The following is a 115,343-nucleotide window of genomic DNA, read 5'->3' on the forward strand; positions in this document are numbered from 1 at the left end:
AGAAAATAGGTATGCGACAAACATCGTTGCATTAGCTTAAGCAATTTGAGTCTCCTTTTGAGAAACAATTATTACCCACCAAACTTTTAGGTATAGGACTAACTTGATTAAAGGAATAGTTATGTTGAAACAAGTAATGCTAACCACACTTGCTGGTGCCACCAGTGTTATGTCAACTGCCGTGATAGCACATCCCGGACATGATCATAATGCTGAGTCAGCAAATCTGCTTCACTTGTTATGGGTGATGCCAATTGTATTAGCTGGGGTTATTGTGACTAAGTTACTTACAGATAACTTGCGCAGAAAAAAGCTGCAGAGGCGTCAAGCAAATGAAGCAAACTCAGCATGTAATCAGTACAAGTCGCAATAGGAGTAACCATGTTAGCTAAGATCTTGAATCAAATCGACAGTCGAGCTCCTTTTGCTACTGTTGCAGCTCACTGCGATATTCCATGTAAGATTTATGACCCCATTACTGCGCAGCTAGCGGTATTAACTATGATACGTATGGTGGACTTACTAGAAGAAATGCCAGAGTTTGACAAAATGAGCAGTAATCAACAGGCACAATTTGTTCGGCTTATTGCAGAAAAAGAATCGCATGGTCATAAAGTAAAAGATGAAGTGCGTGTTATATGGGGCGATTATATTAAGCAACCACAACTTGATAGTTATCCAGAATTACATCAGCTTGTACATAACATCATGCTGTTAGCCTCAAAAGCTAAGCAGCATATAGACCGAGAAGTAACCTTAGCTTTGCTAGATAAAGTTAATCGCTTTGCTGAGATCTTTTGGTTGAGCAAAGGTATAGCTGTTTATGTTGCAACTAGCCCTTATCCACCGGCTGAAAAATTGGTTTACCCAAAGCTTGGGGCTTAAATGTTTGGATTTAGCTTTAATAGAGTCGCTGGGGACAGTATGTTCCCTCGACTAAAAAACGGCAACTTTGTGCTGTTATCAGAACATTTTGATAAGCAGAAATTGCAGGCTGGAGACATGTTGAAATTATTGCATCCGCGCTATGGCTATATGGTCAAAACACTGGTTGGGATTGATCATAGTGGTTGGTTCTGGTTTAAAGGTGAGAATAAACATAGTGTGTCAATTAATGATATTGGGCCAATTGCTGCACAGCAAATTAAGAGTAAAGTGATTTTTGTTTGCTAAAGCTGTGGGACTTTAGACAAAAAAAGCGCCTCTTTCGAAGCGCAATTCACAAGCAAGCTTTACGATTAATGAGTCGAGAGGTTAATCTTCTAGGTAGTTTAATATTCCCATCGCCGCGTCACGACCTTCGGCTATCGCAGTCACCACTAGATCAGAACCACGTACCATATCACCGCCAGCAAACACTTTTGGGTTACTGGTTTGGAATGGGTTTTCCGCGACTTTAGCTGCTTTTACTAAGCCCCATTCATTTAACTCTATGTTGTGCTCTCCGAGCCACTTGGCAGGGCTAGGCTGGAAACCAAAAGCAATAATAATAGCGTCGGCTTCAAGGCATTGCTCACTGCCTTCAATAGGCTGCGGGCGACGACGACCACTTTCATCAGGCTCACCAAGTTGGGTTTCGATACATTCGATAGCCACAACTTTGCCATCTTCAGTTCTTATTTCACTTGGCTGGCGATTAAATAAAAATTCGACGCCTTCTTCACGAGCATTTTGCACTTCCCGGCGTGAACCTGGCATGTTTTCCTCATCGCGTCGATAAGCACAGGTCACTTGGGTTGCGCCTTGACGTACTGCTGTTCGAACACAGTCCATTGCGGTGTCACCGCCACCAAGTACAACGACTCGCTTACCTTTAAGGCTCAGGTATGGATTGTCGCTACACTCAGTACCCATCACATTGTGTGTATTACCAATAAGATAAGGCAGGGCTTGATGAACGCCAGTCGCATCTTCACCGGGAAGATTTGCCTTCATTGCGGTGTAGGTTCCCATTCCTAAGAACACGGCATCATATTGTTCGAGCAAGTCATTAAAATCGATGTCTTTACCGACAGCGATACCAAGTTTAAATTCAATCCCCATGCCTTCAAGCACGTTACGACGGATCTGCATCACCTCTTTATCGAGCTTGAATGATGGTATGCCATAAGTGAGCAGGCCACCTATCTGTTGGTTCTTGTCAAACACGACAGCGTTAACGCCGTTGCGGGCTAATATGTCGGCACAACCAAGACCTGCAGGGCCTGCACCTACAATTGCAACTCGCTCTTTACGTGGTGTAACCTTTGACATATCAGGACGCCAGCCCTGAGAGATAGCGGTATCTGTTATGTATTTCTCAACATTACCAATGGTGACAGCACCGAACTCTTCGTTAAGAGTACAGGCACCTTCACAGAGTCTATCTTGCGGACATACTCGACCACAGATCTCTGGTAGCGTATTGGTTTCATGTACTAGATCTGCCGCTTCCATAATACGACCTTGCTTAGCAAGCTGCAGCCAGTTGGGGATGTAATTATGTAGTGGGCATTTCCATTCACAGTAGGGGTTACCGCAATCTAAACACCGATCAGCCTGCTCTTTTACCTGTGGCTGGGCGAAAGGCTGATATATCTCAATGAATTGAGTCGCACGTTGCTTAGCTGCATGCTTAGTTGGATCTTTACGACCAACTTCGATAAATTGAAAATCATTGCTCATCTTGTATTACCCCGCTCTGACTGCTAGTGCAGGTTCTGATTGTTCTAATTTAAGTAGGTCATTTAGCTCAACATTTTTTGGTTTTACCAATACAAAGCAATCGATCCAGTTTTCAAAATCGCTAAGGATCATTTTGGCATGCTCACTATTGGTTTCTTTTACGTGCTGCTCAATAAGCTCTCGTAAATGTTGCTGCTGAATAGGCGCTTGTACTTTGTGGGTATCGACCATTTCAGTGTTGACGCGGCGATTAAAGCGACCAAATTGGTCAAACACATAGGCGAAGCCGCCTGTCATTCCTGCGCCGAAGTTAACCCCGGTTTTACCGAGTACAACAACGATGCCGCCTGTCATATATTCACAGCCGTTATCACCTAAGCCTTCGACAACTGCGATTGCGCCTGAGTTACGTACAGCGAAGCGTTCGCCAGCTTGTCCTGAAGCAAATAGTTTGCCGCCAGAGGCACCGTAAAGGCAGGTGTTACCTAAGATAGCTGAACGCTCTGACTTAAATGGGCTACCTAGCTGCGGATATACACAGATCTTACCGCCTGACATGCCTTTACCCACGTAATCATTGGCATCACCACATAGCATTAGCTCAAGACCTGGAGCATTCCACACGCCAAAGCTTTGACCTGCACTGCCGTTAAATTTAAGAGTAATTGGTGCTTTAGCACCGTCGCGACCAATATGGGTTGCAATAAAGCCGGACAAGCTTGCGCCTACGGAGCGGTCAGTATTGTTAATGCTGTAGCTTTGCTCTGCTGCTATACCTGCAAGTACTGCTTCTTGACAATCAGTAACTAGACGTTGGTTTAGCAAACCTTGATCCGATGGCGGATTGATTTCACGCCAAGTCACAGCCGAAGTGTCTGGCACTTTTGGTTGATATAAAATCGGTGCTAGATCTAGCGATTGTTGCTTAGCGGTCTCACCCTCAATTGTGGCTAGCCAGTCGCTACGGCCTACTAGCTGCTCAAATTCAGTGACACCTAAATCGGCCATATACTCACGGATCTCTTGCGCTACGAACTCAAAATAAGTCATCACACGTTCTGGTAAACCATGGTAGTGCTCGTTTCGCAACTTTTGATTTTGTGTTGCGACCCCAGTTGCACAGTTATTAAGGTGACAAATTCGCAGGTATTTACATCCGAGCGCGATCATAGGTACGGTACCGAAACCAAAACTTTCAGCGCCAAGTAAGGCTGCTTTTATTACATCTTTACCGGTTTTGAGACCACCATCTACCTGTAAGCGAATTTTATGACGTAGGCCGTTTTCAACTAAAGCTTGGTGCACTTCAGCAAGGCCTAGCTCCCATGGACTGCCAGCATATTTTACTGAGGTAATAGGGCTTGCACCTGTACCACCGTCATAACCTGAGATAGTGATCATGTCGGCGTATGCCTTAGCCACACCTGTGGCAATGGTGCCAACACCAGGCTCTGATACCAGTTTGACTGATACTAAGGCCTTTGGATTAATCTGTTTTAAATCAAAGATTAGCTGGGCTAAATCTTCAATTGAGTAGATATCATGGTGCGGAGGTGGTGAAATCAAGGTGACCCCTGGGCGAGCGTTACGTAGCGCCGCAATTTCAACACTCACCTTATCACCGGGCAATTGACCGCCTTCACCGGGCTTGGCACCTTGGGCGACTTTGATCTGTAATACTTCAGCATTCACTAAGTAATGTGCAGTTACACCAAATCGTCCAGACGCGATCTGCTTAATTGCAGAGTTGCCTTCGCTATTAAAGCGGCGTGGATCTTCTCCGCCTTCACCTGAGTTTGAACGGCCACCTAAGCGGTTCATGGCAACAGCTAATGCTTCATGTGCTTCAGGGCTCAATGCTCCGATACTCATTGCTGCGCTGTCAAAGCGAGGGTATAAGCTGTTTGCTGCTTCAACTTTGCTTATATCAACGGGGGCGTGCTCGCTTTTGACGTTAATTAAATCGCGAAGCGTTGCAACCGGCCTGTTGTCAACCAGCTCGGTAAAGCGCTTATAACTTGGATAGTCTTGGTCACGTAAACTAGCTTGCAATGTATTAACCACATCTGGGTTAAAACAGTGGTATTCACCGCCTTCCACGTACTTTAATAGACCGCCTTGGTTTAATGGTTGGTGGGCTCTGAACGCATGCTTATGCAGTAAAATCTGATCTTGCTCAATAAGGTCAAAAGTCGCGCCTTGAATACGACTTACCACGCCATTGAAGCAAAGCTCAACCACTTCATCAGCTAAACCTATCGCTTCAAATTGCTGGCTACAGCGATAAGAGGCTACGGTGCTAATCCCCATTTTGGACATGATCTTACGCAGACCTTTGTCTATACCTTGACGGAAGTTAAGCATTAAATCACGAGTGTTGCTGACGCCATTACGTTGGGCAAGATCTGAAATGCATTCATACACTAGGTATGGATAAATAGCGGTTGCACCAAAACCTAATAATACCGCAAAGTGGTGGGGGTCTCGGGCTGATGCTGTTTCAACAATAATATTGGTATCACAGCGTAGACTATTATTAACCAGTACTTGTTGTACAGCACCGACCGCCATTGCTGCTGGAATAACTTGCTTTGATTTTGCAGTAGCTCGGTCGGATAATACGAGTAATGTTGTCCCCGAGCGTGCTAGGCGTTCAGCTTCATCACAAATGCGTTTTAGTGCAGCTTCAAGGCCTTCATTGAGGTTATAGTTTAAGTCAACGGTGTTGGCACGATAGTATGTGCTATCTAGAGCCATTAGCTGGTTAAAATCACTAAATAGCAGTACCGGTGAATTAAACATCACTCGATATGCGTGACCAGTAGTTTCGTTAAATAGGTTCTGCTCTCGACCTGCACAAGTCGTTAACGACATAACGTGTTTTTCACGCAGAGGGTCGATTGGTGGGTTAGTGACCTGAGCAAACTTTTGACGGAAATAGTCATAAATAGTGCGCGACTTTTTCGACAACACGGCCATTGGTGTATCATCACCCATTGAGCCAGTTGCTTCTTCGCCTTTTTGCGCGAGCACCCAAATCACTTGTTCGAGTTCTTCACGAGAATAGCCAAAGTGCTTTTGATACTGCAGTAATTGTGCGTTATCAAACTCACGTTTGCCTTGCTCTGTTGGGCCAAACTCTTCGGCAGGGACCAATACTTTGCTGTGCTTTGCCATCCACTGTTTATAAGGGTGGCGACGTTTTAAGTCGTTATCGATTTCAAATGACGAATATAATTGACCATTGAGTGTGTCTAACACTAACAACTCACCAGGGCCCACACGACCTTTTTCAATGACTTCATCGGCAGCGTAATCCCAAATACCGACCTCAGATGCTAAGGTTAAGATACGGTCTTTGGTGATAATGTAACGTGATGGACGTAGGCCATTACGATCGACGGCGCATGCTGCGTGACGACCATTGGTCATAACGATACCCGCAGGCCCATCCCAAGGCTCCATATGCATAGAGTTAAAGTCGTAAAATGCTTTTAACTCAGGGTCCATTTCAGGGTTACTTTGCCATGCTGGTGGAATAAGCAAACGCATAGCACGGTAGAGATCCATACCTCCGGCAAGTAACATCTCTAGCATGTTGTCGAGCGATGATGAGTCTGAACCGGTTTCGTTTACAAAAGGTGCAGCTTGCTGCAGGTCCGGTAGTAACGGCGCGTGAAACTTATAAGCTCGAGCTCTTGCCCATTGGCGGTTACAGGTAATGGTATTGATCTCACCATTATGTGCTAAATATCTAAAAGGCTGCGCTAAAGGCCATTTAGGTGAGGTATTGGTTGAAAAGCGCTGATGAAATAAGCAAATGGCGCTCTGCAAACGAATATCGGCGAGATCACTATAAAATGCAGGCAGATCGGCCGGCATCATCAAGCCTTTGTATACGATGACTTGGCCCGAAAGGCTCGCTACGTAGAAATCTTTATCGTGGGTGAGTTGTTGTTCTACTCGGCGTCTAGCCATATATAGACGACGTTCTAGATCTTTTTCGCGCCAGCCGATTGGTGCATTAATAAGAACTTGCACGATTTGTGGCTGACTAGCTTTACCAATTTCACCCAGAACTTCTGTATTGACTGGCACATCTCGCCAACCGGCAACACTTAAGGTTTCTTTTTGTAGCTCTTGCTCTAATAGTTGTTTGGTTTGGGCTGCCAAAATGGCATCTTGGCTCAGGAAAAGCATTCCTACAGCAAAGCGGCGACTTAAGTGCCAGTCATTTTCTTCTGCAATGGCTTTAAAAAAATTTATAGGTAACTGCATTAACAGACCGCAGCCGTCACCTGTACGACCATCTGCTGCAATTCCACCACGATGCTTCATGCGGTCTAAGCCGTGGATTGCTGTACGTACAATACGATGGCTTGGCTCACCGTCCATTTGGGCGATTAAGCCAAACCCACAATTGTCTCGCTCGAAACTTGGATGATATAAGCTCATGACTACACTCCCTAAACTTCTACTGATACCACTCGGGAGATAAAGCAAAAAATATATATAGATATGCACCCGAATCATTCAAATTAACCTCAAGTTTGATAAAGGTCAAACCTAAATATTGCATAAAAAATAACTAATAATCGTCGTTTCATACACTTGTAATGACAGCTTTACCTTAACGTAAACTGTAAATTGTTGTGTATAACCTTATGAATAAAAAGAATTTTAAAATTTACTTTTTATTTGTGTTGTTTTTTTGTAACAAGAGGGCTGATTGTATCGGTTTTGCGTAAAGTGATTTTTCTTGCAGATACAGTGAAATGATAATCACTTTTCGTTGTGACTATTTATTCACAATAACTATTATTGTGAATCTGCTTTCTGTCAAAGGCCTGCAGTTTTTGAAGTTATTTGTAGGGAATTGTATTTACGTTATTTGAGCTAGCGCTAATTAATGTATTTCATTACTGGATAAAATAGCGCAAATTTTGAAGCTAGGTAGATAGAAGAGTTGGGACTGGATAGTTACGTTAATACCTTTGGCAGCGTTTGCAAACAAAAGTACGGTGAGCGGATCCGTAAATTGACCATTGATGCTAAGTTCACATGCCCAAACCGCGATGGTACTTTGGGTAAAGGAGGCTGTACATATTGTAATGTGGCCTCATTTAGTCATGAGCATAAAACTGAACTGTCTATCCAAGAGCAGCTTGCGCAGGGGCGTGAGCGCTTGTCGACTAAATCTTCAAAGTACATAGCTTATTTTCAGGCTTATACAAGTACTTATGATGAGTATTTAATCCTCAAGCAAAAGTATGATGAGGCGGTTCAAGATACAGATATTGTAGGTCTCTGTGTTGGTACGCGTCCCGATTGTGTACCAGATGAAGTACTTGAGCTACTTGTTGGCTACCAAAATGATGGGGTTGATGTATGGCTTGAGCTTGGCTTGCAATCCGCAAACGACTTGACCTTGAAAAAAATTAATCGAGGTCACACATTTGCTGCCTATGAAGATACTGTGAAGCGTGCGCGTCGTTTAGGCATAAAAGTATGTACCCACTTAATTTTAGGTCTGCCAGGAGAAGAACATGCTGACTATTTGCAAACATTGCAAAAAGTACTAGCTGTTGGAGTCGACGGCCTTAAATTACACCCTTTGCATATTGTAGAGGGGAGCACTATGGCTAAAGCGTGGCGCAATGGCAAAATGCAGCTACTCGAGCTTGAAAGCTATGCTTATAGTGTTGGAGAGTTAATTCGACATACGCCTAAAGAGGTTATTTTTCATCGAGTTACGGCTTATGCGAAAAAGCCGATGTTGTTAGGACCTGACTGGTGTGCTTATCGTTGGAATGGGCTAGTCGCTATTGTTGATGATTTAGAGCAAAAAGGTGGTCAGGGTAAATACTTGGAAAATCCACTTAAGCTGTAAGGATTTATGAGCATAAAAGTGGACATAGTGTCGTAAATAGAGTCGATAATAAGTCATATCGGTTGTTTTTAAGTTGCTAAATAGTTAAATTTAGGCGAATTTTAACCTCATATGCTACTAGTTGTTGCGCCTTAGAATTTAGCGGGTATTATGTGGTAAAATCGATTTTTGTATACACGTGGCAATTTTTTGAGAGGTGCCTAAATGGCAACAGCTGAATTAGAATCAATTTTAGATCTTAATACACTTGAGCAGTATTGCAGTGCAATCGGTGCTGGCACGCTGCTTAAAAGCGTTGTCTTATTTGAACAATTAATGCCAGAGTATATTGGTAATTTGGTGAGCGCTCATGAAGCAAACGACAAAGATACCCTTTGTAGTGAAGCTCACAAGTTCAAAGGTGCTGCAGGTTCGGTAGGTTTAAAGCGCATTCAGCAGTTTGCTCAGTTATTGCAACATGGCGAAGAAGCGGCTTGGGAACAAGAGCATGCGGCCTGGTTGAATGAGATTGTTGAGTTTGGTTCGAAAGACTTGCAACAACTGAAAGAATACTTAGAGTCTAAAGCATAATCGCGACAGACTATCTAAATAGCGCAGTAAGAGTTTCTCTACTGCGCTATTTTTTTATCTATTGTTTACTCATTATACCAATTAGTATAAGAAGTTGATCTACTCAGAGCGATTTTGGCAAACTAATTCAAGGTGAATAACTGAAAGAATGGTTGCTCCCTTGTGAAGTTATTCAACGCTGAAGTAGGCAGCCAAAAGCGCTCCAGAATGGCGAGTTTTAGCGGCTCAGATCCTGCGACTCTTGATAATCAAAGAGGAAGCTTGAACCTAGTTTCACTATGCTCTTCACTCGTTGCCTTGTCTCAGTGCCGCTAAATTCTCGCTGAGCGACCAAATCTTTATACTAATTGGTATTAAACTGTTTTCTGTCTGTTTTTGACTCAGTTCACAAACTATTGTTGCTAATTCACAGTTAAGTTAGCGAATTATGATAGAGTTAGATTGAACGATTAGATAAATTCTGTCATTGGTAATCTATTTTATGAAACATCTACCTAGTCTAAAAAATCTGTTCTATTTGGTGAATTTGCATCAAGAACAGAACTTCAACCGTGCAGCAAAGATATGCCATGTGAGCCAGTCAACATTATCAAGTGGCATTCAAAATCTGGAAGAGCAGTTAGGCCATCAATTAATTGAACGTGATCATAAGTCGTTTATCTTTACTGCAATTGGTGAAGAGGTGGTAATGCGCTCGCGCAAGCTATTAACTGACGTAGACGATCTGGTTGAGTTAGTAAAACACCAAGGCGAGCCGATGACTGGTGAGATTAGGTTAGGTTGTATCCCTACTATTGCGCCATTCTTATTGAGTAATGTTGTTCAGCACTGTAAGCAGCTTTATCCCGATTTAACGCTATTTTTAAAAGAAGATACCACAGATCGTCTAATTGATGCGTTAGGTAAAGGCGAGCTAGATCTATTACTATTAGCTCTCCCAGTTGATACCAGTGGCTTTCATAGCATGAAGGTAGGTATCGATCCATTTAAGATGGTTGTGCATAAAGATCTCACAGATGAGATCCATGAGCCTATTGATTATCAAGAACTACCAGATGAAAGTATATTCTTACTGCAAGCAGAGCATTGCATTACTGGCCATGCGATTTCAGCATGTCAGTTAGGTGAAAGTGAAAAGATTAATCCATTTGCAGCAACTAGTTTGCACACTTTAGTGCAGATGGTTAATTGTAAACTCGGGACCACTTTTCTACCGCAAATGGCAATTGATGCTGGCATTTTAAATAATACTGACTTAACGACTATGGCGCCTCCGGGTGATACGCCATACCGTGATATAGGTCTTGTTTGGCGTCAAACCTCTAGTCGTATTTTGACTTTCAGAACCTTAGGACTAGAGATCCAGAAGCTATTAGATCAAGTTGATGATTTATAAGATTTAGTTCAATAGCGAAGCCGATATGAAAATATCGGCTTATTGAGGAGCTTTTGGGGTGACGCCAAACACTTCAATTGAATGTTGTTTGCCTTTTAATTTTATCGGGCCCAAGCTATTGAGTTGATATTGTGAGTCATTATTTTCTAAGCGTGATTGCAATGAACCAGAGATCAACATACGTTGTCCTAGTGGGTTACATTGATCTTGAAGTCTAGCTAAGGTGTTCAAGACATCACTAAAGAAGCTGATCTCCTGTTTTTGCACACCGACAACCGCAGCGACAACTTGGCCACAATGAGCCGCAGCTTTAAATTTTGGTACAAAGCCGTACTGCTCTTCGAAATATTGTCTTTGCCAACTGAGTTGTTGGCTAAATTCATGGTAAATATTAAAGCATCTATCTTCTTTAATACCGTCTTTTAAAGGCCAGTGAATCAGTACCGCATCTCCCATGTAGCGATAAATTTCGGCTTCGTTGTTTGTAACTGTATCAGCTAGCAAGCTAAAACTATCTTGAATTAAGCGGCTAAAACGATAATCACCTAAAGATTCTGCGTGTGTCGTTGAGGCAACCATGTCTAAGTATAAGAATAAACGTTGCTCATACCTTGGCTTGTGATATTTGCCTAAACCTATATTCAATAGTACTCGAGGCCCGACCAAGAGCGCCATTTGCTCGATAAATGCTAAACCTACACGTACCACAACAAGGTAGACAATGAGTGCTTGGAATGAAGGGCTATACAATATGTGTGCAGTCAGCATTTGACGTAGAGTCGTCATATGATTCTCAATCGCCCACATATTGAGATACTGAGTGATATACGCCAGCGTTGTAGCGCCTAGCAGTAAGAATAACCCTTTAAAAACAACCGAGAATACATAAGGTAAACGATTGATTGCACTAAAATCTGCAATCAAATTCGACATCCAGTGTAAGCTGCCGAATATAATTCCCATATAAATTGAAAGCGTCGCTAAATCAGCGGAACCAATGGCCCACTGTGGAAGTTCCGGAGTTTGCGCGTATCGGAAAAATACGAAAGCCGCCATGGCGGAAGTCCAAGCGAATATAGCAAAGGTTAATTTCTTCGCCTGTATACGTGCTTTCACTTTTAAAGGGGTATCCAAATGCTACTTGTTTTTAGGAGGCGCTAGTTTATAGAAAATCCCCCTACTTTTACCAGTAGTATTTGTGATCTAAGTCAAATGAGTGTGACATTTGGTACAAAAATAACTCAAAGTAGCTGTGAAAGTATTTTTTGGGTGAACTGGGTCTTCAAATAAAAGCCTCTAGGATTAGTTTGAGTAAGCTGTCCATCTTGACCAATGCTATCGGTGAGTACCTGACTATTGGCAGCTTTTGGTCTAAGTTGTAACACTTCACCATGGCGAGCTGTAACCTTATCAACTTGACCCATAGCGATAAACTCCATTATTTCTTCCCAATCTTGTTGCAGTTGTTGGCTTTCTTCTGCAGATGGCCTCCACAAAATTGGTGAGCCAACTTGTCGATTCGCGAGTGGAATATCTCGATCTCCTTGCACGGGGATCCACAGAACTTGTTGCAACTTATGGCAAACGACACTTTCCTGCCAAGTTAAGCCATGGATATTTGTCAGTGGCGCGACAGTTACGTAGGTTGTTTCAAGTACTTTTCCGGTGCGACTGACTGGAATGGTTTTCAGTTCAACACCTAAGTGAACAAAATCTTGTTCAGGTTTAGAACCAGCCAAAGCACCAAGTTCTAACTCAATAAGTTGCCCAACCCAGCCTTTGTGCCTTTTGAGATCTTTTGGCATTGCTATTTGATGGTGATTAGCAAGCTGACCTAAGGTTAAGCCAGCCATTGAATCTGCGCGGAGCATTAATTCACTAATGCTAGAAGGTGGGTTTATCGATTTTTTCATAGGGCGATTTTAGCTATTTAAACACAGATATCAAATGTGTACAAAAAACAAACTAACGAATAGATAGAGTTGGATAACTTATATGCTAGCAGCTAAGTTTATGAAATAAGTAAGATCTTTCCATTTTACTTTTAATTATTAATCGTTCTTTACGAGTTACTCCTTAGCTTTCCCTGTTTTTCCAACATAGTTATCCACAGTTTTACTGGATAACTTAAATAAAGCGCTGAACTACTGCAATAATTGTGATCTGTCAATGCTATTTTTGCGGCAGTAATTGCTTTTTTTTGCATAAGAATACTTGCGCTTGTGAATAACCGCCTTTCAATATAATGCAAGCAATCGCTTTTAAAATTGGTGGTTAAAAAATAGACGTTATTTATTTGTCGATACAATTGGTTATTTTTATTTTAACTTAAGTGTTTGTAATTAAAGTTTTTATGCTCTATTTTAATGCTGAGGTAAATTTAATAAACCAATCATAAAATGCTAAGTTATTCGACTTTAACTGAGTTTCCAACAGAGATATCCACAGTTTTTGTGGATATCATTGTGACTTATCATTAGCGTCTGTTGATAAGGTTGAGGTTATAAGCTGTTTTTCTTATTTTATCCAAAGCTTGCTGTGTAACAGATATTTGCCGCCAGACACGCTTTGTGAAACAATCAAACGATTAATAGTTAAAGTTCGGAGTCCATGTGATTGATAGTGACGGCTTTCGTGCAAATGTGGGCATCATTATCTGTAATCGCTTTGGGCAGGTTATGTGGGCAAGGCGTTTTGGCCAACATTCCTGGCAATTTCCTCAAGGTGGCGTTGACGATGGAGAGTCAGCAGAAGCGGCCATGTATCGAGAGTTATATGAAGAAGTAGGATTAAAGCCAGAACATGTGCAAATTCTAACATCTACCCGATCATGGTTACGCTATAGACTACCTAAGCGGTTAATCAGACAAGATAGTAAACCCGTGTGTATAGGGCAAAAACAAAAATGGTTTTTGCTACAATTGAAAAGTCCTGAGAATGCGATAGATCTCAATGCAAGTGGTCATCCTGAATTTGATGATTGGCGTTGGGTGAGTTATTGGTATCCAGTGAGACAAGTTGTTTCGTTTAAAAGAGATGTTTACCGTAAAGTAATGAAAGAGTTCGCATCAACGACTTTACCTTTGCAAGTTAAAGAGTCGAATAATAAAAGACGAGGTATGCGTAGAAACTAATTAGATGAGGTTTGCGTTAGTGCTTAAAACACTTAGAGATATCACCCAAGCAGTTGCCCAAGCGCGACTTAAGTTCGGCTTTAGCGCTGCTGGTAACGCAAACTAAACAAGCTATGGCTACAGAGTGTTGCTCTATCTATATAATAGAGGAGCAACAACTGATCCTTTCTGCTACTGACGGACTAGCACAGTCCGCAGTCAACTCAACCAGTTTACCTATCACTCAAGGCTTGGTTGGCCTTGTGGCTCAACGTGAAGAGTCAATCAACCTCGCAGATGCGCCATCTCACCCAAGATTTAAGCTGTTACCAGAAGTTGCTGAAGAAGCTTATAACGCATTTCTTGCAGTTCCTATCGTCTATCAAAAGACGGTTATCGGCGTTTTAGTCGTTCAGCAGATGCAGGCCAGACAATTTAGTGAAGGTGAAGAAGCCTTTTTAATGACCTTGGCCGCTCAGCTTGCTGTTGCCATTAAAGGGTTAACTAACAAAATACAGTCTGTGGGTGGCTTGCAGCAGCGCTACTATACAGGTAAACAGGCTTCGAAAGGGATAGCTATCGCCCAAGCATTGGTGCTAGGTGGTCAATTATCCTTTGATTTGCTAGAGCTAAAAGCTAACTCAACTAAAGAGGAAGAGTTGCGATTACAAGCTGCAATGAGCCACTGTAAAGACACTTTAATCAGCTTATCTCAGCGTTTTGATCGTGAAAAAGATGAAGAGGCCGCGTCCATCTTTAAAGCATTATTGCTATTACTGGAAGATGCGAGCCTTGGTGGCGAATACATTAAAGAGGTACGTGCAGGCTGGTGTGCTGAAACTGCGGTTTGTCGGGTATCTAAGCAGTATATTGAACGATTCGGTGCAATGGCCGATCTATATCTCAAAGAGCGTGCTAATGACATTCGTGATCTGGGTCAGCGAGTACTAAGGCAGCTTATTGAGCCTAACAAAATCTTTTTAGAGCCAGAAACCCCGGTTATTTTAATTGCTAAAGAGGCAAGCACTTCATTGCTTGCGGAATTTCCAAGGCAAAAGTTAGCAGGGATTGTAACCGAGTTTGGCGGGGTAAACTCTCATGCCGCTATTTTAGCGCGAGCAATGGGAGTGCCAGCGATAATTGGTGTTAACGGGATTTTAAGCGCCAATATTGAAAAGTCACAGATCATAATAAATGCTAATCGTGGCCAAGTTATCACTGAGCCGTCGGCTTTGGTGTTATTTGAATATCAGAGTTTGTTAGCTGCACAACAAGAGCAGCAAAGGCAATATGCCGCTGAGCTTGCGTTGCAAACTATCACTTTAGATCAGAAGCGTATTTATCTCTATATTAACAGTGGTTTATTAAGTAGCGTTGACTCAGAAACTGGCAGTGACTCTGACGGCATAGGGCTTTATCGCACTGAAATCTTATTTATGCTCAAGCAGTGTTTCCCTGGAGAGATAGAGCAACTTGAAATATACCGTAAAGTGCTAAAGGCAGCGGGCAATAAGCCTGTAGTGATGCGTACTCTTGATGTGGGTGGCGACAAGCCATTGGATTACTTTCCCATTGTTGAAGATAACCCTTTTTTAGGTTGGCGTGGTATTCGATTATCCCTAGATCATCCGGAGTTATTTCTAATTCAATTAAGAGCGATGTTACAGGCTGCTATTGATACTGATCAGCTACATATTTTATTGCCGATGGTTAGTAATCTAGAAGAGATAGATCTATCCCTTATTTACTTAGAACAAGCTTGCCAAGAGTTAACTGCTGAACTGGGGAGGCAGGTTACTATGCCTAAAGTTGGTATCATGCTTGAAGTGCCAGTGCTTTTGTACCAACTTGATGAAGTCGCTGAACGGGTTGACTTTGTCTCCGTGGGCTCAAATGATTTAACCCAATATTTACTTGCTGTGGATCGTAATAACCCAAGTGTGAGCTCACTATTTGATAGCTTGCACCCTGGAGTGCTTAGGGCGCTGAAGTTTGCTGTTGAGCGCTGTAAGGAATATAAACTGCCAATAAGTGTGTGCGGTGAGCTTGCCGGTGAGCCTATCGGAGCAATTTTGCTAGTCGCTATGGGATATGATCAATTAAGCATGAACCAAGCCAGTTTGGCACGGGTTAACTATCTACTGCGCCGAGTGTCGCAGCATGAGTTACAACAATTACTGCAACAGGTGTTGAAACTTAATTGCGCTGAAGATGTGCGCAGTGCCGTTACCGACTATTGTGAGCAAAAAGGTTTGTTAAGTGTGATTAGTTAACCAAATTTATATTTGCTTTCAATTTGCTTCAGCCCAATAAAAACAGGCTTACATGATCCGCAAGTTTTGACGTTATAAGCTTGAACATAACAAACCTTATCGCTAACCCTATTTTCTGATCCGGTACTGCTTTAAACTAAGCCGATAATAACAATAGGGGAAAGCGTGTGGAAAGCTGGTTATATATATTGTGCATCTGCTTAACGTTAGGCGCTGCTATCGGCTTTATGGCCGGGCTATTAGGCATTGGGGGTGGCCTTATAGCGGTACCTGCACTAATGCATATCTTACCTCAGGTTGGAGTAACAGCTGAAAAGCTGCCACATGTTGCTATCGCAACTTCTCTCGCTGCTATTATTTTAACTTCGTTGTCCTCTGCAAGAGCACATCATAAACGTGGCAATATTCCTTGGTCGCTTTTTAGAGCAATGATGCCGGGGTTTGTACTTGGTGCCCTATGTTCTGGATATATTTCTGAGTTGATCGAAGCTAAATTTCTCCAGCAAATTTTTGCTGTTTTTGTTATTTTAATGGCGCTGCAAATGGCCTTTCCATTTAAAGCTGAGTCAAGCCGAGATCTGCCATCACCGATTAGCTTATTTATTGCCGCAACACTGATCGCCATAATTGCAGCTCTGATGGGGATTGGCGGCGGTGTATTATTAGTACCATTTTTGACTTGGTGTGGCTTACAAATGCGTTACGCTGTTGGTTTTTCTGCTGCAACAGGTCTATTGATCGCGCTATTTGGTAGCATTGGTTATACCCTTGCAGGTTGGGGTACTGCTGGATTACCTGAGTGGACCTTGGGCTACATCTATTTACCTGCATTAATTGGCATTGTCACAACTTCTATGTTAATGGCACCTGTTGGGGCAAGGGCGGCAACAACATTACCCACAACTAAATTAAAAAAAGCCTTCGCTATATTTCTAACATTGGTGGGCTTGAAGCTGGTGTTTTACTAATCTTAAGCTGGTTTGATACTGGCAAAGTAGATCATTTTTTATTGGGCATTGCTCAACGACTTTTTTATAGGTAGATAATCATGAAACAATATTTAGATCTTTGTCAGCGAATAATTGATGAGGGCACATGGGTTGAAAATAGCCGCACAGGTAAACGTTGCCTAACCGTCATTAATGCTGATTTGATCTATCATGTCGATAATAATGAATTCCCACTGATTACTACGCGCAAGAGTTTCTATAAAGCAGCGATAGCTGAGTTACTAGGCTACATACGTGGCTATGATAATGCAGCAGATTTTCGCAAAATCGGTTGTAATACATGGAATGCCAATGCTAATGATAACGATGCTTGGCTTAATAACCCTCACCGTAAAGGTGTTGATGATATGGGGCGTGTTTACGGTGTTCAAGGTCGTAGCTGGAGTAAGCCTGACGGTGGCACTGTAGACCAGTTACGTAAAATCATTGATGACTTGTCTCAAGGCATCGATGACCGTGGTGAAATTCTAAGCTTTTATAACCCAGGCGAGTTTCACATGGGCTGCTTAAGACCTTGTATGCACACTCATAACTTTTCACTAGTCGGTGACACTTTGCACTTAACTAGCTTCCAACGCTCTTGTGATGTTCCGCTAGGGCTTAACTTTAATCAAGTTCAAGTGTTTACTTTGCTTGCGTTGGTTGCGCAAATTACGGGCTTAAAAGCCGGAAAGGCCTTCCATAAAATTGTTAATGCTCATATTTATGAGGATCAGTTAGAGCTCATGCAAACGGTTCAACTCACTCGTAAGCCATTTTCTTCGCCGAAGCTAGTGATAAACCCGAAGATTAAATCATTAGAAGATCTTGAGACTTGGGTTACTATCGACGATTTTGAAGTGGTTGGCTATGAGCACCATGAAGCGATTAGTTATCCATTTTCTGTGTAATTCTACTAGCTAAATATTTCAGGAAGCTCGCCTAATGGCGAGTTTTCTACTTTAATAAAGTATTAACACTAGTAGCGCTGTTTTACAGTCATTCCAATAATACCTGCCAAACACCCCCTCTAAAAATTGCTCTATATCTTAGTGGTTTAAGCTTGGGTTAAGTTTTAATTCAGTCTGTAATGCTGAATTATTGAGCGAACACTCGTTATTTTCGAGTCGTCAAAATTATGTTTTAGTAATTGTTATTTTGTGTGAATAATGAACTTGTAATATAGATGACCATTTTACTTCCTAAAAAAGTGTGATCGTCAGCACTTTATTGTTATTGTGGATTTATAAAGCGTGATTATTCTATTTAGGTTTGATATTTATTCATACTGGGACTAAATTTGATACTTCGGATATTCCGAGGTTTATAGCTGAAGCAAACGATTATTTAGTTTGATTGTATTCAGCTACACTCGAAGTATTAAGATTTTATGGAGCGTATTAATGGAACGGGCAATTAGAAACTTTCTAAGCCAAGAATCAGCAGGCGGCATCTTATTGATGATCTCTGTTGTCATAGCAATGATTTTTGCAAACTCACCTTTATCAGGTGTGTACCAAGGGTTTCTGGAAACAGAAATGCAAGTCAGACTTGGTAGCTTAGATATCGACAAAACCTTAATCCATTGGATTAACGACGGACTGATGGCGATTTTCTTCATGCTTATCGGTTTAGAAGTAAAGCGTGAACTGCTTGAAGGTGCCTTATCAAGTCGTGAGCAAGCATCTTTGCCAACGTTTGCGGCTATTGGTGGTATGGTTTTCCCTGCTGCTATTTATTTAATTTTTAACTATGCAGATCCTATTACTCAAGTTGGTTGGGCGATCCCAGCTGCAACTGATATCGCATTTGCTTTAGGTATTATGGCGTTATTAGGTAGTCGCGTTCCTGTTGCATTAAAAGTGTTTTTGTTAGCGCTGGCGATTATCGATGATTTAGGCGTAGTTGTTATTATTGCTCTTTTCTACAGTACAGATCTTTCGACTATTAGTTTGATCGTAGCTGCGTTGGCAATCCTTGGTTTAATCGGATTGAACCTAAAAGGGGTAACAGCTTTAGGCCCTTATGGCGTCATCGGTATGATTTTATGGATTGCAGTACTGAAGTCAGGTGTACATGCAACCTTGGCTGGTGTGATTATCGCATTCTGTATTCCATTGCGAGCTAAAGATGGTTCATCACCGTCAGAAAGCTTGGAACACAGCCTACACCCATGGAGTACCTTTATCATTTTACCTATTTTTGCTTTTGCAAACGCAGGTGTTGATTTAAGTGGTATGAGCTTAGGTTCATTGTTGTCTCCGGTTCCTATTGGTATTGCACTTGGACTATTGCTTGGTAAGCCACTAGGTATCCTGTTATTTAGCTTTATTGCTGTGAAATTAAAGCTTGCTGTTTTACCTGAAGGAATGGGCTGGAGACACATTACACCCGTAGCAGTTATGTGTGGTATTGGTTTCACTATGTCTATGTTTATTTCGTCTTTAGCCTTTGTTGGTGAAGGGCAAATGTATGGCGACTATGCAAGATTAGGGATTTTATTAGGATCACTAGCATCGGCACTCATTGGTTATTTCTGGTTGTCTAAGGTGCTACCTGAAAAAGGAGAGAAAGCATGAGAGTAAAATTATTCGCATTAGTTGTTGCTTTGGGCTTTACTTCAGCCGCATCGGCAACACAAATTGAGCTGTGTAATAAGAACATCAACAGTATCGAATGCCAAAATTATCTTGAAGGCGTTGTTGATGGAGCATTAATGTATAAGGGCGCCGCAGTTGGTCAGCGACTAGAAAGTGACGGTTATGAGTCGCGTGCATTAAAGTATCGTGGTGGTAAGCGTTTTCAAGAAGCGAATAGAACATTTTGTGAAGATAACTTACCCAACAGAGATGCATTGGTTGCAGGGTTAGCTGAGGCGTTCTCGGCTAACGAGATTAACACAACTGATGACTTAACGACGGCAATGTCTGGTTTACTGGATTGCCAGCGTCTTAAATAGCATCTAAATCATTTATTGAGGCAACTATTTTAGTTGCCTCTTTTATTTATACAGTAGTGTTTGTCATGGCTAATTTAAACTATAACCACCTCTATTACTTTTGGATGATTCAGAAAAAAGGTACGGTTGCTAAAGCTGCAGAAGCCTTATGTTTGACTCCACAAACAGTCACAGGGCAGATCCGTGTACTTGAATCAACGTTAAAAGGCAGCTTGTTTAAACGGGTTGGTAGGTCATTAGAGCCAACAGAACTCGGCGAACTAGTATTTCGCTATGCAGACAAAATGTTTAGCTTAAGCTATGAAATGCTTGATTTGTTGAACTATCAAAAAGATGAAAACATCCTATTTGAAGTTGGTATCGCTGCTGCACTTTCTAAAGCATTAACCAGTCGCGTATTGTTAACGGTAGTGCCAAGCGATGGTTCAATGCATCTTGCTTGCTATGAGTCGACCCACGAAGACTTAATGACTCGATTGCGTGAGCACAAACTGGATATGATTTTATCTGATTGTGCTGGTGAGAGTCTGAAATACCCAGAGATTTTATCGAAGCAGCTAGGGGAATCTGGTATCGCCTTCTTTTCGGCCGAAACATACTCTAAACCATTTCCTGCATGCTTAGAGCAAGGTAAGTTACTGATCCCCGGAAGGCGCAGTTCTCTAGGGCAACAATTGGCTCGCTGGTTTGATGAGAAAGCACTAAACGTCAGTATTTTAGGAGAGTTCGATGATGCCGCGATGATGAAATCTTTTGGTTTCTTCAAACAGGGTATTTTTGTTGCTCCTTCTATTTATAAGCAAGATATTCTATCTCATGGTATGACTTTGTTAGGGGAAACCTCAGAAGTAAAAGAGGTATACCATGTGATGTTTGCTGAAAGAATGATCCAGCATCCAGCGGTAAAACGATTGCTAGAAACTGATTTTACTGAATTATTTGCTGGAAAAGATCTAACTGTGCAGCAGCTTGAGCTGAGAGATGTAGGTAAGTAATACATACAGGTTTCATGTACTGTTGGGTTTATGTATGTCGACATAAAGACCGAGCTGCTGATAAACTAGTGCGGCTATAATAATTTATAATATCTGGAGCGTTTACAGTGCCTGAATCAAGTCAAGAGCCGATGAAGTTACCTAGAGTAAAGTGGGCGTGTCGCAGAGGGATGCTTGAGCTAGATGTGTTATTTCAACCATTTGTTGAGGAGCACTATGAGTCTATGTCACTGCAAGATAAGCTGATATTTACGCGTTTGCTTGAGTGTGAAGATCCTGAACTATTTGCTTGGTTTATGGGGCATGAAGTCTGTCAAGATCCTGATTTCGCTGAGATGATTATTCGCGTACGTGGACGTCCAGCAGCATAGTTTTAATCTAGTCTCTTCTAATGGTCAGCGGTTATCGCTGGCCATCATGTGTGCCGTTTGTTTAAGCTCTTTCCTTATTTGGCCATATATTGAAAATACTTTTTACTTATTAGTTAAGTACTTAATTGCCTGCGTGTGTATTGCTTTTTTTATTAAGCAATTTATAGCGTTACGTTATTGGCACTGTAGCTTTATAGTAAGGAGTGATGGTAGTGGAAAGCTTGAACAAGCTGGAAATTTTATTGTCATCAATAAGCCATTTATCACCCCATTTGCCTTAATGTTTGATATTCAATTACAGCATGAGACAAAGCGAGTTGTGGTGTGGGCTGATATGTTAGACGACATAAACTACCGTCATTTATGTCGTCTTTTGCAGTTAGCCGCACAAGCGCGCGGCATTAAGTAATGTGTTTAGTCTGGCTGCAAAATTGTTGGTTTAGGCGACTCATCTTTGTGTGGATGATCGATGTTATAGTGTAAGCCCCGGCTTTCTTTACGTTCCATTGCGCAGCGTATAATCAGTTCTGCCACTTGCACCAGATTACGGAGCTCAAGTAAGTTATTACTTACTCTAAAGTTACTGTAATACTCTTGGATCTCTTGTTGCAGCATAGCACAGCGTCTCAGCGCTCGTTCTAAGCGTTTGTCTGAACGCACAATACCGACATAGTCCCACATAAATAAGCGTAGCTCATGCCAGTTGTGGGCAATAACAACCTCTTCATCAGAGTTAGATACTTGGCTCTCATCCCAAGCAGGTATTGAGCCAGGCATAGGGATCTTATTGAGCTGGCTTTCAATATCTTCAGCAGCAGCGCGAGCAAATACCAAACATTCTAATAGTGAGTTACTTGCTAATCGGTTTGCACCATGTAAACCGGTATAAGCGACTTCACCTATGGCGTACAGTCCATTGAGATCGGTTTGTCCATGAAGATCTGTCATGACGCCACCGCAGGTATAGTGAGCAGCAGGTACAACAGGGATAGGATCTTTGGTGATATCAATCCCTAACTCTAAACAGCGCTTATAGATAGTTGGGAAATGCTTAATAATAAAATCGGCAGGTTTGTGAGTAATGTCTAGGTAAACACAATCAGAGCCTAAACGTTTCATTTCATAATCGATTGCACGAGCAACAATATCACGTGGGGCAAGCTCTGCACGTTCATCAAACTCGGGCATAAAACGCGTGCCGTCAGGTCGACGTAAATAAGCACCTTCGCCTCTTAATGCCTCAGTCAGTAAAAAGTTACGTGCATCTGCGTGATATAAACAGGTTGGATGGAACTGGTTAAATTCCATGTTTGCAACGCGACAGCCTGAACGCCAAGCCATTGCTATACCATCACCCGATGCGATATCTGGGTTAGAAGTATATTGATAGACCTTTGAACTACCACCTGTTGCTAACGCAACAAAGCGCGCTCTAACTGTTTCAACATGCTCGGCGTCACGATTCCAAATATAAGCACCTTGAACACGGTTACCCGGTCGGTTTAATTTTCTAGTAGTAATTAAATCAATCGCATTATATCGTTCAAGTACGGTAATATTTGGATGATTTCGCGCCTGATCTTGCAACGTTACTTGTACTTCTTTACCGGTTGCGTCAGCAGCATGAAGAATACGGCGATGGCTATGGCCGCCTTCACGGGTTAAGTGGTAAGGTGCTTCAGCAGTGCTGCCAGGAGGAGTTTCTTCTTTATCAAAAGCAACACCACAGGTTATAAGCCACTGCATAGCTGCTTTGGCATTTTCGGCTGTAAATTTGACTACAGGTTCGTCGCATAGGCCGGCGCCAGCCACTAAAGTGTCAGCAACATGGGACTCGATTGTATCTTCTTCATCGAAGACTGAGGCAATTCCACCTTGAGCATAGTAAGTAGAGCCTTCGCTTAGAGGGCCTTTTGAAAGCAGAATAACTTTTGATTTTTCAGCAAGATGCAAAGCTAAAGTGAGACCGGCAGCACCGCTACCGATAACCAAAACATCAGATTGGTGTTCAACTACTTGTTTCATCAGGTATCATAGAGTTATCAGGAAGTCCGACTATGGTAAACCATGACGCCGCTTATGGATACTTTCATCGGTCGCATATAAAAAAATCAAAGCCTGAGTAAAAAGAATTTACGATCTTTGCAAATTTTTTAGAACTTTTTTGAAACTCGCTAGTCTACATAAGTGAATATGATTCGAGCGGCTGAGAAATCAGTATTAGATTTAGGAGTAGTCGGCTCGGATGAGTGGACAAATAAGTGATCAACAGTTAGTTGAGCGCGTACAGCGTGGAGACAAAAACGCTTTTAACCTTTTGGTACAAAAATACCAAAACAAGGTCGCTAACCTGATATCGCGCTATGTGCGAAATCAAGCAGACGTTGCTGATGTTGCTCAGGAAGCTTTTATTAAAGCATACCGAGCATTACCAAACTTCAGAGGTGAAAGTGCGTTTTATACTTGGTTGTACCGAATAGCAGTCAATACTGCAAAAAACCATCTGGTAGCTCAGGGGCGTCGTGCTCCTGCAAATGATGTCGATGCTGAAGAAGCTGAATATTATGACGGTAGTGACGCTTTAAAGGAGTTTGCCTCCCCTGAGCGGTTGGTACTGTCCGATGAGATTCAAAAGGTTGTTTTTGACACCTTAGACACATTACCAGAAGAATTGAAGATGGCTATTTCGCTTCGCGAACTTGATGGTATGAGTTACGAAGAGATTGCCAATGTCATGGATTGCCCCGTCGGCACGGTAAGATCACGTATTTTCCGGGCACGAGAAGCAATCGATAAGAAGCTTAAGCCGTTGCTAGAACGCTAGCATCTTAATTAAAGATAGGTGAAAAATGGATAAGTTAGGTCAGGAATGGGTATCTGCTGCCGTTGATGGTGAAGTTGACGAGCACACGTTAGCTGAATTAGCAGCTGACGCAGATTCACATGAGCAGTGGCGTGATTATCATTTAATTGGTGATGCCATGCGCGGTGAGTTACCAAAGACAATGTCTTTGGATCTAAGTGCTAGCATTATGGCGGCTATCGAACAAGAGCCTGCAATGCTCCCACCTCAACCAGTAGTTGAAGTGGTTGAAGATATTAATGAGCCTGTTGTTAAGAAAACCAGCAACGTTATTCCGCTGTTTAAGCAGTTTGGTCAGTATGCCATTGCCGCGTCGGTAGCGCTTGTTGCTGTAATTGGTGTGCAAAACTACAACCAAGAAACCTTAGTTGAAAGTTCGCCTTTACCAGTGCTTAATACGCGACCATTAATTGGTAGTGCTTCACCTGTTAGTCTTCAAACTGGCGCGGTACAGCAAAACCAAAGCTATACAAATGATCAAGTAGCAGACCAACGTCGTCGTATTAATGCATATATTCAAGATCATATGTTGCAACAAAGATTGAATAATGGAGTGAATATCGACGACAATAGCGAGGTCGATACTACACCTGTTGCTCAATAATGAGGAGTTAGCTTGCGTCTAATCCTATTGGCTATCTTAGCCATGAGTTTTCCCGCGATAGCGCGGGAAGACATGCCCGCCAAAGCTTGGCTAGAAAATATGAGCCAAGCCCTGCGAGAACAAGAATTTAAAATATCCCTTATCCAACTTCAAGCTGATCATATTCGGCCGTTGGTCTATATCCACGGTAAAGTGAACGACGAAGAAGTCGCTTTTTTAGAGCACCTTAATGGTCCGCCTAAAAATGCAGTAAGAGTAGGAAATACAGTTACCTTTATTGAACATGATCAACCTGCTTATAGTGTTCACTCAAGCAGAATCCAAGGGGTTATCCCTGCAGCACTTGCTGATGATGTGTCAAAGCTAGAGCAAGGCTACCAATTTGTGCTTGGCGGTCGTAGCCGTATTGCGGGGCGTCCTGGGCAGTTAGTACGTATTATTCCGACGGATACCAATCGTTACGGCTATCAAGTTTGGTTGGATATGGATACCTACTTACCGCTTCGTTTTGACATGATAAGTGTTGATAAACAACTGCTTGAGCAACTTTTAGTTGTGGAGCTCATCGTACTTGATGAAGTGCCAGCGATTCTAAAAGAAGCTTACAAACAAGAGTGGCCCGCTGTAATGTCACAATCAGACAGAGACAGTGGTGAAGACTGGCAATTTAGCTGGCTACCTGCAGGTTTTAAGGTGCTGATTAAAGATCAACATCGGCTTATTGGTAGCAAAGAAGCTGTCGAATACATTGCCATAAGCGATGGCTTAGCTAATATTTCAGTTTATGTTGCTAAAGCCGGTGAGGCTCCATTGCCAGAAGAGCTTGTCACCCGTAACGGCTTATCGCTTGCTACGGAGCGTGTTGGTAATGCCGAAGTCGTTGCTGTAGGTAAGGTACCTGCAGAGACACTAAGTCGCATTGCTAAAAGCATCATGTTGCAATAAGTAAGGTTTAATCATGATGGAAGAAATTGCTAGAGTTGTTGCAAATGGCAACTCTGGCTGGGTTGTTGTTGAAGTTGAAATGAAAAGTGCCTGTAACCACTGTGACACTAGTGAGTCTTGTGGCACGTCTGCAGTTTCAAAAGCGTTTTCTCCCAAAGTGCAGCGTTTTTCAATTCAGAGTGATCAACAGTTCGTAAAGGGTGAGCGGTTAAAGTTAGGTTTGCCTGAAAGTGTAATTTTAAAAGCGGCCACTTTGGTTTATATCTTGCCATTGTTGGGTTTTTTTATTGGCGCTTTACTGGGCAATTTGAGCGCAAACCTAGCTGATGTTAACTCAGACCTTTGCGCTATTTCCGGTGGCATACTCGGCGGTTTTCTATTTTGGAAACTGGGTAAAAAAGCCGCCAAAAAATTAGAGGAACAAGCCCAGCCGATTATTATTAAATCTCTCGGTAAGCCAATAGAAATCGCCCATTAGTTAAAACCATCGTCCTTTGCAGATTAATTCCATGCTTTGACATTATAAAAATTGGTATTAAAGCTGCAATCAGGTACAATTCTGCACTTTAAAATTTTTATCAACTTCGAGTTAAGTCATCCCAGCATAATGAAGCATATTAGAAACTTTTCGATTATTGCCCATATTGACCACGGCAAATCAACACTATCAGATCGCCTTATTCAAGAATGCGGTGGCTTAACCGATCGTGAAATGGCTGCACAAGTTCTTGATTCAATGGATATTGAACGCGAACGTGGTATTACGATTAAAGCACAAAGCGTTACATTGGACTATAAAGCCGATGATGGTGAAACTTACCAGTTAAACTTTATTGATACTCCTGGCCATGTTGACTTCTCTTATGAAGTATCGCGTTCACTAGCAGCATGTGAAGGTGCGCTTTTAGTTGTTGATGCTGGCCAAGGCGTGGAAGCACAAACATTAGCAAACTGTTACACAGCGCTTGAAATGGACATGGACGTAGTGCCGGTTCTAAACAAGATCGACCTACCTCAAGCCGATCCTGACCGTGTAGCAGAAGAGATTGAAGATATCGTTGGCATCGAAGCGACAGACGCAGTTCGTTGTTCAGCAAAAACAGGTGTTGGCATTAAAGATGTGCTAGAAGTGATTGTGGATCAAATTCCACCACCAGAGGGTGATCCTGAAGCACCTTTACAAGCACTAATTATCGACTCTTGGTTCGACAGCTACTTGGGCGTTGTGTCTTTGGTACGTATTAAAAATGGCGTACTGAAAAAAGGCGACAAGTTTAAAGTCATGTCTACCGGACAGACACATAACGCAGATCGCGTTGGTATCTTTACGCCAAAACAAACAGATAGAGCTGAGCTAAAGACAGGTGAAGTAGGTTTTGTTATTGCGGGTATCAAAGAGATCCACGGCGCGCCAGTTGGTGATACGTTAACTCACGCAAAGCATGGTGCTCCAGAGCCATTACCTGGCTTTAAGCGTGTTAAGCCGCAGGTTTACGCGGGCGTATTCCCAATTTCTACTGATGATTATGAAAGCTTCCGTGAAGCACTGAATAAACTAAGCTTAAACGATGCTTCGTTATTCTTTGAACCTGAAACATCTTCAGCACTTGGTTTTGGTTTCCGTATCGGTTTCTTGGGCTTACTCCACATGGAGATCATCCAAGAGCGTTTAGAGCGTGAATATAACCTTGAGCTTATTACTACCGCACCAACGGTAGTATATGAAATCGTTAAAACTAATGGCGATGTTATCTATGTAGATAATCCATCGGATTTGCCAGCAGTTAATAATATTGCAGAGATGCGTGAGCCTATCGTTGAAACGAATATTCTAGTACCAAAAGAATATCTAGGTAACGTTATAACACTGTGTATTGAGAAGCGTGGTGTGCAGACGAACTTGGTTTACCACGGTAACCAAGTGGCACTAACTTACGAATTGCCTATGGCTGAAGTTGTCATGGACTTCTTTGACCGTCTGAAGTCAACTAGTCGTGGTTATGCTTCGCTTGAATATAACTTTGTTCGTTTTGAACCTGCAGATATGGTGCGTTTGGATATCTTAATTAACGGTGACAGAGTTGACGCGTTAGCTATGATTATTCATAAAGGTTTGATCCGTACTAAAGGTCTAGCACTGGTGAATAAGATGAAAGAACTTATTCCGCGCCAGATGTTTGATATTGCAGTACAGGCAGCCGTTGGTAGCCAGATTATTGCTCGTTCATCGATTAAAGCTATGCGTAAAGACGTAACTGCTAAGTGTTATGGTGGTGACGTTTCTCGTAAGAAGAAACTGTTGAACAAGCAAAAAGAAGGTAAGAAGCGCATGAAGCAAGTGGGTAACGTTGAAGTACCACAAGAAGCCTTCTTAGCAGTGCTAAAGCTTAATGATTAAGCAAGTCGATTAAGAATTGTTAATAAATCGCCAGACAGAGCGCCGCAATTTGCGGCGCTTTCATTACTGGCGTATAACCATTAAAGACAATGGCATTTTCGCCATATACAGATAATGTTTGGCAGGAGTTAATTAATAATGGCAGCCTATTTTTCTCTTATTTTGGTGTTAGTTACCCTAGGTAGTGGCTTGATTTGGGCAGCTGACGCGATATTTTTTGCGCCTAAGCGCCGTGAGAAGTTGGCAATGGCTCAAGCAGCTGATGCAAGTTTGAGTGAAGAGCATATTGAAAAAATCATGCGTGAGTCTGCAATTGTTGAAACATCGAAGTCAATCTTCCCTGTTATTGCATTTGTCCTTATTTTACGCTCTTTTATTTATGAACCATTCCAAATTCCGTCAGGCTCAATGAAGCCGACTTTATTGGTTGGTGACTTTATCTTAGTTGAGAAATTTAGCTACGGTATTAAAGATCCTGTTTGGCGTTCAACTTTGCTTGAAACGGGCAAACCTGAACGTGGTGATGTGGCTGTATTTAAATATCCAATGAACCCAAAGATCGATTACATCAAGCGTATTATCGGTTTACCGGGTGATCGCATTGTTTACCGTAATAAAGACTTATATATCCAACCAGCTTGCGCTGAAGGCCAAAGCCCATGCCCAGAGCTTAAGAAAGTGGATAGAGCACTAGTTAATCGCGGTGAATTCTCACAAAGTGGCATGCCTTTAATTCGTTATAAAGAACAGCTAGGTGATATTAGCCACGATATCTTGGTTAATCCTGCTATTCCTGATCGTATTAACTATTTCTTCCGTCAAGATAACGTACCGTTAACCGAGTTTGTTGTGCCTGAAGGGCAATACTTTGCGATGGGTGATAACCGTGACAACAGTACAGATAGTCGTTTTTGGGGCTTTGTACCGGAACAGAACTTAGTGGGTAAGGCAGTGGCTATTTGGATTAGTTTTGAATTCGACAGAAAGCCATCTGACTTTTTACCGACTTGGATCCCAACAGGGGTTCGTTTTAACCGTGTAGGCGGAATTGTGTAATATGGAACCAATTAAAAACATTCCACGTTTGTGTCGTACCTTAGGCTATGAATTCAGCGAAAAAGGGTTTTTAGACCAAGCGTTAACCCATCGCAGTGCTTCTAACAAGCACAATGAAAGATTGGAGTTTTTAGGCGACTCTATTCTTTCTATCGTGATTTCTGATGCGCTATATCATCAGTTTCCAGCGGCGACAGAGGGTGATTTGAGCCGCATGAGAGCAACCTTAGTGTGTGGCAAAATGCTAGCTGAAATTGCGCTGGAGTTTAAGTTAGGTGATTACCTCAAGCTTGGCCCAGGTGAACTGAAAAGCGGTGGATTTAGACGTGAGTCTATTTTAGCTGATGCGGTTGAGGCAATTATCGGTGCGATATATTTGGACTCAGATATTGAAACATGCCGCACGCTAGTACTGAAATGGTATGAGTCACGTCTAAAAGTGATTGAACCTATTAATCAGAAAGACCCTAAAACGCTACTGCAAGAATATTTGCAGAAGTTTAGAAAACCGCTGCCAGTCTATAAAGTGGTCCATACTGAAGGTGATGCCCATGAGCAAACTTTCACCGTTGAATGTATTGTAGAAGACTTGAGCCAAGCTGTTATCGGAGTAGCCAGTTCTCGCAGAAAAGCCGAACAAAGCGCTGCTGCTCAAGTGTTGGAGTTAATTAAGAAATGAGTGACAACAAAGATTTACCTGAGAGCCACGAGCCAAGTCTAGACGAGCTTTTGGCAAAGATGAACAACCCATCGTCAGCTGTTAATTATGCTGTGACTTATTGTGGCATGGTGGCAATTGTTGGTCGTCCTAACGTAGGTAAGTCTACGCTACTGAATAAGCTATTAGGGCAAAAAATCAGTATTACTTCGAAAAAACCGCAAACCACTCGTCATCGTATCATGGGGATCCATACCGATGGTCCGCGTCAGGTCGTATTTATCGATACTCCTGGTTTGCATATCGAAGAGAAGCGCGCCATTAACCGTCTGATGAACCGAGCGGCAGCGAGTTCGCTAGCAGAAGTCAGTCTGGTGGTATTTGTTGTAGATAGTATGAACTGGACATCAGATGATGAGATGGTACTGCGTAAGCTACAAAGTCGTGATGATGGCCGTAAGACGATTTTAGCGATTAATAAAGTCGATAACATCAAAGATAAAGAAGCGCTTTTCCCGCATCTTGAAGAGTTATCGAAGAAGTTTCCGTTTGATGAAATTCTACCGATTTCTGCCACTCAAGGTACTAACGTACAGCGTATTTTAGATATGGCCGTTGAGTCAGTTCCTGAGTCGCCACATTATTTCCCTGAAGACTATGTGACTGATCGTTCTCAAAAGTTTATGGCGTCAGAAATCGTACGTGAAAAGCTGATGCGCTTTTTAGGTGACGAACTGCCATACGATTGTACGGTTGAGATCGAACAGTTTAAGATGATGGAAAACGGTGTATACCAGATCAACGCCCTAGTACTTGTTGAGCGTGAAACTCAGAAGCGTATGGTGATTGGTAACAAAGGCGAACGCATCAAGAAGATCAGCTCTGCAGCACGGGTTGATATGGAAGTTTTGTTTGATAACAAAGTTTTCTTAGAGATGTGGGTTAAAGTTAAGTCAGGCTGGGCTGATGATGAGCGAGCACTACGTAGTTTAGGTTACGGTGACGAATAAACTCGTGATTACTTAGCTTTGAAATATGCCTCTTTTTAGCGATAAGAAGGGGCATTTTTATGTGAATTGGAATGATAAATATGGAGCGTGGATACGTTCTTCATAGTCGGCATTTTCGTGATAGTAGCGTAATAGTTAACTTGTTAGTTGATGGCAAGGGACGGGTTGACGCTGTAGCACGTTTAGGGAGTGCAAAGAACTCTATTCGTAGCATTATCCAGCCTTTTCAGCCGATTATATTTCAGCTTCATGGCAAAACTGATCTCAAAAACATTAAGCAAGTCGAGGCGGCAAGTCCTGCTGTACCGCTTACGGGTGATTGTTTGTATTCAGGTCTTTACCTCAATGAGTTATTGATCCGCTGTTTGAGTGTGCAACATAGCGCTGAGAATCTATTTTTTGATTATCACCGTACTTTAATCGCGATGGCGACAGAGTTTAATCAAAGTCAGCTTAGATATTTTGAACATGCGTTGCTAAAAGAGTTAGGCACTATGCCGTCGCTGGACTTTGATCCAAGTGACGCGCCGATTACAGCTAGTGGTTTTTATCGGTTAGAAGCGGAACTTGGATTTACGCCTGTTATTGCTACCCCCTATAACCAGCATCGCTTTTTTACCGGTGAAATGCTTGTTGCGCTAAATGAGCGTAAGCTTACCAGTCAGCATTTTGTTGAAGCAAAGAAACTAATGCGACAATTATTAGCCCCGATTTTGGGGGATAAACCTTTATATTCTAGAACCTTGTTTGCTAAAAAGTCGCAATTATAAGCGCAATTAAACTGCATTAATTTCGCTATAGTTGACTGGCTAAACGCTAGCCCTATCAGTACAATGACGTTTTTATTTCAGCTTATTTTTTAAGGAACAAACATGAGCCGGATCTTATTGGGCGTTAACATCGATCATATTGCGACACTACGTCAGGCACGCGGTACAAATTATCCAGATCCAGTTCATGCCGCTGCTGTTGCTGAGCATGCCGGTGCGGAGGGGATTACGATTCACCTACGTGAAGACCGTCGTCATATCATAGATCGTGATGTATATACCTTGGCAAAAACCTTAAAAACACGCATGAACTTTGAGATGGCAGTGACAGAAGAAATGCTGGATATTGCCTGTGAAATTAAGCCTGCTTATGTGTGCCTAGTGCCAGAAAAGCGTGAAGAGTTAACCACTGAAGGTGGCTTAGATGTTGCTGGTCAACAAGATAAGATTGCTGCCGCAGTAGCACGTTTAACCAAAGAAGGTATTAAGGTCTCTTTGTTTATTGATGCTGATAGCAGCCAAATTGACGCAGCGGTTGCCGTTGGGGCGCCTGTCATTGAAATCCATACCGGTTGTTATGCTGATGCCGAAACTGATAGTGAGCAAGCTGCAGAGCTTAAACGCATCACTGAAATGGCAACTTATGCTCATGGTAAGGGCTTGGTCGTCAATGCGGGTCATGGTTTGCATTATCATAACGTTAAAGCTATTGCTGCGATCCCTGAGTTATATGAGCTAAACATTGGCCATGCTATTATTGCCCGCGCAGCGATTGATGGTTTAGACAAAGCTGTTCGTGATATGAAGCAATTGATGCTTGAAGGTCGTCGTGGCGACTGAGCCTTGACTTAAGGTTACTGTTAAGCCGAGATGTTATTTCTCGGCTTTTGTTTATTCGGCTTTTGTTTAGTTTGGTATAACACTGCCTTCTATAGAAAGTGTAAAGGATTAAAATGATTGTAGGTTTAGGCACAGATATTGTTGAAATAGCACGAATAGAAGAGCGTGTTCCTGCTGCTGGAGATAAGGCTCTGCAGGCTTGCCGTTTAGCTAAACGAGTATTAACTGAGACCGAATTTACACTTTTTGTGAGTAGCGCTCAGCCTGGTCGATATCTTGCTAAACGGTTTGCTGCTAAAGAGGCGGCAGCTAAAGCCTTAGGTACAGGTATTGGTCGCGGTGTGTCTTTTCAACATATTGAGATCAGTAATAATGATTTTGGCGCGCCCTTGCTACTGCTAACTGACGGTGCACTGCAAAGGCTGACACAATTAGGCGGTAGCCGAGCACACCTTTCCATTGCCGATGAACAGCATTATGCAACCGCGACGGTGATTTTAGAATCTTAACTAGCCGCTGAGTAAGCGAGTTTTTAGATGTGCAGTAGTGGAATTTAATTACTGCCATTAGCTTTGAAACTCTTCTCGCTTACAGCATATCACTTGCTCCCCATCACAAACTAACTCACCAGTGAATTCAAAGCCAAGCTGTCGGTAAAGCTTGATAGCATTACGATTATTAGGATAGACACTCAAGTAAATTTGTTGGCAATTAAAATGCTCAAATAAATAACCCAGTAGTAGTTTGGCAAATCGTTTGCCTAATCCTAACCCTTGAAAGCGTCTATCAATCAGAAAGCGGTCAAACCACACTCTAGTTTCTTGGTTTGTTGCAGCTTGTTCCGCATGGGTTGAGAGAGTCGATAGCACAAACTCATTAAACTGGCCATACATGGCAAAACCTGCCATAACTTCACCATAATAAAGGGCAACAGGAATATAGCGAGCGTCCTCTCTAGCTTCTTGCAAGCAATCGGCAATGGGCTCGATAAAGCGGGTTTGGTCGGTATTTAGCTCTAAATTGAGTAATGCTTGTAAGTTTGATTGGCTAACGTCTTGAATGCCTAATGTATGATGTGTCATGAGGTGCTACAAAGAGAGTATTAATGCTGATTTTAACACTTATTGTATTCAAAGCACTGCTGTTATTTTAAAGTCTGCTCTTATTTTAATTGGTATTAGTCGGGTACTTTAGAGCGAAGCTAAACTACCCGACTAACCAAAGTGTTTACTCGTCGTCAAATTGCGCTAGAAAGGTCTTGGACGGCATAAAGAATAGGCAGCCAGTTTTAGCTTCAACAAAGTCAAGTAGGCGATCATAGTGGCCATCTTCATCGGCATTGATCATTTGGCTTAGTGAGGTTTCAATAATTGATGGCGTAGCTGCAAAGCCAACAAACATAGTGCCGTGCTCCATCGCATTGCCATAAGGGCGATTTTGTCTGAGCATTTTTATCTCTTCGCCGTTAATTTCAACTTTGCTTTTAGCATTGTGTGCCCAGGCAGGTTTTTCGGCATCACTTAGCTCTACATTGTCCATTTTGGTGCGGCCAATAACTTGCTCTTGATATTCGGTCGTTTGCTTATCCCACTCGGCTTGTTTATCAACATAGCGTTGAACATGTAAGTAACTACCGCCTTGGTGAATTTCAGCATCATCCTCAACAAGTACAGCCTCGACTCTTTCGTCACCGACAGGATTCTCTGTACCGTCTACAAAGTCAATCATATCGCGGTTATCTAGGTACTTATAACCTTGAATATCTTCAATTAAACTGGCTAGGTTATTGAAACTATTGCGGATGTATTTAGCTGCTTGGAAGTTCAAATCGATACGTTCTGACTTGATCATTACAAAAATATCACCGGCCGTTGATGGAAAGTGACGTGTACCGTTACGCATCTCTGCAAAGACATGCAGTTGGTTTGGTCGTGGTTGCTCTGGAAATAGCTGTGGCCAAGCATTGGCTGAAAAACCGATTGAGATAGTTAAACCCGCGGTTAGATCTTTTTGGTTTATTGACTTCTCAATTCCCGAGAGGGTGCTAATCGCATCTGCGGCAAGTTCTGATAGTTGTTCGCTTGGGGTTAAAGAGAAAGTGAGGTATTCAACATGGGAACTAGGGTTGGATAGCACGCCTGGCTGGGCAAGTGAACATAGCTGTGACATTGTTTGTGTCTCCATACTAAAGTGTTGGCAGTGATGACGGAGGGATAAATTACAGTGTAGTGGAACTGTAAGCTCTATAAAAACTATACGCCTTTAGTTGCTAATGTGAAATGAACTCGAGTTAATCTACATGTTAGTGATGCTGCTTTTCACTTTATTGATTTAAGTAGCAGTTAGCAGTATGTCATTTGTGGAAAAGGCTCGCACTGTGTATTCTGCAGCCACGTTAGCAAAGTTGATGCTTTGCCTAATGCTACTTCAGCAAAATTTATTTCAATTATAAGAATAGGTCTAATGTCGCAGTTCCTCATATCAAAACGCTTAACCTCGCTAGTGTGGATCATTTTTAGTTTAGGGGCTGTAACTGGCTGCAGTGGCGGGCGTCAGGTTCCTGTTAGTCTGGATGACTTAGCGCAAGGTAGCTGTGAAGCTAAATATCAAAGCGATTGTCCTATGTTTTATCGAGGTGAATTATTTACTGGAATTGCGATTAGTGGTGAGCTTGAACATTTCTATCGTGCAACTCAGTATGAGAACGGTTTAGAAAATGGCTATAGCTTTTCTGTATTTAATAGCTTACTCCACGAAACTGCTTGGTATAAAGCCGGTAAGCTCAATGGAATAAATACCACCTATCATTTCGCTTCAACGGGCAAACCACAATGGTTGAGAGTTTACCAAGCTGGCGTTAAAACAGAGCAATCTCTGTATGATGAATCGGGCGTAATCACAAGTTATAAGCGCTTTGAAGGTGATGAAGAGGTTGAGAGTATCAGTTATGCAAAGGGGCGAGAGTGGCGTCTGTATTATTTTGTTGATGGTGAAAAGCGACAACGCAACAAAGATTACTATGCTAATGGCAAGCTTAAAAGCGATAGTGAATTTATCTATGCCGATTACAAAAAACTGAAAGAGACAAGCTATTATCGCAATGGCGGTATAAAAACTCAGTTTAGCTTTGATAGAGTAACCCAAACAGCAATGTTAGAAACCTTTGCAGCAGGTGGTCAACGTTATTCTGAGCAACATTATGCCTATAAGCCACGAAGTGCTCTTCATGGTGTGCAGTTAACCTTTTGTGTTGAAAATAAACAAGTTAAGTCTATAAAGCACTACAACATGGGAGTGGAAGAGGGGGAGTTTGCAAAATATCACTGTAATGGCCAGTTAATATCCAAGCGTACTTATATTAACGGTGTAGTGATAGATAAGCAGATTAAAACCTATGACGAGAATGGGCAGGTACTGGTTATTAAAACGCTCAATGGTAAAGGTAAAGTTTTACAGGAAAGCTATTATGATAACGAGGCTGCTAAATGGGTAACTTACTCTACCGCTGACTAGGTTGAAGTTCATACTCGTATTGTGAATATCAGTATAAGCTGCTTTATTCGTTGAGTTTACAGGCTAAAAAGCTATTTTGAATTTTTACTCTATTAAAATGCGACAAGATCTATTAGGTTAATATTTAGTTAAATTTATCGGGCCTTATAGTTTGAACAACCATAACTGCTATGGCCGTTTTTTGGATTGTAGTTCAAGGCCGATAGCCCGTTAAATTATGGACAGAGAGTTAACTAAGTGGCTTGACTGAGTGCTTACAGTTTGTGATTGGGCAGGCCACTGATAATGGAGAAGCGCTGATGAAATCCGCCGAAGAGCAGTTATCGACCTATAAAAGTGTTCACTTAAACCCTAAGAATATACGTACACATTTTGTTGGTATTCCCTTAATTATTTGGTCATTGTTTTTACTGTTGAATTTAATTCCCATCAATTTTGCGGTTGCTAACGATCCTGTTATTACTTTTAATATTGCAACAATTTTTACGCTTGGTGTGCTTATCTACTACTTCTTGTTGCACGCTAGGCTTGCAGTTGGCTTGACGCTTTTTATTATTCCTGTGCTTTATACATCTAGCCTTGTTGCGCAAATGCCAAATGCAATATGGATAGCTGTTGCCGTGTTTCTGATTGGCTGGGTGATCCAGTTCATAGGTCACCATTACGAAAAGGCAAAGCCGGCTTTTGTTGACGATTTGAATCAGTTACTGATTGGTCCATTTTTTTTAATGGCAGAGGTGTACTTTATGCTAGGGCTAGAAAAGCAGTTATTAGCGGATATCACACCACTGGCTAGGGAAAAGCGCCGTGCATTAGAGGCGGCCAAAAAGTCAGCTTAACGTGATAAAAAAAGGCGCATCAGCGCCTTTATTTATCAAGCTCAACGAGGTTAACTCGCCGCTTTGGGCGCTCGATAATGTTGTGGCATTACTCTTACTGTTTTAATCATGTTGTCAGCCACATCTATCACTTCAAGTGGGTAGCCGTATAAGCGCATCGAGGTGTTTGGCTCAGGTATATCTTCTAAGTACTCAAGTACTAAGCCATTGATCGTTTTTGGACCATCAATTGGAAAGTGCCAAGCCATCTCTTTATTGAGATCACGGATATTGATACTTGCTTCAATGAGGAAGCTGCCATCCTGTTGTGGAGTGATATCTTCACTCGGTGTTGTCACCATCGAGGTTGTGAAGTCACCGACAATCTCTTCCAAAATATCTTCAAGGGTGACTAAACCTTGAATGTCACCGTATTCGTCAACAACGAGGCCGATGCGTTCTTTATTGTGCTGGAAGTTAGCTAGCTGCACATTGAGAGGGGTCGCTTCAGGAATAAAATATAACTCCTTTACTGCCCGAAGTAATGACGATTTGCTAAATTGCCCTTTAGATTGTAGCCGCAGAGCATCACGTAGATGCACAAAGCCCACTGCATCGTCTATGGTATCTCGGTAGAGTAAAACCCGTGTATGCGGGCTTTGAATAACCTGTTTGTTGATACTTTTGAAGTCATCATTGACGTTGATGGCATAGAGATCTGAACGTGGGATCATGATGTCATCAACGGTGACCTTTTCAAGATCCATTATCGAAAGCAGCATCTCTTGGTGTCGCTGCGGAATAAGCGCTCCTGCTTCGTTTACTACAGTACGCAGTTCTTCCTGGCTGAGTGCATCGTCAGTTTTGACGGAACGGATCCCTAATAAGCGTAAGAAGCCCGAAGTGATAAAATTAACAACTTTTACGAATGGAGAGAGTGCAGTTAATAAAATACGTAAGATAAGACTCGAAGGGAAGGCAACGCGCTCTGGGTGTAGTGCTGCAACGGTTTTTGGAGTCACTTCCGCAAAAACTAGCACCACTAAAGTTAATACACCGGTCGAGATGGCGACCCCCACGTCACCAAATAAGCGGATACCGATAATCGTTGCAATAGCGGAAGCGAGAATATTAACTAGGTTATTACCGATCAAGATTAAGCCAATTAATCTGTCTGGGCGCTCTAACATTTTTATCGCTCGAGTAGCGCCTTTGTGGCCATTATTAGCTAAGTGGCGTAACCGATAACGGTTAAGAGACATCATGGCGGTTTCTGAGCCTGAGAAGTAGGCTGAGAGCAAGATCAAAATGAATAAAACGGATAGTAGTATGCCAGTGGATATATCGTCCAAACGTTGGAGCTCCGCTGTTGTTTTAAAGATAAGGCGTCAGAATATTCTATAAAAGCGCAGTTTTTCAACTGAGCAGATTGCTATTCTCTGTATCCTGAAAACTAAATCTTTTAGACAAGAACTACAGCTTGATAGCAATGAAAGGTCATTAATTACAGAAGTTTTAAAACTGTGTCAAGTTTGACCCATTAACAGCTAATGGGTCAATTGACTTATAGAGGCGTTATTGCAGGATAATTTCTTTAACGATACGTGCGCCAAAGTAGGCTAATGACAGCAGCACTCCGCCAGTTAATGTGTAGGCGACAGCTGTTCTAATGCGGCAACCAACCCAGTATTGCTGAGCAAGCATACCGATATAAACAAACCAAGCCATTATCGACAGTATTGCTTTGTGGCCTTTGCCTTCTTCAAACATATCATCTAAGAAGATGAAGCCTGTGGCGAGGGACAAACTCAGTAAAATCACCCCAACAATCACTAGATGATAAAGCTGTTTTTCAACCGTCATTAGTGGCGGCATAGCTGATGTCATGACGATTTTTTTGTTTTTAAGGCGATTTTGAATAATTGCTAACTGAATCGCGTAAAGCGCAGCAATCATTAAGGCACTATATGCCATAAGTGACAGTACTACGTGTACTAGCACATCTGGGTGGATCTCAAAGTGAATAATATATTCAGGAGGCACCAGCCAAAGTAGGGCAACAGATATTACCGAACAGGCATAGACGACAGGCAATACGACAATTACTTTTAATCTAAACAGTAAAATAGTAAAGCTGAAAGTGATGATCCAGTTAACCATAGATATCACATTGGTTAGACTGAAATTTTGTCCATCACTTGTCATAATTGTTTGTGATAGGGCTGCAGCATGCAAAACTACGCCGATGGCAGCGATGCCAGCAACAAGCTTTCTATTGGGTCCGTCAACATGAAACAGGCGACTTGCGACGAGAACCAAAGCAATACTATAAAATAACATGGCTGTAGCTGAAAAAATGACCATTGAGTATTAACCTATTGTGTTATGAACCTGATGCTTTAACAAAAGCCGACCAACTTAGCTGCATAGTAACGTGATTTTCACGCTAGTTAAATCGCAGAATGAGTTAACGTATCGCGTTGTCTCTTTTCATTAAAGTCATTTCGATTTAAAGCATTGTGCTCTCATATAATCTCTTTCGTAGAATAACATGAGCAATAGGCTTTTGGGCAGTGACCTTGATTGCAAAAATGGGTCGATTCTTTGTCCTAGAACCTATTTTCGGTAAATATTTGTTAATTAACCACGACAGTTATAAAAGTAACTTGCGTCATTCTGTAGCATAATATCTGGGCATCGCTATAATACAGCCCCATCAATGTAAATTTTAAACGGTAAAGAACTGGATAATGTTTGAGAACTTAACTGACAGATTGTCACGGACTCTGAAAAATATCAGTGGCCGTGGTCGCTTAACGGAAGAGAACGTTAAGGAAACCTTACGCGAAGTTCGCATGGCTCTTCTTGAGGCTGACGTTGCCTTGCCTGTGGTTCGTGAATTCGTAAATAGCGTCAAAGAACGCGCTGTTGGGCAAGAGGTTTCAAAGAGTCTAAGTCCAGGCCAAGCCTTTATTAAGATCGTTCAGAGCGAACTTGAAAACGCGATGGGCGAAGCAAATGAAGCGTTAGATCTATCGGCACAGCCTCCAGCAGTCATTATGATGGCGGGTTTACAAGGTGCAGGTAAAACAACCAGTGTTGCAAAGCTATCTAAGTTCTTGCGTGAACGTGAGAAAAAGTCAGTGCTTGTTGTTTCTGCAGACGTATATCGTCCAGCAGCAATTAAGCAGCTAGAAACGCTAGCTGGTGAAGTTGATGTACAATTCTTCCCGTCAGATGTTAGTCAAAAGCCGATTGATATTGCTAATGCTGCAATCGCGCATGCAAAGCTGAAATTCATTGACGTTGTTATTGTCGATACTGCAGGTCGTTTGCATGTAGACGAAGCGATGATGGATGAAATTAAAGAGCTTCACGCTGCAGTTAAGCCGGTAGAGACACTGTTTGTGGTTGATGCCATGACGGGTCAAGACGCGGCTAATACAGCTAAAGCTTTTAACGAAGCCTTGCCGCTAACCGGTGTGGTGTTAACTAAGGTTGATGGTGATGCACGTGGTGGTGCTGCGTTATCTATTCGTCACATTACCGGTAAGCCGATTAAGTTCTTAGGTGTGGGTGAAAAGACCGACGCATTAGAAGCTTTCCATCCAGACCGTGTTGCGTCACGTATTCTTGGTATGGGCGATGTGCTTTCTCTTATTGAAGAAGTTGAGCGCGGTGTCGACCAAGAAAAAGCGATGAAGCTTGCTGCCAAAGTGAAAAAAGGCGGTAGTTTCGACTTAGAAGATTTCCGTGAACAGCTGCAGCAAATGAAAAACATGGGCGGCATGATGAACATGATTGAGAAGCTGCCGGGGGTTGGTCAATTACCACCAGAAGCGTTAGCTCAAGTTCAAGACGGTAAGATGACAGGACAAATGGAAGCTATTATTAACTCCATGACTCCTGCAGAGCGTCAACGACCAGATATCATTAAAGGTTCACGCAAGCGCAGAATCGCGATGGGTAGCGGAACACAAATTCAAGATGTGAACCGTTTGCTTAAGCAGTTCACTCAAATGCAGAAAATGATGAAGAAAATGTCGTCTAAAGGCGGCATGAAAAAGATGATGCGCGGTATGAGTGGTATGTTACCACCAGGCATGAAAATGCCAGGCCGTTAATCATTTGCTACAGATTAAAGCTCAAGCGCAATGCTTGAGCTTTTTTTTACCTTTCATTAATCCTCAAACTAATGAACAGCCCTAGTCATGATATTAATCTGATTAAAGCGCAACTCTAGTTACTGCATCCGCTGAATGAAACTGATTTTATTGCTTATTTATTAAACATTTCACTTGCTGTTGCCACTGCTTAGTGTTTACACTTTATTCACAGAATAGCCAGAAATTGATATTCATAGATACTCAGTAGCCTAGATGGTTTAAGTCAAAGTTGGTAACGACTTAAGCGACTTTTCTGCTTACGAGAATACCAATCAGCTTATTTGTAAATGAACTGGACAGGTTCATTTAGTAAACCGCGACCTTTCACACTTCGGATTACGATTGATTATTTTGGGGCATGTTCATGGTTAGAACTCTTTTCCCGGTAAAACAGCTGCTAGTTACAGTGGCAATGATTGGCTTATTTGGCTGTGAAGAAAAACAAGCTGTGATTACTCCCAAATTAGTGGTAGTTGAAAAAGTGAATGCATCAACGGTGCCACTATTTGGTAATTATATTGGAGTCACTCAGGCATCGTTAGATGTTGAAGTGAGGGCGAGAGTTGACGGTTTTGTTGAAGATAAAAGCTTTATTGAAGGCAGTGCTGTAAAAGAAGGCGCGGTGTTATACCGTATTGATAATCGACCTTATCTGGCTGTGGTTAATCGTTTAAAAGCCAATGTAGAGTCGCAACAGTCTGCATTAGACAAGGCTCATCGAGACGTTGAGCGCTTAAAGCCTTTGTATGAACAAGATGCTACCAGTCAGCTCGATTTTGATAATGCACTGTCAGTGTTATCACAAGCCCGTTCTAGTTTAGCTGCGAGTAAAGCTGAGCTAGAGGAAGCAGAATTGGAGCTGAGTTATACTGAGATTAAATCTCCCATTTCAGGCTTAGTCAGTCGCTCTGAAGTTGATATTGGCGCATTGGTTGGCAGTAATGGACAATCTTTATTGACCAGAGTTAAACAGGTCGATCCAATCTACGTGACCTTTAATATGTCAGCATTGGATTACCTTAATGCACGCCGGCGTATGACTAGTTACTCAGATAAAAAAGAAGCCGAAGTTGAAGGTAAAGCTGTGGAAGGTTTTGTTAGCATAACCTTGCCCGATAACACCGAGTACCCCTATTTAGGCGATGTGCGCTTTACCGATCCTTCAGTGAATCCTGAAACAGGAACCTTTCAAGTACGTGCTGAATTACCCAATCCGAATAAAGAGTTACTTCCGGGCCAATACACCAATGTACGAATTAAGCTTAATGAGATTAGCAACGCCGTTGTGATCCCGCAAAAGGCCACTCAGGTTGAACAAGGTGGAGTCTATGTGATGGTCGTATTGCCAAATAACAAAGTTGAGCGACGTTTTATTGTGATAGAGCATCAGGGCAAGATGGGCGTCGTGGTCAAAAGTGGTTTACGAGCGGGAGAGCTAGTTATCGTTGAAGGCATGCACAGAGTTAGGCATGGTCAGTTAGCTGAGCCGCTGAGTCAACAAGAATACCAAACGCGTGAAGATAAAATAGAGAAGGAACAGGCGCTTAAGCAACAAGCGTTAGAACAAGAGCAGGAGCAATAACCATGGCACAATTTTTTGTGACTCGGCCTGTCTATGCTTGTGTTATCTCAATTGTCATTGTGCTTCTTGGTTTAATCGCCATGTTTAAGTTGCCAATTGAGCAATACCCTTATATTACGCCACCACAAGTAAAGGTGTCGGCCTCATATCCAGGTGCAACCTCCACCACAGCGGCAGAGTCGGTCGCCACCCCATTAGAGCAAGAATTAAACGGCTTGCCTAATATGATCTACATGAGTTCAAAGAGCACCAATTCTGGTAGTGCGAACGTCACGATTACCTTTGATGTTGGCACTAACCCAGATCTCGCAGCCGTTGACGTACAAAACTCAACTCAACAAGCGACAGGTAGTCTGCCGATAGATGTTCAAACAGAAGGTGTATCAGTATCTAAAGAAGCATCGGTAGAGCTACTTAAATTGGCGCTGACATCAACCGATGATCGCTTTGATGAAATCTATTTGAGTAACTACGGTACCATTAATATTGAGGCTGCGCTTAAGCGGATCCCCGGTGTAGGGCGGGTGCGTAATACTGGCGCTCGAAGTTATTCAATGCGAGTTTGGTTAAAGCCAGACATTATGGCCGGTTATGGATTAACGACTGCAGACGTGATTGATGCGGTTAAGGCACAAAACAAAGAATCACCTGCGGGGTCCATCGGTTCGCAGCCAAATTCAGAATCATTGAGCATGACACTGCCGATTACTGCAGCGGGACGCATGAGCAGCGTGCCGCAATTTAAAGAGATCATTGTGCGTGCTAATTCAGATGGTTCCATTGTTAGATTGCGTGATATTGCTCGAATAGAGTTGGGCTCTTCAGCTTATACTTTGCAATCCCAGCTAAATGGTGCCAACGCGACAATTTTACAGGTTTATCTATTGCCGGGAGCGAATGCGCTAGAAGTCACCAAAAACGTTAAAAAAGAGATGAAAAAACTGGCGGAAAAGTTCCCACAAGGAATGAACTGGGAAGTGTTCTTTGATGCCTCTATTTTTATTGAAAACTCCATCGATGAGGTAGTGAAGACCTTAGTTGAAGCACTATTTCTGGTAATACTCGTTGTTTATCTATTTTTACAGAATGTACGAGCGACATTAATTCCTGCCATTGCGGTGCCAGTGTCGTTGATAGGTACATTAGCCGCAATGTTAGCGTTTGGTTTTACTATCAATACGGTGAGCTTATTAGCGTTAGTGTTGGCGATTGGCATCGTGGTGGATGATGCCATCGTGGTGGTGGAAAACGTTGAGCGCTTGATGGATGAGAAAGGCTTAAGCTCTGTTGAAGCGACTCGGGTCGCTATGAAAGAGCTTTCCGGTGCTCTAGTTGCAACGAGTTTAGTGTTAGCTGCGGTGTTTGTTCCCGTGTCATTTTTAGCGGGAATTACCGGGATTATGTATCGAGAGTTTGCTATTGCAATTACGGTTGCAGTACTGATCTCAACATTAGTCGCATTGACCTTATCTCCCGCTTTATGTGCCTTGTTATTAAAGCCTGGAAGCAAGGCTTGTTCAGGCATATTTAAATGGATGAACGATAAAATTGATGTTTGCACTAGCAAATATGTCGCGGTTGTCGCGCTAACGACGAGGCAAGCTAAACGCAGTTATTTGCTATTTGCAATCATGGTTGCAGGTGTCTATTTGATTATGTCAAACCTACCATCTAGTTTTATGCCTGATGAAGATCAAGGACGCTTCTTTATTGATATGACACTGCCCGATGGGGCAACCGTTAACCGCTCACAGGCGGTACTGAAGAAAGCTGAAGCCAAAGTGCTAGCCCATCCAGCCGTTGAATATTCGTTTACCTTAGCTGGAGAGAATCGCCGTTCTGGTTCTAATCAGGCTAACGGGCAGTTTGAAGTCATTCTAAAACCTTGGTCCGAAAGGGCAGACTCTGGTGCAACGGTGAAGCAAGTGATGAGAGAGGTTAATGTTGCGTTGCAGCAGGTACTGGAAGCCGAGTTTAATCTGTACCTGCCATCTGCCGTGCCGGGCTTAGGCAGTGGCTCTGGTGTTGAAATGGAATTGCAGGACACCTCGGGGACTAATTTCAAAGGCTTAATGGAAACCGCTGATGAATTGGTCGAAAAGCTCAAATTGCAGCCAGAAATCGCCACTGCAGGCTTGTCATTACAAAGTGCAATTCCGCAGCTACATTTAACCGTTGATGAAGCGAAAGCGATGGCTATTGGGGTTAATGTTGCTGATATCTATAGCACAATTAAAACCTTTACCGATTCGTCGACAGTGAATGATTTCAACCTATTTGGTCGAGTATATCGTGTCAAAGTTCAGGCCGAAGAAAGTTATCGCCAATTTCCAGAACAGATAAAAGATTACTATGTACGCTCTTCTAGTGGCGCCATGGTACCTATTGGGGTGTTGGCTAAATACGACTACTCAGTAGGGCCTGCAGCAGTAACCCACTATAACTTGTTTAGTAGTGCATCAATCAATGCCACTCCTGCAACAGGTTACGCTTCTGGTGATGTTATTAGAGCGATAGAACGAGTGGCTAAACCTATGCTGCCTAATGAGTTTAGTTATGAGTGGACAGGTATTACTTATCAAGAAGTGCAATCTGCGAATCAAACCAGTATTGCGGTGGCATTGGCGATGGTGTTTGTATTCCTATTTCTTGCAGCCTTGTATGAGAGCTGGACGATCCCTATTGCCGTATTGCTCATTGCCCCAATCGCGATGTTAGGTGCGGCATTAGGTACTTGGGTGAGCGGTATGGAAAGTAATCTGTTTTTCCAAGTTGCCTTTATTGCATTGATTGGTATGGCTGCAAAGAACTCGATTTTAATTGTGGAGTTTGCAAATCAGTTACATAAGCAAGGGAAGTCGCGAATAGAAGCTGCATTAGAGGCGGCCAATATGCGTTTTAGGCCTATTTTAATGACATCAATGGCGTTTATTTTGGGAGTGTTGCCACTGGTTTTATCGGTCGGGCCGGGAGCGGTGAGTCGACAGAGTATTTCAATTCCGATTTTATGTGGAATGGTGTTTGCCACCACGATTGGTATTGTGATGGTGCCACTGTTTTTCGTCACTACAGCTGGCTGGCTTAAAGCTAAGATAAAACCCTCAATGGATATTGAACATTCTGCTGTACAGGGCAAGGCTCATGAATAAAGTGCAAATCTATCGTAGACGTTTAGCAAGCGTGATGGTTTCAATATTGCGAGTTAAAGAAGCTGTGTTCGGCCTGGCGAAAATCGTTTTGTTAGCTATTGCAGCTGCAGTGGTATCGGCTTGTAGTGTTGGGCCTGATTATCAAAGGCCTGATGTCGCGCTGCCGGAGCAGTATAATCAGGAGTTAGTTCAAGAATCTACCGACAATGCAGGCCTCATCGACTGGCAAGCTTTTTATCTTGATCCTAATGTTCGGCAACTTATCTCCCACGCACTTGAGCAAAATCTTGATCTGAAATCGGTAAAGTCGCGTCTAATTGCAGCGCGTTCACAAGTGACTGTTACTGATGCTGCGCTGTATCCAGAGTTTGGATTAGCTGCCAATGCAGAACGTTCAGTTGATAGTGGTATTACGAGTAGCGAACCAACCCTAGGTAATGAGTTTGATATTGCAGGAACTGTGTCATGGGAGCTTGATATATGGGGGGCGAATCGACGTCGCAGTGAGGCTGAATATGCTAATTTTCTATCTGCGCAGGATAGATTAAATTTGGCGGTGATAAGTCTGATTAGTGATGTGGCAAGCCGATATTATGAATGGCTTGATATTGAGCAGCGTTACCAAATATCAGTTAATACAGTTCAGTTGCGTAAAAAAGAGCGCGATTTAGCACGCTTAAGAAAACAAAATGGTGTGATTTCAGGCTTACAGGTCAAACAAGCTGAAGTTGAATATCAAAGTGCCAAAGTGACCTTGCCTGATCTTGACTTTGAGCGGCAACAGAAAGCAAATCAGCTGAAGATCTTGCTTGGTGAATATGATTACCCACTTAAGGTTGATGATGCTTTGCAGTCATTAACCTCTGCTGAGTTATTTCCCCGCACTTTTAAAGTTGGTGTGCCATCGCAAATGTTGTCACAGCGTCCAGATGTAAAGGCGGCTGAACAAGCGTTGATTGTTGCGAACGCCAATGTTGGTGTCGCCAAAAGTGCCTTTTTCCCTAATATCAATATTACCGGCAGCTATGGTACTGAAACAGATGAACTAGATAAAATTTTCGATAGCCAAGGGGTAACATGGTCCTTGCTTGGGGGGATAACAGCACCTATTTTTAATGCTGGAAGTATTTCTGCTCAATATGATATTGCGAAGGAATCGTCTAAGCAGGCGTTATTGGCTTATCGAAGCACGATACTTAACGCTTATTTTGAAGTTAATGATGCAATGAATAGCTTTCGTCGCTCTGAATTAGCGATAGAAGCACAGCAAGAGTTAGTTGAGGCTTCACGGGGATATACTCGTTTAGCAATGCTTAGATATCGTAATGGTGTGTCAAGTTCGCTTGATCTTATGGATGCACAGCGAAGCCTTTTTAATGCCGAATTGAAGTTAAGTGAAGTGAGACGGGATAAGTTACTGGCAATGATTAAATTGTATCGCTCACTTGGTGGTGGAGTGTTAACACAAAAAGAGATGATACAGATCTACGATGAATCGATAGCCATAGAAGATTAAAGGTAAGCGTAATATTTTCATCGATGGTTTCACTGTACTGAGCTCATTGCCAATTTAGTTCATCTTGGCATGGTTGCTCTCAGTCATAATAAGCTTTGCCTTATAGAAGGTGTCGATTGTAGCTGAGTATTAGGTTGCAAGTGATTGTAGTGTTCAGTAACGATTTGTGAAGGCTGCACAATTATCCATCAAGCTTATTACTCGTGAGATAAGCCAGCCAATAAACTTTTGTAGGGGGCAGCTGACTACAGCTAATGTATTAAGTGGTCAAAAAACATTGCATTCGCTGCTAAGTCAGGTAAAATCGTCCGGCTTTCTATCTGGGGCTCTCCGCGAACACGGAGTTTCAGTATTTACCTTTGCTTGATAAAAAGCAAATCATTAGAGGATACCAAACGCATGGTTACCATTCGTTTAGCTCGTGGCGGCGCAAAAAAGCGTCCATTTTATAACATCGTTGTAGCTGACAGCCGTAACGCCCGTGACGGTCGTTTCATCGAGCGCGTTGGCTTTTTTAACCCTGTAGCTCGTGGCCAAGAAGAAGCTCTACGCTTAGATCTTGACCGTGTTGAGCACTGGGTTGCTAACGGTGCTGCTACTACTGATCGTGTAGCAAAATTGATCAAAGACGCTCGTAAAGCTGCTGCTTAATAGCGTTAGGGTATAGATTGATGAGTAGTAAACAAGAACCCGTCATTCTTGGCAAAATTGGTTCAAGTTATGGCATTAAAGGTTGGTTGAAGATCACTACCTATACCGACTCTGTTGAAGGTATTTTTGACTATTCACCTTGGCTAATTAAAGAACAAGGCGAATGGCGCGAGGTTAAAGTCATCCAGTGGCGTTTCCAAGGTAAAGCAGTTGTTGCTTGTCTTGAAGGCGTAACAACACGGGATCAGGCTCAAGCACTTACAAATTGTGAGATTGCTGTTAATCCTGAACAGATGGAAGAACTACCAGAAGATGAATTCTACTGGCGAGATCTTATCGGATGTGAAGTGGTTAATACCAAAGGCTATAACATGGGTACCGTTCAGGAGATCGTGGAAACAGGATCAAATGACGTACTTTTAGTTAAAGCTAACGCGAAAGATGGCTTTGGCAAAGCGGAACGTATGATTCCCTTTGTTACTGACCAGTTCATCCAGAAGGTGGACTTGGCAGCAAAACAGATTTTAGTGGATTGGGATCCGGACTTCTAAGTCGAGGTACAACATATGTGGTTAGGGGTAGTAACCCTGTTTCCCGAGATGTTTCGTGCAGTAACCGACTATGGCGTAACGGGTCGTGCAGTTAGCAAAGGGTTGCTAGAGTTGCAAACGTGGAATCCTCGAGATTTCACCCATGATAGACATAACACTGTGGATGACCGCCCTTACGGTGGTGGCCCAGGAATGTTAATGATGGTGCAACCTCTACGTGACGCTATCCATGCAGCAAAAGCTGCAGCTGGAAAAGAAGCAAAGGTGATTTACCTTTCTCCTCAAGGTCGTAAGCTGACACAGCAAGGCGTTGAAGAGTTAGCAAAGTCATCCAGTTTGATTTTAGTGTGTGGACGATACGAAGGTATTGATGAGCGCATTATTCAAACTGAAGTGGATGAAGAGTGGTCGATTGGGGATTACGTGCTTTCGGGCGGTGAACTTCCGGCGATGACTTTGATTGATTCAGTATCAAGGTTGGTTCCTGGCGTGCTAGGAAAACAAGCCTCAGCAGAGCAGGACTCCTTCTCTGATGGATTACTGGATTGCCCCCACTATACGCGTCCTGAAAGCTTGGATGGACTGGATGTTCCAGCGGTATTGCTAAGTGGCAACCACGAACATATTAGACGCTGGCGTTTACAGCAAAGCCTAGGTAGGACTTTGTTGAGACGACCAGAATTACTTGAAAATCTAGCTCTGACTGGCGAACAAGAGCAGCTACTAGCTGAATTTGTTGACACCATCCAACAAGATGATTAGTCGAAGCGCAGTTATTACTAGTATGGAGTTTATTTAATGAATAACATCATCAAAATGCTCAACGAAGAGCAAATGAAAACCGACGTACCACAATTTGGTGCCGGTGATACTGTAGTTGTTAAAGTACGTGTTGTAGAAGGCGGTAAAGAGCGTCTACAGGCGTTTGAAGGCGTTGTAATCGCTAAGCGTAACCGCGGCGTTCACTCTGCATTCACAGTACGTAAAATCTCTAATGGTGAAGGCGTTGAGCGTGCGTTCCAAACTCACAGCCCAATCATCTCTAGCATCGAAGTTAAGCGTCGCGGCCGTGTTCGTCGTGCTAAGCTTTACTACCTACGTGAGCGTTCAGGTAAGTCTGCACGTATCCGTGAGAAGCTTGCTACTAAGTAATTTAGTACAGCTAAAAAAAGATGCAGTGTTCGCACGAGAAACCGCCTATATGGCGGTTTTTTGTTGCTTAAATTTCCTGTCTTTAATCGTTAAATTTTTTCATTAATTTAAATCAGTGCTTGATCTCGCTAGTACGAATAGGCATAGTGATCCTCAAGGTGTAATGGTGTACCGTTACAATATTACTTGTGGTTCGGTTAATAACAATCACAAGGGCAACAATTGAGACGTTATTCAGTGACATAAAGACTGGCAACGCAGTAAGCGACATAGACAGGTGATAAGCATGCAACAAGACACAATTAATAATGTTCATATTAGTTCAGAGCAGGTACTGGTTACGCCAGAAGAGCTAAAGCGAGAGCTACCTTTGTCGAAGCATGCCTATCAATATGTACTTAATGCACGCAAGACTGTTGCTGATATAGTGCATAAGCGTGATAGCCGTGTTTTGGTTATTTCAGGGCCTTGCTCTATTCATGATATCGATGCAGCCAAAGAGTATGCATTAAAACTCAAAAAGCTACATGATGAATTGGGCGATGAGTTCTTTGTACTGATGCGGGTTTATTTTGAAAAGCCGCGTACTACAGTGGGTTGGAAGGGCATGATTAACGATCCTGATATGGATGAGTCTTTCGACGTTGATAAGGGCTTAAGATTAGCGCGTGAACTGATGATCTGGCTGGCTGAACTTGAACTCCCGGTGGCAACTGAAGCGTTAGATCCTATTAGCCCACAGTATATGTCAGAGCTTATTACTTGGTCGGCGATTGGTGCGCGTACTACTGAATCGCAAACACACCGTGAAATGGCATCGGGGCTTTCAATGCCTGTGGGTTTTAAAAATGGCACCGATGGTAAGTTAGGCGTAGCGATCAACGCGCTAGAGTCGGCAGCCAGTAGTCATCGCTTTATGGGAATTAACCAAAAAGGCCAAGTGGCATTATTGCAAACGGCTGGCAACCCTGATGGCCATGTCATTTTACGTGGTGGTAAAACACCAAATTACGATGCAGCGAGTGTCGCCGAATGTGAACAGCAGTTACACGCAGCTAATTTAAGTGCGCGGTTAATTGTAGATTGTAGTCATGGCAACTCATCAAAAGATCACAATAAGCAAAAGCCTGTGTGTGAGGACGTATTCAATCAAATTGCCATTGGTAATAAATCCATCATCGGTGTTATGTTGGAGAGTCACTTAAATGCGGGTAAACAAAGTAGCGACTTGCCGCTTGATGAACTAGCCTATGGTGTTTCGGTTACAGATGCGTGTATTGACTGGCAAACCACTGAAACCTTATTACGCCAAGGTGCCAATTTATTAGCACCAGTATTACCAACAAGATTTGATATGCTCAAAGTTGCAAATGGCTGATGGAAGAAAGATTGATGAATGAGAAGACTACAGCAGAGCTAGAAAACCTTCGTGGTTTGATTGATGGCGTAGACCAGCAGCTTTTGCACTTACTGAGAAAACGTCTCGATTTAGTCGCCCAAGTTGGCGCGGTAAAACATGGTGCAGGTTTACCTATTTACGCGCCTCAACGAGAGGCCAATATGCTGGCTAAGCGTCGGGCTGAAGCTAAACAAATGAATATTGCGCCGCAACTGATAGAAGACATTTTGCGTAGATTGATGCGTGAGTCGTATCTTAATGAGAAGGATGTGGGCTTTAAGCAAGTTAAAGCCGATTTGGGGCATGTAGTGATAGTGGGCGGTGAAGGTAAGCTAGGCGGCTTATTCTCGCAAATGCTAACCTTGTCGGGCTACCAAGTTAAAACCCTTGATAAAGACGATTGGGTCAATAGCGAGAGTATTTTTGAGGGCGCAGGTTTGGTAATAGTAACAGTACCTATCAATATCACCTGTGAGTTGATCGCTGAAAAATTAACTAACTTGCCTGCAAATTGTATTTTAGCGGATCTTACCTCGATTAAAGGTGCACCAGTGGAGGCGATGCTGGCAGCACATTCAGGCCCTGTGCTTGGTTTGCATCCTATGTTTGGCCCCGATGTGGGCAGTCTTGCTAAGCAAGTCGTAGTGGTGTGTCATGGTCGAGATGCTGATGCTTATCAATGGTTGATTGAACAAATCCAGATCTGGGGTGCACGTATTGTTGAAGCCGAGCCAAGTAAGCACGATAAAGCGATGCAACTAGTACAGGCTATGCGACACTTTTCCTCATTTGTTTATGGGTTAAACCTATACAAAGAGGAGGCAGATATCGCATCTCTGTTGCAGTTCAGTTCGCCAATTTACCGCTTAGAACTGGCTATGGTGGGACGTTTATTTGCTCAAAGCCCTGAGTTATATGCTGATATTATTTTCGCTCAAGAAGAAAGCCTAGTGGCTATTGGCGACTACCTAGATAATTACTCACAAGCATTATCTATGTTGAAGTCAGGTAACCGCGATGCGTTTATTGAACAGTTTGCCGAAGTTTCACGTTGGTTTGGTGATTTTGCACCACAGTTTCAACGAGAGAGTAGGGCGATGTTGCAGTCAGTTAATGATATGAAAACCGGTTAACTGGCATCTTAAGGGCTGATTATTAGCACTGGCTTTTAGCATGAATGAGTAGATTTGAAAAAGGCGCTTAGGCGCCTTTTTTGTATTTGGCTGTTGCAATCTGGCTACTGTTGATAATGGTTATCAGTACCCTACTTAGTTTTACTCTAAGGCTATATTGCTAATTCTGCTTAGCACCTATATTTATTACCTACTGAAAATATTAGTTTTTATTTGTATTCACCTAAGCGCCTCCTGCTTTTATTAGTGAAAGCTAAAAGTGATCTCTTTCATAGTTTGAGCCTTTAATCTTAGAAAGTCCTTTTGCAAATTTTCAATAGGCGTACACTAATCTTAAAACATGTAAATAATATGCATGATTAAAATATAGGAGTTAGTGTCGTGTTTTGTATTCAATGTGAGCAAACAATTAGAACACCTGCAGGTAACGGCTGTAGTTATTCTCAAGGTATGTGTGGTAAGTCTTCAGATACTTCGGACTTACAAGATCTTCTTATCTATATTCTGCAAGGTGTGTCTTCATATGCTGCTTTAGCACGTGAAGTGGGGATTATCGATCATGAGATTGATACCTTTGTACCAAAGGCATTTTTCGCGACACTAACCAATGTTAACTTCGATGATGAGCGTATCATTGCTTATACCACTCAAGCTGAAGCTTTCCGTAATCGCTTAAAATCAGCTTATGAAGCTAAATGTAGCGAACTTAATATTCAAGCTAAGCCAATGAATGCACCAATGCAGTTGGTATTGGGCGCGACTAAACCTGAAATGTTATCGCAAGCGTTGCAAGCAGTGCCTAACCGCGGAAAAGATGAAGTTCATGAAGATATCATGGGCTTACGCCTACTTTGCTTATATGGCCTTAAAGGCGCGGCCGCTTATATGGAGCATGCGCGTGTACTAGAGCAAACAAGTGATGAAGTGGCTGGTGAATTCCATCAGATCATGGCGTTTTTAGCTGAAGACTCGGTTGATGCTGACAAATTGTTTAATACTGCAATGCAGATTGGCCAGCTTAACTACCGTGTAATGGCCATGCTCGATAAAGGTGAAACTCACGCATTTGGCCACCCAGAGCCGACTCAAGTGAATACGAAGTCTGTAAAAGGTAAGGCGATTTTGGTGTCGGGTCATGACATGAAAGACCTTGAGTTAATTCTTGAGCAAACCCAAGGTAAAGGCATTAATGTTTATACACATGGTGAAATGCTGCCAGCATTGGCATACCCAGGCCTTAAAAAGTACCCACATCTAGTGGGCAACTATGGTAGCGCATGGCAAAACCAACAAAAAGAATTTGCCACCTTCCCCGGTGCAGTCGTGATGACGTCTAACTGTATTATTGACCCAAATGTTGGCGACTACTCAGATAGGATCTTCACGCGTAGCATTGTAGGCTGGCCTGGTGTTACCCATATTATTGGTGATGATTTTAGTGAAGTGATTGCAAAAGCTAAGTCGCTTGATGGCTTTATCTATGATGAAATCCCCCATTTGATCACCATAGGTTTTGCTAGAAATGCGTTAATGGCAGCAGCGCCGACTGTAATTGAGAATGTTAAAAGTGGTGCAATTAAGCATTTCTTTTTAGTCGGTGGCTGTGATGGTGATAAACAAGAGCGTGGTTACTTCACTGATATCGCGACTCAAGCACCAGCTGACTCACTTATTCTGACGTTAGGTTGTGGTAAATACAAGTTCAACAAACTTGAGTTTGGTGACATCAATGGTATTCCTCGCTTATTGGATATTGGTCAATGTAACGACGCGTATTCAGCTATACAGCTTGCAATTGCACTTTCAGAAGCCTTTGAATGTGACATCAATGAGTTACCGTTAACCCTAGTACTGTCTTGGTTTGAACAAAAAGCGATTGTGGTGTTGTTGACCTTATTATCGCTAGGCGTGAAGAACATTATGACAGGCCCAACAGCACCAGCATTTTTGACTGCAAATCTTGCTAATGTGCTAGAAGAGAAGTTTGGCCTACGTAATACCACCACAGTTGAAGCTGATTTAAATCGCGTACTTAACGTCGCGTAGCATTAATTAATTTGGTGATAAATCTGTCAAAAATGGTCACCTGCGTGTGGCCATTTTTTAGCTTTAAAATTTACTCACTTAAGGTGGGAAGGTAGGTATAGCGTGAATATTGCAGTCAATAATCAAGTTTCACAACTTGCGCCATTTTCTGCTCAGCAGTGGCAGTCTGGTGAACATCAATTAGTATGTGTGGAAAAGTGGCATGAAACCCATGATGTCATTAGCTTCCGCTTTCAGGGAGCGCAACCAGTTAAGTTCCATTTTAAACCAGGTCAGTTTCTAACGCTGCTGCTGGATATTAACAGTGAAACCGTTGCGCGCAGTTATACGATTAGCTCTTCCCCATCTAGGCCTTATTCAATTGTACTCACTGTTAAGCGCATAGCGGGTGGCAAGGTTTCTAATTATTTAGCTGAGCATCTTCAAGTTGGCGATGTTGTAACAGCGTTAGGACCCGCGGGAGCATTTAACTTAGTCGACATTCCTGCGAATAAGTATCTGTTTCTCAGCGCTGGCTGCGGCATTACCCCAATGTACTCAATGTCACGCTGGCTTAGTGACACAGAAATGGCGCCAGATATAAGCTTTTTGCACAGCGCTAAGTCTAATAAAGATCTGATTTTTGAAACTGCCATTGCGCAAATGGCTGAGCGTAGTGCTGATTTTAAGCTCAACTACATTTTAGAAGAACTTGGTATATTCGGTAATATTGGAACAAGCGCTAAGTATACTGACAAACAAGCTGGGCGTTTAAATGCAGAAAATCTTGCGCGTCTAGTGCCCGATTTTAAAGCGCGTACAGTCTTTGTTTGTGGCCCAGAACCCTACATGAATGCGGTTAAGACCCTGCTACAATCGCTTGATTTTGATATGTCACAATTTCACCAAGAAAGCTTTGCTAGTGTTAACGCTGATAAAGCTGAGCTTGAGTCTGATAATGAGCAGCATCAAAGCGATTTAGCAGATACGAGTGGTTTTATGTTGAGCATTGGCGACAAGCGCCGCGTATTGTCTTCTGAGCAAACGCTGCTTGACGGTATAGAAGCTGAAGGTTTGCCTATTATTGCCGCTTGTCGCTCTGGTGTGTGCGGTGCATGTAAGTGCAAAGTGGTTGAGGGGAAAGTAGACTCATCTAGTCAGATGACATTAACCGCAGAAGAGATTGCGGCTGGATATGTATTGGCGTGTTCGAGCAAACTAACGTCAGATGTGACTTTAGAGCTTTAATCCTGCTGATCCGCTTAATCCTAGGATTAATTCGAAATAAATCAGGTTGTAAAGTTGCGTAACTTAGATTGAGAAAGTAAGGTTAATAACAGGCCATGAAGGATTTGCGCCTGTTTTAGCCTTTATAATTCTCAATGGAGTGGCGCATGGCATCAACATTACATTCCCAACCGTTAGCGTTAGAAGATAAGAGTCTCGCTCACCTTTTATATGGCTTAATGGCGTGCTTCCCGCTTTTTTTGATCCCGGTAGCACTCAGCCTACTCATTAACCTTTATCAGCCTCAAACCCAGTCAAGTCGTTTTATTGTTCAACATTTACGTTGGCAGCGTTGGTCTATTATTGGCTTCTTTTTAGTTTTGTCTGCAGGTTACCTAGTTAATATCCCATGGCTCAGCACAACTTTGTATTTAGCTGCTTCGCTCTGGTTTATTGGGCGTATTTTTAAAGGCTGGCTTAGTCTCATAGAAGGTAGCAACATTTAACTTACCTGCCCCAATATTACACCTAACTGAGAACTGCCTGTGACCAGCTACGAAATTCTTTGTCTACTATCTGCACTGTCTTTAGTGATCTCGTTAATCTCCTCACGACTGCATCGCTGGCAACAAACGATCACTATTACCGCATTAGCTTTAGCTTTGAGTTTAGTTATTTTGATCGCCGGTAAGCTTTTTGGGGTCGAACTCTACTCGACTTTGGTGACCGATCTCGAGCAGTTAGATTTTAAAGCCTTACTGCTGAATGGCATGTTGGGCTTTTTATTATTTGCTGGTGCGCTACAAATAAAATTGAATGTTCTCAAACAACAGCGCTGGGAGATCTTTGTACTGGCTTTTGTTGGGACCTTGCTCTCTACGCTTATTATTGGTGGATTGTTACATCTATTGTCAGGGCTATTAACACTGCAGCTTGATTTTAGTTATTGCTTGCTGTTTGGCGCACTGATTTCACCTACCGATCCAATTGCAGTGCTCGCCATAATTAAACAGCTAGGTGCACCAGAAGATATTGCTATTCAAGTTGAAGGCGAGTCGTTATTTAATGACGGCATAGGTCTAGTGATCTTTGTTGCTATTTCACAAGTGGCTTTTTCAACAGAGCCATTGACCGTGGCTGGTGTTAGTGGGCTTTTTATTCGTGAAGCCTTAGGCGGGCTGCTATACGGTGGTGTTTTAGCGGCAATCTTGCATGGTATGCTACATTTCTCTGAAGAGCGGACTCAGTATTTATTAATGACCTTGCTCGTACCAAGTGCAGGCTATGTTGGTGCAGATATGCTTGGAGTATCTGGTCCCTTAGCCATGGTGGCTTCTGGGATAATAATCGGTAATGTCAGTGTGCCTAAGCTGCTAGAGCAACATGAATGGCAGCACTTAGATAGTTTCTGGTTATTAATCGAATCATTCTTTAACTCACTACTGTTTTTGTTACTTGGATTATTGCTGCTGTTGATTCACTTTGATGCAGAGTTATGGTGGTTCATGTTGTCGGCTGTGCCAATAGTGCTTATAGGGCGAACGGTGAGTATTTACTTGCCCTATATCGGGTTTAGGCGCTTTAGGCACTATAACTCGTATGCTGAAAAAATATTAGTCTGGGGGGGACTACGAGGCGGGCTAGCGCTGGCGATGGCGATGAGTTTGCCAACTGGGGTGGTGATTATCACAGGCAGTAGCATTGACCTACGAGAGCTGTTAATGGTGATGACGTACGCAGTGGTGGTATTCTCGATACTCGTCCAAGGCACTACCATTCCAAGTTTGATCGATAAAAGTAACGCCGAGCAAGAAGCTCAGCGCCACAGTTAAGTTGTTCTTACAGTAATGGATGCAGTCTTGTTAGTGATACAAATTACTCAGAACCGTTTTAACTAACTCATCAGATTGAGCTTGAGTCGTTGATTCGATCGCGCTTAGGTTCATCATTATACCATCACCTTTTAGTTGCTTAATTGCCCTAGCAAAGGTTGGTAATTGTTCTGCATCAATGGCATAACTTGGATTAACAACGACAGGCAGATGACTCAAGGCTTTGAGTTCAACTAAAGCCGCTAGATCTAATGATGGCTTACCAGAGTTATTTAACGTCGTTACGCCAGACTCACACAAAGCGAGTTGTTGGTTGCCTTGGCTGAGTACCTCTTCCGCGGCATTGAGTAAATCATCAACACTTGCCATGGCGTTGCGTTCTAAGATGACAGGAATAAGTAGCGAACCTAGCTGTGTCAAAATCGCTTGGTTATACATTAAATTACCTGAAAGCATTACCATGTCGGCGAACTGCGTCGCTATGGTCAAGTCTGTTTCATGTTCAATGGCTAAAATGCAAACAAGATCAAATTGAGCCAGTGCATTTTTAAAGTGATTAATAGAGTTTATCAGATCACTTTGTTGGCTTAGCCCTTGAAGCACAACAGCTTGAAATCCAGACTCTTTGAGTGATTTTGCCATCTGTTCAAACTGAGTTAGTTCAATGGGGAGCTGAACTTGCGATAAGGCACCAATCTGACCTGCACCTAAGCAAAGTTGGCCTGATAGCACTTGGCTTGGTTCCGCTTTATATTGTTTACTAACGCGCTGCTGTTTTGTTTGTGCTGTTGCTGGTACGGTTGTGGCTTTTGAAGTACTAGGCTCAATCATTAATTGGCTACTGCTTAATTGAGTCGGTTTAACCGTTTCGCATGGGTAGCACCCTAATACCTTTATAAAGCGAGTGGTTTTTTCTAGCTCTTTAAGTGCCGCTTGCATTGGCTCGCTGGCAAGGTTGGCATCAATATCAAGGTAGAACATCTCTTCCCATGGGGTTCCTGGAATTGGGCGAGACTCTAATTTGCTCATATTTAGATTACGCGCCTTTAGCACTAATAGGGCTTCAACCAGTGCACCCGGCTTCTGTCCTGTCGCCATAATTAGTGTACATTTAGCAGGCAGTTGTGAGGGCACTTCAACTGCTTTTCTAGCAACTACAATAAACCGACTTTGGTTAATCTTTTGATTGGCAAGTCCAGACTCGATTGCTTCCAGCTGGTATAGCGCACCACCTTCAGCGCTGCCAATCGCCGCAACACTATTGTCATTAGCGTTACAAACTTTTTCCATTGCCTCCGCACTACTTGAACAATACTCCAATTTGAAGTGACCATGCTGACTTAAGTAGCGGCTGCATTGGCTGATTGGTTGCGGATGCGCATATACGGTTTTAATGTCGTTGATAGTGCTGCCGCTATTCGCTAATAAGCAGTGGCCGACTTCGATAGTCGTTTCGCCGACAATAGCAAGGCTGGTGTGTTGCAGTACATCGTAAACCTCGTTGATTGAGCCGGAAGAGGTATTTTCAATAGGTAAAAAACCATAGTCTGCATGGCCGGACTCTACAGCTTGAACAATTTCATCAAAACTTTGGCAACCTAAATCTTGCATTTCAACTTGGCGTCTGTCGCAATAGCGTGTTGCCGCCAAATACGAGTAGGAGCCTCGAGCGCCGAGGTAAGCGATACAGTATTGTTGTTTCTGGGTTTCTGGATTGGCGCGACCATGCAGGTAGGCCTGCTGGTTAAGTACTGAGTCTTCAATAATGCTCTGATACAAGGAGATCACATAGTGAGCATCTAGCCCTTGTTCACGGCCTTGTTTTACGAGTCTTGATAGTAGCTCTTTCTCGCGTGTGGTATCGCGAATAGGCCTGACGTCAACTTCTTTACTACGAGCAACATCTAAACTTAACTCTCTTCGTCTTGCGAGTAGCGCGAGTAGTTCATTGTCGAGACTGGTGATCTGTTCACGGGTGTGATTTAAAGGTTGTGGTTTGTTCATCTTGGCCTCTGTCTCTGCGCGCTAAGTGTTAAAATAAGTCTTAAAATCGTTGTGTTTGTCATCAGCTGTTGCTCTGTGAACACATAGTGCTCGCTATATGTATTCATGTTTATTGTTAGTCATATTACAGCTTATAAAGGGGCTATAGCTCGGCTATCAGCAATCCTTTTGACATAAAAAAGCCCCCCATGTGGGAGGCTTTGGAATTTTCACTTTCGTTTTTACACCGAAATTCCGCCTCCTAGGCTGGAGATATAAAAAAGAAAGTAAAAAACACAGTATGGATTTTGTTCATGGGATTAAAATTAAAGGTGGGCGACCTGAGTGTCAATTAAAACTTAACCTAAATGAGTTTTTTGCATTAAAAAGCGCACCCGAGGGTGCGCTTTGGTTGTAAATTTAACAATAACATCAAGCTGCGTATTCCTCCTCTAAATTGTCATCAAAGTCGTCATCAATTGCTTCATCTTCTCTTTTAAGTGCTGCGTGACGTTGACTTTCTGGTTTATGAGTCAGGCGATTTAGCTGTTTCTCCAGCTTTTGTCCCATTGCATTAATTGCTGCGTAAAGGTCGTCGTGTTTCGCCTGGGCAAATAGTTTGGCACTTGGGATGCCGACAGAAGCTTCAATTTTAAAACCTTGCTTCTCCTGTTCAAGAATAACGTGCGGATTAATTAGCTGTACATCGTGTCTGGCTAACTTATCAAGTCTGGCTTCAATGCGTTCGCGGATAGATTCAGTAACTTCAAAATGCTTGCTAGTAATCTTTATCATATGTCGAACCTTTTGTTGTTTCCTTGAATTCAGACTACCAATCTCAGGATCAAAAGTCGTGATCTAAATCACGTTTTACTTGCAATTCTATACCGTTCGCTTTTTATTTGATCACTTAGACAAATATAGACAAAAACTGAACGAATTTCCTTGAAAAGCCCAAATAATCAGGTCATATTGGATTGGATAAGTAGCTTCTACTTTACAATTTTCTATAAAAACAGCAGTGTAAATAACCCCATAGCTCTTCTTCATTTCCCGCCTTATAATGTAGCCGCAAACTAAAATTAATTACTAAGAGTGGCTAAAAATGGAACAAAATCTAGTCAAAGTTAAAGTGTGGGATATTCCAACGCGTGTTTTCCATTGGGGGATGTTGTGCTTGCTGGCAGGATTGTGGTGGACCGCTGATGCCGGGGAAATGGAATGGCATCAAATTTTAGCTTACGGCTTGATGGTGCTGATCGGTGTCAGACTGATTTGGGGATTTATTGGCAGTGACACTGCAAAGTTTAGCCATTTTGTTCATTCACCAAAAACCGTTTTAAACTACCTTGGAAAAACAAAGCGCGAAGGGATTTCAACATCGCTGGGTCATAACCCTGTTGGTGGTTATATGGTGGTGACTTTAATTACCCTTGTGTGTGTGCAATTAGGTAGCGGATTATTCGCCACCGATGAGATTTTTACTGAAGGCCCACTTTATAGCCTAGTTAGTTCTGATACAGCCAGCTGGCTGACTTGGTTGCATAAGAAGAATTTTGATTTGATATTAATCCTCGCGGCAGTGCACGTATTAGCGGTTGGAGTGCATATGATTAAAGGAGATAAAATTCTTGGCGCTATGTTTAGTGGCTATAAGAAGTTGCCAGAGTCAAAGGCTGATGCTGTCAATGCAGATGAGCTAGCTTTTGCCTCTGTAGTTAAAGCGATTGTACTCGCTATTGTGATTGGTTCTGTGGTGGTGAATTATTTCATGTTACCAGTCATTGAGATGCTGTAACTATCCGACTTGAAACAAAAAAGCCTGTTTAATCAAACAGGCTTTTTTATGCGACAAAAAGACTAATTAGTCTTTCTTGTATACGTCATGGCAACCTTTACAGCTTTTACCTGTATTGCCAAAAGCTTTTTTAAGTTCTTTTTTATCACCTTTTGCAGCTACTTGAGCTAGCACTGCTGCATTCTCTTGGAAGGTTTTCATTTTTGCATCGAAGTCTGCTTTATCGCCCCACACTTTTGCTAACGCTTCGGTATCACCTTTGTCTGAGCCAGCGATAAAACCTTCTAGAGGTAGCTTAGATAGAGCTGCTACATTCTCGGCACGCATAGCAAATACTTCTGCGTTAAATTCTTTTTTACCTTTTAACATAGCGCCCATGTCGCCAAAGTTATAAGCGATCATGCTAAATGCTGATTGGCGGTACTCGATTGCATCTTCTGCTTCTTTGAAGTTGTTAGCATACACACTTGTTGCGAAAGTCGCTGTTGCTGCTAGTGCGATAAGGCTCATCTTAGCTGATTTTTTCATAGTTATTTCTCACGTTTTTATTGTGTTATGTGATACTGATTGCGTCTATTGTATATAGTTTTATCCATTCTGCACCATTCGTTTTTCATCATAGTTACGCTTAGTTACAATTGAGTGATATTTAGCAAAAGCTAATGGTATTCAAAAGTGTATCGGCTCCGGGTTTGTTGTTACAATGATTGTAATGACGCACTAGTACGTGAATAAGTTAATAGGTGAGGAACTATGAGAGCAGAATGGGATTCAGTATTGGAGAAGGTATTACTGCAGCCTGATCATTCCAGCTTAACAGTGCTGTTTGAGTTACTGCTTACTGAGGAAGAGCGCAGTGCAGTGGCTGGTAGGTTAAAAGTATTTCAAATGTTATTGCAAGGTGAGATGAGCCAACGGCAAATAGCCCATGAGTATCAAATTAGTATTGCAACGATTACACGTTGTTCTAATTATCTTAAACACATGACAACAGAGCAGAGAACCGCAATTAAGCAGCTGATCATGTCCTAAGAATTGAGATCCACTTGTACCAGCTTGTGTTTACGGTATTGACTGCGTCTAAGTGCTAAATATGCCGCATAGCTGATGATTATTAAGCTAATAACTGGGCTATAAGTCGACTCAATTTTTAAGGTTAGTAATCCAATCAGTAAATAAAAGGCTGGTATGCGCTCATATAGAAAGCGTGGAATAATGCCTTTCTTTCGCCGACTCGCGCGATCTGTGCGACGATTATCTGAACGCAGAACATATATTTGACTGCCGAACAAAAACAGTAAAACACCTAAACCTTGTGCAATGGCGGAGTCGAGTTTACTGATGGCTAAAGCGCCAACAAGTAAATAACTATAGGGCAAGGCTTCATATATAGGTTTAGCTAACATTTGCAGTTCCTTTGCAAAAAACGTTGACGTCCATTTTCAGCTTGCTTCCGTTGGCAAGTTGTATTCACTGTAGCGAATAAAAAAGCCCGTTTCATTGATAACAATGAAACGGGCTTAAATTAATGCTAAAGCATTACGACTTAATGATGAGTGGTAAGGCTAGAGCTGAACCGTTTTGTAAGTTGAACGGGTTAGCGTAGATGCGCTAAGGTTAGTGTCTGCAACCGCAGCCGCCGTTACCATCGCAGCCTTCTTTGGCTTCTTTAGCTTCGTCGTCACTGCAGCATCCGCCTTCATGCTTATGTTCACCACCACAGCATCCGCCTTCGCTGCCATGATCGTGTCCACCGCAGCAGCCACCGCCGTGAGAATGGTCATGACCACCACATCCGCCATGTGCGTGAATATGACCGTGAGCAATCTCTTCTTCAGTCGCTGCACGTACTTCTAGTACTTCAACGTGGAATACTAAAGATTGGCCAGCTAATGGGTGATTACCATCAACTACGACAACATCATCTTTCACTTCAGTCACTTGAACTGGACGTTGGCCCATTTCGGTCTCTGCAATAAAACGCATGCCCGGAACGATGTCTTCGATGTCGCCAAATGCAGACATTGGTACTTCTTGACGAAGGCCGTCATGGTATGGGCCGTAGCCTTGTTCTGCATCAACAGTTACATCAAGGGTGTCACCTTGTACTTTACCTTCAAGAGCAGCTTCTAAACCTGGGATCATATTTTCTGCACCATGCAGATAGATCATTGGCTCGCCTTCAAAAGAACTTTCTACAAGCTGGCCTTTTGCATCTGATAATCGGTAATGGATGCTAACAGCACATTTTTCGGTGATTTTCATATTCGCTCCAATCGGAAATTTGCGCGCATTCTAGCCTGCTTTCACGTTATTGGCGATAGGATGAGTTAACTTATGCTACCTAAGCCACATCTTTATCTATGGGAATTATGCTTAAGTTGTACAAGTTTTATGCTTTATAGATCTTATTTCTATATTTAGTGCCATTTTATTTTGATGGTATTTTCATAACAGCTTGTTAATTAGATTTCAGTAAAATTGTTGAGAATATGCTGTTGGTTAGTTTTATTGTGCCAGAGCATGTTTTCATTATTTATAACCAGTGATACGCACTTGGGTTGTGCGTAAGATTTTGATTTTAAATGTTATTGCCTCCACCCTGCTTTTAGTTTACGTTAACGTAAATCAACAGTTGATGATATATTTGCTCAGTAAATGCTTATAAACAAGAGTTTATGACACTTTTGCTACCTTTTTATCGAATAAGCTTAATAATAACAATTTAGTTAAATTTAGGGGTTGACAGCGTCTGTGTAAAAGGCAATTCTGTTAGTACACAAATTAATCCAATTGGATATTACCTGATTTTATGTTTAGCCACGTTTTAATGAACACAACCATTATTACAACCACCACGATTACCAACGTGGGGGCGGGCTAAGCACAACCTGATATAAGTAAAATATCAAGCCCGCTCCCCCTAAAGGAGCGGGCTTTTTTGTTTCTTGAGTGGGCGCGGTAAAAGGAGTTTACAATGAAAGTTATGAAGTTTGGCGGTACATCTTTAGCCAATTGGCAGCGTTTTCAAGGCGCTGCAGACATTGTTCGTCAGTCTGTAAAATCAGAGCTGACAGCCGTAGTTTTATCCGCGCCAGCAACCGTTACTAACGGGCTCATTGAAATGGTTTCTGCTGCTGTTAACGGTGGTGATTACGCCGCTGTGTTAGCTAAAGTTGAGCGAGTATTTAATGATTTATATGGTGAAGCAGCAAGCAGTTTAACCTCAGAGCAGAATCAACTGTTAAGTGCAAAGCTGCAACAGCAATTAGCTGATTGGCACAGTAAGCTTGAAGGCATGAGTTTGCTGGGAGAGTGCCCTGAAAGTGTTGAAGCGTGCATTCTTGTTGGTGGTGAAAAGCTGTCGTCTGCGCTTATGGTTGAAGTGGTCAAATCATTTAACTACAGCGCCGATATTTTACTTCCTGAGTCTTTGCTGGTGGGATATGGTCCTCGCCTTGAGTCTGCTGTTGATATTGAAGCAAGTAAATTGCGATTTAACGCACTTGATTTATCTGTTGCTGATGTGTGGGTTATGCCAGGTTTTACAGCTGGTGACGTTAACGGCAATATTGTGACTTTAGGCCGTAATGGTTCAGACTATTCTGCAGCTGTGTTATCTGCTTGCTTGGGGGCACGTTGTTGCGAGATTTGGACCGATGTCGATGGTGTCTATAATACCGATCCCCGTGTTGTAGCCGATGCAAAGTTGTTAGCCCAACTTAGCTATCAAGAAGCGATGGAAGTTTCCTATTTTGGCGCTAAAGTGTTACACCCTAAAACGGTTGCACCGATTGCGCAGTACCATATTCCTTGTTATATCCGTAATACATTTAACCCTGAAGCCGTTGGCACTTTAGTCTCTGATCAGCCCGATGAAACAGGCCTGAGCGTAAAGGCTATTTCTAATCTTGATGACCAAACTATGTTTGACGTGTCAGGACCTGGTATGAAAGGCATGGTGGGTATGGCAAGTCGTACACTCGGTGCTATATCACGCTCAGGTGTATCGATTTCTTTAATCACTCAAAGTTCATCTGAGTACAGCATCAGCTTCTGTGTATCAACAGAAGATGCGGTACGGGCAAAGTATGCATTAGAGCAAGAATTCGAGCTTGAGCTTAAGAGTGACATTCTTGAACCCATTGAGACGCGTCATAACTTAGCGATTGTGTCGTTAATTGGTGATGGCATGCGGACTCACAAAGGTGTTGCAGCTAAATTCTTCCAAGCTTTGGCTCAAGCAACAGTCAACATTGTGGCGATTGCACAGGGCTCGTCAGAACGTTCTATCTCTGCAGTTGTCGAGCAACGTAAAACTAAGCATGCAATAGCAGCATGTCACCAGTCATTCTTCGATGTACAGCACTACCTAGATGTGTTTTTAGTCGGTAGTGGTAACGTTGGTGCAGGTCTACTCGAGCAGATTAAACAGCAGCGAGACATGCTTAAAGAACAACACATTAGCATTCGTGTTTGTGGCATTGTTAATTCGAGCAAAATGCTGCTGGACGCGCAAGGAATTGATTTGGCTAACTGGCAAGGGTTACTGGCAGATTGTGAGCAAGCAGCAGATCTTGATGCCATGTTAGTGTGGGCTAAAGAGCAGCAATTGCTTAACCCTGTGTTGGTAGATTGCACTTCAAGTGAACTTGTATCAAATAAGTACCTAGATGTGATGAACGCTGGACTACATGTTGTTACGCCAAATAAAAAGGCCAACACGCGTGATATGGCTTACTACCAAGATTTACGAAAAACGGCGCTTAAGCAGCGTCGTCAATTCCTGTATGAAACAACAGTTGGTGCCGGTTTGCCGGTTATTGATAACCTTAAAAAGTTACTGTTTGCTGGTGACAAACTGCTACGTTTTAACGGTATTTTATCTGGTAGTCTTTCTTATATCTTTGGCATGTTAGACGAAGGCATGACGCTATCGGAGGCGACATCAATCGCAAGAGAAAAGTGTTTTACTGAACCGGATCCCCGTGACGATTTAAGCGGTATGGATGTTGCGCGTAAAGTGTTGATCCTTGCTCGTGAAGTCGGCATGGAATTGGAGCTTAGCGATATTCAAGTGGAATCTGTATTACCTGCGTCATTTGATGCATCGGGTGATGTCGACGCCTTTATGGCAAACCTACCTAAGCTTGATGCGGAGATTGCTCAGCGTGTTGAAGCCGCTAGAGCTGCGGGGAAAGTATTACGTTATGTTGGTCAAATTGATGAGCAAGGTTGTAAAGTTAACATTGCCGAAGTTGATGCAACTGATCCACTTTATAGCGTTAAAGGTGGTGAAAACGCACTTGCTTTCTATAGCCGTTATTATCAGCCTATCCCGTTTGTATTAAGAGGCTATGGTGCTGGTACAGAAGTGACAGCAGCAGGTGCGTTTGCTGATATTCTAAGAACGCTGAACTGGACTCGTGAGGTGGGTGTATGAGCGTAACAATTTATGCCCCGGCATCAATGGGCAATGTCGGAGTCGGCTTTGATTTGCTTGGCGCAGCGCTTGCGCCAATTGATGGTAGCTTGCTGGGCGATAGAGTCACAGTCGCAGAGGCTGACAGCGGAATATCATTAGCGTTAGCGGGTCACTGGGCTGATAAGCTGCCACAAAACCCGCAAGAGAATATAGTGTATCAATGTGCTGAGTTCTTCCTAGCACATTTAAATAGGCAAGCTGGCTTAGCTTTAACACTTGAGAAAAACTTACCTGTAGGTAGTGGGCTTGGTTCAAGTGCAAGTTCGGTTGTTGCAGCCTTAATGGCATTGAATGAGTACTTTGACAAGCCTTTTAACCAGCAAGAGTTACTGCGGTTAATGGGGGAGTTTGAGGGCAAGATCAGCGGCTCGGTGCATTACGATAATGTAGCTCCCTGTTACTTAGGTGGCATGCAATTGATGCTAGATACGCCACAGTCTGTTTGTGAAGCTATTCCAGAATTCAAACAGTGGTATTGGGTTGTTGCTTATCCGGGGATCTCGTTATCAACTGCGAGAATGCGTCAACTAATGCCTGAGAAGTTTGATAAGCAAACGACTATTGATTTTGGCCGTTATTTAAGCGCGTTTGTACACGCATCTTATAAGCAAGATGCTGAATTAGCGATTTCAGTACTAAAGGATGTACTAGCTGAGCCGTATCGCGCCGCTGAGATCCCGAACTTTTTAGCGGCAAAAGATGCATTACAACAGCTTGGTATGCTCACTACAGGGATCTCTGGTAGTGGACCAACGTTATTTAGCGTCACAGATGATCTGGTTATCGCTAAGCAAGCACAGCAATGGTTAAACCGCCACTATGTTGAGCAGGGCAAAGGTTTCTCTCATATCTGCCGAATTGATAGCGAAGGCTCTCGTACTCTCGGTTAACCGTGATCAAGCTTGATAGAACAAGATTTAGAATAGAATTAAGGGAAGTCGTTCATGCAGTTATATAACCTAAAACATCCATCGCAGGTCGTTAGCTTCACTGAAGCGGTAAAGCTAGGTTTAGGTAAAGATAGAGGATTGTTTTTTCCAAAGCAGATCCCTCAGTTACAAGATATTGATAGTTTACTGGCACTGCCGTTTGTTGAAAGAAGCAAAAAGGTGTTAGGTGCTTGGCTAGCTTCAGAGCTTGGCCAAGATACAGTAGATAGATTAGTAGAGCGTGCATTTAATTTTGAGCTGCCATTGGTAAAAGCCGATGAAAACCTTTATAGCCTTGAGTTATTCCACGGGCCGACATTGGCCTTTAAAGACTTTGGCGCACGCTTTATGGCCCAGTGTTTAAATGAGTTAGCACAGTCGGAAAAGATTAATATTTTGACTGCAACCTCAGGTGATACTGGCGCTGCAGTTGCAGATGCGTTTTACGGCCTCGACAATATCAATGTTGTTGTGCTTTATCCCAAAGGTAAGATTAGTGTGCTGCAGGAGAAAATGTTCACCACTTTAGGTGACAATATTCACACTGTAGCCGTGCAGTCAGACTTTGATGCTTGCCAAGCACTAGTGAAGCAATCTTTTGAAGATTTAGATATTCGTGATGGTTTGCATTTAAACTCGGCAAACTCAATTAATATCAGTCGACTTCTTGCGCAAATTTGTTATTACTTTGAAGCTGTTGCTCAGTTTAAACAGCAAAATGATAGTGATCCTGTGATAGCGGTACCTAGCGGTAACTTTGGTAACCTCACTGCAGGTCTTTTTGCTAAAGCGATGGGCTTACCGGTTAAGCGTTTTGTTGCTGCAACAAATAGTAATGATACGGTTCCGCGCTACTTGGGTAACGGCGAGTGGTTGCCTGAGCCGACAGTTGCAACTATGTCTAATGCAATGGATGTATCTGAGCCAAGTAATTGGCCGCGGGTGGAAGCGATTGTAGCGGCGATGAATTGGTCTTTGGATGAGATTATTGGTTTAGGTGTAACAGAGGCCGACACTCGTGACTCTGTAGCCGCATTGAATAGCGCAGGATACTTATCTGAGCCTCATGCTGCAATTGCAGCACTAGCGCTTAAACAAACTATGTCAGCTGATGAAAAAGGCATCTTCTTAGCGACAGCGCATCCAGCTAAGTTTAATGAAGTGGTTGAGGAGATCTTGCAAATAGAGCTCGCTTTACCTGATGAGCTTGCACGAGTTGTACCTAAAGCTATTTTGTCTGTTGAGCTCAACGATGATTTCGAGCAATTGAAAACACATTTGTTCAAGATTTTAGCGGTATAAAAGCCATTGTTAATGAAAAGGAAGCTGTTAATGCTTCCTTTTTTTTGTTGTGTATTTGTGATGGTTCATTTAAGTATACATGTGTATTTTTTGTGTGGTTGCATACTCTTGATGTTTAACGCCTTTTGTTAACACAGGTATCTAAACGTGAAAGCTAAAGCTGATTTAGTGTGATCAGTATCACTATTTGTGAGGGGGAATTTCTATATCGTGCGCGGCAGTTTTTAAATTGGAGTCGCTATTGTGTTTCGTTTTGTGGTGGGGATTTTATGTTTGAGCTTTTTGGCTGGTTGCGCAACTGAAGATGTTGAGCTTTACCACCGAATAAACGAAGCCTATGACTTTGAAGTTACCCATTGTGATAGTTTTGCTATGGTGACAGGTTTTGGCCGCGGTGAAAACGCGTTAGCAGATGCGAAGCTGAGTGCGATTAAGCAAGGTGAAGAGCTTAAAGGCACACATATTGTTTGGTTACAATCAGATCTTGGTGAGCCAACTAAGGTTGTTGCCGTCATCTATAAGTGCTTAATGTAATCATTATCTTTGAGTATTCGTTTCTGTAGGTCACATTGCGCCACTGCATATGGCGCAAATAATTGCTTTACTCACTTCATATTTATTGTTTTGCCAGAAAGCGTAGCCAGTTAATTTCGTCGCGCCAAAGCTCTGGTTGCACTGTTTCTAAAATTAACGGTATTCCTCGCATCACCTCTAACTTCATTAAACTAGCAAACGCTTGCTGGCCGATTTCACCTTGGCCTAGCGATTGGTGGCGGTCAACACGGCTATTTAGTGGTGTTTTACTGTCATTTAAATGCATAGCCTTTAAGTATTGATTACCAACGACTTGGTCAAATAGCTTGAAAGTGTGATTACAGGTTTCTTCGGTTCTTATATCGTAACCAGCTGCAAAAAGGTGGCAGGTATCGATACAGACTCCCACCCGAGATTTATCTTCAACACCATCAATTATCTGCGCCAATTGCTCAAAACTATGCCCAAGATTAGAACCTTGACCTGCGGTGTTTTCAATGACGGCGGTAACACTAGAGCTACAATCTAAGGCCATGTTTATTGACTCACTGATCCGGGCTAGACATTCATCAATTGCAATCTTTCGTAGGTGGCTGCCTGGATGAAAGTTTAATAATTGTAAACCTATCTGTTCGCAGCGCTTTATTTCATCGAAGAAGGCAAGTCGAGATTTTGTGAGCAACTCTTTATCGGGATGGCCTAGATTAATTAAGTAGCTGTCATGGGGCAAAATCGCTTCCATTGGAATATTTGCTTTATCGCAGTGCATTCTGAATAGTTCAATTTGCTCTGCTTCAAGATCTTTGGCTTGCCAACGGCGTTGATTTTTAGTGAATAGAGCAAAAGCATTTGCGCCAATAGTTGCAGCATTAAGTGGCGCATTAGCTATTCCTCCTGAAGCGCTAACATGGGCACCAATGAAGTGGGGTTGTTGCATTGCTATTGTTCCTGCTTTTCTAGAGTCATAAGGCATTATGCCATGGGCAGGTTTAGATGGTTACTGTTAGTAGTCAATTGTTACATGTAGTTATTTTATCGAGCTAAGTGACTGTATATAACTTTTACTCGCTTGATCTATGTCATTCATAGTGGGTTAAGTTGTTTGCTATGTTGGGTGTTATTTGTTCGCTTGACTAATATAAAAGGTAGTGGGTCAGAATAAAGGTGGAGAAAAATATGCTAGCAAGACTCATGCATGATCATAAGCATATAGCAAAACTGCTTACGATTTTATCAATCAAATGTAATAAGCTAACTGCTGGTGAGCAGATTAATTACAATGTTGTTCGTGACATTGTCGAGTATATGCAAAGCTATGCAGAGCACAGCCATCATCCGCTAGAGGATATTATTTCTGAGTTTTACATAAGTAAGTTTTCATCGCCTTCAAGTGCAGATTTACTGTTGGCTGAACATGAAGCATTAAGCCATGCTTCTACATCTCTAATGGCGACCCTCAACCTTATTTTAAATGATGTAGTTGTGCCTAAAGAACAACTCGTACTCGAGCTACAAAGTTATGTTCAGCTGCAACGAAATCATATGGAATATGAGGAGTCGAGTATTTTTCCAAAATGGCGTAATACGATGAGTGATAGTGACTGGTATGCTGTTAGTTCTATGTGCAATGAGCGCTTGATAGATGACCCATTATTTGCTGAAAGTGGCGCGGTGTTATTTGAAGAGCTGAGAGAATATTTAGCGACCACTGACACTGACTAGATAAAATCGCTAGCGTGTATTTTACCAAACAAAAAGAGCGCATATGCGCTCTTTCTATCGATAATGTCATTATTACATCAGGAGGCTGTCTAGCTCACCGTCAAAACCGTTATCCATTTCTTGGAGTTCTTTAAGTAGGCGGTGTTTCTCTTTTAATACTTCAATTTCACGCCACTTCCGCTTTTTACTGGAGCTTCTCGAGCGGCTTGGCTTTTCAACAATACTATCTAGCGCACTACCATAATCAAGTCGATTCATGGCAACCTCCTTTCGTTATTTTGTTTTCAAATAAATAGCATGTTTTTTGTTCATGGTGCAACTAAAATGTTTCAAAAATGTTAAATCGAAATGAAGTTTTAATGTTTTGCTTTTAGGTTGATGGAGCGAGAAGTGGTTATAAGTTATATCAAAAACAGATTGCTAAACTGTATAAAACAAAAAAGCCAGTAGAAACTGGCTTTTTTAAATAGTGAACATGATCTGCTTAAAGACTAGATTTTACCCTGTCTAAATAGGTTAATTAGGCTATTACTTGATGAGTCAAGTTCATCAGCCTGCTTGTCTGCAGTCAGGCGGTCTAGCACATCGTTGCCGAGTAGCTTACCAAGCTCCACTCCCCATTGATCAAATGAGTTAATCTGCCAAATTGCACCTTGGACAAAGGTTCTATGTTCATAAAGTGCAATAAGTGAACCTAATGTAGTTGGGGTCAACTTGTCCATTAAAATGGTATTGCTCGGTTTATTACCAGGCATAACTTTATGTTTGGCGATTAGTTGCTTTTGTTCATCGTCAAGTTTGCTGTGGCTTAGCTCTGCCAATGCTTCATCGTAGGTACGTCCTTGCATTAATGCTTGAGTTTGACCAAAGCAGTTTGAGGCAAGTTGTACATGGTGTTCACCGACTGGGTTATGGCTGTTTAGCGGCATAATAAAGTCGGCTGGCACAAGTGCAGTACCTTGGTGCAATAACTGGTGGTAAGCATGTTGACCATTAGTACCTTCACCGCCCCAAATAATTGGACCTGTGCTGTAATCAACGTCAGTTCCATTGAGGGTAACGCCTTTACCATTACTTTCCATATCAAGTTGCTGGAAGTAGGCTGGTAAGCCTCTTAAGTAATGATCGTAAGTTAGCACCACATGAGATTGAGCGTTAAAGAAGTTACCATACCAAAGAGAGAATAGCCCCATAATAACAGGCATATTGTTTTCTAAAGGAGTATTGGCAAAATGCTCATCCATTGCATGAGCGCCAGCTAATAGTTCACGGAAATTATCCATGCCGATCAGCAGCGCAATTGGCAAACCAATTGCAGACCAAAGCGAGTAACGTCCACCAACCCAATCCCACATTGGGAAGATGTTGTTAGCATCGATACCAAATTCAGTGGCTTTTTCTACATTTGAGCTAACAGCAACGAAGTGTTTAGCAACGTCAGCTTGAGCGGCACCTTGCTTCAAAAACCACTCTTTGGCGGTAAGCGTGTTGGTTAAGGTCTCTTGAGTGCCAAAAGATTTAGACGACATCACAAATAAAGTCGTTTGTGGATCGAGGTTTTTTAGCTTCTCAGTAATTGATGTGCCATCAACGTTAGCGACAAAATGGCAATTCAGCTTACCAGTCCAGTATGGGCGTAGTGCTTGTGATACGATTTTTGGTCCTAAGAAAGAACCACCAATACCAATGCTGACCACATCAGTAATCGTTTTGCCGGTGTAGCCAAGCCAGTCACCAGAGGTTACTGAATTAACGAACTCACCCATCTTGGCTAAGGTTTGCTGTACTTCAGCGACAATGTTATGGCCGTCAAGATTAATGACTTGTTCGGCAGGAGCACGAAGCGCAGTATGAAGTACGGCTCTTTGCTCAGTATTGTTGATGATATCGCCAGCAAACATCGCTTTGATTTTTGATTCAAGTTGGCTTTCTTTAGCTAGCTTGAATAGTAGCGACAATGTCTCGTTAGAAGCGCGGTTTTTAGAGTAATCAAGCAACAATCCACAAGCCTTAGCTGACATGTTGTCAAATCGCTTAGGATCATTACTAAATAGCTCACGCATATGCGGCAGTGTTTTACTGTGTTGCGCTAATGCTTGCCATGTAGCTTGTTGAGTGAGTTGTGTCATTTTGTTGTCCTATTCCATTAAGACGAAAGTTTGTCTTTTAGCATAACTTCAAGCTTACCTTGGTCGATAGCGAAGTTACGAATGCCTTCAGCTAGTTTTTCAACAGCCATAGCGTCTTCGTTGAACTCCCAGCGGAATTGTGCTTCTGTCATGTTTACTTCTGGAGCAACAACCTCAGTCGCTGGCAGCAGCTTTTGTACAATCGCTGTATTACTATTTTGCAGCTCTTCTAAAAGAGCAGGGCCAATAGTTAGACGGTCACAACCAGCTAGCTCAATGATTTCGCCAGTATTACGGAAGCTAGCGCCCATCACTACAGTGTTGAATCCATGACGCTTGTAATAGTTGTAGATGCTGGTAACTGAAACAACACCAGGATCTTCTGAAGCTGAATATTCAAGACCTGTGTCTTTCTTGTACCAATCCAAGATCCGGCCTACAAAAGGAGAAATTAGATATACACCAGCTTCAGCACAAGCTCGAGCTTGAGCAAAGCTAAATAGTAAAGTTAGGTTACAGTTAATGCCTTCTTGCTCAAGTTGTTTCGCGGCACAAATCCCTTCCCAAGTTGAAGCAAGCTTAATTAGAATGCGAGACTTATCAATGCCAGCCTCTTGGTAAAGTTTGATAAGTTTATGGGCTTTAGCAATAGAGCCTTCTTTATCAAATGATAAACGTGCGTCTACTTCTGTAGAAATGCGGCCTGGAACAATTTTCAAGATCTCTAAACCGATATTTACGGCTAGTTTGTCACCAGCATCTTCAATTTGCTGCTCAATATCATCACTTTGGCTTTTTGCCCAGCTGATGGCATTTTCAATTAAACCACTATATTCAGGGATTTCAGATGCTTTTAAAATAAGAGACGGATTGGTGGTTGCGTCTTCAGGTTGGTAACGCTTGATGGCTTCAATATCGCCAGTGTCGGCAACGATAGTAGTGTAAGACTTAAGTTGTTCTAATGTGTTGGCCATGGGTATTACATCCTTACTCTTTGAACAGCATAGAATTGGACAATTAATTTAGCAGCTATTAAAAGCCATTTTAATCAACATTCCAACCATATATGAAAAAAAATTACACAAAAAATTGCTAAAAATCATTTAATGGCGCTTTTTTGGTAATCTAACTACAAGATTTTGCTAATAATTACGACTTGGTAAAAGTTTAATTCAGAAGTATAGCGCTTTTATAAAGTCTCTAAACAAAAAAAGCTCACGATTATGATAACCGTGAGCTTAGTCTATAAAACTAAAAAGTTATTTAAGAACAGGTGTCTTTTCTGTACCTGTAACGTGAGCTTCAATACGTCGGTTAGCTTGATTAGCTTCACGCGAGCTACCTTCAATTAGCGGCTGAGTAATACCGTAACCTTTGGCTGAAACTCTGCTAGGTGCAATACCGTACTTATCAACTAGGATTTCAGCTACAGACATTGCACGGCGCTCAGATAGAGCCATGTTGTAGTCAGCTTTACCTGTGTTTGACGCATGACCTGAAATCGTCACCTCTGCATTCGGGTGAGTATTCATATAGTCTGCAAGTTCTTTAATGTCTTGATAAGAATCTTGTTTAACTGTCGCTGAGTTGTTGTCAAACTTAGCTTCGATATCGAACTTATCTTCAGTGACTTGGTAGATAGTACAACCATTAGCATCGACTTTATGGGTAGATGGAGTATTTGGACATTGGTCCATATCATCATTCACACCATCATTGTCAGAGTCAGTAACAACAACTGGGGCAACAACAGGGGCTGGTTTTGCTTTACTACCAAAACGATAACTTAGCTCTAGGCCCCAATAGTTGCTTTCCATTTCAAGTGTTTTCCACTTGTCTTCATCAAGGTTTTCATAGCGGCGGTATTTAGCTTGTAGCTTTAGGTTATCGGTGATGTTATACCCAATACCTGCACCAACATAAGGGGCTACGCCGTTATCGCTGTAGTACTCTGCACCCCACTGCTTGTTATTTGAAATAATGTAGTTAAAAGCACCTGCTTCAGCAGATAAGCTCCATTTGCTAGCGAAAGGCCAGAAGGCAACTAAACCTAGGTTCATGCCTTTTGCACCAACATCGTTTAGTTTGTTTGAATAATCGACCCATTGAGCTCGACCGAGATCTCGATAACCTAATTCGGCGCCGAAATAGTCATTAAATAAGTAACCTGCAAATACGTCCCATGCATAAGGATCGTCTTCACCACAACTCTTCATGGTTTTTTGGTCACAATTAGGTTGGTAATTGTTGATGCCGACACCGCCACCTACATACCAGGGGCTCATGCCATCAGCTGCGCTAGCAGCAAAAGGTAACATCGAAGTAAGCAGAACTGCTTTGAGTGTATTGTTCATCATTCAAAATCCTTATGTTTTATTTATAAAACGCCTCCGTCTATTTGAGATTACTCTAAATAGAGCCAGCACTTATCACGGAGCTCCTTTATATTTTAGCTGGCTGACACTATTATCTGTTGCAAATGTAATATTTTCCACTTTAATTGCGAAATATTATGTAATTTTTAAGTTGCGGATTGTTGGTTTTGCATAATTTGACTTATCTGTTGACTTTATCGTTGCCAATTGAGCCATAAAGCTTGGTTGTTAACGCACAGAGCTGATTGGAGGGAGGGCAAGGGCTTTCTCAGGTAATAAATTGTAAACCTGTCACTAGTTATACTAAAAATAGATAACTGCAGGTGTTTGCTCAATGCTATAAAATAACGTTATTTCCGTTTTTTAGCTTCATTTGTAATTAACTTACTTAAATATGCAGCATGTTTAGGTGAATATTGCGTGTATATGTAGGCAAATACCACAATATTGCATGTGTATGCAGTGTTAATTTGGTTAATATGCTTGGCGGCTTATAAAGATTAATGTGAGGAGCTTGTCAGGTAAATGAGAAACTGTGATCTATATCGCTCGGGGTTAAAGCAATGCTATGCTATTTTGCTGCGCGCAATGCAGCAGGCGTGATGTAATTTTTTCACGTTCAAGATAATCTGAAAATAAAATCTGCTGTTATTTAAATACTTTATGAAGGACAAACACAGGATAAACCTAATCCAGTGTTCGACCCGCTAGATTACGTTTGTCATGGGGATTGAAATTATATGATAGAAACGACGGTTAATTTTCTCAATGCACTGCTTTGGGGAAAGCTTTTAGTTTACGGACTGGTTGGTGCCGGCCTGTATTTTACCATTCGACTGGCATTCATTCAGATCACACATTTTAAGCATTCCGGTGAAATTATGCTTAAAAGCCGACAAGGTGAGAGCAAAGGTGGCCTTTCATCTTTCCAGGTATTTTGTACCAGTATGGCTGCGCGCGTGGGTGCGGGTAATATGGCCGGTGTTGCTGTAGCAATTGGTGCCGCAGGTCCTGGTGCGGTATTTTGGATGTGGCTAATTGCTATGCTTGGTATGGCAACAGCGATGGTTGAATCAACGCTCGCGCAGGTTTACAAAGTTCGCGATCAAGACGGCCAATATCGTGGCGGCCCTTCATACTATATGGAAAAAGGCCTTGGACAGCGCTGGATGGGGATATTATTCTCTGTATTCTTGATCATTGCATTTGGTCTAGTATTCAATGCCGTTCAAGCTAATACGATTACTGGTGCAATGACACAAGTTTTTGGCTTTGACCCAATGTATGTTGGTATCGCTATTGTCGTTCTAAGCGCTTTTGTGATCATGGGAGGCTTACGTAAAGTCGCTAAAGTCTCTGAAGTTGTGGTGCCAGTTATGGCCATAGCTTACATCTTGATTGCGTTTGTTGTTGTTGCAATGAATATTGAAAAGCTTCCTGATGTATTTATGCTAGTTATCCGTAGCGCCTTTGGTTTGCAGGAAGTTGTTGCTGGTGGTGTGGCATATACCATTGCTCAAGCGATGCAGGCTGGTATTGCCCGTGGTTTGTTCTCAAACGAAGCCGGTATGGGTAGTGCTGCGAACGTAGCGGCTAGTGCATCACCAAACCCTAACCACCCAGCTTCTCAAGGCTTTGTACAAATGATGGGGGTTTTTGTTGATACTATCGTTATTTGTACAGCAACTGCGGCAATTATTTTGCTTGCAGGTGATATGGGGACAAGCAATGACGGTATTAAGCTAACTATTGACGCATTAAGTCAACATGTTGGCACTTGGGGCGGTGGCTTTATCGCACTAGCGATTTTGCTGTTTTGTTTTACCTCTATTATCGCTAACTACTCCTACGCCGAGACCAACGTTATTTTCCTATCTGGTAATAGTAAAAAAGCCCTACCAATCTTCAGAGTATGCGTATTAGGCATGGTGATGTTTGGTGCGGTAGCTAAGATCAGTCTTGTATGGAATCTGGCTGACGTTTCTATGGGCCTAATGGCGACGGTGAACATTATTGCCTTGTTGCTACTATCTGGCTTGGCAATTCGAGTGATTAACGATTATCGCCAACAGCTGAAAAGTGGCAAGACACCGACATTCGATGCGAGCAAGTTCCCTGAGTTAGCTAACTTAGAAGGTGATATCTGGACCAGCAAAACAGTAGCAGAAGAGATCCGTGCACAAGAGGCAGCACACGATTCTCGCTCTTAATCTGTAACAGTTATTAGTACAATCTAAAAAACCACGCTGTTAAAGCGTGGTTTTTTTGTTTTTGATCAGTATGATTGTCTTAGCTTAACAATATCTCTTTAAAGGACTTAGCGATGCTGATTCTTGTTTCTCCAGCTAAAACATTAGATTTTGATAATCCTGCGGGCACAAATAGTTACTCAATGCCAACCTTGCTTGATCAAAGTGAACAACTCATTGATGTATGTCGTCAGTTAACGCCGACAGATATTGCTAGTCTAATGAAAGTTAGCGATAAAATTGCTGGCTTAAACGTAGCGCGATTTAGCTCTTGGCACAAAGAGTTTACTCCTGACAACGCTAAGCAAGCAGTGTTTGCTTTCCGTGGTGACGTCTATACAGGGCTCGACGCAGATACCTTATCGGAAGCCAGCTTACAGAAAGCACAGCAACAGTTACGAATTTTGTCAGGGTTATACGGTTTGTTGAAACCACTAGACTTAATGCAGGCTTACCGTTTAGAGATGGGCACCCGTTTAGTTAATGATAGAGGCACTAACCTTTATCAGTTCTGGGGGGATATTATCACTGAAGAGTTAAATAAAACCATCGACGAGCAGGCAGAAGATTTTGTTGTTAACTTAGCCTCAAACGAGTATTTCAAAGCAGTTAAACCTAAAAAGTTAAAGGCAAACTTGATCACTCCTGTGTTCAAAGATTGTAAAAACGGCCAATATAAAGTGATTAGCTTTTTTGCCAAGAAAGCTCGCGGCATGATGGTACGTTATATTCTTGATAACAATGTCACTTCACTGGAAGGGTTAACGCAGTTTGATACGGCCGGTTATTATTACAGTGAAAAAGATTCTACGGCGAATGAACCAGTGTTTCTGCGTGAAGAACAATAATACCAATTAGTATAAGAAGTTGATCTACTCAGAGCGTTTTTGGCAAACTAATTCAAGGCGAATAATTGAAAGAATGGTTGCTCCCTTGTGAAGTTATTCAACGAAGAAGTAGGCAGCCAAAAACGCTCCAGAATGGCGAGTTTTAGCGGCGCTGATACTGCGTTAACAAGCTTGAACGTAGAACAACTATGCTCTTCACTCGTTGCCTTGTCTCAGTGCCGCTAAATTCTCGCTGAGCGACCAAATCTTTATACTAATTGGTATAAATTGCTTACAAGTTTTGATTGGTATTAGTTTATAAAAACAAAAAGCAGCCAATGGCTGCTTTTTAATTATTGTGAATTATTTCGCTGCAATAGGCCGAAGTTCAACTGTTGACTGTGCCATTAAATATGCAAATTGCGCGTATGCAGCCACATTTTGTTTAAGTGCTGCAGGCTCGATTTTATCTAAGGTATCATTTGGCGTGTGGTGGTAGTCAAAATAGTCGCTACCATCTTGGCGTAAAGAGGCTACAGGTACTCCCATCGCCGGCAACATGGATACATCAGGACCACCAGAGGCCGTGTTATTGCCAATCGCAACATTATTTGCAGTCATTGGCTGGCTGAGCAGACTGAGGCCCGCATAGCCTTGTTCACTGGCTCTAAAGTCTATTTGGTAGATCCGCCCAGCGCCAAAGTCTGACTCAGCAGCAATATAGTGTTTTTCAAGCTCTGCTTGGTGTGTTTTAGCGTAGGTTTTGCCGCCAATGAGTCCAACTTCTTCTGCAGCATAAAGTACAACTCTTACCGTCCTTGCTGGTTTTACTGGTAAATCTTGGATCAGTTTGCCGGCAGCGGTCACAATGGCCACACCTGCACCATCATCAATGGCACCAGTTCCTTCGTCCCAAGAATCTAAATGGGCACCAATCAATACAATTTCATCAGGCTTACTCGATCCTGTTATTTCCGCAATGACATTATAAGATGTGGCAAAGCCTTGGTTTTCGGATGACAGCTGTAGTTTAATCTTGATATCGTTACTGCGTTTTAGCATGGCATTTACTAAGTCGGCGTCAGGATTAGACATCGCCGCTGCTGGGATCTTCTTTACGCCATCTTTATAGCGCATCATACCAGTGTGAGCCATACGGTCGTGATCGGTACCGATAGAGCGAATAATTATTGCTAATGCGCCTTTTTCTGCTGCAGCAATTGCACCTTTTGCACGGCCACCAACGCTTTTACCATAGCCTTTGCCTGTTTTATGGCGTTCGGTTATGTGATCGATAAAAACTATTTTTCCGCCAACCTCATTACGACTTGCTTGTTGCAGTGCGTTAAGGCTATCAAATCGCACTATATTTGCTTCAATGCCCTCTATAGGTGTTGCAATGCTGCCCCCTAACGCTGTGATGACTAATGGTTGAGGGTAGGGTGCGGTAATCGATGCTTTTGCTTGTCCGCGATGCCAAACTGGCACTTGTACCGCTTCTTTATAAACTTTATCAAACCCTAAACTTTGTAGCTTCGACTCTGCCCACTTTACGGCGACTAAATCTTGTTCGCTACCGGCTAATCTGGGACCCACTTCAACAGTTAACGATTCGACTAACTCGTAGGCGAGATCAGAGCTAAGTGCTTTTTGTTGTAATTTTTGACTAATAAGCAAGTCGCTAGAGTCTGTGTCGCTCGTTTGACAACCAACTAAGGCCAGAAAAATCAGGCCAAAAAGTACTTTGAGATAGTTGTTTTTCATAAGTTTCCTTTGTTTTTATTACGTATATCTCACTTTTAAAAACAATCTAGCAAAAAGTGTGCTTTATGTCCCGACTATATCTGTAAGGCAACGCTATATTAGGGCAGTCGGTTTGTTTTAGGAGAAATGGCTCGTAATGAATATAGAACTAATGCAACAACGAGCAGACCATGCCGTTGTATTGTTAAAAGCGTTGGCAAATGAACGTCGTCTGTTTATTTTGTGTTACCTTCTAAATGAAGGTGAGATGTGCGTTGGTGAAATGAACAAAAAGTTGGGTTTAAGCCAGTCGGCTTTATCGCAACATTTGGCTTGGTTACGTAAAGATAACTTAGTTGAAACTCGCAAAGAAGCTCAAACGGTTTATTACTCGTTAAAGAGTGAAGAAGTTGCAGAGATCATCAAGTTACTGAACAACATCTATTGCGACAGCCTAAAAACAGTCGCTTAGTTGTTCATACTAAGCAGCAGTTATGTGCCTGCAGATTGGGGCATTCTATAACTGGCTTTATTAATTGTGTATGTGTCATGTTGATGAGTGTTAGTAGGTGACTGGATAATTTGCCTTAGGAAGCAAGTTACAATAAAAGAGACATTAGGTGGAAGTTACCTTTAGAGTTCTGTTTTATTTTATCAAGTAGCCTGAGCATGTTAGAAGGCGAGTAACGTTATTTTCGATGGGGCACCGCTTATAAAAATGTTTAATTTAATGTTTTTTGAGTCGCTCATAAACGATACGAACAACTACACCGTGATACTGATAGGCATGAAAAATAACAGCTTTTTTATATCTTAATCGGTACATTTATAGAGTCAGATGTAGCTAAGTGTGATTAGAAATAAATAATAACTGCAATTTGCTGTCATTGGCTTTATAGGTTAACGCTAAGGTAGGAAAGCCGTTATTAGGCCATACATAGTTGAGTATAAATAGAGAGGCTTGCCTCTCTATTTTTTTATCCAATTTTTATGCTGATTGACATAAAGTTGGTATAGCCGTGAATTTCAGACATAAAAAAACCGACTCTAGGTCGGTTTTTTATTTGCTTTAAGCTGAAGATTAAGCAGCTAGTGCTTTGATCTTAGCGTTTAAGCGTGACTTATAACGAGCAGCCTTATTCTTGTGAATAAGACCTTTAGTCGCCATACGGTCAACAATTGGTTGTGCTACAGCGAAAGCAGCGGTAGCTGACGCGTGGTCACCTGCATTGATTGCAGCGATTACTTTTTTAACGTAAGTACGTAGCATTGAGCTACGGCTAGCGTTGTGCTGGCGACGCTTTTCAGATTGAAGCGCGCGCTTCTTTGCAGACTTGCTATTAGCCAAGGTGCAACTCCTAAAACTGGGATTGGTATTTTTAAGGTCGAGGAATATGCCCCATTTCTGCCACTTTGTCAATGACAATGATTGAATCAATTCGATTAACTCAAAATAATCCAACCTGTTTGGCTATCTTCAACCTAACTCGTGTAATATGTGGCGCAATTCTATCAGGTATTACAATAAGACAATAGAGCTAATACCGAATTTTCCGTGATTATAGCCAAAGTTATTTAGCTCCAAGAGTGGAGCGTGGGGGCGTTTTGAGCAAGAAGTTAATGAAGTCGGGCATTATTGTTAGTGCCATGACATTGATTTCCCGTGTTTTAGGGTTAGTTCGCGATGTTGTGATAGCGAACCTAATGGGCGCGGGTAGTAGTGCTGATGTATTTTTCTTTGCTAATAAGATCCCTAACTTTTTACGGCGCTTATTTGCGGAGGGGGCATTCGCACAAGCATTTGTCCCCGTTTTAACTGAATATCAAGAAAAGAACACTCGCGCAGAGGTTAATGAATTAATTGCTAAAGTTGCTGGTACTTTGGGGGTTTTGGTATCGATTGTTACTTTAGTCGGGGTAATTGCCTCGCCTGTGTTAACGGCATTATTTGGTGGTGGTTGGTTCTTAGCGTGGGTAAATGATGAGCCTAACGGAGAAAAGTTTGAGCTGGCATCGTTGATGTTGAAGATCACCTTCCCCTATTTATGGTTTATCACATTTACTGCATTAGCAGGCTCGATTCTTAATACTCGAGGTCGTTTTGCTGTTTCAGCTTTTACGCCAGTATTTTTAAATATCGCGATTATAAGTGCTGCTATTTTCCTATCTCCAAATATGGAACAGCCTGAAATAGGTCTAGCTTGCGGCGTATTTCTAGGTGGCTTGGTTCAGTTCCTGTTTCAAATCCCATTTCTTATGCAAGAAAAAGCGTTAGTGAAGCCAAGCTGGGGCTGGAATCATCCCGGAGTGGTTAAGATCCGTACCTTGATGATCCCAGCACTATTTGGCGTGTCAGTGTCACAGATCAACTTACTACTCGATACTTTTATTGCTAGTTTCTTAGTGACAGGTTCTATTAGTTGGCTTTACTACTCTGATCGGTTACTCGAATTCCCGCTAGGTTTATTTGGAATTGCTATTGCTACGGTGATTTTGCCTGCTTTATCTAAAAGGCATGTTAATGCTGAAAGCGGTGAATTTGCTAAAACCATGGACTGGGGAGTAAAGGCGATTGTTCTGCTTGGGTTACCGGCTATGTGTGGCTTGATTATTTTGGCAAAGCCTATGCTAATGGTGCTATTTATGCGCGGTGCTTTTGGCTACGATGATGTTGAGATGGCGTCATACAGCTTAATGGCATACGGTAGTGGCTTATTGAGCTTTATGATGATTAAAATTTTGGCCCCAGGTTATTACTCGAGACAAGATACGAAAACACCTGTGCGTTACGGCATCATAGCCATGGTCAGTAATATGGTATTTAACCTTATTTTTGCTATCCCATTTGGTTATGTAGGCTTAGCTATTGCGACATCAATGTCGGCCTTGTTAAATGCGTTTTTATTGTACCGAGGTTTACATAAGGCAAATGTATATCGCTTTAATAAAGGGACTTTGTTGTTCTTCGCTAAGGCAAGTGTCGCAGCTGCAGTTATGGTCATGGTGATTTTTCATTTTGATCCGGATATTAGCCAATGGTTGGACTTTTCATTCATTGAACGCAGCTATACATTAGCTAAATTGATTGTATTTGCAGCAGTCGCGTACTTTATTTGCTTAGTTTTGTTGGGAATTCGGCCTTGGAAGATGAAAGCTGCTGCATGAGGTGCTGATTATGAATGCTAGCTGGTATATAATCCGCCCATTTACTCTCATGCGTCGTGTAAGATAATGGAATTAATTCGCGGTATTCATAATATATTGCCGAAGCATCATGGCTGTGTATTAACCATAGGCAACTTTGATGGTGTTCATCGTGGTCATGCGGAAGTGATAAATCGCTTAGTCGAAAAGGCTGAGCATTTAGGCTTGCCTGCGGCTGTGATGACATTTGAACCACAACCACAAGAGTTATTTCAAGGCGAAGACGCACCTGCGCGCTTAAGCCTGTTGCGCGATAAAATCGTCTTGCTTGATGAGTTAAAAGTGAACCGCTTATTATGTGTTAATTTTAATAAGAAGTTTGCTAGCTATAGTGCTGAGGACTTTATTGAACAGCTGCTTGTTAACGCACTTGGAGTAAAGTATTTAGTTGTTGGCGATGATTTTTGCTTTGGTAAACAGCGCCAAGGTAATTTTGACATGCTACGCAAAGCCGGCGAAAAACACGGGTTTGCTGTCGTCAGCACTCAGAGCTTTATTTTAGGCGATAAGCGCGTAAGCTCTACAGAAATCAGGCAATTGCTTGCGAAAGGAAATTTAGAGCAGGCAAGGCGTTTGCTAGGACATCCATTTACGTTAAGTGGACGTGTAGCTCATGGCCAAAAAATAGGGCGGACAATCGGTTTCCCTACCGCTAATATTGCTTTAAAGCGTAAAGTCTCTCCTGTTCGAGGTGTATTTGCGATAAAGCTATATTGGGATAACAGCGATATATACGAAGGCGTTGCCAATGTTGGTTTTAGACCAACAGTTAATGGTCAGGTATGTCAGTTAGAAGTCCATTTGTTTGACTTTGATGGTGATCTTTATGGGAAAACTGTTGAAGTTGAGCTTGTGGCAAAGATTAGAGACGAGCAGCCATTTGGATCGTTAGATGCGCTGAAAAAACAAATTAAAGATGATGCCAACAGAGCGAAAGCTTTGCTTGGTAGCGATGCAGGCTAATTAGCTTAGCGAACAAAACGGTAAAGGATCAATGAGCGACTATAAATCTACTTTGAATTTGCCGGAAACTGAGTTTCCGATGCGTGGTAATTTGGCTAATCGTGAGCCAGAGATGTTAAAATCTTGGACCGAAAACGGACTGTATCAGCAGATCCGTGCAAGCCGTAAAGATGCTAAACCGTTTATTTTGCATGATGGCCCTCCATATGCGAACGGTGACATTCATATTGGCCACTCAGTAAACAAAATTCTTAAAGATATTATTATTAAGTCAAAGACCATGTCTGGTTTTGACGCGCCATACATCCCTGGTTGGGACTGTCATGGTCTACCGATTGAGCTTAAAGTTGAGCAAAAAGTAGGTAAGCCTGGTCATAAAGTCACGGCTGCAGAGTTCCGTCAAAAATGTCGTGAGTATGCGGCTAAGCAAGTTGATGGTCAGCGTGACGATTTTATCCGTTTAGGTGTGTTTGCTGATTGGCAAAATCCTTACTTAACTATGGATTACAGCACAGAAGCTAATATCGTTCGTTCACTTTCTAAAGTCATTGATAGTGGTCATTTGCATAAAGGTGTTAAACCTGTGCATTGGTGTACAGATTGTGGCTCTGCGCTAGCAGAAGCAGAAGTTGAATACGAAGATAAAATGTCGCCAGCTATCGACGTTGCTTTTTCTGTTGTTGATAAGCCAGCTCTATTAGCCAAGTTTGGTTTAGGCGATTACGCTCACAAGATCTCAATGGTGATTTGGACTACAACACCTTGGACTCTGCCTGCTAACCGTGCGCTAGCGGTAGGCGCAAATGTTGAGTACACCTTGGTTGAAATGGTTAAAGAAGGCCAAGCACAAGCACTAGTATTAGCAACTGATCTTTACGAGTCATGTGTTGAGCGCTTTGGCGCTGAATCTCACACAGTATTGGGTACTGCAGTTGGTAGCGATTTAGAGCTGTTGCGTTTTAATCACCCATTCTATGACTTTGATGTGCCAGTTATCTTAGGTGACCACGTTACTGTTGATTCAGGTACTGGTGTGGTTCATACCGCTCCGGGTCATGGTCAAGACGATTTCGTGGTTGGTCAAAAGTACGGTTTAGAAGTCGCTAACCCTGTTGGTGATAACGGCGTTTATAAAGCGGATACCGAAATTTTCGCTGGTTTGCATGTATTTAAAGCAAATAAGAACGTTGTTGAACTATTAGAAGAGAAAGGTGCGCTACTTAATCACGTACAGATTAACCATAGCTACCCACATTGCTGGCGCCATAAAACACCAATTATTTTCCGTGCAACGCCACAATGGTTCATCTCTATGGATCAAAAAGGTCTACGTCAACAAGCACTAAGTGAAATTGAGCAAACTCAATGGATCCCTGATTGGGGCCAAAGCCGCATCGAGAAGATGGTGGAGAACCGTCCTGATTGGTGTATTTCACGTCAACGTACTTGGGGTGTTCCTATTACTTTGTTTGTACACCGTGAAACGGAAGAGTTGCACCCTGACAGTGTATCTTTGATGGAGCGCGTTGCAGCTCGTATTGAACAAGAAGGTATCCAAGCTTGGTGGGATTTAGACGCATCTGAATTATTAGGTGATGAAGCTGATCTGTACCGCAAAGTCACCGACACACTAGATGTTTGGTATGACTCTGGTTCTACTTTCTCATCAGTGGTTGCTTCACGTCCTGAGTTTAATGGTCATCCAATTGATCTGTACCTTGAAGGTAGCGATCAACACCGTGGCTGGTTTATGTCATCGCTAATGATTTCAACCGCGATGAACGGCAAAGCACCTTATAAGCAAGTATTGACCCACGGTTTCACTGTTGATGGTCAAGGCCGTAAGATGTCTAAGTCTGTTGGTAACGTGATTGCGCCGCAGCATGTGACCAATAAATTAGGTGCTGACATTCTGCGCTTGTGGGTTGCAGCAACAGACTATAGCGGTGAGATGACGGTTTCTGATCAAATCCTAAACCGTAGCGCTGACGCGTACCGCCGTATTCGTAATACCGCTCGTTTCCTACTGGCTAACATCAACGGCTTTAACCCTGCAACGGATATGGTTGCGGTTGAAGACATGGTTGCTTTAGACCGTTGGGTTGTTCGCCGTGCAGCTGCATTGCAGCAAGAGTTATTAGAAGCTTACGAACAGTACAACTTCCACCTAGTGACGCAAAAGCTAATGCAGTTCTGTTCAGTTGAGCTAGGTAGTTTCTACTTAGATATCATTAAAGACAGACAGTACACTGCGAAAGAAGACAGTAACGCACGTCGCAGCTGTCAATCAGCTCTGTACTTGATCTCAGAAGCTATGGTGCGCTGGATTGCACCAATCCTAAGCTTCACAGCCGACGAAATTTGGAAGTTACTTCCAGGTGAGCGCAGTGAATACGTATTTACTGAAACTTGGTATGAAGGTCTTAAGTCAGTCACACTTGAGTCAGATCTTAGTGATGAATACTGGGAGCAATTACTTGCGGTTCGTGCTGAAGTGAACAAAGTGATTGAAAACGCACGTCGTGAGAAGCAAGTCGGTGGTTCGTTAGAAGCTGAAGTGACTTTGTATGCTGATGAAGCTCTGCAAGCAGCACTTGAAAACCTAGGTGATGAGTTACGCTTTGTATTACTCACTTCTAAGACTGACGTGGTTGCGTTGGCTCAAGCTCCAGCAGATGCTATTGAAACAGAGCTAGCTTCATTAAAGCTTGGTCTTAAGAAGTCTGAAGCTGAGAAGTGTGAGCGTTGTTGGCACCATAGAGAAGATGTTGGCACTGTAGCAGAGCATCCGACACTGTGTTCTCGCTGTGTGACTAACATTGAAGGTGAAGGCGAAGTTCGCCAATTCGCTTAAAGGAACTGTCATGACCACTACATGGAAAGACAGTGGCCTGCGTTGGTATTGGGTAGTTGTGTTGGTATTTATTGCTGACCAACTATCTAAACAATGGGTATTGTCGAACTTTGATTTATACGAGTCGATTCAGTTACTACCAGTATTTAATTTCACCTATGTGCGTAACTATGGTGCAGCATTTAGCTTTTTGAGCGATGCGGGTGGTTGGCAACGTTGGTTATTTACCTTTGTAGCGGTTGGTTTTAGCGTATTGCTATCTGTTTGGCTGCGTCAGCAGCCAAGCAAAATGTGGCGCTTAAATTTGGCTTATACTTTGGTGATAGGTGGTGCGTTAGGAAATCTTATTGATCGTCTTCAGCATGGTTATGTTGTCGATTTTCTGCATTTTTATTGGAACGACAGTCATTTCCCTGCATTTAATATTGCCGATTCAGCTATTTGTGTAGGTGCTGCGCTTATCATTTTAGACTCATTTATGACAGGCAAAGATGATAAAAAATCAGACGATTTAAAGGAGTAACTTAGGTGTCAGAGATGCATTCAATTTTATGTCATATGAACATAGTGCTAGAAGATGGTTCGACAGCCGAAAGTACGCGTTCAAGCGGTAAACCCGCACGTTTTAATGTGGGTGATGAAAGCTTAAGTCCAGCATTTGAAGCAGAGATTATCAACCTAAAAGAGGGGGATAAGCACAGCTTTACACTGCAGCCCGCAGATACTTTTGGTGAGTCAAACCCAGATGCTGTACACCATATGGATAGAAGCCGTTTTCCTGCAGATATGACACTTGAACCAGGTGTTATTGTGAGTTTTGCCGGTCCTGGTGGCAGCGAAATTCCAGGCATGGTGCGTGATGTCGTTGCTGACTCGGTAACCATAGATTTGAATCATCCTTTGGCAGGACAAGTGCTTACCTTTGAACTTGAAGTGGTACAGGTACTTTAATTATGAATATTCTTCTGGCAAATCCACGTGGTTTTTGTGCAGGTGTTGACCGTGCTATTAGCATTGTTGAACGAGCACTAGAGCTATTTTCACCACCTATTTATGTACGTCATGAAGTGGTACATAACAGGTATGTGGTGCAGAACTTGAAAGATCGTGGTGCTGTATTTGTAGAAGAGCTTGACCAAGTGCCTGATGATAGCATTGTTATTTTCAGTGCCCACGGCGTGTCTCAAGCAGTGCGCAAAGAGGCAAAAGCTCGTGGCTTGAAAGTCTTTGATGCAACGTGCCCTTTGGTTACCAAAGTGCACTTACAGGTGACACGAGCCAGTCGTAAAGGTATCGAATGTATCCTGATTGGTCATGCCGGACATCCTGAGGTCGAAGGTACCATGGGGCAATATGATAATCCTCAAGGTGGCGTTCATTTGGTAGAGTCTCCAGAAGATGTTGCTAAGCTTGAAGTAAAAGATCCTGAAAATCTCTGCTTTGTTACGCAAACTACTTTATCGATGGATGATACGGCAGATGTGATTGCATCTTTACAAAAGAAATATCCTTCAATAGAAGGGCCGCGTAAAGATGATATTTGTTATGCCACCCAAAATCGTCAAGATGCGGTACGCAATGTTTCTGAACAAGTAGAGCTGTTTATTGTTGTGGGTTCTAAAAATAGCTCTAACTCTAATCGTTTACGGGAGTTGGCAGAAAAGAAAGGCACACAGGCTTTCTTGGTTGATAATGCTGACGATGTTGATGCAACTTGGTTTAACGGTGTGCAACGTGTTGCTGTTACTGCGGGAGCATCTGCTCCTGAGGTATTGGTTAAACAAGTAGTTGATGCGATAGCTAGTATGGCCCCAAGCGTGGTAACTGAGGTTGAAGGGCGATTAGAAGATACTGTTTTTGCGGTACCTGCTGAACTTCGTTGATCTTTGGCTAATATAAGACACATTTACATTTAAAAGAGAGGCTAAGGCCTCTTTTTTATTAGAAATTCAACTATTCTTTCCTGTTATTCCCCACATAAGACATTGAGCTACTTCAGTATTAGTAAGCTTTTGCTCCCTTGTGAAGTTATTCAACACAGAAGTAGGCAGACAAAAGTGCTCTAGAATGGCGAGTTTTAGCGGCTCTGATCCTGCGACTCTTGATAAAAAGAGGAAGCTTGAACCTAGTTTCACTATGCTCTTCACTCGTGGCAAATCACATGGATGTGGTGAATTTCATTAAAGCAGTAGCACTTAATGACCTTGTCCCAGTGCCACTAAATTCTCGCTGAGCGACCAAATCTCTATACTAATTGGCATAACTAAAATCATCGTGAGTGGATCTGATTGGTATTAGAAAGCAACCTTAGTTGTTTTTGCTAATATTAGACTGAATCGCTATTAGCATGTATGCTATTGGTGAATTGTAAGTTTCGGATTTGAAACGACAAAGTAACTGATAAGTGTCAAAAAAGTGGCGTCGACAGGAGGCTATAATGATTGCTAATGAAAAAGGCTTTTCCTTGATAGAGGTATTAGTGGCCTTAGTCATTTTAGTCATTGGTCTTATAGGTGTTTTTAATTTGCACCTCGTTTCTAAGCGAGGCAGTTTTGAATCCTTTCAACAAACTCAAGCTTCATATGTCGCTCAAGATATCATCAATCGGATGAAACTTAACCGTGGTTTGTTAACGGCATATAGTGGCACATATGCGGGAAACCTTTCCAAGCCAGCAACCGCTTGTGATGTCGCTGTAGGGGCTAACGTTGTTTGCACGGTTAATCAAACTCTGGCGTGGGATCTTTATAAGTGGGAGCAGCAGATGTTAGGCAGCGCCGAAGTAAATAGTGACTCTGTTAAGGTTGGCGGTTTAGATACGCCTACAGCCTGTATTCGTGCTCAAGCAAACGGTAATGTGACAGTCGTGATTACTTGGCGAGGAATTCGTAAAGTTTCTGATGGTGCTGCTAGTAATAATGATGCATTTGTCAGTGGTTGTGGCACAGGCAGTGACAGGCGACGTGCCTACAGTGTCAATACCGTGATCATTTAGGGCTTGAATATGAACGCAGGTTATTTAGCTCAAAAAGGATTATCACTTGTCGAACTGATGGTCGCTATGGTTGTAGGGCTATTTCTTACGGCAGGCCTGTTTTCAATGTTTGTTATGTCAGCGACAAATGTAACTACCACAAGTCAGTTCAATCAATTACAAGAAAACGGCAGGATTGCGTTATCTCTGATAGAGCGTGATATTTCTCAACTAGGGTTTATGGGAGATTTAACTGGCATAGGCTTAGAAGTTGGCACCAATCTGAATATTAATGCTGCAGCTATTGCAGCCGGTAATGACTGTATCGGTGACGGAGTAAATAATGGCTCATTTCCTGCGGCAGTTCCAGCGCATTTTCGTCGATTATGGGGTTATGAAAGTGGCGTGTCTGCTAACTCTCTCTCTTGTTTAACCAGTGTGGTCTCTGCAACCGATGTATTGCAAATTAAAAGGTTGGCAGGGCCTGAAATTACCGTCCCTAATGATAGTAATCGATACTATCTTGCAACCAACTCTCAGCAAGGCGTTTTATTTAGTGGTGGTCAAAGCACGCCGGTTATTACTAACGGTCGTTATTGGGAATACCTACATCATGTGTATTACATCGAAAATGAAGCCGCAATACCTGTATTAAAACGAAGAGTATTGCGAAACGGCGGTATGAAAACTTCAGCTAGTTATGAACAGCTAGTTGAAGGGATTGAAAACATGCGAGTTTTGTATGGTTTCGATAGTAATGGTGACAACAGTGCTGATAGTTATATGCCTGTTCAAAATGTAACAGATTTGATGTGGGACAACAGCTTAGCTCAAAGAGTTGTTTCGTTGAGGATATTTTTATTAGTTCGTGCATTAGAAGCCGACAGCAGCTTTATTAACAATAATAGTTATGAACTTGGAGATAAAACCATTACTGCTCCCGGTGATAATTTTAGGCGTAAAGTCGTTTCAACTACAGTCGTTTTGGAAAACCCGATTATAAGCGCTAACTAGAGGTTAGTTATGATTAAGCAAAAAGGAATGGTGCTATTTTTGTCACTCATTGTATTGATTATTATGACCGTTATCGGAGTGGCGCTTGCGGTTAATTCAAATCAATCGATGAAAATGGCTGGAGCAGGCTCAGAAAGAATAGAGGCGATGACAGCTGCTCATGGCGCCCAAGATAGAGCGATCTCGATTAACGAGGGAGCCACGTTAATTAATTTGACAAACACTTTAGTGACGAATGATGCAGCACTGGGGGTGACAAATACCTTAGAGCCAGTTGCGAGCGGATGTCAGCGTAAAGAAAAAGCCCACGGTGCGAGCATAGGTTGTAATCGAATTGACATATCAAGTACCGCTATTTTTGGTCGTAACAATCTTGGACAGCTGACGGTTGTTGTTGGGATTGAGCAAGAATTTACAACAGGGAATTAGTTATGTTGATAATGAAACGATTATTTTGCGCATTAGTCGTTATTACGATTGTGCTATCGGGAACAAGCTACAGTGATGATACAGAGCTATATGTATTTGAATCTACCGCCCGATCAGGCTCTCGGCCACAAGTTTTAATTATCTTTGACAATTCTGGCAGTATGAGTACTGATGAGACTACGGACTCTTTTTATCCACGTGGCGATGAGAGTTTAGGTGGTTCAACAAAGCTATATTACAGTAAAGGTGCCGGGGTTCCCTCGCTATCTAGCCCTAATTTCATAAAAAATAAGTTTAATGGTTGTAAGCGCTCGAAGTCATATCTAAAAGAGTATGGTTTTTTTACTGGCTTTATCCGTGAATACAGTTTTGTTGGAGAAAATGGAACTTGGTCAGAATTACCAGATACATTAGCCACAACCATCACCCATACCGACTGTTTTGAAGATTTTGAAGACTCAAATGCCGTTAATTATAAAAACGCCAACAACATACCGGATGGATTGCCGGTTGATAGTTTGGGGACATCAGCATCTCCTCAACCATACACTTTGGTTTCCGGTAGTTCATCTGCCGATCAAAAATCAGCAGCACTAACTAAAGCGCTATTAACAAATTTTGGTATTGGTAAGTCCGTTACCTTCTACACTGAAAAATACGTTACTTGGTATCACAGCACTAAATCCCAACAGGATATCTCTCGCTTAGAAATCGCTCAAAGAGTGATGGAGGATACCGTTGTCACTACCCCTAGTGTCGATTTCGGCTTGGCAGTATTTAACTATAATAATGGTAGCAGTGATGACGGTGGACGCATTATTTCTGGCATTAAACGACTGAATACGGTGCAAAAAAAGTCGTTAATAACAACCATTGGTAATTTAAACGCTGAGACATGGACACCACTGTGTGAAACCTTATATGAGGCATACCGTTATTTTGGCGGCGGTGCGCCAAAGTTTGCACTTGAAGCTGGCAGTGCCTCACCGGCTAGAGATACCAGTATTGAAAGTAATGGTAAATACATATCACCTTTCGTTGGTGGTCAATGTTCAGATAGAGCTTATGTCGTTTATATTACCGACGGCGCACCGACTCGCGACAGTGCAGCGAACGGTATTATCGACGATCTAGATGGCTATGACGCTAATAACATCGTTGATGGCAGCTATTTGCCGGCGCTTGCTAGTATTATGAATAATAAAGATATCAATACAGCCGTTGATGGTGAGCAGTTTGTTACCACATTTACCATTGGATTTAGTGATGGTGCAGCAAGTGCAGAGCCTATTTTGAAAAGAGCTGCTGAACTTGGCGGCGGCAAATACTTTGCTGCAAGTGATGCATCAGCGTTACAAACGGCGTTGTCACAAGTGTTTTCACAAATCTTGGAAACCAATGCAAGTTTTACTTCTCCTTCAATAGCCAGTAATAATTTTGACCGTACACAAACATTTGATTCGGCGTATTACGCCATGTTCTTGCCTAATAAAGGCCCTCGTTGGATGGGCAATATCAAGAAATTTAAGGTAACAGGGAGTGGCGATATCGTTGATAAAAACGGTGCATTAGCGATTGATGCCGATGGCAATTTAAAATCTTCAGCCTGTTCATATTGGACTTCTGACGCCGTGTGTGCCGCTACATCTAATGGTGGGGATGGCAATGACGTGCGCACCGGAGGGGCATCGTTAAGTATTAGAAATACTGCTTCGCGTACCTTGTATGGCAATTTTGGCACTAATGGGGCGTTAACCAGTTTTAGCAAAAATAATGCTCAGACGATGGCGGGAAGTGAAGCCTTATTAGCTGATTTTATGGGGGTGGATTCTAGTCAGTTAAGTGAAATGTTTGACTGGGCTAAAGGCGTTGATGTTGACGATGATAATAACGACTCGAGCACAACTGATAAAAGAGAAGATATTTTCGGTGATCCACTCCATTCAAAGCCCTTAGCGATAAACTTTGGAACTCAGGCCGCTCAAGATATTAGAGTGCTGGTTGGCACTAACCATGGCTTTTTGCATATGCTAAAAGATACGGGCGAAAACGTTGAGGAAACTTGGGCATTTATGCCTTATGAACTACTGTCAAATATTGCTGAGTTACGTGCCAATATTCCAACAGGCGTTCATTCAGTTTATGGATTAGATTCTTCGCCAGTCGCTTATGTCGAACAAAATGCAAGTGGTGGCGTCAACAAGGCTTGGCTATTCATTGGTATGCGTCGTGGCGGTAAGTCTTATTATGCACTTGATATTTCGAATCCTGACTCTCCGAGTTTTATGTGGAAAATCGATCCGGATTCAACTGGGATGGGGGAGCTAGGACAAACGTGGGCAGAGCCAGTTGTAACTAAAATTCCAGGATGGCCTGCGGGCAATACCGATCCAGCAACTGCAAAACCTGTGATAATTTTTGGTGCAGGTTACTCTCCATCAACGAAAGATCCTGCTGCAGTAGGTCATGATGATACGCAAGCTCGAGGTGTATTTATTGTTGATGCAGAAACTGGTGTGCTGGTTCATTCTTTTGGAGCAACGTCTGGCGGAAGTACAACAACGTTACCTGGCATAGTTGACAGCATCCCTAATGCAGTTGCCGTACTTGACTCTGACGGCGACTCTCTTAGAGATAGGATATACGCTTCTGATACAGGTGGTAATGTATGGCGTATGGACTTGCCATCTGGTTCTCCAACAGATTCTACAAGCCCGTGGACCGCATATAAATTTGCTGATCTAGGCGGTAATAGTTTGAGCAACGATAGACGCTTTTTTGCTGAGCCTGTTGTAGCGCAAACTGTATTTACAAATATTGCTGAGGTGAGTGTGACGGTCAACGGCACAACGACAACGACTAAAACATACCAGAATGTACCTTATGATGCGGTTACATTAGGTACAGGACATCGTCCGCACCCAAGTGATTTAAGTCGCGCCGATATGTTTTATGTCCTGCAAGATCGCAATGTTGTTAGCCGATCATTTGGTGTAACAGGAAACCCTGTACCTGATGCATTAACCCTGACGGATCTTTACAACGTAACAAGCGCAGCGCCGAGTACTGAGGATGAAAATATTAGTTTCGGTAGCAAACGTGGTTGGTTCTATGGTTTCAGTGACGCGGGAGAAAAGAGCTTATCTGCTTCAACGATTATTGAAGGAAGGGTATTTTTTACATCATATGTTCCCGGTGATACTTCTGCTTCTAACCAGTGTTTAATATCGGGCATGGGAAGGCTTTATGGTTTTGATTTGCATAAGGGGACTCGTTCTTATACCCGAGAGTATATCGAAATGGGAGAACGTGTTCCTGATACGCCACAGTTGGTGATCCCGCCAAATGGTAACGATGACTCTTATATGTATCTAATCGGTATAGGTAAGGCTGGCAATGACATGATTAAAGTCGATGATCCCAACAACACGGCTGATACCTGTTTACCGGGAGATGACAAGTGCGCTGGTGGCGGACCAAAGGTTAATCGGATTTATTATTATATCAATGAGTAGTTTATGAAAAATAAAGGCTTTAGTTTAATTGAAGTGATGATTGCCGTAGCGATCTTGGGAATTTTGGCTAGTTTAGCCTATCCGTCTTATGTTGAATATGTCGCAAAAGGAGCACGGGCTGACGGCTTATCCGGTTTGATGAAAGTGGCTAATTTACAAGAGCAGTACTATTTAGATAATCGGCAATATGCAACGGATATGACAAAGTTAGGGCTAGCAGCAGATCCTTTTATTGTTGAGAATGGCTTCTATAGTATCGATTCAACAGGCAGTGGCAGTTTTGTTGCTATCGCGACAGCATTAGGCGCTCAAGCAAGTAGAGATCCTAATTGTACTGCAATACAGATTACTGATACTGGGGCGAGAACCCCCTTGGAGTGTTGGCAATGATACGATATTTCCTAATGGTTTTTGCATTTATAGCTGCAGATGTACATGCCGAAGGTTCTGAAAAAAAAGAATTTAAATGTCATGTCGTCACCAGTATCGGTGATCAAGTGACACTTTACCGTTGGCCAGTGGAAAAAAAGAACTATTATATGCAGAGACTGCCGATGAAAAAGGTGCCTAAATCGCAACCGGGAAGAAGACCATTGATAAAAGAAGTGGTTGAGTGTGTAGAGAGCCATGCATCTTTCAGCACTGCAATAGCAAGAGAGCTCGATGCTAATTTAGCGCGGTAGTGTTGAAGAGGGACTGCATCGTATCCCATTGAGTAAGCTATTTGGTTAGCTGCAGGTTATTGTACCAGTAGCAAATCTAACTTTACCTGAGATGCTAAGCTGTAATGCCATAGATTCAGGGCTTGACTTGCTGCTAGGACAGTAGCTCAATAGACCTGAGTTAAAGTTACTAGAAATAAAGCCATCACTGTCTATTGTTATGGTGCTTTGGTCGTAGTCGATAAAGTCTTTACTATTAAAAGGTGCGATCTCAAGCAAAAGCTGATCTGTACCGTCTATGGTGTTTAGTGTGCCGTTATCGACAAAAACGCTAAAGCCACCGATCCAATTACTACCACAACTCGTTGAGCTTAATGGGCATATTGTTATACGAGTTCCATAGCTTAGCGCATGATTGCGAGCAAACTGAATAGCCTGTTGGATACTACGTATATTACTTTCTGCACGATAGCCATCATACATAGAAGTTAGTGATGGCATGCCTACAGTTAATAATATTGCTGCAACAGCAATCGTCACCATTAGCTCAACTAACGTAAAGCCTGATTGTTTTTTTTGCATGAAAGATCCCTAGTTGCAGTATTTTTGTTAAAAAACATCAGTCTTTCATACTAGCAAAGTAACGTTATTAGTTAAATAGCGCTGTTTTTTATGGGCATTGTACAACTTTATTAGAATATCGCACCCGTCCTGATTGGCTTATGATAACAGCGCGTGAATATCGGCTGTTTTTGCTATCAGGGCAATAACGCAGTGTGCCGTTGGTCCCTGATGCTAGCCCGTCAGGCTGAAAGCGGATAGCTGCTCGATTATAACTAATATGATCTTTAGCGTTAAAAGGCCCTAAAGTCTGAATGATTTGATCTGTAGCGTCTAACCGATTGGCGACACCCAAGTCGGTAAATACGGTTATATTTTCCAACCAATTTGATACGCAGGCTTTATTTTTCAACGGGCAGACGGTTACTCTTGCTCCGTAGGCAACAGCATGGTTTCTAGCTAATTGTATTGATTGCCGTATTTTACGAATATTTGAGTCGGAACGGGCGTGAGCATAAAATGCTTTCAATGATGGTAGAGACACAGATATTAGGATCATGGCAACTGACATTGTGATCATGATTTCTAAGACGGTAACCCCTACAGACTTAATCTGCATAAGTACTCCTCCTTGAGCAATAGGTTATTTTACATCCTGTAAATACACCTACACATGATAAGTATAGACTTGGTTTTAGTTAACGTCAGTGGGAATTAATAGTTTATTGGTATATCTGAATAGCTATTCATTAGTTACAGCACTAAATCACTTTAGACTTCAGAGTTTTGTTACCGCGTGGTAAGCTACTGCGCAATTAAATTGCGTCTTTCAGCAGGTTCTTAGGGAGTATTAAAATGAAAAAAGTTGAAGCCATTATTAAGCCATTTAAGTTAGATGATGTGCGCGAATCACTTGCTGATATCGGGATCACCGGTATGACTGTTTCTGAGGTTAAAGGTTTTGGACGCCAAAAAGGACACACTGAACTTTATCGTGGCGCAGAGTATATGGTCGACTTTTTGCCTAAGGTAAAAATTGAGCTTGTCATTCAAGATGAATTGTTAGAGCAGGCACTAGAGGTCATTGTTGATACCGCCCGCACCGGAAAGATTGGTGATGGCAAAATTTTTGTAACAGATATAGAGCGTGTTATCAGAATTCGTACCGGCGAAGAGAACGAAGAAGCAGTTTAACAGCGAGCGCCTTTTCGCATTACCTAATACCAATCAAAATAAGTAATGTAAGTAATGCGAAAAAGCAGCAAGTGAACTTTATGAGACTTTAGCCTCTTACTTGTGTGGTAGAGTCTCGGATCACAGGCTCAGGTAAGAAAACTTTACCTAGTTGTGCAGGTTTGTCTTTGCGCTTAGCTATTAATAGTTCTGTAGCAATATGTGCGATCTCTTCGTTTGGCTGGTGGACGGTCGTAAGTTTTGGCCATGTTTGACGCGAAAATGGGCTGTCCTCAAAACCTACAATTGATATTTCCGCAGGAATATCCACACCTTCAAGCCGAGCAGCAAATAATGCTCCTGCAGCGATCTCATCATTACAAGCTACAATTGCAGTAGGTCTAGTGCGTTGCTTCAGCAGATCTTTTGCACCTTGTACTCCAGATTCAAATGAATATTTTCCATCAATAATGAAATCGTCATTAATACTCAGTTGGTTATTAGTTAACGCTTGTTTGTAGCCAGCTAAGCGCTCTTTTGTTGAAGCATGTTCATGATCACCGCTTAAAAATGCAATGTGCTTATGGCCTAGGTCGATGAGGTGTTGAGTGATTGAAATCGCTCCGGATCTATCATTTACTAATACGGCTAAGCCGTTATTGGTATCTACTTTTTCTCCCGCGATAATGCGCACATAGTTGGCGTCTATTTCGTCTAATGCCGCTAAAATAACAGGATCTTCTGACAGTGGTGGGGTAAGTACTAAGCCTGATAAACGATTATGTTTAACTAAGTCGGTGAGCTCTTTGCAGATATTCGCTGCTGTTGAATTGCAAGGGTGAATGAGCAACTCATAACCGAGATCCTTACAGGCTGATAAAATCCCATTTTGCATATCGATAATGTAATAGGCATTAGGATTATCATAGATAAACCCAATTACGTACGATTTAGTTCCTGCAAGATTTCTAGCTGCTAAGTTTGGCTGATAATTTAGCGCCTTAATTGCAGAGTTTACCTTATCTATTGTTACCTGCTTTACAGACGGCTCATTATTAGTTACTCGGGATACAGTTTTAATCGATACGCCTGCATGTTTAGCGACATCATTTATGGTGACTTTCATTAAACGTGTTCTCGTTTTTGACTCATTGCATACAGTTAAATCAAGCTAACACTTGTTTAACATCAGACGTTTTTAAAGGCATTTAGCCATAAGATATAACGATATAGTGCGAAGTTTTAACTCATTTAGCAATGAGAAGTAGTTAACTTTTTCTGTTTTTACAAGTCATAGAAAAAAAATCTATTTGTTGGTCACATTTTCTTACATAACTTAAGTTACTGTATTTAATTAATAATTAATATTGTAAGGCTAAACTTTTGTTACTCGATTTCGATTGGCGTGCGCTTATGGTTATTTTGTTGTGGCGCAGCTGTTAATAATTGTGTAATGTTTGCACTAGACATGACAGCGTTGTCATTCCTGATTGGGGAATGGTTATGGATATAAAAAAAGATAATAAGTTATGGAAGGGAAAACGAGATGCGACCATCAAACCTTAAGAAAAGTGTACTAGCTACAAATATTGCGCTAATGCTCGGAACTGCAGTCTCTATGTCTGCTGTTGCTGCTGAAGCGGATTCTGCACCTACAGCAGATGAAAATATTGAGAAAATTGAAGTGCGTGGTATGCGTGCTTCTATGAAAGCGTCAGTAAATGCGAAACGATTTTCTGACTCAGTAGTTGATGCTGTAACGGCAGAAGATATTGGTAAGTTCCCAGATGGCGATGTGGGTGAGTCACTTGGACGTATTCCAGGTGTTGCTGTAAACCGTCAGTTTGGTCAAGGTCAGCAAGTTTCTATTCGTGGCGCTTCAAGCCAGCTGACTCGTACTTTACTTAATGGACATTCGGTTGCATCGACAGGTTGGTTTGACCAACAAGCTATTGACCGTAGTTTTAACTACTCATTACTTCCGCCTCAATTGGTAAGTGGTATTGAAGTTTATAAGTCGTCTCAGGCAGATATCACTGAAGGTGGTATCGGTGGTACAGTTATTGTAAAAACACGTAAGCCATTAGATCTTGATTCAAATACAGTGTTTGTTAGTGCAAAAGGTGATTACGGTACAATTTCAGAAGAGATTGATCCTGAGTTATCAGGCTTATACAGCTGGAAAAATGAAGATGAAAACTTCGGTATTTTAGTCGCTGGTGCGGGTTCACAAACTGAATATCAACGTAACGGTATTGAAACGTTACTTGGTTGGGGTGAAATTGTTCCATCTACTTTCCAACAAGATCGTGAACGCACAGCATTCAATGTTGCAGCGCAATATCGTCCAACAGAAGCACTTGAGTTTGGTTTAACTTATACTGCGCTAGATCTAAAAGCGAATAACGCCAACACTTCTATCTTCCTTTTCCCTACACAACAAGGCGTTAGTACTTGTAATCAAACAAACGCAGCCGGTGTTTGTACTGATATTACCCACACAGGTGAGGGCGGATTTGCTTGGGCTCAAACATGGGCTCGTGAAGCTGAAATGACTTCAGATACAATCGATTTTGATTTTAATTTTGAAGCGGAAAACTTTACTGTTGATGGTCGTATTGGTAATACAACGTCTGACGGTGGTACTAGCTTAACCTCTAACTACGGTAACTCTATTGGTCAGCCGGGTGATTTTGCAGGTCATTATGATGCGACTGGTAAAGTTATTGATATTGATATTGCGAACAAGCACTTTGGAGCTGAAGACTTTAACGGTGAACTATCGTCAGCTGCTTGGGCACTAAAGAAACAGCCTAACACTGATGAAGAAACTTATGCGCAGTTAAACTTTACTATTCCTGTTGAACTAGGTGCAATCACTTCATTTAAGACGGGTATTCGTTATGCTGATCATGATGTGACTCAGCAGACTGATATCGCAACAGTTGGTGATATTGCTGTACGTGATGCTTCACATTACTACAGTGGCACTATGTCTTCTGGTGCAGGCTTCACTCTACCTAAGCCGAATTTCGATGCTATGATTGCAGACGCTAATGCTGCTATCACTGGTTTCGAGCGTGATAAGTCTGGTTATGGTACGTTGAACGAGAAGAACCTTGCGTTGTATGCAATGGCTAGCTTCGAGTCAGAAGGTATTCGCGGTAACTTCGGTCTACGTTATATCTCAACGGATGTTGAATCTGATTATTATGAGTTAAGTAACACAGGCCAATTCGCTGATAACCTTAGCACTGCTAAGTCTAGCTATGACGATGTACTACCAAGCATTAACGTTGCATTTGACTTAACTTCAGACCTAATCTTGCGTACGTCTGCAGCCCAGGTTATTTCTCGTCCTAACTACTCAGAGTTATTTGCAACTTCAACACTACCAGGCTTGAATGACGGTACTCCTGGTAACGAAAAGCTAAACCGTGGCTCTGTATCACTTGATCCATTTAAAGCAACTCAGGCTGATGTTAGCTTAGAATGGTACTTTAGTGGTGAAGGTCTTGCTGCAATAACTTACTTTATTAAAGATGTAAACTCTTTCATCTCTACTCGCCAAAAGCTTAATCAGCAAATTGGTATTGAAGATAACGACCTTATCGCCCAAGGCGGTAGCGCATGTGGTGTAGGCGTATACGATTGCTGGACTGTAAGTGAAAAGTACAACGCAACAGGCGGTCGTATTGAAGGTGTAGAACTACAGTTACAAGACTCATTTGAGAGCGGCTTAGGCTACTCTGTAAACTATACGTATGCAGATGCTGGTTCACCAGCTGAAAACTACCCAGATCAAGTTGGTGTGTTCTCTGACTCTTCAAAGCACACTGTTAACTTAGTGGGTTACTACGAAATGGAGTCTTTCTCTGCTCGTTTAGCGTATAACTGGCGTAGTGAATACATGATGCGTGAACTACCAGGTTTCTACGGTAACCGTCAACACGAAGATTATGGAACACTTGATCTAAGTGCTTCATATAGTGTGACTGAGTGGATGGACGTGACGTTTGAAGCTGTTAACCTAACAGAAGAAGACAGCATCCAAACTGGTGTTGCTCCGCTTGATGCAGAAGTTATCCCAGAGTTTAAAGCTGACTATCCTGTATGGAGCTTTGAAGGTGAAGCACGTTATAAAGTTGGTGTAGCTTTCCGCTTCTAATTTATAAAAGATAATATGTATGTAAAAGCCCAGCAATAGCTGGGCTTTTTGTTAAGTTATTATTGTTTAAACTCAGAGTCTTAGATGGTATTTTGAGTGTTATGTTTTTCAGCATTTATTGAGGGCAGCTATGGATATTCTTAAAGTGGCTATTGTAGGTGGCGGTACGGCTGGTTGGTTAGCAGCAAATCATTTAGGCCTTGTAGGTGTTGATAATAAACAGCTATCGATTACTTTGATTGAATCACCTGACATTCCAACCGTGGGTGTTGGAGAAGGCACTGTGCCAGCTATTCGTCAGTCTTTAAAAAAATTTGGAATTAGTGAGGCTGAGTTCATAACACGCTGTGATGCAACGTTTAAGCAATCGATAAAGTTTGTTAATTGGCTAGATAAAGATAGCCATGGTGATAATAACTTCTACCATCACTTATTTGATATGCCGCCAGTAATGGGTAAAGAGCTCACTCAGAAGTGGCTTGCCAATAAGTACCGAGCTTACGCTGAAAATGTCTCACCGCAACATGCAGTTTGTGAAGCTTACAAAGCGCCTAAAAATATAAGTGACGTTGAGTACTCTGGCTCGCTTGGTTATGCGTATCACCTAAATGCTGCGAAATTTGCAGACTTACTCGCAGAAAATGCCAAAACACGATTTGGTGTAAATCATCTTAAAGCTAATGTGGAACAGGTGATCTTAGGCAATGAAGGCGAGATCAAATCTTTAGTGACAGATAGTCACGGATGTTTAGATTTTGATTTTTATATTGATTGCAGTGGTTTCGCATCATTATTAATAGACAAGGCGCTAAAAGTACCGTTTAACAACAAGGCTGAGCAATTATTTGTTGATAAAGCCGTTGTTGTACAAGTGCCGACTTTGGCTGATGAGAAGATACCGCCTTTTACTATTTCAACTGCGCATCAAGCCGGTTGGATATGGGATATTGCCCTAAGTACTCGTCGTGGTGTTGGATTTGTTTACAGCTCTCAATATATGGACGATGAAACCGCTGTTAAAAAGCTAGATACTTATCTTAATGGACAGCTAAGCGCACACCAATTCAGAACTATCCCTATGACAGTCGGCTACCGAGCCCGTTCTTGGGAAAAGAACTGCGTGGCTTTAGGTCTTGCTCAAGGCTTTCTGGAGCCTTTGGAAGCAACATCAATTCTGCTAACTGATTTCGCGGCAGGGTTTTTAGCTAGCCGTTTCCCAAGGTCGACACAACAGTTGACTTCTATGAGTAGCAGATTCAATCAGGTTATGGAGTATGCATGGGAGCGGGTTGTTGACTTTATCAAGTTACATTATTGTTTATCAGATCGTACTGATTCACAATTTTGGATAGATAATCGCGATCCTGCAACTATGTCTGATGAACTTAAGCAACGATTAGCACTTTGGCATAATTTTGTTCCTAATCGTGAGGATTTCTTTAGTAAGTTTGAAGTTTTTGATTTAGAGAATTATCTTTACGTGCTTTATGGTATGCACTTTTCAACACAAGAAACTACTGAGATGAATGCCGAGCTAACAGAGCTGGAAAACTACCAGAAAAGGCTTATACAAGTTACAAAGCAGTTAGTTGATAATCTACCAGAACAAAGGCCGTTGCTTGAAAAAATTAAGATGTATGGCTTACAAACAGTTTAATGATCGCCTGTAAGCTCATTTTACGGTAAGCCACTAATTTCGATGTTTATGTAATGGGAAGTGTTGAGTGACAATATTAAAATAACGCTTAATATTGTCTAGATTAACGACTCTTTTATCGTCGGGAATATCTGCTACTTGCTGATTAAAGCGGGCTTTTCCTGCCAATAAACAATACCAGCTAGGGGTAAGATAAGCTCTTTTACTATCCGTAGCCGTTAGTATTTCTTCCATATCTGCAAGTGGCTGATCCCAAGCCGCAATAATTTGGCGTAGCTTGCTTGAGCAAGCCTGTTCATTGCGTACGTCAATCCAGTATTGGCTATCGTTTCGAGTATTTAAAAAATAGTGAGCTTGAATGTAATCTTTAATGCTATCTAACATCGTATTTATTTTACTATTAAAGCTATTTTGTTGAGATAAATTATCGAGTGAATAATGTTGGATAAACTCTTCTAAAGTAAATTGCACAGACATCAGTGCTGTCGCTTCTAATGGTTCAATAAAACCTTGGGAAAGCCCCACCGCAAGCACATTTTTATGCCAGTGTTTTTCGACACGTCCTAGCCTCATTGAAATATGTTTAGCAGGCATATCTTTGCAAGTGGGCCCTATATGCTCTCTTAACTCAGCTTCTGCTTTTTCGGGGCTGATGTGCTTTGATGAATAGACATACCCATTGCCGTAACGGCTACTTAGGGGAATTCTCCATGCCCAACCAGCACTTAACGCAGCAGATTCAGTGTATGGTGGAATTGGCATAGAGCGATCAATAGATGATGCAATCGCTATTGCAGAATCGTTAAGTAGCCCATCAGAATAGCTGTGATAAGTGGCAGCTAAAGTTTTACCTATTAGGAGGGAGCTAAACCCAGTACAGTCGACAAATAACTCGCTTGTAACTATGTTCCCCGATTGAGTTATTAGCTGGGTAATATTGTTGTTTTGGTCTGTATTTATTTGCTCAACTGTGTCGCTAGCATGCAATACTCCCAGTTTTTTAGCTCTAGTTTTAAGGTACTCTCCTAGTAAGGCTGAATCAAAGTGGTAACCATATTCCATTGTACCGTTTAACTTAGCGACAGATTTTGGCGAACGGTACTCTTTAGCCAGAAAGCTCTGCAGCCAATAATGGTCTGGGTGGGCGTCTATATTGACCCCTTGTCGTCTTAGATCTGTATTGTGTATAAAAGCTTTACCTGTTTTGAGATCTACATCTGAATAGAATGGGTGAAAATAATGGTTGTTTGCTGAATGTGTAGTCCAACTTGGAAAACTGATGCCGCATTTATAAGTGGCATTGCATGCAGGCATCCACTCTGACTCTTCAATATTTAAGGTTTCGAAAAAGCGCTTTAATGCAGGCGTTGAGCCTTCACCCACGCCTATTTTTGGGATGTCGATAGAGTCGATAACTAACACTTCACAGCCTAAGTGTCCCCAAGCATGGTGTAATAAGCTTGCACTCATCCAGCCTGCGGTTCCGCCGCCAACAATTGTAATTTTCCTAGGAATAGTTTGCTGCATAGACTGATTACCTGTTTGATAAAGTAGGTAGCTAGAATTGCGCAGAAAGCAGAGTCTCTCTTACTTTCTGCGATTTAGTTTACGTTTGTGGTTAATGATTTGAATCGTATTGATTTTGCTTCTCAATCAGGCGACCAATCTGTTGCAAAGAAACTAAGTGAGCATAGATAAGTGGCAACAAGCCATTTCTTTTTAAAGATAAGAAGTCTTCATCCTCTAGCTGGTTTAGTACTTGCTCATCAATAACATAAACACCATCAATATTAATCGGTTGCTCGTTTTTTAACAGTTTTACTGTTAGTTGCTTGGCTGTGAAGAGGTTTTTAGATGCGAGTAATTGGCAAATGTTAGTAGTCTGTTCGGTGAAAGCTGCGACTTCAAGTAATGCCTCAGTTCGTTTTTTTAAAAATTCGCTTTGTTGGTTATCGTCATTAAATAGGCGATGCCCAGAGTCATCATCTGCTGATACTAATGGGCTTTCAGTATCTATACATACAAGAACATTGTCCTCATCTTTAGAAGGCTTTACCAAAGAAAAAGGAGCGTTATTAAACCCTCTTGGGTAAACACTTGCTGGCCAGTTTGAGTTTTGGCAGTACAAATTTATGTCCGGCTTTATACCCATCATAGCCACGGGAATGAACTGGCCCGTTTCTGTATTTTTTACAAATACTAGAGGAAACTCTGATGCTAGGTGATGAAATTCATGAAATACAACAGGAATAAGGTGCTGACTTGCGAATCGAGTAAAATCTTTAGACTCTATTACTCGCATTTGTAGGTGGTGCTCAAAATTCAAAGGAACGATATTTGCCATGTTGATTTACCTCTAATTATTATTTGTATATTGAGTTTAATTCGATGTTAACGGTCTCAATTGGGTTAATACTTTACTTGTTTACTCCATGATTAAAATCGCAGCACCGGACAAAATAATCCAAGCTGCAAAAAACAACTTTAATGTTTTTATTGGTAGAAACAGAGCTAGTTTTTTAGCTAGTAATGCTCCTATAACGGCCCCCGGTGCCGCGACGGCTACGACGCTAAAATAGGTATCGCTACTGGCGCTAAAGTGCAATCCTGCCGTACTCCAAACTGTTGCCGCTGTAACTATTACGCCTACAGCAACAGCCAATGTTGCTTCGACTCTTTTTAATAGTAAGTAGATCACAATGAGCTCGCCAACGCCTACAGATAACCATGCGGTTATCATGCCTCCCAAAAAAGTGATAGTTGCGAGTATGCAAAGCTCTGTTTTATTTACGTTAAAACTAGCTTGTGGTGAGGGTGTTAGTTTGCCCGACTGCTTGAAGTGATTAACCAGGAGTGCGCAACCTAATATGATTGAAAATACACTGAAAGATTGTTCTAGATTGTCGATTGGTCGAATATTTAAAGCTTCAACTGTCCATAACCCGGCAATAGAGACTGGGATTAAGCAAGTGAGCAATAGTGGTAATTGCTGCCAATTATGCTGTTGTTGCTGTTTATAATAGTGTAGCCAGCTAATTGTGCCAGTTGTCATGCCAAAGCACTGGATTGCAAATGAGGTTGCCAGACTTTGCTCAACACTAAAACCAAGACTGTTAAATGCAGGAATGAATATAACACCGCCGCCGGCACCAGTAGAATTGGCGAAGATCGCACCTACAATGCCTAAGACACTGTAATGCATATATTGAGTCACAAGCTCGATACCATCAGTATTGCTATAAACAAATACAAACCAGAATACTAAGAGTATCAATGTAATAGGTAAGTATTTAATTGAGCTTTCCTGCCGTTCTATCTGCACCTAGCAATTATCTCCTTTGATGTTTTTATCAATATTGACTGCTGTAAATTTGAACCAACCAAAGAGATGTTATCAATTGTTGACAGCGTTGTCATTGAAATGTTTCGTCGACCATTTTGTGTTTTATCGCAGTAAGTCAAGGTGTTGCGCTTAACATTTGCAGTTGTTGGAATAAAAGTGTCAAAAAAATGTAGATATATTGTTCAGGTTTGTGTATGTTCATAAATGACAGCGTTGTCATCTGCTTGTGTGACATGTTGTTTGTAAGGTCTACATGAAGAGGATGAGGTCTCCTACTTTATGTTTTTAAACAAACGAATATGTTTGTTACTCCTATATAGTCTCTCCCCAGAAACTATTGTGGGCCGAGTGTTTAAAAGCACTCGGCCATTTTTTTAAAAAGGCCAAAATAATTATAAGTTTAATGCTGTTTTTACTTACTATCGCCCAACATAGTTAACGTCTACTTTCAGGTTTGAATGGAGTACTTAATGATGATTAAAGCGCATTTTTTTATAGTACTGATGTTATTCGGTGTTCTTATTGCAAGCCCGTTAGCGGCTGCTAAGACAGTAAATACAACCGTTCCAGATAGTTGGCAGCTATTATTGATGAAAGCTGCATTAAAGCGAGTTGATAGTAGTTATCAAGTCAACACTATAACTACAGAAATGAACCAAAAGCGTAAGGTTGAAGAATCGCTAGCGGGCAACATTGATGTGTTTTGGAGCATGACATCCCGTCCTTTAGAAGAGCAGTTATTACCGATCAGGATCCCCATCTTCAAAGGTTTGCTCGGTAATAGGTTATTGATTATCCGTAAGCAATCTCAGCAAGAGTTTAATCAGATTTCAAATCGTCAAGATTTTGCGAAATTTACTGCAGGACAAAACCACTACTGGCCCGATGCCGACATCATCAAATCTGCAAATCTTCCTATTGTTACTAGCTATAGATATAAAAATTTATATCCAATGCTTGAAGGGGCAAGATTTGATTATCTAGCGTTAGGTGCGCAAGAGATTTGGCAAGAACTCGCTAAGCACCCTGACCCTGCCCTGAAAGTCGATGAACGAGTATTGCTGCAATATCGCTCTCCTGCGTATTTCTTTGTTTCTCCATCGCAAGCGCAGTTAGCTAAAGATTTACTTCAGGGGCTAGAGTCAATGGTCGCTGATGGCAGTTTTGATGAGCAATATAATCATTACTTTAAAATTGAGGAGCTTTACGCCAAAGCTAATTTTAACCAGCGTGTTGTCATTCGTATCGACACTCCGGGGTTACACCAATTAACTCCGGTCAATCGCCCTGAATTGTGGCTTGATCTATTTGATATAAGGGGTGTGAATTAAATGAAGTCTTTATCGTTAAAAGTTCAGATTGGTTTAGCTAGCGCACTATTTATCGTGGTGAGTATTTTATTTACCGGTGCTTATTGGTTAGAGAAGTCTCGATTGCAACAAGCGTTTGTTGATTATCAAAATAACTCATTAGCAAGCCTTGAAGTGACTTTAGCACAACCGGTATTTTATTATGACTTTGAGCAAATTGACGCGGTATTATCGGCGCTGCTTGAATCCCCTCAAATATATGCGATTGAACTGAAGGATCACCGTGGTCAAGATATTGGCTCAGTAAAGCAAGCCGCTACAGTCAGTTCTGATGATTTAACAGTGCATACACTTAGTTTTGCTAATAATGGTAAATCGACAGGGCAGATGAAAATTACGTTTTCAGCGTTACATATGCAGTCAGCTTTAAGTGACTTATTGTTAACTTATATGGTGATGGCAACGCTAATTTTACTGTTAAGCCTTGCAGCGATTTATGTGATTTTAAAAGTTTTGGTAACCACGCCGTTAGCGCATATTGTACATGCAATGGATGAAATTGCCTGTGGTGATGGCGATTTAAGTCATAAATTACCGGTTGAGAGTGATGATGAGGTGGGTCGACTCGCGGCGTCGTTTAACCAGTTTGTTAGCCAAATTCACCTTAGCATTTCTAAAGTTAATGAAACATCAGCTCAGATCCTAAACGATGCCGAAGCACTCGGTTCGCTTTCAAGTGTTAACCATCAAAGAGTGCAATCACAACTAATCGATGCTGAGTCAGCAGTCGCAGCCATGACTCAATTAAGTAGTCGAGCAAATGATGTTGCAGAATATGCTAAAGCTACCGCTGATGCGGCTACGGATGCAGATAAGAAAGTAGAGCACAGCTATAGCGAGTTTGATTCAGGGCTCGCCTTAAGCGAAAGTCTTGCCCAAGAGTTAACCTTATCGGCTCAATCTGTTGAGCAATTACAGCAAGAAACCCAAAAAATAGATGAGGTTGTGGTGGTGATTAATGCAATTGCTGAGCAAACTAACTTGCTTGCGCTTAATGCTGCAATTGAGGCTGCCCGAGCGGGTGAGCAGGGGCGGGGCTTTGCCGTTGTCGCTGACGAGGTGCGCACCTTAGCTAGCCGCACTCAGCAAGCTACCGGCGAGATCCAAAAGATGATTCAAATGGTGCAAAGCAGCGTTAAAAATACTGTGCAAACAATGCATTCGAGTAAAAGCATGTCAGATAAAGCTGTTCTACATTCAAATGAAATTAAGTGCTTATTAACTAAAGTATCGGAAATTGTATCGAATATTAGTAGCATGAATCTCGATGTTTCAGCTGCCGCAAAAGAGCAAACTGAAGTGACATCAAGTATTTCTGTTAGTTTAAACGAATTAGTAGCCTCCTCAGATGCTGCATCAACCGACAGTGAAAGATTGGCTCAATCTAGTGATCGTTTATTTCTGCAGGGGGAGAAGTTACGAGAACTAGTAAAAACATTCCGCCTATAAAATAACAATTCAAATTAAGGAAAATTATGCAGATTAAATTAATCGTTGCAGCAGTTGCTCTGGCATTAACGACAAGTGCTTGCTCAAAGCAAGTTACTGAAGAAAGCACGTCCCCTCAGAGTAAAACGTCACAGTTAGTTAATTCAAATGAATTAACCCAAGATCTGCTTAATAAAATTGGTCAAACATTGGATATCCAGTATCGTTTGATAACAAATATCCCCGGTGAACATTGCGATAAAGGTGAAGGTGAGCCTCGCTGTTTCGTTGCTGCAATCGATTTAACCTCGCAATTTGATCTGAATAGTAAGGATTGGGCTATCTACTATTCACAAATGCGGCCAATCCAAAGTGTAGTTGGTGATGAGTTTACTATCACTCAAGTTCAAGGTGATCTACACAAGATAGAACCCGCAGCTGGGTTTAAAGGTTTTAAAAAGGGCGAGACTATCACGATTGAGTTTCGTGGCGAGCCATGGCTATTGTCAGAAACCGATGCTATGCCTAACTATTACATCGTGGCACAAGGGTTAACGCCAGTCGTTATCGCTAGCACTCAACTTGAAGTTGACCCTGAAACCGGAATGGAAGTTCGTCCATATGTCACCGCATTTACTGACAGCGAAGCTCATTATAAGCGCCGTGAAACAGATAAACTTGAGTGGGCGAAAAGTCATGTGTTGTATCAGAATAATCTAGATACACCTGTTGATGTCGCACTAGCCGAAAACAGCATTCTACCCACTCCAAATAAACTGATTATCAAAGATTCTAAGCAAGCGCTATCTCTTAAACCGGGGCTCAAGGTTGATTTTAAAGATGTCGATCCCGCTGTGGTTGATGCGGCCTTGCAACGTTTAGCGCGTATTGGGGTTTTGCAAACAGAGCAGGGAGTTAAGACGGAGTTACTGCCATTAAGCTCTGCCCAAGTTGCAGGAGAGTATCGTTTAGATATCTCTGCAGACAAGATCCAAGTTTTTGCTGCTGACGATGCTGGTTTCTCTTATGGCTTAGCGTCTATTGCCGCTTTAGTTAACCCTAAAACTCTCACTGTTAGTGAAGTAGCAGTAGAAGATGCGCCACGTTACGATTTTCGTGGTATGCATGTCGATGTCTCGCGTAACTTCCATAGTAAGCAGCTTATTTTAGATCTACTTGATCAAATGGCTGCCTATAAACTGAATAAGCTTCATTTGCATATGGCTGATGATGAAGGTTGGCGTTTAGAGATAAATGGTTTACCAGAGCTAACCGAAGTCGGCAGCAAGCGTTGTCATGATCTTAATGAAGATACTTGCTTATTGCCGCAGTTAGGTAGTGGACCGTTTAGCGATACGAAAGTGAATGGTTACTACAGCAAAGCTGATTACATTGAAATTCTTAAATATGCTAATGACAGGCAAATTCAGGTGATCCCATCGATGGATATGCCGGGACATTCTCGTGCAGCGATAAAATCGATGGAAGCAAGATACCGTAAATTAATGGCACAAGGCGATCAAGAAGCTGCAAATGAGTTCCTGCTATCTGACAATGAAGATGAGACGGTTTACTCATCTATCCAATATTACAACGATAACACCCTTAATGTGTGTATGGAGTCGACCTTTAACTTTATTGATAAAGTGATTGACGAAATTGCCGTTATGCACAAAGAAGCGGGTGTACCGTTAAACCTTTACCATATTGGAGCTGATGAAACCGCTGGAGCGTGGATTGAGTCGCCACTTTGTAAAGCCTTCGTGGCTAATAATGACAAGGGCGTCACTAGCATGGATGAGCTTGGGGCGTACTTTATTGAGCGAACGGCAAAACTGCTTGCTGATAAAGGTATAGAGGCTGCTGGCTGGAGTGATGGCATGAGCCATACGCGACCTGAAAATATGCCTGCAAAAGCACAGTCGAATATTTGGGATGTTGTTGCTCATGGTGGACATAAGCGCGCTCACCAACAAGCTAATCTAGGTTGGCATGCGGTACTGAGTCAGCCAGAGGTACTATATTTCGATTTCCCATATGAAGCTGATCCTAAAGAGCACGGTTATTATTGGGCAAGTCGTAATACTAACTCGCAGAAAATTCATAGTTTCATGCCTGGTAACTTACCTGCTAATGCAGAGCAATGGACTGACATTGAAAACTTACCTTTTGAAGCTGATGATACAGTTCAAAAGGATGAGTCTGGCAAGGTTATCAGTGGCCCACTGAAGGAGTCTATTGGCTTTGCTGGGATCCAAGGTCAGCTTTGGAGTGAGACTATTCGCAGCGATGATGTCGCTGAGTACATGATGTTTCCGCGCATTATCATGTTAGCAGAGCGCGCGTGGCATAAACCTAGTTGGGAAGTGCCATATCAATATAAAGGCGCAGTATACAACCAACAAAGTGGTTTCTTTACTGAAGAGATGCGTCAGGTACAGCGTGATGATTGGTATCGAGTTGCCAACACTGTGGGGAGCAAAGAATTACTTAAGCTAGATAAAGCTGATATTGCTTATCGAGTGCCAACACCAGGAGCAGTTATTAAAGACGGTAAGCTGTTTGCAAATGTGATTTTCCCTGGACTTGACATTGAATATCGGACTGCTGGTGGTGATTGGCTAGCTTATGAAGCTGGAGCCGCTGTTACAGAGCCTGTTGAAGTGCGTGTTATTGCTGCTGATGGTAAACGTAAAGGACGCACCTTAGTTGTTGAGTAACAAATGACTAACAGGTGTTGTTACCGCGAATGTAAGTAATTACTCAGCGTAAACGCAGCTGCATGTGGGTGTGGCTGCGTTTTTTATCTTTTGTTGAAGCAGTTTAAAAAGTAAATGACAACGCTGTCATTATTGTTGTAACATGGAATTAACTTAGTGGCTTGCATATAAAGTCTACACCCATTCTGCAGTTGAAGAATGAGAACGATAAAGAGGTTTGTCATGGACATGAGCCAGACGAAAGAAGAGTTCCTTTATATAGGGATCGACGGCGGCGGTAGCAAGTGCCGTGCAACTATTTACACTAGTGATTATCGTATTTTAGGTACTGGGGTTGCAGGTCGTGCAAACCCACTTCATGGCCTAGCTCAAACGTTTCAGTCAATTGAAGAGTCAACCCAACTAGCGTTAGCTGATGCTGGCTTAGGGCCTAGTGATAGCAAACGTTTGATTGCTGGGTTGGGCTTGGCGGGCGTTAATGTGCCAAGACTATATCAAGATATTGCCAACTGGGACCATCCTTTCGCCAGCATGTATTTAACAACAGATTTGCACACCGCTTGTATTGGTGCGCATCAAGGCCAAGAGGGTGCAGTTATCATTACTGGCACGGGCTCTTGTGGTTATGCACGTGTCGCAGATCAAGAGCTATTTATTGGTGGACACGGCTTTGCGCTTGGCGATAAAGGTAGTGGTGCTTGGCTTGGCCTGAAAGCAGGCGAAAGTGCTTTACTCGACTTAGATGGTTTTGGTGAGAAAACTAAACTAAGTCAGCGTCTGTTTGAATATTTTGAAGTGAACAATGCTTTAGGTATCGTTGAGAATCTTGCGGGTCAATCGTCAAGTACTTATGCAAAGTTAGCAAGAATTGTTTTTGAAAGTGCAGTAGAAAAAGATGAGGTAGCTTTAGATATTGTCAAAGAGGGCGCTGGTTACATTAGTGAACTTGCGCGTAAGTTATTTGTAATTGAGCCGCCACGATTTTCAATGATAGGTGGCCTAGCAGAGCCTCTATCACCTTGGCTAGATAAGGACGTGCTAGATAGAATGTCGCCTATTCTTCAGCCGCCAGAGTGGGGAGCCGCCTTCTTTGCGCAACAGCAGCACGCAAAAGCCTAACAATTTAATGCTAAGTTTGTGGCCAGTTATTTATGCCGCAAACAAGCTCAGTAAGTGAGAATAAAATGAAACAGACGATAATTGCAGATCGCGTGTTTGACGGACAGAGTTTCCATACTGACTTGCCAATAACGTTTGAAGATGGCCATATTGTGGCATTTGATACAGTAACAGGTGTAAATGAGTCTCGCGTAAGTGGACTAGTAACACCAGGCTTCATTGATGTGCAGGTTAATGGCGGGGGTGGCGTATTATTTAATGCATCACCTAGTGTTGCGGGGATCTCAGCTATTGGTCAAGCTCACGCTAAATTTGGTACCACTGCATTTTTACCAACTTTGATTACCGATGATGTTAGTGTTATGCAACAGGCTGCAGATGCAGTTTCTGCAGCACTAGAGGCTAAAACTCCGGGTGTAGTTGGAGTCCATTTTGAAGGTCCACACTTAAGTGTGCCGAAAAAAGGTGTGCATCCACAGCCATTTATTCGTCGTATTTCAGATGCTGAGCTCGAAATCTTTAGCCGCCAAGATCTGGGGATTAAAGTGGTAACTTTAGCACCTGAAAATGTTTCTACAGATGTGATTAAAGCGCTAGTAGAGGCCGATGTAAAGGTCTGTTTAGGCCATTCAAATGCCGACTATGACACTGTAAAAGCAGCACTTGCTGCAGGGGCAAATGGCTTCACCCATCTATTTAATGCGATGTCAGCGCTTGATTCTAGAAATCCTGGCATGGTTGGCGCAGCACTTGAGAGCAAAGACGCTTGGTGTGGACTCATTGTAGATGGTCATCATGTGCATCCTGCTTCAGCCCGAGTGGCTATTAATGCAAAACCTCAAGGTAAAGTCATGTTAGTGACAGATGCAATGCCGCCTGTGGGGCTTGATGATGAAGTGAGTTTTGAGCTGTTTGGTACCCAAGTATTACGTGTAGGCGACAGGCTTAATGCTGTGACAGGTGAGCTTGCAGGCTGCGTGCTTGATATGGCTGGTGCAGTTGCTAATAGCATTAATATGCTGGGCTTAACCCCTGATGAAGCGATACGTATGGCATCACTTTATCCTGCTGAATATTTAGGTTTAAGCGATAGAATGGGTCAGCTTAGGATCGGCGGCCGCGCAGATTTACTGTTAGTTGATGATAACGTTAACGTTGCGCGCACCTACATAGGTGGTGAGTTAGTTTTTCAAGCTAAATAGCGCTACTCCGAAGCGTAAGGGATAGTGCCTAACATGCTGTAAAATTATATAAGCCTCTGAAGTGTTAACTAAAGAGGCTTTGCTTTATCCAGATAAAAGCCATGATTAAAAATAATATAAAAGGCTGTTTAGATGACTACAATAAATCAAAACTTGTCAGCAGACTCTACAACAAACTCAGCTAATGCAGCTGCTGAAGTGAATAGCAAACCGTTAAAAAAACTAAGATTAAAGTCTCTTGATGCCCTTCGTGGCTTTGATATGTTTTGGATTCTAGGTGGAGAAGCACTATTTGCTGCTCTACTTATTTTAACCGGCTGGGCAGGTTTTAAATGGTTTGATGCACAGATGCATCACAGCGCTTGGCATGGCTTCACCTCCTACGATTTAATCTTTCCATTATTTATATTTCTTTCAGGTGTTGCCCTAGGCTTATCGCCAAAACGGTTAGATAAGTTACCTTTGCCTCAGCGGATGCCATTGTATCAGCACGCGATTAAGCGACTTTTTTTGTTGCTGTTGTTTGGAGTCATCTATAACCATGGTTGGGGAACCGGTGCACCGTTAGCGGTAGGTGAGATCCGTTACGCTAGTGTCTTAGGTCGCATTGCATTTGCTTGGTTCTTTTGTGCTTTACTGGTTTGGCATACCAGTTTACGAACTCAAATAATTACAGCTATAGCAATTTTAATTGGATATGCGTTATTGCAAGCTTTTCCATTTATCACCCTCGATGATAGCGGTGCGTTTAGCGCAACGGGCTCAATTAACGCAGCCATTGATACAATGCTATTGCCAGGGATCACTTACCAAGGAGCAGCTGTCGATCCTGA

At 42.2% G+C, this 115,343-nt stretch carries 100 protein-coding genes, 1 pseudogene and 1 other annotated feature (1 of these 102 running past the window's edge); of the genes and pseudogenes, 74 read left to right on the top strand and 27 right to left on the bottom strand.

All coding sequences use genetic code 11. From position 1 onward, the window contains the following. Nucleotides 1-121 precede the first annotated feature (121 nt). Genes L884_RS21950 through L884_RS0110395 form a run of 3 tightly spaced genes read left to right on the top strand, consistent with a single transcriptional unit; the run spans nucleotide 122 to nucleotide 1,173 of the window. Nucleotides 122-373: a hypothetical protein gene (locus L884_RS21950; protein WP_037410788.1), complete on the top strand. Its 252-nt coding sequence runs from the start codon at nucleotides 122-124 to the stop codon at nucleotides 371-373. A gap of 8 nt (nucleotides 374-381) precedes the next feature. Next, on the top strand, nucleotides 382-885 hold the full coding sequence (gene sodN / locus L884_RS0110390; RefSeq protein WP_028767449.1) for a superoxide dismutase, Ni: 504 nt from the start codon (nucleotides 382-384) through the stop codon (nucleotides 883-885). Continuing rightward, a complete protein-coding gene (locus L884_RS0110395; protein WP_028767450.1) occupies nucleotides 886-1,173 on the top strand; it encodes a S24/S26 family peptidase in 288 nt (95 codons plus the stop codon). It abuts the gene before it with no gap. A gap of 81 nt (nucleotides 1,174-1,254) precedes the next feature. Here L884_RS0110395 and L884_RS0110400 read toward each other — a convergent pair whose 3' ends face one another. Together L884_RS0110400 and gltB are read right to left on the bottom strand one after the other, a co-directional pair. Further along, nucleotides 1,255-2,664 (bottom strand): FAD-dependent oxidoreductase, encoded by a 1,410-nt coding sequence (locus L884_RS0110400; protein ID WP_028767451.1) that lies wholly within the window; start codon nucleotides 2,662-2,664, stop codon nucleotides 1,255-1,257. Nucleotides 2,665-2,670: 6 nt separating this feature from the next. After that, a complete protein-coding gene (gene gltB, locus L884_RS0110405; protein ID WP_028767452.1) occupies nucleotides 2,671-7,119 on the bottom strand; it encodes a glutamate synthase large subunit in 4,449 nt (1,482 codons plus the stop codon). Between the two features lie 511 nt (nucleotides 7,120-7,630). On the opposite strand from gltB, the gene mnmL reads away from it, so the two are divergent. The 3 genes from mnmL (at nucleotide 7,631) to oxyR (ending at nucleotide 10,520) form a co-directional block, all read left to right on the top strand. Continuing rightward, a complete protein-coding gene (gene mnmL / locus L884_RS0110410) occupies nucleotides 7,631-8,554 on the top strand; it encodes a tRNA modification radical SAM protein MnmL/YtqA (protein ID WP_028767453.1) in 924 nt (307 codons plus the stop codon). Nucleotides 8,555-8,758: 204 nt separating this feature from the next. Further along, nucleotides 8,759-9,124, top strand: coding sequence for an Hpt domain-containing protein (locus tag L884_RS0110415; protein ID WP_028767454.1), 366 nt, complete (start codon nucleotides 8,759-8,761; stop codon nucleotides 9,122-9,124). Nucleotides 9,125-9,605: 481 nt separating this feature from the next. Then, a complete protein-coding gene (gene oxyR, locus L884_RS0110420) occupies nucleotides 9,606-10,520 on the top strand; it encodes a hydrogen peroxide-inducible genes transcriptional activator OxyR (RefSeq protein WP_028767455.1) in 915 nt (304 codons plus the stop codon). Nucleotides 10,521-10,559: 39 nt separating this feature from the next. On the opposite strand, the gene L884_RS0110425 is transcribed toward oxyR, so the two are convergent. After that, on the bottom strand, nucleotides 10,560-11,636 hold the full coding sequence (locus L884_RS0110425) for an adenylate/guanylate cyclase domain-containing protein (RefSeq protein WP_028767456.1): 1,077 nt from the start codon (nucleotides 11,634-11,636) through the stop codon (nucleotides 10,560-10,562). A gap of 125 nt (nucleotides 11,637-11,761) precedes the next feature. Next, entirely contained in the window at nucleotides 11,762-12,433 is a 672-nt protein-coding gene (gene mutH, locus L884_RS0110430) for a DNA mismatch repair endonuclease MutH (RefSeq protein WP_028767457.1), read from the bottom strand. Between the two features lie 699 nt (nucleotides 12,434-13,132). On the opposite strand from mutH, the gene rppH reads away from it, so the two are divergent. The 9 genes and pseudogenes from rppH (at nucleotide 13,133) to L884_RS0110475 (ending at nucleotide 21,629) form a co-directional block, all read left to right on the top strand. Further along, a complete protein-coding gene (gene rppH / locus L884_RS0110435; protein WP_028767458.1) occupies nucleotides 13,133-13,654 on the top strand; it encodes an RNA pyrophosphohydrolase in 522 nt (173 codons plus the stop codon). Between the two features lie 19 nt (nucleotides 13,655-13,673). Then, nucleotides 13,674-15,906 (top strand): annotated as a pseudogene (ptsP, locus tag L884_RS21955) (phosphoenolpyruvate--protein phosphotransferase). A 167-nt stretch (nucleotides 15,907-16,073) separates the two neighbouring features. After that, nucleotides 16,074-16,874 (top strand): sulfite exporter TauE/SafE family protein, encoded by an 801-nt coding sequence (locus tag L884_RS0110445; protein ID WP_028767459.1) that lies wholly within the window; start codon nucleotides 16,074-16,076, stop codon nucleotides 16,872-16,874. Between the two features lie 80 nt (nucleotides 16,875-16,954). Then, nucleotides 16,955-17,806 carry a thymidylate synthase gene (locus L884_RS0110450; protein WP_028767460.1) on the top strand — a complete coding sequence of 284 codons (852 nt, stop codon included), beginning with the start codon at nucleotides 16,955-16,957 and terminating at the stop codon, nucleotides 17,804-17,806. A 492-nt stretch (nucleotides 17,807-18,298) separates the two neighbouring features. Next, a complete protein-coding gene (gene nhaA, locus L884_RS0110455; protein WP_028767461.1) occupies nucleotides 18,299-19,474 on the top strand; it encodes a Na+/H+ antiporter NhaA in 1,176 nt (391 codons plus the stop codon). Beyond that, nucleotides 19,471-19,854 carry a hypothetical protein gene (locus L884_RS0110460; protein WP_028767462.1) on the top strand — a complete coding sequence of 128 codons (384 nt, stop codon included), beginning with the start codon at nucleotides 19,471-19,473 and terminating at the stop codon, nucleotides 19,852-19,854. The genes nhaA and L884_RS0110460 overlap by 4 nt, the downstream gene beginning before the upstream one ends. A 65-nt stretch (nucleotides 19,855-19,919) precedes the next feature. Further along, complete coding sequence (gene nhaR / locus L884_RS0110465) at nucleotides 19,920-20,849, top strand: transcriptional activator NhaR (protein WP_028767463.1); 930 nt, start codon at nucleotides 19,920-19,922, stop codon at nucleotides 20,847-20,849. Nucleotides 20,850-20,980: 131 nt separating this feature from the next. Beyond that, nucleotides 20,981-21,220, top strand: coding sequence for an FAD assembly factor SdhE (locus tag L884_RS0110470; protein WP_028767464.1), 240 nt, complete (start codon nucleotides 20,981-20,983; stop codon nucleotides 21,218-21,220). After that, entirely contained in the window at nucleotides 21,201-21,629 is a 429-nt protein-coding gene (locus tag L884_RS0110475) for a protein YgfX (RefSeq protein WP_028767465.1), read from the top strand. The genes L884_RS0110470 and L884_RS0110475 overlap by 20 nt, the downstream gene beginning before the upstream one ends. Nucleotides 21,630-21,634: 5 nt before the next feature. Here L884_RS0110475 and nadB read toward each other — a convergent pair whose 3' ends face one another. Next, nucleotides 21,635-23,245 (bottom strand): L-aspartate oxidase, encoded by a 1,611-nt coding sequence (gene nadB, locus L884_RS0110480; protein ID WP_028767466.1) that lies wholly within the window; start codon nucleotides 23,243-23,245, stop codon nucleotides 21,635-21,637. Nucleotides 23,246-23,465: 220 nt separating this feature from the next. Between nadB and rpoE the strand changes: the two genes are divergently transcribed. From rpoE to acpS, 11 genes are all read left to right on the top strand, one after another. Then, nucleotides 23,466-24,044 carry an RNA polymerase sigma factor RpoE gene (gene rpoE / locus L884_RS0110485; protein WP_028767467.1) on the top strand — a complete coding sequence of 193 codons (579 nt, stop codon included), beginning with the start codon at nucleotides 23,466-23,468 and terminating at the stop codon, nucleotides 24,042-24,044. A 25-nt stretch (nucleotides 24,045-24,069) separates the two neighbouring features. Then, a complete protein-coding gene (locus L884_RS0110490; protein WP_028767468.1) occupies nucleotides 24,070-24,687 on the top strand; it encodes a sigma-E factor negative regulatory protein in 618 nt (205 codons plus the stop codon). Nucleotides 24,688-24,699: 12 nt separating this feature from the next. Then, the gene (locus L884_RS0110495; protein WP_028767469.1) at nucleotides 24,700-25,632 is read left to right on the top strand and encodes a MucB/RseB C-terminal domain-containing protein; all 933 of its coding nucleotides are present in this window, start codon (nucleotides 24,700-24,702) and stop codon (nucleotides 25,630-25,632) included. Nucleotides 25,633-25,645: 13 nt separating this feature from the next. Next, nucleotides 25,646-26,110, top strand: coding sequence for a SoxR reducing system RseC family protein (locus tag L884_RS0110500; protein WP_028767470.1), 465 nt, complete (start codon nucleotides 25,646-25,648; stop codon nucleotides 26,108-26,110). Nucleotides 26,111-26,239: 129 nt separating this feature from the next. After that, the gene (gene lepA / locus L884_RS0110505; RefSeq protein WP_028767471.1) at nucleotides 26,240-28,030 is read left to right on the top strand and encodes a translation elongation factor 4; all 1,791 of its coding nucleotides are present in this window, start codon (nucleotides 26,240-26,242) and stop codon (nucleotides 28,028-28,030) included. Between the two features lie 138 nt (nucleotides 28,031-28,168). Beyond that, nucleotides 28,169-29,086, top strand: a complete 918-nt coding sequence (lepB, locus tag L884_RS0110510; protein WP_028767472.1) for a signal peptidase I — start codon at nucleotides 28,169-28,171, stop codon at nucleotides 29,084-29,086. Between the two features lies 1 nt (nucleotide 29,087). Beyond that, nucleotides 29,088-29,765: a ribonuclease III gene (rnc, locus tag L884_RS0110515; RefSeq protein WP_028767473.1), complete on the top strand. Its 678-nt coding sequence runs from the start codon at nucleotides 29,088-29,090 to the stop codon at nucleotides 29,763-29,765. Continuing rightward, nucleotides 29,762-30,754: a GTPase Era gene (gene era, locus L884_RS0110520; RefSeq protein ID WP_028767474.1), complete on the top strand. Its 993-nt coding sequence runs from the start codon at nucleotides 29,762-29,764 to the stop codon at nucleotides 30,752-30,754. Before rnc ends, era begins: the two co-directional genes overlap by 4 nt. An 80-nt stretch (nucleotides 30,755-30,834) precedes the next feature. Then, on the top strand, nucleotides 30,835-31,524 hold the full coding sequence (gene recO, locus L884_RS0110525) for a DNA repair protein RecO (protein ID WP_028767475.1): 690 nt from the start codon (nucleotides 30,835-30,837) through the stop codon (nucleotides 31,522-31,524). 102 nt (nucleotides 31,525-31,626) lie between these two features. Then, nucleotides 31,627-32,364, top strand: a complete 738-nt coding sequence (gene pdxJ, locus L884_RS0110530) for a pyridoxine 5'-phosphate synthase (protein WP_028767476.1) — start codon at nucleotides 31,627-31,629, stop codon at nucleotides 32,362-32,364. Between the two features lie 113 nt (nucleotides 32,365-32,477). Continuing rightward, a complete protein-coding gene (gene acpS / locus L884_RS0110535; protein ID WP_028767477.1) occupies nucleotides 32,478-32,873 on the top strand; it encodes a holo-ACP synthase in 396 nt (131 codons plus the stop codon). A gap of 57 nt (nucleotides 32,874-32,930) precedes the next feature. On the opposite strand, the gene L884_RS0110540 is transcribed toward acpS, so the two are convergent. Together L884_RS0110540 and L884_RS0110545 are read right to left on the bottom strand one after the other, a co-directional pair. Beyond that, nucleotides 32,931-33,446, bottom strand: a complete 516-nt coding sequence (locus L884_RS0110540; protein WP_028767478.1) for a GNAT family N-acetyltransferase — start codon at nucleotides 33,444-33,446, stop codon at nucleotides 32,931-32,933. A 145-nt stretch (nucleotides 33,447-33,591) separates the two neighbouring features. Next, complete coding sequence (locus tag L884_RS0110545; RefSeq protein ID WP_028767479.1) at nucleotides 33,592-34,533, bottom strand: Dyp-type peroxidase; 942 nt, start codon at nucleotides 34,531-34,533, stop codon at nucleotides 33,592-33,594. A gap of 294 nt (nucleotides 34,534-34,827) precedes the next feature. Here L884_RS0110545 and L884_RS0110550 point away from each other — a divergent pair, with 294 nt between their 5' ends. Together L884_RS0110550 and L884_RS0110555 are read left to right on the top strand one after the other, a co-directional pair. Continuing rightward, the gene (locus tag L884_RS0110550; RefSeq protein WP_028767480.1) at nucleotides 34,828-35,877 is read left to right on the top strand and encodes a toxin-antitoxin system YwqK family antitoxin; all 1,050 of its coding nucleotides are present in this window, start codon (nucleotides 34,828-34,830) and stop codon (nucleotides 35,875-35,877) included. A 299-nt stretch (nucleotides 35,878-36,176) separates the two neighbouring features. Further along, entirely contained in the window at nucleotides 36,177-36,716 is a 540-nt protein-coding gene (locus L884_RS0110555) for an Mpo1 family 2-hydroxy fatty acid dioxygenase (RefSeq protein ID WP_028767481.1), read from the top strand. Between the two features lie 50 nt (nucleotides 36,717-36,766). Here the strand turns inward: L884_RS0110555 and L884_RS0110560 are convergent, their stop codons facing one another. Both L884_RS0110560 and L884_RS0110565 read right to left on the bottom strand, forming a co-directional pair. Further along, nucleotides 36,767-38,047, bottom strand: coding sequence for an HlyC/CorC family transporter (locus L884_RS0110560; protein WP_028767482.1), 1,281 nt, complete (start codon nucleotides 38,045-38,047; stop codon nucleotides 36,767-36,769). 223 nt (nucleotides 38,048-38,270) lie between these two features. Continuing rightward, complete coding sequence (locus tag L884_RS0110565) at nucleotides 38,271-39,059, bottom strand: cytochrome C assembly family protein (protein ID WP_028767483.1); 789 nt, start codon at nucleotides 39,057-39,059, stop codon at nucleotides 38,271-38,273. 386 nt (nucleotides 39,060-39,445) lie between these two features. Between L884_RS0110565 and ffh the strand changes: the two genes are divergently transcribed. The 14 genes from ffh to L884_RS0110635 all read left to right on the top strand — a co-directional run bounded on the left by ffh (nucleotide 39,446) and on the right by L884_RS0110635 (nucleotide 57,078). Then, nucleotides 39,446-40,819 carry a signal recognition particle protein gene (gene ffh, locus L884_RS0110570; protein ID WP_028767484.1) on the top strand — a complete coding sequence of 458 codons (1,374 nt, stop codon included), beginning with the start codon at nucleotides 39,446-39,448 and terminating at the stop codon, nucleotides 40,817-40,819. A 454-nt stretch (nucleotides 40,820-41,273) separates the two neighbouring features. Then, nucleotides 41,274-42,443 carry an efflux RND transporter periplasmic adaptor subunit gene (locus tag L884_RS0110575; RefSeq protein WP_245603107.1) on the top strand — a complete coding sequence of 390 codons (1,170 nt, stop codon included), beginning with the start codon at nucleotides 41,274-41,276 and terminating at the stop codon, nucleotides 42,441-42,443. A 2-nt stretch (nucleotides 42,444-42,445) separates the two neighbouring features. Then, nucleotides 42,446-45,592 carry an efflux RND transporter permease subunit gene (locus L884_RS0110580; RefSeq protein WP_028767486.1) on the top strand — a complete coding sequence of 1,049 codons (3,147 nt, stop codon included), beginning with the start codon at nucleotides 42,446-42,448 and terminating at the stop codon, nucleotides 45,590-45,592. Further along, on the top strand, nucleotides 45,585-47,108 hold the full coding sequence (locus L884_RS21960; protein WP_084221429.1) for an efflux transporter outer membrane subunit: 1,524 nt from the start codon (nucleotides 45,585-45,587) through the stop codon (nucleotides 47,106-47,108). The genes L884_RS0110580 and L884_RS21960 overlap by 8 nt, the downstream gene beginning before the upstream one ends. A 399-nt stretch (nucleotides 47,109-47,507) precedes the next feature. Then, entirely contained in the window at nucleotides 47,508-47,759 is a 252-nt protein-coding gene (gene rpsP / locus L884_RS0110590; protein ID WP_012154307.1) for a 30S ribosomal protein S16, read from the top strand. Between the two features lie 20 nt (nucleotides 47,760-47,779). Continuing rightward, nucleotides 47,780-48,310: a ribosome maturation factor RimM gene (gene rimM, locus L884_RS0110595; protein ID WP_028767487.1), complete on the top strand. Its 531-nt coding sequence runs from the start codon at nucleotides 47,780-47,782 to the stop codon at nucleotides 48,308-48,310. A 15-nt stretch (nucleotides 48,311-48,325) separates the two neighbouring features. After that, on the top strand, nucleotides 48,326-49,072 hold the full coding sequence (gene trmD, locus L884_RS0110600) for a tRNA (guanosine(37)-N1)-methyltransferase TrmD (RefSeq protein WP_028767488.1): 747 nt from the start codon (nucleotides 48,326-48,328) through the stop codon (nucleotides 49,070-49,072). 36 nt (nucleotides 49,073-49,108) lie between these two features. Then, complete coding sequence (gene rplS / locus L884_RS0110605) at nucleotides 49,109-49,462, top strand: 50S ribosomal protein L19 (RefSeq protein WP_028767489.1); 354 nt, start codon at nucleotides 49,109-49,111, stop codon at nucleotides 49,460-49,462. 286 nt (nucleotides 49,463-49,748) lie between these two features. Beyond that, nucleotides 49,749-50,840, top strand: a complete 1,092-nt coding sequence (locus L884_RS0110610) for a 3-deoxy-7-phosphoheptulonate synthase (RefSeq protein WP_028767490.1) — start codon at nucleotides 49,749-49,751, stop codon at nucleotides 50,838-50,840. Between the two features lie 14 nt (nucleotides 50,841-50,854). Further along, nucleotides 50,855-51,994, top strand: a complete 1,140-nt coding sequence (gene tyrA, locus L884_RS0110615) for a bifunctional chorismate mutase/prephenate dehydrogenase (RefSeq protein ID WP_028767491.1) — start codon at nucleotides 50,855-50,857, stop codon at nucleotides 51,992-51,994. 381 nt (nucleotides 51,995-52,375) lie between these two features. Beyond that, nucleotides 52,376-54,040 carry a hydroxylamine reductase gene (hcp, locus tag L884_RS0110620; RefSeq protein ID WP_028767492.1) on the top strand — a complete coding sequence of 555 codons (1,665 nt, stop codon included), beginning with the start codon at nucleotides 52,376-52,378 and terminating at the stop codon, nucleotides 54,038-54,040. 102 nt (nucleotides 54,041-54,142) lie between these two features. Beyond that, nucleotides 54,143-55,267: an FAD-binding oxidoreductase gene (locus L884_RS0110625; RefSeq protein ID WP_028767493.1), complete on the top strand. Its 1,125-nt coding sequence runs from the start codon at nucleotides 54,143-54,145 to the stop codon at nucleotides 55,265-55,267. Between the two features lie 146 nt (nucleotides 55,268-55,413). Then, the gene (locus tag L884_RS0110630) at nucleotides 55,414-55,752 is read left to right on the top strand and encodes a hypothetical protein (protein WP_028767494.1); all 339 of its coding nucleotides are present in this window, start codon (nucleotides 55,414-55,416) and stop codon (nucleotides 55,750-55,752) included. A 39-nt stretch (nucleotides 55,753-55,791) separates the two neighbouring features. After that, a complete protein-coding gene (locus tag L884_RS0110635) occupies nucleotides 55,792-57,078 on the top strand; it encodes a cation:proton antiporter (RefSeq protein WP_028767495.1) in 1,287 nt (428 codons plus the stop codon). Nucleotides 57,079-57,108: 30 nt separating this feature from the next. Here the strand turns inward: L884_RS0110635 and L884_RS0110640 are convergent, their stop codons facing one another. Next, nucleotides 57,109-59,082, bottom strand: a complete 1,974-nt coding sequence (locus tag L884_RS0110640; RefSeq protein ID WP_028767496.1) for a chorismate mutase — start codon at nucleotides 59,080-59,082, stop codon at nucleotides 57,109-57,111. A gap of 172 nt (nucleotides 59,083-59,254) precedes the next feature. Further along, nucleotides 59,255-59,372, bottom strand: a sequence feature (Phe leader region). Nucleotides 59,373-59,493: 121 nt separating this feature from the next. After that, on the bottom strand, nucleotides 59,494-59,856 hold the full coding sequence (gene hpf / locus L884_RS0110650) for a ribosome hibernation-promoting factor, HPF/YfiA family (protein ID WP_028767497.1): 363 nt from the start codon (nucleotides 59,854-59,856) through the stop codon (nucleotides 59,494-59,496). A gap of 310 nt (nucleotides 59,857-60,166) precedes the next feature. On the opposite strand from hpf, the gene L884_RS0110655 reads away from it, so the two are divergent. After that, nucleotides 60,167-60,859 carry a cytochrome b/b6 domain-containing protein gene (locus L884_RS0110655; protein ID WP_028767498.1) on the top strand — a complete coding sequence of 231 codons (693 nt, stop codon included), beginning with the start codon at nucleotides 60,167-60,169 and terminating at the stop codon, nucleotides 60,857-60,859. Between the two features lie 66 nt (nucleotides 60,860-60,925). On the opposite strand, the gene L884_RS0110660 is transcribed toward L884_RS0110655, so the two are convergent. Then, entirely contained in the window at nucleotides 60,926-61,369 is a 444-nt protein-coding gene (locus L884_RS0110660) for a c-type cytochrome (protein ID WP_037410802.1), read from the bottom strand. Nucleotides 61,370-61,612: 243 nt separating this feature from the next. Here L884_RS0110660 and trpR point away from each other — a divergent pair, with 243 nt between their 5' ends. Next, nucleotides 61,613-61,891 carry a trp operon repressor gene (trpR, locus tag L884_RS0110665; RefSeq protein ID WP_028767500.1) on the top strand — a complete coding sequence of 93 codons (279 nt, stop codon included), beginning with the start codon at nucleotides 61,613-61,615 and terminating at the stop codon, nucleotides 61,889-61,891. Here trpR and L884_RS0110670 read toward each other — a convergent pair. Both L884_RS0110670 and L884_RS0110675 read right to left on the bottom strand, forming a co-directional pair. Next, a complete protein-coding gene (locus L884_RS0110670; protein ID WP_028767501.1) occupies nucleotides 61,888-62,265 on the bottom strand; it encodes a hypothetical protein in 378 nt (125 codons plus the stop codon). The two genes, trpR and L884_RS0110670, sit on opposite strands and share 4 nt — an antisense overlap. 211 nt (nucleotides 62,266-62,476) lie before the next feature. Then, on the bottom strand, nucleotides 62,477-63,124 hold the full coding sequence (locus L884_RS0110675) for an FKBP-type peptidyl-prolyl cis-trans isomerase (RefSeq protein ID WP_028767502.1): 648 nt from the start codon (nucleotides 63,122-63,124) through the stop codon (nucleotides 62,477-62,479). A gap of 712 nt (nucleotides 63,125-63,836) precedes the next feature. On the opposite strand from L884_RS0110675, the gene thrA reads away from it, so the two are divergent. The 4 genes from thrA (at nucleotide 63,837) to L884_RS0110695 (ending at nucleotide 69,109) form a co-directional block, all read left to right on the top strand. Further along, on the top strand, nucleotides 63,837-66,302 hold the full coding sequence (gene thrA, locus L884_RS0110680; RefSeq protein ID WP_028767503.1) for a bifunctional aspartate kinase/homoserine dehydrogenase I: 2,466 nt from the start codon (nucleotides 63,837-63,839) through the stop codon (nucleotides 66,300-66,302). Next, nucleotides 66,299-67,234, top strand: coding sequence for a homoserine kinase (thrB, locus tag L884_RS0110685; RefSeq protein ID WP_028767504.1), 936 nt, complete (start codon nucleotides 66,299-66,301; stop codon nucleotides 67,232-67,234). Before thrA ends, thrB begins: the two co-directional genes overlap by 4 nt. Before the next feature lie 54 nt (nucleotides 67,235-67,288). Further along, entirely contained in the window at nucleotides 67,289-68,575 is a 1,287-nt protein-coding gene (thrC, locus tag L884_RS0110690; RefSeq protein WP_028767505.1) for a threonine synthase, read from the top strand. A 243-nt stretch (nucleotides 68,576-68,818) separates the two neighbouring features. After that, entirely contained in the window at nucleotides 68,819-69,109 is a 291-nt protein-coding gene (locus L884_RS0110695; RefSeq protein WP_028767506.1) for a hypothetical protein, read from the top strand. A gap of 82 nt (nucleotides 69,110-69,191) precedes the next feature. Here L884_RS0110695 and nfo read toward each other — a convergent pair whose 3' ends face one another. Then, entirely contained in the window at nucleotides 69,192-70,046 is an 855-nt protein-coding gene (gene nfo / locus L884_RS0110700; protein WP_028767507.1) for a deoxyribonuclease IV, read from the bottom strand. Nucleotides 70,047-70,285: 239 nt separating this feature from the next. Between nfo and L884_RS0110705 the strand changes: the two genes are divergently transcribed. Further along, nucleotides 70,286-70,831 carry a hemerythrin domain-containing protein gene (locus L884_RS0110705; RefSeq protein WP_028767508.1) on the top strand — a complete coding sequence of 182 codons (546 nt, stop codon included), beginning with the start codon at nucleotides 70,286-70,288 and terminating at the stop codon, nucleotides 70,829-70,831. A gap of 72 nt (nucleotides 70,832-70,903) precedes the next feature. On the opposite strand, the gene L884_RS0110710 is transcribed toward L884_RS0110705, so the two are convergent. From L884_RS0110710 to L884_RS0110725, 4 genes are all read right to left on the bottom strand, one after another. Next, nucleotides 70,904-71,089, bottom strand: coding sequence for a DUF3545 family protein (locus L884_RS0110710; protein WP_028767509.1), 186 nt, complete (start codon nucleotides 71,087-71,089; stop codon nucleotides 70,904-70,906). A gap of 233 nt (nucleotides 71,090-71,322) precedes the next feature. Next, on the bottom strand, nucleotides 71,323-72,960 hold the full coding sequence (pgi, locus tag L884_RS0110715) for a glucose-6-phosphate isomerase (RefSeq protein WP_028767510.1): 1,638 nt from the start codon (nucleotides 72,958-72,960) through the stop codon (nucleotides 71,323-71,325). Between the two features lie 17 nt (nucleotides 72,961-72,977). Next, nucleotides 72,978-73,934, bottom strand: a complete 957-nt coding sequence (tal, locus tag L884_RS0110720; protein ID WP_028767511.1) for a transaldolase — start codon at nucleotides 73,932-73,934, stop codon at nucleotides 72,978-72,980. A 285-nt stretch (nucleotides 73,935-74,219) separates the two neighbouring features. Continuing rightward, complete coding sequence (locus L884_RS0110725; protein ID WP_028767512.1) at nucleotides 74,220-75,317, bottom strand: OmpA family protein; 1,098 nt, start codon at nucleotides 75,315-75,317, stop codon at nucleotides 74,220-74,222. A 758-nt stretch (nucleotides 75,318-76,075) separates the two neighbouring features. On the opposite strand from L884_RS0110725, the gene L884_RS0110730 reads away from it, so the two are divergent. From L884_RS0110730 to L884_RS23040, 3 genes are all read left to right on the top strand, one after another. Beyond that, nucleotides 76,076-77,545: an alanine/glycine:cation symporter family protein gene (locus tag L884_RS0110730; protein ID WP_028767513.1), complete on the top strand. Its 1,470-nt coding sequence runs from the start codon at nucleotides 76,076-76,078 to the stop codon at nucleotides 77,543-77,545. 113 nt (nucleotides 77,546-77,658) lie between these two features. After that, complete coding sequence (gene yaaA / locus L884_RS0110735) at nucleotides 77,659-78,432, top strand: peroxide stress protein YaaA (protein WP_028767514.1); 774 nt, start codon at nucleotides 77,659-77,661, stop codon at nucleotides 78,430-78,432. A gap of 87 nt (nucleotides 78,433-78,519) precedes the next feature. Continuing rightward, nucleotides 78,520-78,657: a hypothetical protein gene (locus L884_RS23040; protein WP_156925679.1), complete on the top strand. Its 138-nt coding sequence runs from the start codon at nucleotides 78,520-78,522 to the stop codon at nucleotides 78,655-78,657. 117 nt (nucleotides 78,658-78,774) lie between these two features. Here L884_RS23040 and L884_RS0110740 read toward each other — a convergent pair whose 3' ends face one another. Next, complete coding sequence (locus L884_RS0110740) at nucleotides 78,775-80,175, bottom strand: M28 family peptidase (RefSeq protein WP_028767515.1); 1,401 nt, start codon at nucleotides 80,173-80,175, stop codon at nucleotides 78,775-78,777. Between the two features lie 136 nt (nucleotides 80,176-80,311). On the opposite strand from L884_RS0110740, the gene L884_RS0110745 reads away from it, so the two are divergent. Further along, complete coding sequence (locus tag L884_RS0110745) at nucleotides 80,312-80,626, top strand: ArsR/SmtB family transcription factor (protein ID WP_028767516.1); 315 nt, start codon at nucleotides 80,312-80,314, stop codon at nucleotides 80,624-80,626. 609 nt (nucleotides 80,627-81,235) lie between these two features. Here L884_RS0110745 and rpsT read toward each other — a convergent pair. Beyond that, nucleotides 81,236-81,502 (bottom strand): 30S ribosomal protein S20, encoded by a 267-nt coding sequence (gene rpsT / locus L884_RS0110750; RefSeq protein WP_028767517.1) that lies wholly within the window; start codon nucleotides 81,500-81,502, stop codon nucleotides 81,236-81,238. 257 nt (nucleotides 81,503-81,759) lie between these two features. Between rpsT and murJ the strand changes: the two genes are divergently transcribed. From murJ to L884_RS0110810, 12 genes are all read left to right on the top strand, one after another. Next, on the top strand, nucleotides 81,760-83,319 hold the full coding sequence (gene murJ / locus L884_RS0110755; protein ID WP_028767518.1) for a murein biosynthesis integral membrane protein MurJ: 1,560 nt from the start codon (nucleotides 81,760-81,762) through the stop codon (nucleotides 83,317-83,319). A 66-nt stretch (nucleotides 83,320-83,385) separates the two neighbouring features. After that, on the top strand, nucleotides 83,386-84,321 hold the full coding sequence (gene ribF / locus L884_RS0110760) for a bifunctional riboflavin kinase/FAD synthetase (protein WP_028767519.1): 936 nt from the start codon (nucleotides 83,386-83,388) through the stop codon (nucleotides 84,319-84,321). A gap of 31 nt (nucleotides 84,322-84,352) precedes the next feature. Further along, on the top strand, nucleotides 84,353-87,175 hold the full coding sequence (gene ileS, locus L884_RS0110765) for an isoleucine--tRNA ligase (RefSeq protein ID WP_028767520.1): 2,823 nt from the start codon (nucleotides 84,353-84,355) through the stop codon (nucleotides 87,173-87,175). A gap of 10 nt (nucleotides 87,176-87,185) precedes the next feature. After that, nucleotides 87,186-87,698: a signal peptidase II gene (gene lspA / locus L884_RS0110770; protein ID WP_028767521.1), complete on the top strand. Its 513-nt coding sequence runs from the start codon at nucleotides 87,186-87,188 to the stop codon at nucleotides 87,696-87,698. Between the two features lie 14 nt (nucleotides 87,699-87,712). Continuing rightward, complete coding sequence (gene fkpB / locus L884_RS0110775) at nucleotides 87,713-88,126, top strand: FKBP-type peptidyl-prolyl cis-trans isomerase (RefSeq protein ID WP_374991378.1); 414 nt, start codon at nucleotides 87,713-87,715, stop codon at nucleotides 88,124-88,126. 2 nt (nucleotides 88,127-88,128) lie between these two features. After that, entirely contained in the window at nucleotides 88,129-89,058 is a 930-nt protein-coding gene (gene ispH / locus L884_RS0110780) for a 4-hydroxy-3-methylbut-2-enyl diphosphate reductase (RefSeq protein WP_028767523.1), read from the top strand. A gap of 554 nt (nucleotides 89,059-89,612) precedes the next feature. Further along, a complete protein-coding gene (gene pilV / locus L884_RS0110785) occupies nucleotides 89,613-90,170 on the top strand; it encodes a type IV pilus modification protein PilV (protein ID WP_028767524.1) in 558 nt (185 codons plus the stop codon). Between the two features lie 9 nt (nucleotides 90,171-90,179). After that, nucleotides 90,180-91,163 carry a PilW family protein gene (locus tag L884_RS0110790; protein WP_028767525.1) on the top strand — a complete coding sequence of 328 codons (984 nt, stop codon included), beginning with the start codon at nucleotides 90,180-90,182 and terminating at the stop codon, nucleotides 91,161-91,163. 9 nt (nucleotides 91,164-91,172) lie between these two features. Then, complete coding sequence (locus L884_RS0110795; RefSeq protein ID WP_028767526.1) at nucleotides 91,173-91,592, top strand: pilus assembly PilX family protein; 420 nt, start codon at nucleotides 91,173-91,175, stop codon at nucleotides 91,590-91,592. Between the two features lie 2 nt (nucleotides 91,593-91,594). Further along, nucleotides 91,595-95,107: a pilus assembly protein gene (locus L884_RS0110800; RefSeq protein WP_156925680.1), complete on the top strand. Its 3,513-nt coding sequence runs from the start codon at nucleotides 91,595-91,597 to the stop codon at nucleotides 95,105-95,107. A gap of 3 nt (nucleotides 95,108-95,110) precedes the next feature. Next, nucleotides 95,111-95,497, top strand: coding sequence for a type IV pilin protein (locus L884_RS0110805; protein WP_028767528.1), 387 nt, complete (start codon nucleotides 95,111-95,113; stop codon nucleotides 95,495-95,497). After that, the gene (locus L884_RS0110810; RefSeq protein ID WP_051435606.1) at nucleotides 95,494-95,790 is read left to right on the top strand and encodes a TapY2 family type IVa secretion system protein; all 297 of its coding nucleotides are present in this window, start codon (nucleotides 95,494-95,496) and stop codon (nucleotides 95,788-95,790) included. The genes L884_RS0110805 and L884_RS0110810 overlap by 4 nt, the downstream gene beginning before the upstream one ends. A 45-nt stretch (nucleotides 95,791-95,835) precedes the next feature. Here L884_RS0110810 and L884_RS0110815 read toward each other — a convergent pair whose 3' ends face one another. Both L884_RS0110815 and L884_RS0110820 read right to left on the bottom strand, forming a co-directional pair. Continuing rightward, nucleotides 95,836-96,351, bottom strand: coding sequence for a GspH/FimT family pseudopilin (locus L884_RS0110815; RefSeq protein WP_028767530.1), 516 nt, complete (start codon nucleotides 96,349-96,351; stop codon nucleotides 95,836-95,838). Between the two features lie 88 nt (nucleotides 96,352-96,439). Then, nucleotides 96,440-96,949: a GspH/FimT family pseudopilin gene (locus L884_RS0110820; RefSeq protein WP_028767531.1), complete on the bottom strand. Its 510-nt coding sequence runs from the start codon at nucleotides 96,947-96,949 to the stop codon at nucleotides 96,440-96,442. Between the two features lie 236 nt (nucleotides 96,950-97,185). On the opposite strand from L884_RS0110820, the gene L884_RS0110825 reads away from it, so the two are divergent. Continuing rightward, nucleotides 97,186-97,524, top strand: coding sequence for a P-II family nitrogen regulator (locus tag L884_RS0110825; protein WP_012154353.1), 339 nt, complete (start codon nucleotides 97,186-97,188; stop codon nucleotides 97,522-97,524). An 88-nt stretch (nucleotides 97,525-97,612) separates the two neighbouring features. Here L884_RS0110825 and L884_RS0110830 read toward each other — a convergent pair whose 3' ends face one another. Beyond that, complete coding sequence (locus tag L884_RS0110830; protein ID WP_028767532.1) at nucleotides 97,613-98,629, bottom strand: LacI family DNA-binding transcriptional regulator; 1,017 nt, start codon at nucleotides 98,627-98,629, stop codon at nucleotides 97,613-97,615. Nucleotides 98,630-99,049: 420 nt separating this feature from the next. On the opposite strand from L884_RS0110830, the gene L884_RS0110840 reads away from it, so the two are divergent. Together L884_RS0110840 and L884_RS0110845 are read left to right on the top strand one after the other, a co-directional pair. Then, nucleotides 99,050-101,671: a TonB-dependent receptor gene (locus L884_RS0110840; RefSeq protein ID WP_028767533.1), complete on the top strand. Its 2,622-nt coding sequence runs from the start codon at nucleotides 99,050-99,052 to the stop codon at nucleotides 101,669-101,671. A 130-nt stretch (nucleotides 101,672-101,801) separates the two neighbouring features. Beyond that, the gene (locus L884_RS0110845; protein ID WP_028767534.1) at nucleotides 101,802-103,328 is read left to right on the top strand and encodes a tryptophan halogenase family protein; all 1,527 of its coding nucleotides are present in this window, start codon (nucleotides 101,802-101,804) and stop codon (nucleotides 103,326-103,328) included. 33 nt (nucleotides 103,329-103,361) lie between these two features. On the opposite strand, the gene L884_RS0110850 is transcribed toward L884_RS0110845, so the two are convergent. The 3 genes from L884_RS0110850 to L884_RS0110860 all read right to left on the bottom strand — a co-directional run bounded on the left by L884_RS0110850 (nucleotide 103,362) and on the right by L884_RS0110860 (nucleotide 106,650). Further along, entirely contained in the window at nucleotides 103,362-104,855 is a 1,494-nt protein-coding gene (locus L884_RS0110850; protein WP_028767535.1) for a tryptophan halogenase family protein, read from the bottom strand. A gap of 91 nt (nucleotides 104,856-104,946) precedes the next feature. Beyond that, nucleotides 104,947-105,672, bottom strand: coding sequence for a SapC family protein (locus L884_RS0110855; protein WP_028767536.1), 726 nt, complete (start codon nucleotides 105,670-105,672; stop codon nucleotides 104,947-104,949). A gap of 81 nt (nucleotides 105,673-105,753) precedes the next feature. Continuing rightward, nucleotides 105,754-106,650, bottom strand: a complete 897-nt coding sequence (locus L884_RS0110860) for a TSUP family transporter (RefSeq protein WP_028767537.1) — start codon at nucleotides 106,648-106,650, stop codon at nucleotides 105,754-105,756. A 524-nt stretch (nucleotides 106,651-107,174) separates the two neighbouring features. On the opposite strand from L884_RS0110860, the gene L884_RS21965 reads away from it, so the two are divergent. The 6 genes from L884_RS21965 to nagX form a co-directional block, all read left to right on the top strand. Continuing rightward, nucleotides 107,175-108,002: a pilus assembly protein PilM gene (locus L884_RS21965; RefSeq protein WP_374991377.1), complete on the top strand. Its 828-nt coding sequence runs from the start codon at nucleotides 107,175-107,177 to the stop codon at nucleotides 108,000-108,002. Next, complete coding sequence (locus L884_RS0110870) at nucleotides 108,003-109,490, top strand: methyl-accepting chemotaxis protein (protein WP_028767538.1); 1,488 nt, start codon at nucleotides 108,003-108,005, stop codon at nucleotides 109,488-109,490. Nucleotides 109,491-109,516: 26 nt separating this feature from the next. Beyond that, on the top strand, nucleotides 109,517-112,189 hold the full coding sequence (locus tag L884_RS0110875) for a family 20 glycosylhydrolase (protein ID WP_028767539.1): 2,673 nt from the start codon (nucleotides 109,517-109,519) through the stop codon (nucleotides 112,187-112,189). Between the two features lie 222 nt (nucleotides 112,190-112,411). Beyond that, the gene (gene nagK / locus L884_RS0110880) at nucleotides 112,412-113,308 is read left to right on the top strand and encodes an N-acetylglucosamine kinase (protein ID WP_028767540.1); all 897 of its coding nucleotides are present in this window, start codon (nucleotides 112,412-112,414) and stop codon (nucleotides 113,306-113,308) included. A gap of 65 nt (nucleotides 113,309-113,373) precedes the next feature. Continuing rightward, on the top strand, nucleotides 113,374-114,510 hold the full coding sequence (gene nagA / locus L884_RS0110885) for an N-acetylglucosamine-6-phosphate deacetylase (protein WP_028767541.1): 1,137 nt from the start codon (nucleotides 113,374-113,376) through the stop codon (nucleotides 114,508-114,510). Between the two features lie 132 nt (nucleotides 114,511-114,642). Next, nucleotides 114,643-115,343, top strand: the 5' portion of a protein-coding gene (nagX, locus tag L884_RS0110890) for a transmembrane glucosamine N-acetyltransferase NagX (RefSeq protein WP_051435607.1). 496 nt of this gene lie beyond the right edge of the window; 701 of the gene's 1,197 nt are visible here — the first part of the coding sequence; its start codon is at nucleotides 114,643-114,645; its stop codon lies beyond the right edge, outside the window.

This window comes from Shewanella fidelis ATCC BAA-318, from assembly GCF_000518605.1.
GTDB classification, from domain to species: domain Bacteria; phylum Pseudomonadota; class Gammaproteobacteria; order Enterobacterales; family Shewanellaceae; genus Shewanella; species Shewanella fidelis.

Bases quoted from the DNA above. Each gene is read 5' to 3' on its own strand.
- L884_RS21950 (WP_037410788.1), top strand. From the start codon at position 122: ATGTTGAAACAAGTAATGCTAACCACACTTGCTGGTGCCACCAGTGTT.
- sodN (WP_028767449.1), top strand. From the start codon at position 382: ATGTTAGCTAAGATCTTGAATCAAATCGACAGTCGAGCTCCTTTTGCT.
- L884_RS0110395 (WP_028767450.1), top strand. From the start codon at position 886: ATGTTTGGATTTAGCTTTAATAGAGTCGCTGGGGACAGTATGTTCCCT.
- L884_RS0110400 (WP_028767451.1), bottom strand. From the start codon at position 2,664: ATGAGCAATGATTTTCAATTTATCGAAGTTGGTCGTAAAGATCCAACT.
- gltB (WP_028767452.1), bottom strand. From the start codon at position 7,119: ATGAGCTTATATCATCCAAGTTTCGAGCGAGACAATTGTGGGTTTGGC.
- L884_RS0110415 (WP_028767454.1), top strand. From the start codon at position 8,759: ATGGCAACAGCTGAATTAGAATCAATTTTAGATCTTAATACACTTGAG.
- oxyR (WP_028767455.1), top strand. From the start codon at position 9,606: ATGAAACATCTACCTAGTCTAAAAAATCTGTTCTATTTGGTGAATTTG.
- mutH (WP_028767457.1), bottom strand. From the start codon at position 12,433: ATGAAAAAATCGATAAACCCACCTTCTAGCATTAGTGAATTAATGCTC.
- L884_RS0110450 (WP_028767460.1), top strand. From the start codon at position 16,955: ATGAAACAATATTTAGATCTTTGTCAGCGAATAATTGATGAGGGCACA.
- nhaA (WP_028767461.1), top strand. From the start codon at position 18,299: ATGGAACGGGCAATTAGAAACTTTCTAAGCCAAGAATCAGCAGGCGGC.
- L884_RS0110460 (WP_028767462.1), top strand. From the start codon at position 19,471: ATGAGAGTAAAATTATTCGCATTAGTTGTTGCTTTGGGCTTTACTTCA.
- nhaR (WP_028767463.1), top strand. From the start codon at position 19,920: ATGGCTAATTTAAACTATAACCACCTCTATTACTTTTGGATGATTCAG.
- L884_RS0110470 (WP_028767464.1), top strand. From the start codon at position 20,981: ATGAAGTTACCTAGAGTAAAGTGGGCGTGTCGCAGAGGGATGCTTGAG.
- nadB (WP_028767466.1), bottom strand. From the start codon at position 23,245: ATGAAACAAGTAGTTGAACACCAATCTGATGTTTTGGTTATCGGTAGC.
- rpoE (WP_028767467.1), top strand. From the start codon at position 23,466: ATGAGTGGACAAATAAGTGATCAACAGTTAGTTGAGCGCGTACAGCGT.
- L884_RS0110490 (WP_028767468.1), top strand. From the start codon at position 24,070: ATGGATAAGTTAGGTCAGGAATGGGTATCTGCTGCCGTTGATGGTGAA.
- L884_RS0110500 (WP_028767470.1), top strand. From the start codon at position 25,646: ATGATGGAAGAAATTGCTAGAGTTGTTGCAAATGGCAACTCTGGCTGG.
- lepA (WP_028767471.1), top strand. From the start codon at position 26,240: ATGAAGCATATTAGAAACTTTTCGATTATTGCCCATATTGACCACGGC.
- lepB (WP_028767472.1), top strand. From the start codon at position 28,169: ATGGCAGCCTATTTTTCTCTTATTTTGGTGTTAGTTACCCTAGGTAGT.
- rnc (WP_028767473.1), top strand. From the start codon at position 29,088: ATGGAACCAATTAAAAACATTCCACGTTTGTGTCGTACCTTAGGCTAT.
- era (WP_028767474.1), top strand. From the start codon at position 29,762: ATGAGTGACAACAAAGATTTACCTGAGAGCCACGAGCCAAGTCTAGAC.
- recO (WP_028767475.1), top strand. From the start codon at position 30,835: ATGGAGCGTGGATACGTTCTTCATAGTCGGCATTTTCGTGATAGTAGC.
- pdxJ (WP_028767476.1), top strand. From the start codon at position 31,627: ATGAGCCGGATCTTATTGGGCGTTAACATCGATCATATTGCGACACTA.
- acpS (WP_028767477.1), top strand. From the start codon at position 32,478: ATGATTGTAGGTTTAGGCACAGATATTGTTGAAATAGCACGAATAGAA.
- L884_RS0110540 (WP_028767478.1), bottom strand. From the start codon at position 33,446: ATGACACATCATACATTAGGCATTCAAGACGTTAGCCAATCAAACTTA.
- L884_RS0110545 (WP_028767479.1), bottom strand. From the start codon at position 34,533: ATGTCACAGCTATGTTCACTTGCCCAGCCAGGCGTGCTATCCAACCCT.
- L884_RS0110550 (WP_028767480.1), top strand. From the start codon at position 34,828: ATGTCGCAGTTCCTCATATCAAAACGCTTAACCTCGCTAGTGTGGATC.
- L884_RS0110555 (WP_028767481.1), top strand. From the start codon at position 36,177: ATGAAATCCGCCGAAGAGCAGTTATCGACCTATAAAAGTGTTCACTTA.
- L884_RS0110565 (WP_028767483.1), bottom strand. From the start codon at position 39,059: ATGGTCATTTTTTCAGCTACAGCCATGTTATTTTATAGTATTGCTTTG.
- ffh (WP_028767484.1), top strand. From the start codon at position 39,446: ATGTTTGAGAACTTAACTGACAGATTGTCACGGACTCTGAAAAATATC.
- L884_RS0110575 (WP_245603107.1), top strand. From the start codon at position 41,274: ATGATTGGCTTATTTGGCTGTGAAGAAAAACAAGCTGTGATTACTCCC.
- L884_RS0110580 (WP_028767486.1), top strand. From the start codon at position 42,446: ATGGCACAATTTTTTGTGACTCGGCCTGTCTATGCTTGTGTTATCTCA.
- L884_RS21960 (WP_084221429.1), top strand. From the start codon at position 45,585: ATGAATAAAGTGCAAATCTATCGTAGACGTTTAGCAAGCGTGATGGTT.
- rpsP (WP_012154307.1), top strand. From the start codon at position 47,508: ATGGTTACCATTCGTTTAGCTCGTGGCGGCGCAAAAAAGCGTCCATTT.
- rimM (WP_028767487.1), top strand. From the start codon at position 47,780: ATGAGTAGTAAACAAGAACCCGTCATTCTTGGCAAAATTGGTTCAAGT.
- trmD (WP_028767488.1), top strand. From the start codon at position 48,326: ATGTGGTTAGGGGTAGTAACCCTGTTTCCCGAGATGTTTCGTGCAGTA.
- rplS (WP_028767489.1), top strand. From the start codon at position 49,109: ATGAATAACATCATCAAAATGCTCAACGAAGAGCAAATGAAAACCGAC.
- L884_RS0110610 (WP_028767490.1), top strand. From the start codon at position 49,749: ATGCAACAAGACACAATTAATAATGTTCATATTAGTTCAGAGCAGGTA.
- tyrA (WP_028767491.1), top strand. From the start codon at position 50,855: ATGAATGAGAAGACTACAGCAGAGCTAGAAAACCTTCGTGGTTTGATT.
- L884_RS0110630 (WP_028767494.1), top strand. From the start codon at position 55,414: ATGGCATCAACATTACATTCCCAACCGTTAGCGTTAGAAGATAAGAGT.
- L884_RS0110640 (WP_028767496.1), bottom strand. From the start codon at position 59,082: ATGAACAAACCACAACCTTTAAATCACACCCGTGAACAGATCACCAGT.
- hpf (WP_028767497.1), bottom strand. From the start codon at position 59,856: ATGATAAAGATTACTAGCAAGCATTTTGAAGTTACTGAATCTATCCGC.
- L884_RS0110655 (WP_028767498.1), top strand. From the start codon at position 60,167: ATGGAACAAAATCTAGTCAAAGTTAAAGTGTGGGATATTCCAACGCGT.
- L884_RS0110660 (WP_037410802.1), bottom strand. From the start codon at position 61,369: ATGAGCCTTATCGCACTAGCAGCAACAGCGACTTTCGCAACAAGTGTG.
- trpR (WP_028767500.1), top strand. From the start codon at position 61,613: ATGAGAGCAGAATGGGATTCAGTATTGGAGAAGGTATTACTGCAGCCT.
- L884_RS0110670 (WP_028767501.1), bottom strand. From the start codon at position 62,265: ATGTTAGCTAAACCTATATATGAAGCCTTGCCCTATAGTTATTTACTT.
- L884_RS0110675 (WP_028767502.1), bottom strand. From the start codon at position 63,124: ATGAAAATCACCGAAAAATGTGCTGTTAGCATCCATTACCGATTATCA.
- thrA (WP_028767503.1), top strand. From the start codon at position 63,837: ATGAAAGTTATGAAGTTTGGCGGTACATCTTTAGCCAATTGGCAGCGT.
- thrB (WP_028767504.1), top strand. From the start codon at position 66,299: ATGAGCGTAACAATTTATGCCCCGGCATCAATGGGCAATGTCGGAGTC.
- thrC (WP_028767505.1), top strand. From the start codon at position 67,289: ATGCAGTTATATAACCTAAAACATCCATCGCAGGTCGTTAGCTTCACT.
- nfo (WP_028767507.1), bottom strand. From the start codon at position 70,046: ATGCAACAACCCCACTTCATTGGTGCCCATGTTAGCGCTTCAGGAGGA.
- L884_RS0110705 (WP_028767508.1), top strand. From the start codon at position 70,286: ATGCTAGCAAGACTCATGCATGATCATAAGCATATAGCAAAACTGCTT.
- L884_RS0110710 (WP_028767509.1), bottom strand. From the start codon at position 71,089: ATGAATCGACTTGATTATGGTAGTGCGCTAGATAGTATTGTTGAAAAG.
- pgi (WP_028767510.1), bottom strand. From the start codon at position 72,960: ATGACACAACTCACTCAACAAGCTACATGGCAAGCATTAGCGCAACAC.
- tal (WP_028767511.1), bottom strand. From the start codon at position 73,934: ATGGCCAACACATTAGAACAACTTAAGTCTTACACTACTATCGTTGCC.
- L884_RS0110725 (WP_028767512.1), bottom strand. From the start codon at position 75,317: ATGATGAACAATACACTCAAAGCAGTTCTGCTTACTTCGATGTTACCT.
- L884_RS0110730 (WP_028767513.1), top strand. From the start codon at position 76,076: ATGATAGAAACGACGGTTAATTTTCTCAATGCACTGCTTTGGGGAAAG.
- yaaA (WP_028767514.1), top strand. From the start codon at position 77,659: ATGCTGATTCTTGTTTCTCCAGCTAAAACATTAGATTTTGATAATCCT.
- L884_RS0110740 (WP_028767515.1), bottom strand. From the start codon at position 80,175: ATGAAAAACAACTATCTCAAAGTACTTTTTGGCCTGATTTTTCTGGCC.
- L884_RS0110745 (WP_028767516.1), top strand. From the start codon at position 80,312: ATGAATATAGAACTAATGCAACAACGAGCAGACCATGCCGTTGTATTG.
- ribF (WP_028767519.1), top strand. From the start codon at position 83,386: ATGGAATTAATTCGCGGTATTCATAATATATTGCCGAAGCATCATGGC.
- ileS (WP_028767520.1), top strand. From the start codon at position 84,353: ATGAGCGACTATAAATCTACTTTGAATTTGCCGGAAACTGAGTTTCCG.
- lspA (WP_028767521.1), top strand. From the start codon at position 87,186: ATGACCACTACATGGAAAGACAGTGGCCTGCGTTGGTATTGGGTAGTT.
- fkpB (WP_374991378.1), top strand. From the start codon at position 87,713: ATGCATTCAATTTTATGTCATATGAACATAGTGCTAGAAGATGGTTCG.
- ispH (WP_028767523.1), top strand. From the start codon at position 88,129: ATGAATATTCTTCTGGCAAATCCACGTGGTTTTTGTGCAGGTGTTGAC.
- pilV (WP_028767524.1), top strand. From the start codon at position 89,613: ATGATTGCTAATGAAAAAGGCTTTTCCTTGATAGAGGTATTAGTGGCC.
- L884_RS0110790 (WP_028767525.1), top strand. From the start codon at position 90,180: ATGAACGCAGGTTATTTAGCTCAAAAAGGATTATCACTTGTCGAACTG.
- L884_RS0110795 (WP_028767526.1), top strand. From the start codon at position 91,173: ATGATTAAGCAAAAAGGAATGGTGCTATTTTTGTCACTCATTGTATTG.
- L884_RS0110800 (WP_156925680.1), top strand. From the start codon at position 91,595: ATGTTGATAATGAAACGATTATTTTGCGCATTAGTCGTTATTACGATT.
- L884_RS0110805 (WP_028767528.1), top strand. From the start codon at position 95,111: ATGAAAAATAAAGGCTTTAGTTTAATTGAAGTGATGATTGCCGTAGCG.
- L884_RS0110810 (WP_051435606.1), top strand. From the start codon at position 95,494: ATGATACGATATTTCCTAATGGTTTTTGCATTTATAGCTGCAGATGTA.
- L884_RS0110815 (WP_028767530.1), bottom strand. From the start codon at position 96,351: ATGCAAAAAAAACAATCAGGCTTTACGTTAGTTGAGCTAATGGTGACG.
- L884_RS0110820 (WP_028767531.1), bottom strand. From the start codon at position 96,949: ATGCAGATTAAGTCTGTAGGGGTTACCGTCTTAGAAATCATGATCACA.
- L884_RS0110825 (WP_012154353.1), top strand. From the start codon at position 97,186: ATGAAAAAAGTTGAAGCCATTATTAAGCCATTTAAGTTAGATGATGTG.
- L884_RS0110830 (WP_028767532.1), bottom strand. From the start codon at position 98,629: ATGAAAGTCACCATAAATGATGTCGCTAAACATGCAGGCGTATCGATT.
- L884_RS0110840 (WP_028767533.1), top strand. From the start codon at position 99,050: ATGCGACCATCAAACCTTAAGAAAAGTGTACTAGCTACAAATATTGCG.
- L884_RS0110845 (WP_028767534.1), top strand. From the start codon at position 101,802: ATGGATATTCTTAAAGTGGCTATTGTAGGTGGCGGTACGGCTGGTTGG.
- L884_RS0110850 (WP_028767535.1), bottom strand. From the start codon at position 104,855: ATGCAGCAAACTATTCCTAGGAAAATTACAATTGTTGGCGGCGGAACC.
- L884_RS0110855 (WP_028767536.1), bottom strand. From the start codon at position 105,672: ATGGCAAATATCGTTCCTTTGAATTTTGAGCACCACCTACAAATGCGA.
- L884_RS21965 (WP_374991377.1), top strand. From the start codon at position 107,175: ATGTTATTCGGTGTTCTTATTGCAAGCCCGTTAGCGGCTGCTAAGACA.
- L884_RS0110870 (WP_028767538.1), top strand. From the start codon at position 108,003: ATGAAGTCTTTATCGTTAAAAGTTCAGATTGGTTTAGCTAGCGCACTA.
- L884_RS0110875 (WP_028767539.1), top strand. From the start codon at position 109,517: ATGCAGATTAAATTAATCGTTGCAGCAGTTGCTCTGGCATTAACGACA.
- nagK (WP_028767540.1), top strand. From the start codon at position 112,412: ATGGACATGAGCCAGACGAAAGAAGAGTTCCTTTATATAGGGATCGAC.
- nagA (WP_028767541.1), top strand. From the start codon at position 113,374: ATGAAACAGACGATAATTGCAGATCGCGTGTTTGACGGACAGAGTTTC.